Source organism: Kitasatospora sp. NPDC003701 (assembly GCF_053587085.1).
Map to the genome: position 1 here is coordinate 57,672 of NZ_JBSFNM010000021.1, position 84,146 is coordinate 141,817.

The window sequence follows — 84,146 nt, forward strand, 5'->3', positions numbered from 1 at the left end:
CCGCCTGGCGCCGCACCAACTGATCCATCGTCACCAACCCTAGGGAACGCTTGCGTTCACAATCTCGGCCAAGATATCGTCCAGATTAGTGAACGATCCCGTTCCTTCATAGCCTGCGGGACGCCGCGGGCCCGCACTGGACCTCGGGTCCACAGCATACGAAGCAGTAGCCAGCAGGGGGCACTAACTTGGCTATCTCCGACACGCTCAGCAAGAACTCTCCATCGCAAGGCAGCCAGGGCAGGAACAAGGGCATCACCCTGACCGTCATCGCCGCCACGCAGCTGATGGTCGTCCTCGACGCCACCATCGTGAACATCGCGCTGCCGCAGATCAGGGACGCGCTGAACTTCTCCACCACCAACCTGTCGTGGGTGATCAACGCCTACACGCTGACCTTCGGTGGCCTGCTGCTGCTCGGCGGCCGCGCGGGCGACATCCTCGGCCGTCGCCGGGTGTTCATCGCCGGCACGCTGCTGTTCGGGCTGGCCTCGCTGCTCGGCGGCTTCGCGCAGGACGGCGGCATGCTGCTGGCCGCCCGCGCGCTCCAGGGCATCGGCGGCGCGATATGTTCGCCCACCGCTTTCGCCCTGATCGCCACCAACTTCGACGAGGGCCCCGAACGCAACAAGGCCTTCGGCGTGTTCTCCGCGGTGGCCGGCTCGGGTGCGGCCATCGGCCTGCTGGCCGGTGGCGTGCTCACCGAGTACCTCGACTGGCGCTGGGTGTTCTTCGTCAACGTGCCGATCGCCGTGCTGATCGCGATCGCCGCGCCGCGCTACATCGCCGAGTCGGAGCGCCACGAGGGTCGCTTCGACCTGCCCGGTGCACTCACCTCCACGCTGGGCCTGGTCGGCCTGGTGTACGGGTTCATCCGGGCCGCCTCGGACGGCTGGACGGACAGCGTGACGCTCGGTTCCTTCGCGGCCGGCGTGCTGCTCGTGGCCGCGTTCCTGGTGATCGAGAACCGCACCGCGCAGCCGATCACCCCGCTGCACCTGTTCGCCAACCGCAACCGCACCGGCGGCCTGGTGATGATGCTCTGCCTGGCCGCGGCCATGTTCGGCATCTTCTTCTACGTCACGCTCTTCGTGCAGGGGCCGCTCGGCTACAGCCCCTTGAAGGCCGGTTTCGCCTTCCTGCCGATCAGCGTCTCGATCATCATCGCCGCTCAGATCGCCTCCACCCTCCAGGCCAAGTACGGCCCGAAGCCGTTCATGGCCGGGGGTGCGCTGTTCGTCACCATCGGGCTCACCTGGCTGACCCAGATGGACGCGGACAGCGGCTACCTCGACGGGGTGCTCGGCCCCACGGTGGTGTTCGGCTTCGGCATGGGCCTGACCTTCGTCCCGGTGATGCTGCTCGCGGTCGCGGGTGTCGCCGGCGAGGACACCGGCGCCGCCTCCGGCCTGCTCAACTCGATGCAGCAGATCGGCGGTTCACTGGGCCTGTCGATCCTCACCACGGTGTTCGCGCACTACGCCGCCGCGGAGGCCAAGCTGCAGCTGCCCGGCTTCCTGGCCACGGCCACACCGGAGCAGCAGGCGACGTTCATGGAGAAGAAGGAGTTCCCCAGGGGCACCGACGCGGCCAACCAGGTGCTCGCCTACGGCATTTCGCACGGCTTCATCGTGGGTGCGGTGCTCGCCGCGCTCGCCCTGGTGGTCGCGGTCGTCGTGATCAAGGCCAAGGCGGACGACCTGCCGTCGAACGCCTCCGGCGTCGCGATGCACTGACGCGGCACCGGGCGGGGTGGCAGGGACGGCAGAGACCGATCCCGCACCCCGGCCACGGAACGCGGTGAGGGCCGGCCGGGAGCAGCGAGCTCCCGGCCGGCCCTCACGCATCGGAGCACTGCGGAGCACACCACCCCGGATGAGCACCAGCCGACTCAGCCCCGACCGACGCAGTCCCGACCCGGCTCAGTCCCGACCCTTGCCGTCGCCCTCCCACAGCCCCGCCCGCTCACAGGCGTCCCCGTCCGCCGACACCTCGTCCACCAGCGGACGCTCGGCGAAGATGCTCCGCGCCCGGGCTTCGGCGAGACTGACCGCGTACCAGGGCCCGGACTCGCCGGCGGCGTCGACCCGCATCAGCCCCAGCGCACAGGTCCGCTGGTCCTTCGGCAGGCGGTCCAGGGCCGGGACGGCGTCGAGCGAGAGGTCCCGGACGTTGCGCAGGTCGATCTGCTGGGTCCGCTCGTAGCGGGCCACGTTCTGTTCGGCGATGATCGCGTCCGGCCCCATCAGCCCGTACACCGCGGCCGTCAGCATCCCGCTGAGCACCACGGCGCGCGGCAGCCACCCCGCCGAGCGGACCAGCCCGGCCGTGATCAGCAGCAGGAAGACGACGCCCAGCCAGACCTCGACCACCAGCACCCAGAGCCGCAGCCGGGTCAGCCCGGAGGCGTCGACGTAGAACCACATCCGGCCGAGGGCCGAGGCGACCACCACGAGGGTGAGCAGGCAGAGCACACCGAGCAGGATGCGGGCCAGCCTGCGGTCGCCCTCGGTGCTGCGCGGCGCCCAGCGCCTGGCGACGCCGACCACGATGAGCGTGAGGACGGTGACGGCCGTCAGCTGCCAGAAGCCCTGCCGGGCGTACTCGGAGCGGCTCATCCCGGTGTTGCGCATGATGGAGTCCCGGCCGCCGAGCACCACCACGGCCTGGATCACCGCGAAGGCGCCGAACATCAGGTTGAGCGCGACCAGCGGCAGCGCCCACTCCAGCCGGCCGCGCTCGCGGCCCGGCCGGACGACCGTACGGTCCCAGCGGCGCGGGCCCGCCGCGATGTGGGCGAAGCCCAGCGTGGTGACCAGGCCGAGGACGAACAGCACGGCGCGCAGCGGGAGCTCACCGAGGTCGAGGCTGGGGCTGAGGCTCTCCAGGACGTCGGCCATGGCGGCGTCGGCGCCGGCGAACAGCCAGCCGAACACGGTCAGCAGCACCGCGGCCACCACGACCGCCTTGAGCACCGGGACGACCCTGCCCCGGCCGGGCAGGCTGAGGCTGCGCAGTCCGGCGCAGGCCCAGCGCACGCCGGGCACCAGCTGCCAGAGGATGCCGGGCAGGGCGAGCAGCACACCCGCCCAGCGGCGGCCGCCGTGCAGCGCCAGCGAGGCCAGGGCCAGCGCGCAGAGCGTCGACAGCACCGTCGGCCAGCCGGCGTCGGAGAGGGCCGGGACGGTGAGCAGGGCGAGCGCGAGCACGCTCCAGAGCACCGTCCAGCCGCGCACCCGGCGACCGGCCGAGCGGGCGGCCAGGCCCGCGCCGACGGCGGCGACCGCGCCGCAGATCAGCAGGTTGACGCCGAGTCCGCGGTCCAGCAGCCAGGCCGCCAGCAGTCCGGTCAGCAGCGCGGCCGCGAGCGCCCGGGAGGTGGCCGGGGCCTTGGGCCCGGGGTCACTGGGGCGCAGCCAGGAGAAGGGCGGCGGTACCGGCCGGCCCGGCGCGCGGTAGGGGTTCGGGCCGTGGGCCGCGGCCCCGTCCGGGCCCGGAAAGGGCCCGCCCGGCCAGGGCTGCTGCCCCGCCCCGGGCGCCGGAGGCTGCTGCGGCCCCGGGCCGCCGGGCGCGCGGTACGGGTCGGATCCGGACGGTCCGCCGGCCGGGGCGGGTGTGGAGTGGCCGGACATGGGTTCCCCCTCGAATGGTCTGCGGGCATGCGGAAGCCGCCCTTGGGGCAGTCCGTCGGCAGGCGCCGGGGCGCCGCGACTGACGCCGACTGTAGACCATTCTGAACAAGTTCAAAAAACCCCGGAGTGCCTCTGTCACAGGGCTGTGACAGAGGCACTCCGGGGTCGGCCCGCCGGTGTGAGGGCGGGTCAGGGACTCAGTAGGAGCCGTAGAGCGAGTACAGCAGCGTGTCCTTCACCGCCGGCCCGAAGGCCGCGGGCCAGGTGCCGAACGGCACCACCGCGTTGCTGTAGGCGCCCGAGCCGGTCGGGCCGGTCGAGTAGTTCATGTTGTTCACCGAGGCGCCGGTGCCGTTGCTGTTGTAGACCAGCCAGTAGGAGGTGCCGGCGCTCAGCGTGAGGTCGACCGGCAGCGCGTTCCACGCGTTGGCGGTCAGCGTGCCGCTGCCGGTCGCCGCGACCAGCGTGCCCGGCGAGCCGCCCGCGTCGGTGTAGACGGCCAGCTGGTACTGGTTGTTCGGCGCCGCGCTGACCGGGCCGACGTGCACGCTCAGCGCGGTGAGCGGCACCGGCGAGGCCCCGGTCGTGATCCGGCTGCCGTTGAGGTGGTGGGAGTCGGTGTCGTCGATCAGCGAGCCCACCACCGTGTTGCCCAGCGTCCTGGGCGCCGCTCCCCCGGTGGTGAAGGAGATCGCGTACGGGCTCGCCAGCGCGTTGCCCGAGGTGTCCCGCACCCCCTGGACGCTCGCGGTGTAGCCGGTGGTCAGCGCCAGGGGGACGCTCGGCGTGAAGACCACGCCGTTGGCGGCGCCGTCGTACGCGACCGAGCCCGCCACCGCCGTGCCGCCCGCGGTGCGCAGGGTCACGGCCGAGGCGGTGACGCTCGCCGGGTCCAGCGGCTCGCCGAACGAGAAGCGCACCGCCGTCCCCGGTGCCACCCCGGTGGCACCGCCGCCCGGGTTGCTCCCGGTCACGGCGGGCGGGGTGGTGTCGCTGCCGTACGAGGCCGTGTAGGAGCCCACCGCGCCGTCGAAGAACGCGTACGCCACGCCCTTGACCGTCTCGATCCGGTACGGGACGGCCCGGCCGCCCGAGGTGATGCCGGTCAGCGTGCCGGAGGCGGCGGAGACGGGCAGCATCGCGCGCAGCCCGTTGGCCCCGCCGGTGATGTCGAAGGTCAGTGCGCTGCCGCTCCAGGCGAGTTTGGCGAAGGCCGAGCCGTTGCGCCCGTCCAGCCAGGTGAGCATCTGCCGGCCGGAGACCACCGGGACGCCGCGCGCCTTCGCGGCGGTGATGATCGCGTCGGAGGCGGCGGAGGCGGCGAAGTCGGTGTGGATGTTCGCGGTCAGCGCCGCGTAGTAGCCCTTGCTGCCGTAGGCGGCGTCGAGCAGCGTGGTGATGGTCCCGGGGTAGGACTGGCCGGACTCGTCGGTCAGCTGGGTGGTGGCCTGGTACTCGTCGATCACGCTGCCGTCGGTGTCGGCGAAGCGCATGATCTGGGCCGTGCCGTTGAAGTAACCGGGCCGGTCCTTGGTGAAGTTGGAGGGGTAGAAGTAGTAGTCGGTGTCCAGCCGGATGCCGTTGGACAGCTTGGTCCTCGCCTGGGTCGCCCAGTCGTCCCACTCCACGCAGTGCGTCCGACTGCTCGACGGGCCGGGCAGCGAGGGGTACTTGGCCCGCCAGTTGGACAACTGGTCGGTGTAGTAGCCCTGCAGGGCCGCGGTGGTGCCCCACGGGCGGCAGTTGGTGGTGACGTGGACGCCCACCTCGAAGCCCTGGTCGGTGTAGGCCTGCGCCTGTGCCGGGGTCAGCGGGTCGTCGGTGTAGATGTACGAGGAGCCGCGCACGCACTCCCAGGCCGCGACGTTGCAGCCGGGCGGGCTCTGCGCGATGTAGCCGTCCCAGCGGCCCGCCGTACCGCCGACGCCGTGGTCGTCACCGGTCATCACCACCACGGCCTTGACGTCGCGCGGGAAGTACCAGAAGCGCGGCAGCGGCTTACGGGCGGAGTCGACCAGGGTGATCAGATTGGCCAGCAGCCGCTGCTGCTCGTCGGCGATCGGGATCAGCGCCTTGTCCAGGTTGTTCCAGTCCGGCTGGCCTCCGGAGCCGAAGAACATCTCGGAGGCCTCGTAGCCGTCCGTGCCGTCCCGCTGCTGGCCGGCCCAGGCCGCGTTGCCCTGGCGGGTCTGCACCACCGACCTGGCCAGGTCGTAGCTGAAGGCGGCGGCCCGCCCGCTGCCGGCCGTGCGCAGCGTGACGGCCGGGTTGGCGGTCGCGGTGGCGGCGTCGCTGTACAGGGCGGCGACCGCGGTGGCGCCGTTGAGCGTGTAGAGGTCGGCGGCGCCGTGGTAGCCCATGGTGTCGCCGGTGATGCCGGCGCCGGGGGCGGCGGAGGTGTCCACCTTGAGGTAGGCGTCCGCGCGGGTGCCGGTGGCCGGGGTGAGGCCGAACAGCGGCGCGAGCTGCTTGTCCGGGCGCATCGCGACCAGCCGGCCGCCGCCGTTGGTCCAGGTGGTGAACAGGGCCGCCTGCGCCGGGGTGAGCGGCGTCTCGCCCAGCAGGACCACGTCGGAGGAGGCCAGCAGCGTGCTGGTCACCGCCGAGATGTCCACCGTGCGGTAGGAGTTGAGGCCCTCGGCCTTGAGGATCTCGGCCAGGTAGCGGGTGTACGGATTGGCCTGGCTGGTGACCAGCAGGATCGGCCCCTCGCCACCCGGGCCGGCGCCCGGCGGCGGGGGCGGCGGGGCCTGCTCCGCGGTGTAGGTCGCGTAGATCGAGAAGCTGAGACCGCTGGACGTGACCGCGCCGAAGTCGGCGGGCCAACTGCCGAACGCCCGGCCGCCGTTGCCGTACACACTGGTGCCGCCGGGGCTGTAGTGCAGGTTGTTGACGGCCGAGCTGCCGCCGTTGCTGTTGTAGGCCAGCCAGTACGCGGTGTTGGCGGTGAGGGTCGCCGTCAGCGGCACGGTGTTCCAGCTGCCGGCGGTGAGCGTGGCCGCGGCGCTGCTCGCCAGCAGGGCGCCCGGGCTGCCCCCGTTGTCGCGGTAGATCGCCGCCTGGAACTGGTTGTTCGGCGCCGCGTCCACCGCGTCCACGTGGACGCTGATGCTGCTGACCGTGCCGCCGGCCGCCCCGGTGACGTAGCGGGACGCGTTGAGGTAGTTCGAGTCTCCCGAATCGGTGGACGGACCGACCGCCGTACTGCCCAGCGTCGCCGTGGCGGCCGCCGCCGGAGCGACCGCCGGACCGGCGACCACCGCCACCGCCGTGATGAGGGCCGCCAGCAGGCCCCCGACTCTGCCGCGCCGTCCGCCGCCCGCGCGAATGCCTGCACCTGCCATGACCGCCCCCAATGCGCATCGGCCAACTGCCCCTATCGGTGTACCGGTTCGGCGCCGACCGTGTCCACGAAACCGACACATCCCGTGTCGATCGGGACTATCCCTTGACCGAACCGGCCAGCAGACCGCGGACGAAGTACCGCTGGAGACCGAAGAAGACCGCCAGGGGGATGACGATCGACAGGAACGCCCCGGCGGTGAGCAGCTCCCAGCGCCCGCCGAAGGAGCCGGAGAGCTGCGCCAGCCGGACGGTCATCGGCGCCACTTCGGGGGTGCCGCCGGCGAAGGTCAGCGCGACCAGCAGGTCGTTCCAGACCCACAGGAACTGGAAGATGGCGAACGAGGCCAGCGCCGGCGTGCAGAGCGGGAGCACGATCGAGCGGAAGATCTTGAAGTGCGAGGCGCCGTCCACCACCGCCGCCTCCATCAGGTCCCGCGGCAGCTGGGCGATGAAGTTGTGCAGCAGGAAGATCGCCAGCGGCAGCGCGAACATCGTGTGCGCCAGCCAGACTGGCGCGTAGGTCCCCTTGAGGTCCACCGCCGGGATCACCGTCATCGAGCCCAGGTGCGCGCCGCCGGAGAACAGTCGCAGCAGGGGGATCAGCGCCATCTGGATCGGCACCACCTGGAGCGCGAACACCACGAAGAACACCGTGTCGCTGCCCCGGAACCGCACCCAGGCGAGGCCGTACGCGGCCATCGCCGCCAGCACCAGCGGGAAGAGCGTCGCCGGGACGCTGATCGCCAGCGAGTTGACCAGGAAGGGCATCAGACCGGTGGAGACGCCGGAGCCGCCCTCGAACAGCACCGTGTGGTAGTTGGAGAGGCCGAGGTCCGGGTGGAGGAGGACGTTCCACCAGCCGTCGGCGGTGACGTCCTGCTTGGGGCGCAGCGAGGTGGCGAGCAGCCCGAGGGTGGGGACGGTCCACAGCACGGTCACCGCGATCACGAAGACCGAGGCGAGCGGGTTGGTGAAGGCCTGCCGGACCGGGCCGCGGCGTTCGCCCAGCGGCCGGCGCGCTCGTGCCGGACGCCGGTCGGCGGTGGCCGGCGGCCGGTCGGCGGAGCTCGGACTCCGGTCGGAGGCGGCCGGACGCCCGCCGGTCGTCGGACGGTGCTCGCTCATCGGACTCCGCGCTCCTTCCGCAGCTGGACGATGTTGTAGGCCACCAGCGGCAGCACCGCGAGGAAGAGGATCACCGCGAGCGCGCTGCCCCGCCCGGTGTTGAACTGCACGAAGGACTGCGAGTACATCTCGTTGGCCAGCACCTGGGTGCCGAAGTTCCCGCCGGTCATGGTGCGGACGATGTCGAAGGCCTTGAGCGTGGTGATCATGACGGTGGTGAGCACGACCACCACCGTGGTGCGGATCATCGGCACCGTGACGTACCAGAACAGCCGTACCCCGCCCGCGCCGTCCAGGCGGGCGGCCTCGGTGACCTCGTCCGGGATCGCCTTGATCGCCGCCGAGAGCACGACCATCGCGAAGCCGGTCTGCACCCAGACCATCACCGCCATCAACAGGAAGGTGTTGAGCGGCTGGGAGAGCATCCAGTTCGGCGGGTGCTCCCAGCCCAGCGTGATGGCGAGCTGGCTGAGCAGGCCGATCTGCGACTGGGCGGCGTCGCGCGACTCGTAGACGAACTTGAAGATGATCGAGGCGCCGACCAGCGAGATGGCCATCGGCATGAAGATCAGCGACTTGTAGACCGCCTGACCGCGCATCCGGTCCACCAGCAGCGCCAGCACCAGCCCGAGGCCGGTGGCGGCGAGCGGCGCCACCACCAGCCAGAGCAGGGTGGTGACCAGGATCTTCTGCACCGAATCGGTGGTGAACGCCCAGCCGAAGTTCTCGCCGCCGACGAAGCGGCTGCTGTCGTCGTTGTAGAGGCTCAGATAGACGGTCCGGACCAGCGGGGCGACCAGGCCGACGAGCAGCAGCAGCACCGCCGGGCCGAGGAAGACCGCGACGGCCAGCGGGCGGGCGATCCGGCCGGAGGCCCGGCCGGCCACCAGGAAGACCAGCAGCAGGATGCCGAGGAAACCGGCGACGGCGCCGAAGCTGTTGCCGAACTTGACTGCGGCGTCGCCCCAGGCGCCGTCGGCGAGCGCGGTGGCGGTGAGGGACATGGCTGCGCGTCCTTTCCCTGCCGCGGGCAGAGAGGAGGGGCGGGCGGTGCGGGTGGGTGGCCCCGCACCGCCCTCGACAGGTGGTCCGTGCGGCCGGGACCGCTACTGCGGCCAGGCCGCGTCGATGTCGGCGGCGGTCTTCTGGATGGACTGGCCCTCGGCGAACCAGGCGGTCAGCGACTTCCACTCCTGCCCGGCGCCGACCGCGGCCGGCATCAGGTCCGAGCCGTCGAAGCGGAAGGTGGCCGCCGGGTCGGTGAGCGCGTCGGCGGAGAGCCGGTCGATCGGATCGGTGTACAGGCTCTTGTCCACGCCCTGGTTGGCGGAGACCCAGCCGGAGGCGGTCCGCACCCGGCTGCTCGCCCAGTCCGAGCTGGACAGGTAGTTCTGCACGGCCTGCACCTCGGGCCGGTTCGCGAACGCCGTCAGGAACTCCCCGCCGCCCTCGACCGGGCTGGCCACCTGCGGGTTCACGGCCGGCAGGCGGAAGGCGAAGACGTCGCCGTCCGGGCCGACCTTGGTGTCCTTGGGCCACTGCGCCTTGTAGAAGGACGCCTGCTGGAGCAGGAAGCACTTGCCGGTGAGGATCGGGGCACCCGCGTCCTGGAAGGTCGTGGTGGCGATCGACTTCACGTCACCGTAGCCGCCGTTGACCCAGGCCGGGTTCTGCATCCAGTCCGCCACGGTCTTCATCGCGGTGGTGATCTTCTCGTCGGAGAACTTCACCTGGTGGTTCACCCACTGGTCGTACACCTCGCCGCCGTGCGAGCCCAGCACTACCTCCTCCAGCCAGTCGGTGGCCGGCCAGCCGGTGGCCGTCCCGGAGGCGATCCCGCCGCACCACGGCTTTCCGGCGCCCGCCTTGGCGATCCGGTCGCTGAGCGCCATCAGGTCGGCCCAGGACTGCGGCACCTGGTAGCCGGCCTGCTGGAAGGCCTTGGGCGAGTACCAGACCAGCGACTTCATGTTGGCGCTCATCGGCGCCGCGTAGAACGTGCCGTTGACCGAGCCGTAGGTCTTCCAGACCGGGCTCCACTTCTCCTGGTTGGCGACGGTCTGCGCGGGGGGCTTGGCCACCTTTCCGCTCTTGACCATCTGGGCCAGCAGGCCGGGCTGCGGGATGATCGCGAAGTCCGGGGCGTTGCCGCCGGTCACCCGGACCGGCAGCTGGGACTCGAAGTCGTTGGAGCCCTCGTAACTGATCTTGATGCCGGTGCACTTGGCGAACTCGGCCCAGGACTTCTCCAGGTTGTCCGACTCCGGGCTGAGGATCGAGGCGAAGATCGTCACCGTGCTGCCCGCGTGCCCGGCGTAGGGCTGGTACTTGGCGCAGTCACCGGCCAGGGTCTCGCCCCCGCCGCCCGAACCGCCGCCGGAGCTCGAACTGTTGGAGCAGGCCGCGGTCAGCGCCAGTGCCGCCAGTACGGCGGGCACGGCGGCCAGCCGGCGGGACCTCGCGGACGGCACGGTCGGGGTGGGGGTCAATGCGGTCCTCCTCGCCAGGGCGCACGGGCGCCGGCAGTACGACAGAACGACATTGCGCTGTACCGGAGATCGACATGGACGCGGCAGGCGGCCGGTTTGACGACGTTAACGCAGCAGCCACCCTCCGCCAAGGTCCGCGTTCGACCTTCATCGGCAAGTGCCCCAGTTGTGACCCGGGCGCAGCCGCTCCGGCCGGCCACCGGCCGACCGCCGCCCGGCCCGACCTGTCGTGGCCCGCCCCGGCCCACCGCCGCCCGGCCCGGTGCTCGGGACCGGGCCGCGGCGAGGTCTCAGTAGAGCCGGACCGGCAGCTCCCGCAGCGAGTTCACCACCAGCGAGGGGCTCGGCCGCAGCTCCTCGTCCGGCACCGCCAGGGACAGCTCCGGGAACCGCTCGAACAGCGCCGGCAGTGCGACCCCCGCCTCCAGCCGGGCCAGCGGCGACCCCGGGCAGACGTGCGGACCGTGACCGAAGGACAGGTGACGGCTCGGGTCCCTGGTGATGTCGAACAGCTCGGCCGTCACCCCGTGCTGCGCCGGGTCCCGGCCGATCGCGTTGTACGAGATCAGCACCGGCTCGCCCCGGGGGATCACCACGGCGCCGACCGCGACGTCCTCGGTGGTGAAGCGGAACAGGAAGTTGCTGGTCGGCGGCGTCCAGCGGAGCGACTCCTCGACCACCGCGTCCCAGGACACCGCGCCCGAGCGGACCAGCTCCAGCTGGTCCGGGTGGGCGAGCAGGGCCCGGACGGCGTTGCCGATCAGATTGACCGTGGTCTCGTGGCCCGCCGCGATGATCACCCGCAGGGTGGCCGCCGCCTCCGCGTCGCTCAGCGCCCCGCCCTCGGCGTCCGCCGCCAGCAGCACACTGGCCAGGTCGTCACCGGGCTCCGAACGGCGCTTCGCCACCAGGTCGTTGACGAAGGCGTTCAGCCCGGCGATGGTCGCCTGGATGCCCTCGGGGTTGGGCCGGATGCCGAAGAACTGCTCGTAGAGGTCCCGCAGCAGGGCGTGGTCGGACTCCGGGACGCCCAGCAGCGAGCAGATCACCGTCATCGGCAGCGGAAAGGCGAAGACCGACTTCAGGTCGACCACCCGCTCCCCCGCCGCCAGTGCGTCCAGCAGGCCGTGGGTGATCTCCTCCACGCGGGGGCGCATCAGCTCCACCCGGCGCGGGGTGAACGCCTGCGCCACCAGCGTGCGCAGCCGCCGGTGCTCGGCGCCGTCGGTGGTCACCATGCTGGGGCCGGGCACGGCCAGGCCGATCAGCGGCCACGTCCTCGGCACGTCGCCGCGCTGGTAGGCCGCCCAGTGCGCGGCGTCCTTCACCAGCCGGGCGTCGGTCAGCAGGTCGCGCGCGGCCGCGTGCTGGGTCACCGCCCAGGCGGCGACGCCGCCGGGCAGCTCCACCGCCACCGCCGGGCCGGCGGCGCGCAGCAGCGCACCCTCGGTGGCGTTGTCGCGCGCCAGCGGGTCGAGGGCTATCGGGGCGGTCATCGGCACAACTCTCCTTGGTTTCCTGGTTCTTCTCCGACCCGGCGCGGCCGGGCCGCGGCCGGGCTCAGACCGCGTAGCCCGGGGTGAACGCCACCGGCAGGGCCATCAGCCCGCGCACCCAGGCCGACGGCCGCCACACCAGCGCGTGCTCGGCCACCGCCAGCCGGAGGTCCGGGAGCCGGTCCAGCAGCACCTCGATCGCGGTGGTCGCGATCACCTCGGCCGCCTCCTGCGCCGGGAACGGGCAGCCGTGCTCGCCGTACGAGTAGCTCATGTGCGCCCGGTTGCCCTCCGCCGGGCTGCCGTCGGGCTGGCGCACCGACGGGTCCGCGTTCGCCCCCGCGAAGCCGAGCAGGATCATGTCCCCCGCGGCGATCCGCTGCCCGCCGAGCAGGGTGTCCCGGACCGCCCAGCGCCCGGCGAAGATCTGCGTCGGGGTGTCCTCCCAGAGCGCCTCGTTCAGCGCCTGGTTGATGCTGCGCCGGCCGCCGGAGAGGGAGGCGGCGAACCGCTCGTCGGTGAGCATCAGCCGCAGCGCGTTGGAGATCCAGTACGAGCAGGGCTGGTGGCCGGCGATCAGCAGGACGCGCAGGTCGCGCATCACCTCGTCGTGGTCCAGGCCCGCCTCGTGCAGCAGCATCCGCGAGGCCAGGTCGTCGGACGGGTGCTCGGCCTTCTCCCGGACCAGGTCGAGCATCACGCCGAGCAGCCGCTGCGCGCCGGCCGGGGCGTCCGGGCCGCCGTCCAGCATGGCCAGCAGCCCGTCGATCAGGACGGGCGCCTGCTCCTCGCTCAGTCCGAGCAGGCGGCAGAGCACCAGCAGCGGCATCCGGTGCGCGTACTCGGCGACCAGGTCGGCCTCACCGCGCCCGGCGAACCCGTCGATCAGCCGGTCGGCGATCTCCTCGCAGTGCTTGCGCAGCTCGTACGGGTCCACGGCGGCCAGCGCGTCCGTGACGGCCCGGGAGCGGCGCACGTGCTCCTCGCCCTCGGCGTACAGGATCGACGGCACCGGCGACATCATCGGCCGCAGCGGCCAGTCCTCGGGGATACTCTCCCAGGCGTTCCAGCGGGTGGAGTCCCGGCCGAACAGCTGCGGCTGGCCGGTCACCAACTGCAGCTCGCGGTAGCCGATCACCAGCCAGGCGGGGACGCCGCCGGCCAGCTCGACCGGGGCCACCGGGCCGTGGGCGGCCCGCAGCTCGCGGTACAGCTGGGACGGGTCGGTCTGGAAGCGCGGCCCGTACAGCGGGGTGGCGCCGGCGTGCGCCGGGCAGCCCGGCGGCGGGGTGGCGGCGGGCTCGGTCACGGGGTGCTCTCCTCGTACGGGGACGGGTCGGTGGGGCGGCCGGCGGCGGCGAACAGGGCGACCGGGGCGGCGGCGTCCGGCCGGCCGGACAGGCGCTCGGCGGCCGACCCGGCCGGCTCGCTCGCGGCGCCGACCGGCGCGGACGGCGTGCCCGCGGCCTCCACCCGGGCGGCCAGGTGGCGGACCAGCTCGATCAGCACCCGCTTGCTCGACTCCCGGTCGCGCGCGTCGCAGTCCACCAGCGGCACTTCGGCGGGCAGGTCGAGCGCCGCGCGGACCTGCTCCAGGGTGTGGCCCGGCTCGCCGAAGTTGTTGCGGGCCACGATGAACGGCGTGCCGTGGTGCTCCAGCCGGTCGATCGCGTACCAGGACTCCTCCAGCCGCCGGGTGTCCACCAGCACGACCGCACCGAGTGCGCCGCTGAACAACCGGTCCCAGAGGAACCAGAAGCGCTCCTGGCCCGGCGCACCGAACAGGTACAGCACCTGGCTCGCGGAGAGCGTGATCCGGCCGAAGTCGAACGCGACCGTGGTGGAGCGCTTGCCCCAGGCACCCGAGGGGTCGTCGATGCCCTCGCCCGCCTTGGTCATCGTCTCCTCGGTGTTCAGCGGACGGATCTCGCTGACCGCACCGACCAGGGTGGTCTTGCCGACGCCGAACCCGCCGACCACGACGATCTTCAGCGCGTTGTCGGCGGTGCCCCGCAGCGGGGTGCGCCGGGCCGCGGGGGCCGAGGAGCCGGCGGCGGGGTTCTCAGAGCTGTTGGAGTCCATGCAACACCTGCTTCAGCGTGTCGAGATCGGGCAGCCGGGCCTTGTTGGGGGCGAACCGGGGGTGCCGGGCGGTGACCGCCCCGCTCTCCAGCAGGTCGCCGAGCAGGATCTTCACCACCGAGACCGGCAGCGCCAGCTCCGCGGCGACCTCCACGACGGCGGTCGGGGCCTCGCACATCCGCAGGATGCGCGCGTGCTCCGACTGCATGCCCGGGGCCGGCTCCCGCTCGGCGACGATCAGGGTGACCAGGTCGAAGGCGTTCTCCGGGGAACGGCTGCGGCCGCGGGTGATGGTGTAGAGGCGGTCCGGGTCGTCGTCACGACCCGGCAGGACCGGCCGCCCGCTCATGCCCGGGCACTCTCTCGGACCACCGCACCCGCATCCGCCCCGACCCCCGCGTCCTCGCGGGCCGGGGCACTGAGGTGGACACCGATCTGCTCGATCAGACCGTGCATGTTGTGGCCGACCACACCCACGTCCGCCTCGTCGTCGGTGACCACGGCGAGGTGGGCGCCCTCACCGGCGGCCACGATGCAGAGGATGCCGCCGTGGAACTCGGTCATCGACTGCCGCACGCCGCCGCTGCCGTCGCCGAACTCGATCGAGGCGCCGTGCGCCAGGCTCTGCATCCCGGAGGCGATCGCGGCCAGCTGGTCGGCCTGATCGGCGCTCAGCCCGGCGGTGTGGCAGAGCCGGAGGCCGTCGGCCGAGAGCACCAGGGCGTGCCGGGCGCCGGGGGTGGCGGTCAGCAGGTTTTCCAACAGCCAGTCGAGGTCACGGTCGATAACGCTGCTCATCAGGAGTCCTTCTCGGTGACGGGGGAGGCGTCGGGCGTGGTGTCCGTGGTGTCCGTGGTCGGCGGGGTTGTTGCGGCGTCGGCGGTCGGCGCGCCGGCGGTGGTCGGTGCGCCGGCGGTGGTCGGCGCGGCGCCGCTCCCGGCCTGCTGGGCAGCGCGCCGGAAGGCGCCGAACCGGGCGGCGGCGCTCACCGCGTCGGCGCGTCCGGGCCGGCCGGCGGGGGCCACCGGGGCGGCGGTGGCGGCGGCGAGCGTCTGCCCGCGGCGGCGCTGCGGCAGACCGCTGTCGGCGACCTGCGCGGGGACGGGCGCCGGGGCGGGAGCAGGAGCCGGGGCGGAGGTGGGCACAGGGGCGGCCGGGGCGGGCGTGAGCGCCGGGCGCGACGGCGCCTGCGCCGTGACGCGGACCGGAACGGGCGCCGCGACAGGCCCCGGCGCGGGCGCCGGAGCGGAGTGCGTCACCAGCTGCTGCGGGATGAGCATCACCACCCCCGTGCCACCGCGCGCCGACGGCCGGAAGGAGATCTGCAGCCCGTACTTGCGGGCCAGCGCGCCGACCACCGCAAGGCCGAGCCGCGTCCCGGCCGTGAGCGTGGTGAGGTCCAGGGGCTCGGCGGAGACGGCCCGCTCGGCCCGGCGCAACCAGCTCTCGCTCAGCCCGAGGCCGCTGTCCTCGACGGTGACCGCCAGCCCGGCCGGCACCTCCTCGACGTAGACGTGCACCTCGGAGGGCGGCGCGGAGAAGTTGGTGGCGTTGTCCAGCAGTTCGGCAAGCGCGTGCATCACGCCCTCGGCGGCGAACCCGGCCACGGCGGCCGTGCTGGCGTTGTGCAGCCGGACGCGCTGGTAGGCACCGATCCGGCCGAGCGCACCGCGCAGCACCGACTCCACCGCGATCGGTTTGGCCCACCGCCGGCCCGAGCGGGCACCGGTGAGCACCGCGATGCTGTCGGCCATCCGGCCGGCCTGCGCCGTGGAATGGTCCAGCCGCAGCAGGTCGCCGAGGACCTCCTCGTCGTGCCGGTGCTGCATCTCGCGCAGCTCGGCGTGCATGCTCGTGGCGAGTGCCTGGACCCGCCCGGCGGCGGTCGCGCAGACCGCGAGGGCGGCGGCCCGCAGGCGTTCGCCCCGGCCGATCTCCTCGGCGAGGGCCCGCAGCAGCGCGTGCTGGGGGTGTGTACGGTGCGCCGCGAGCGCGCTGTCCACGGACGCGCCGTCCCGGAGCTTCTTCACCACCTCGGGCAGGACGGACCCGGCCAACCGGTCCAGCGCGGCGCGCGCTGCCTCCTCGGCCTCCAGCTCGGTCCGCAGCCGGGCCAGCTCGGTGTGCGCGGCCTCGACCTCGGCCTCGGCGCCCGCCTGCTCGGTCCGGGCCGCCTCCCGCGCGGTGTCGGCGGCGGCCGCCCGCTCCCGGGCCGTCGCCTCGGCGGCCGCGGCGGCGGTGACCCGGTCGAGCGCCGCCCTCGTCTCGTCGTGCTGTGCGGCGAGCTCCTGCGCCAGCCGGCGGGCGCGCTCGGTGGCGGTGGCCGCCAGTCCGACCGCGATCAGCCAGAGCGCCGCGACCGCGCAGACCGCGGCGACGGTCAGCGGCTGATGCGCCGCCAGGGCCCGGCCCGCCCCGACCGGGGCGGCGACGCCCGCCAGCAGGACGGCCGCCGCGGTGAGGGCTGCGGTACGCGGGGCCGGGCGCCGACGCGCCCTGCCGTCGGGGCTGGTGCGTTCTCTCATCGATGCGGTCCTCGGCAGCGGCGGGCGTCGACGGGCGGACGCCGACAGCGGGGGCGGGCGAACGCGCGACCGCCCGGCCGACGTAGTGAAACGTCTCCGGGCGGCTGATCGGTTCACGCTTTCGGCCGATCATATCCATTCAGCTACTGCCCTCAACCGGAAAGTTGACGGACAGTCCCGTTCGTTCACGCCTCGTGCACCGATTGGCGACCAGGCCGCCGCACCGCGATCAACTCAAGGTGGCATCCACCGCCCGCCGCAGCGCGGCGAAGTCCAGCCCGTGATCGGCGATGATCCTGGCACCGAGCCCGTCGCCCTCCCGGATCACCCCGAGCAGCAGGTGCCCGACGGCGATGCGGCCGGACTTCAGCCGGAGCGACTCGCGCAGCGACAGCTCCAGCACCTTCTTCGCCCGGGGTGTGAACGGCACCCGCCCACCCTTGGACTCGGTGCGGAACCAGCCCCGCCGCCTCGACTCCGCACCCTCCGCCGGGGCGTCCAGCGCCCCCTCCCCGAACGCCGACTCGACGGCCTCCCGGACGGCGTCCAGATCCACCCCGATCGCCGCCAGCGCCTCCGCGTCGTCGGCCCCGCCGAGCAGGCGGCGCACCGCCCGCTGCACGGTGGCGTGGTCCAGCCCCGCCTCGACCAGGACGGCCGCCGACGGATCCTGCGGCACCGCCACGACGGCGAGCAGCAGGTGCTCCGTCCCGATCTGCCCGTGCCTGAGCTGCGCCGCCTCCTGGCCCGCCTGGCCCACCACGCGCCGCGCATCGTCGGTGAAGCGTTCGAACATCGCTCAGCCTCCGTCCTTCTCGTTCCCCGGACCCCCGGAACCGCGCCGGGCGTACTTCTTGTGCACCGCCTGCCTGGTCACCCCGAGGCAGACCGCGATGTCCTGCCAGGACCACCCCTGTGCGCGGGCGTTCCCGACCTGCAGTCCCTCCAGGCGATCGGCCAGGTCACGCAGCGCGCGGACCGCCCGGAGCCCCACGGCAGGATCCCGACTGCTCGCGGCCGCCGCGAGCTCTCCGTTCTCGCTCATACCGTCAACGTAGGTTGACGCCCGTCGAGTGTCAACCCCGGTTGACACCATCGCGATCGCGCCGACCCCTCGCACCGGCCGCCCCCACGCAAAGAGGCGGGGCGAGGACCGTGAAGGTCCTCGCCCCGCCTCGGATGTCAACCGTCAGCGGTTGTCATCCCGTGTCGAGCCCGGGTCGGCTGCCGGGCCGATCAGCTTGCGGGCTGATCGGCTTCCGGGCCGGTCAGCTGCAGCCGCTGGTGGAGCCGCAGCCCTCGCAGAGGTAGCAGCTGCCGGCGCGGCGCATCTTGGTGCCGCAGGAGAAGCAGAGCGGCGCGTCGGCGTTGAGGCCGAGCTGGATCTCCAGCAGCTCCGTCGAGTTGTGCGCCTGGGCGGGAGTGGCCCGGGGTGCCTCGACGGCCGGCACCGGCCTGGCCGCCGGAGCCACCGGGGCCGCGGGGGCGACCGGCGCGGACTGGGCCAGGGTCTCGGTGTCCAGCTCCTCGGCCTCCAGCGGCTCGTAGGAGCCCGTCTCCAGGTGGCGCTGGCGCTCCTCGACGGAGTGGATGCCGAGCGCGGAGCGGGTCTCGAACGGCAGGAAGTCCAGCGCCAGGCGGCGGAAGATGTAGTCGACGATCGACTGCGCCATCCGCACGTCCGGGTCGTCGGTCAGACCGGCCGGCTCGAAGCGCATGTTGGTGAACTTCGAGACGTAGGTCTCCAGCGGCACGCCGTACTGCAGGCCGACCGAGACGGCGATGGAGAAGGCGTCCATCATGCCCGCGAGGGTCGAGCCCTGCTTGGACATCTTCAGGAAGACCTCGCCGAGGCCGTCGTCCGGGTAGGAGTTGGCCGTCATGTAGCCCTCGGCGCCACCCACCGTGAAGGAGGTGGTGATGCCCGGGCGGCCCTTGGGCAGGCGCTTGCGGACCGGGCGGTACTCGACGACCTTCTCGACCGCGGCGGCCGGGGCCGCCTCGGCCTTGGTCTTCTCGTCCTTCTTCTTGGCCGACAGCGGCTGGCCGACCTTCGAGTTTTCGCGGTAGATGGCGAGCGCCTTGACGCCCATCTTCCACGCCTCGAAGTAGATCTCCTCGACATCCTCGACGGTCGCGGAGGCCGGCATGTTGACCGTCTTGGAGATGGCACCGGAGATCCACGGCTGGATCGCCGCCATCATCCGGACGTGCCCCATCGGCGAGATGGAGCGCTCGCCCATCGCGCAGTCGAAGACCTCGTAGTGCTCGGTCTTCAGGCCGGGCGCGTCCACCACGTTGCCGTGCTCGGCGATGTGGGCGACGATCGCCTCGATCCGCTCGTCCTGGTAGCCGAGCCGCTTGAGGGCGCGCGGCACGGTGCCGTTGACGATCTGCATGGAGCCGCCGCCGACGAGCTTCTTGAACTTGACCAGCGCCAGGTCGGGCTCGACGCCGGTGGTGTCGCAGTCCATCATCAGGCCGATGGTGCCGGTCGGCGCGAGCACCGACGCCTGGGCGTTGCGGAAGCCGTTCTGCTCGCCGAGGCGCAGCACGTCCTGCCAGGTCTCGGTGGCGGCGGCCCAGACCGGGGCGTCCAGCTCGTCGACCGCGACGGCGGCGACCGAGGCGTCCGCGTGCTGCTTCATGACCCGGCGGTGCGGCTCGGCGTTGCGGGCGTAGCCGTCGTACGGGCCGACCACACCGGCGAGTTCGGCGCCGCGGCGGTAGGCGGTGCCGGTCATCAGCGAGCTGATGGCGCCGGCCAGGGCGCGGCCGCCCTCGCTGTCGTACGCGTGGCCGGTGGCCATCAGCAGGGCGCCGAGGTTGGCGTAGCCGATGCCGAGCTGGCGGTAGGCGCGGGTGGTCTCGCCGATCTTCTCGGTCGGGAAGTCGGCGAAGCAGATGGAGATGTCCATCGCGGTGATGACCAGCTCGACGACCTTGGCGAAGCGCTCGGCGTCGAACGAGTCGTCGTCGCGCAGGAACTTCATCAGGTTGAGCGAGGCGAGGTTGCAGCTGGAGTTGTCCAGGTGCATGTACTCGGAGCAGGGGTTGGACGCGTTGATGCGGCCGGACTCCGGGCAGGTGTGCCAGTGGTTGATGGTGCTGTCGTACTGGATGCCGGGGTCGGCGCAGGCCCAGGCGGCCTCGGCCATCTTGCGGAAGAGCTTCTTCGCGTCGACGGTCTCGATGACCTCGCCGGTCATCCGGGCGCGCAGGCCGAATTCGGTGCCGTTCTCGACGGCGGTCATGAATTCGTCGTTGACGCGGACGGAGTTGTTGGCGTTCTGGTACTGCACGGAGGCGATGTCGTCGCCGCCGAGGTCCATGTCGAAGCCCGCGTCGCGCAGGGCGCGGATCTTCTCCTCCTCCTTCACCTTGGTCTCGATGAAGGCCTCGACGTCGGGGTGGTCGACGTCCAGCACGACCATCTTGGCCGCCCGGCGGGTGGCGCCGCCGGACTTGATGGTGCCGGCGGAGGCGTCGGCGCCGCGCATGAAGGAGACCGGGCCGGAGGCGTTGCCGCCGGAGGAGAGCAGCTCCTTGGAGGAGCGGATCCGGGAGAGGTTGAGGCCGGCGCCGGAGCCGCCCTTGAAGATCATGCCCTCTTCCTTGTACCAGTCGAGGATCGACTCCATGGAGTCGTCGACGGCCAGGATGAAGCAGGCGCTGACCTGCTGGGGCTGCTTGGTGCCGACGTTGAACCAGACCGGCGAGTTGAAGCTGAACACCTGGTGGAGGAGGGCGTGGGTCAGCTCGTGCTCGAAGGTCTCGGCGTCACCGGGGGTGGTGAAGTAGCCGTTCTTCTCACCGGCGGCGCGGTAGGTGAGCACCACGCGGTCGATGATCTGCTTGAGGCTCCACTCGCGCTGGGGGGTGCCGACGGCGCCGCGGAAGTACTTGGACGTCACGATGTTGACGGCGTTGACCGACCAGAAGTCGGGGAACTCCACGCCGTACTGCTCGAAGTTGATCGAGCCGTCGCGCCAGTTGGTCATGACGACGTCGCGCCGCTCCCAGCGGACCTCGTCGTAGGGGTGGACGCCAGGGGTGGTGTGGATGCGCTCGATCCGCAGGCCGCCCTTGGGGGCCTTGCCGGCGCCCTTGGTCGCGGTCTTGTCGGACTTCGACCCGCGTGCGGAACCGCTCGTGGTGTCTGTCACTTCTCGCTCCTCCTCCTGGGCAAACGCCCAAAGTGCCCCGAAAAGTCCGGGCACCGCTGGTTCGTCTTCCGGTGTGCGGACAGGCGACGACCTGCCTGTTTCCGCACGGTTTGTAGTGTTCTGTGCACCGTTTCCGGGCACACCTCGGCCCCGGAAGGTCGGTGTGCTGTCGACCCCGGGGGGCCGCCGGTGCTGGGTCCGGCCCGCTAGGGCGCGGCGGCGGGGACGGGCACGCAGGCGCCGTCCGCCTCGGGGACGGGCCGCTCGGCGCGGAGTTCCGCGATGGCGGCCTCGAAGTCTTCCAGTCCGTCGTACGCCTGGTACACGCTGGCGAAGCGCAGGAAGGCGACGACGTCGAGCTGCTTGAGCGGTCCGAGTATGGCCAGCCCCACGTCGTGGGTGGTGAGCTCGGACTTGCCGGTGGCCCGCACGCACTCCTCGACCTTCTGGCCGAGCTGGGCGAGGGCGTCCTCGGTGACCGGGCGGCCCTGACAGGCCTTGCGGACGCCGGAGATGACCTTCTCCCGGGAGAACGGCTCGGTGACGCCGCTGCGCTTGATGACCATCAGTGCGGCCGTCTCCACCGTGGTGAAGCGGCGGCCGCAGTCCGGGCACTGCCGACGACGGCGGATCGAGCTGCCGTCTTCGGTGGTCCGGCTGTCGACGACGCGGCTGTCGGAGTGCCGGCAGAAGGGGCAGTGCACCTGAAGATCCCTCCCGGGCAGAACGTGCGGACGTGTCGAGTCTATGCGATGAGGACCCGGCATCGCCAAGCCGATCACACGACCGTGACCACTAGTACTGGGCACGGAGAGGACTGTAGCCACTACATGTAGGTCTTCGGGGGAAGCGACACCCCTGGCGTGTCGGCGCCGATTAGACTGCCGGGGCCGACTTCGGGTCGAACATTTAATCGATGTACAACAAAGCCTTGATCGAGTCAGCCAACTCCCGAATAATTCACTCGAACGTGTGTTTGGCGCAACCTTTCGATAGGAGGTGCCGTTGGGCTGGAAAAGGGGAGAGGACAGCCGTCGAGAGGGGCCGCCGTGAACACGATCGAAAGCAACACCATCCCGGTGCAGGAACACTCCCAGCTCAAGGTGGGGCAGCGCACCACGAATCAGCAGAGTGTGGACAGCATGGACCGTAGCGAAGAACACCGCCTCTCCGGCCAGGCCATTTCCAACACGAGCCGCGTTCCCGACCAACCGATCGAGCACGCACCCGTGCTGGACGACAGTCATCCGGTCCCCACGCGCTCGATGCCCGGCCGCCCCCCGGGCATCCGGACGGACGAGGCCGGGCTCACCGAGCGCCAGCGGCGGGTGATCGAGGTCATCCGGGACTCCGTCCAGCGCCGCGGCTACCCGCCGTCCATGCGGGAGATCGGCCAGGCCGTCGGCCTGTCCAGCACCTCCTCGGTCGCCCACCAGCTGATGGCCCTGGAGCGCAAGGGCTTCCTGCGCCGGGATCCGCACCGCCCGCGCGCCTACGAGGTCCGCGGCGTCGAGGTGGCCCGCCCCAACACCGCCGAGACGGCCGGGCGGCCGTCCACCTCCTACGTGCCGCTGGTCGGGCGGATCGCCGCCGGCGGGCCGATCCTGGCCGAGCAGACGGTCGAGGACGTCTTCCCGCTGCCGCGCCAGCTGGTCGGCGAGGGCGAGCTGTTCGCGCTGACCGTGCGCGGGGACTCGATGATCGAGGCCGCCATCTGCGACGGCGACTGGGTGACCGTCCGCCGCCAGCCGGTCGCCGAGAACGGCGACATCGTGGCCGCGATGATCGACGGCGAGGCCACCGTGAAGCGCCTCAAGCGCGAGGACGGCCGGATCTGGCTGATGCCGCACAACCCGGCGTACGAGCCGATCAACGGGGACAACGCGACCATCCTGGGCAAGGTCGTCGCCGTTCTGCGCCGGCTCTGAGCGCCCGGTACGGCGCACACCGGGAAGGGGCTCCACCGCACGGTGCGGGGAGCCCCTCCGGTGCGCCCGGGCGCCGACCACCGGGGGTGGTGGCCACCGGGCGCGGTGGCCCGCTCAGCCCCGCTTGACCACCGGCCGGACCGGCGCCGCCGAGGCGTCGATCGCCGCCAGCGAGCGGCGCACCTGGTTGCGGTCGGTGGTGTACCAGAACTCCGGCATCGAGGAGCGGAAGAAGCTCCCGTACCGCTTGGTCTCCACCCGCGGGTCCAGCACCGCCACCACACCGCGGTCGTCCGCCGCGCGGACCAGCCGGCCCGCCCCCTGCGCCATCAGCAGCGCCGCATGGGTGGCCGCGACGGCCATGAAGCCGTTCCCGCCGCGCTGTTCGACGTCCCGCTGGCGGGCGCTCATCAACGGGTCGTCCGGGCGCGGGAACGGGATCCGGTCCATCACCACCAGCTGGCAGGCCGAACCGGGCACGTCCACCCCCTGCCAGAGCGACAGCGTGCCGAACAGGCAGGTGGTCGCGTCCGAGGCGAACTCGCGGATCAACTCGCCCAGGGTGTCCTCCCCCTGGAGCAGGACCCGGTTGTCCAGCCGCTCGCGCATCGCCTCGGCGGCGGCCTGGGCGCCGCGCATCGAGGAGAACAGGCCGAGCGTCCGCCCGCCGGCCGCGCCGATCAACTCGGCCAGCTCGTCCAGCATGTCGGGGCGCTCCGGGTCCCGCCCCGGGTCGGCCAGGTGCCGGGCGACGTAGAGGATGCCCTGCTTGGGGTACTTGAACGGCGAGCCGACGTCGATCCCGCGCCAGTGCGGCACCGCGTCCTCGCCGAAGGCGGCCTCGGGGGCGTCCCCCGGGGCGCGCTCGTCCGGCAGCCGGGCCTCCGAGGGCAGGCCCACCGAGGCGGCCACGCCGGTGAAGTCCCCGCCGAGCTTCAGCGTGGCCGAGGTGAGCACCACCGAGCGCTCCTTGTAGAGACCCTCCCGCAGCAGCCCGGAGACGCTCAGCGGGGCGACCCGCAGCGAGGCGGTGCCCAGGCCGTACCGGTCACTGCGCTCGATCCAGACCACGTCGTACTCGGAGTCCGCCAGCAGCCGCTCGGCCGTCTCGTGCAGCGCCTCGGCGGAGGCCATCGCCTGCTTGCGCACGGCGTCCTCGTCGGTGAGCGCCTTGTCCCGCGTCTCGCCGAGCGAGGTGATCACCTGCCGGCTGGCGTCCCGGATCGCGGTGACCGCGTACGCCAGGTACTCGGGCAGCTCCTCGACCCGGCCGGGCTGGGCGGTCTCCATCAGGCCGTGGTAGTTCTCCGCGGCCCCCTGGAGGGCGTCCACCGCCTTCTCGTTGGCCAGCCTGGCGGCGCGCTTGACCGCCCGGTTGACCGCCCCGACGGTCAGCTCGGCGGTGGCCGCGCCGGTGACCCGGTTGACCAGCTCGTGCGCCTCGTCCACGATCAGCAGCCCGTGCTCGGGCAGCACCGGGGCGCCCTCGATGGCGTCGATCGCCAGCATCGCGTGGTTGGTCACCACGACGTCCGCCAGCTTGGCCCGCTCGCGCGCCTTCTCCGCGAAGCACTCCTGCCCGTACGCGCAGCGGGTGGCGCCCAGGCACTCCTTGGAGGTGACCGAGAGCTGGGCCCAGGCCTTGTCGGAGACGCCGGGGCTCATGTCGTCGCGGTCGCCGGTCTCCGTCTCGTCCGCCCAGTCGCGCAGCCGCAGGACGTCCTGACCAAGCTTGCCGGTGGGGCCGCCGAGGGCGTCCACCGGGTCGAACAGGCCCTCGCCCTCCTCGCTCGGGGTGCCCTCGTTGGCCCGGTGCAGGCAGAGGTAGTTGGAGCGGCCCTTGAGCATCGCGAACAGCGGGCGGCGGCGCAGCACCGGGTGCAGCGCCTCCACCGTCCGCGGCAAGTCCCGCTCGACCAGCTGGCGTTGGAGCGCCAGGGTGGCCGTGGCGACCACCACGCGGTCCCCGTGGGCGAGGGCCGGCACCAGGTAGGCGAGGGACTTGCCGGTGCCGGTGCCGGCCTGCACCAGCAGGTGCTCGCCGTGGTCGACGGCGTCGGCGACGGCCTCGGCCATCCGGACCTGGCCGGGGCGCTCGACGCCGCCGACGGCGGCCACGGCGGCGTGCAGCAGCTCGGGGAGCTGGGCCCGCGGGACGGCCTCGACCGCGCCGTCGGCGGCCGACTCGTCGGCGTCGTCGTCGGCGGGGAGCTGGGATTCGGAGTCGTTCGTCATGACCCACCCAGCCTACGGGGCAGGGGTGACAATCCGGTCCCGCCGGCCGTGCTGCACCGCGGCCCCCGCGGCGGCCAGCACGTTGGGAACGGTGCCGTGCCGGGCCGCGTGCGGGCGGTGCGGGCGGTCCCCGTAGCCGTCGAGCAGCAGCCGGTTCCGGTTGAGGCAGAGCCGGTCGATCCGCGGGCGGAACAGGTCGAAGAGCTCGAACCGCTCGCGCAGCTCGGGGAAGCGCTCCTGGTGGCGGAGGATCTCGGCCCGCAGCAGGGCCCAGAACTCGGCCTCCGGCAGGCCGGTCTGCGCCTCCAGCAGCGGGGCGAGGAAGCGGTAGACGCCGATGAACAGGCCGGAGTGGAGGAACTGGCAGAGGCCCTGCGGATCCTCGCGCAGCAGCACCTCGGCCACCTCGGCGGGCAGGTCGCGCAGTTCGGGCAGGTCCTGGTCGCTGAGGTTGACGTCGTCGACGAAGTCCTTGACCGCGAGCCGGACCGGGGCCTCCCGCTCGTCGAAGACCACGATGGCGTTCTCCCCGTGCGGGGAGAAGACCAGTCCGTACCGGTAGAGGAAGTGCAGCAGCGGCGGCAGCATCGCGGCGAACAGCCGGGCCGTCCACGCGGCCGGGGTGAGGCCGGAGCGGGCGATCAGCTCGGCGACCAGCGCCCGCCCGTCGGAGCCGGTCTGCAGCAGCGCCGCCAGGGTGCGGGCGCGCTCGCCGCCGTCCAGACAGGGGCCGAGCGGCTCGCGCCAGATCGCGCCCAGCAGCTCCTTGTACTGGTAGGGCGCCTCCGGGAGCTCGCGGTAGAGCGGGTGGTCGACGGTGACCGAGGCGATCTCGCCGAGCAGGACGACCCGGCACTCGTCCCGCAGGAACGGGTCGGCCTGGCGGAGGCCGTGGATCCAGGCGGTCACGGCGGGCGCGGCCAGCGTGCGCTCGGTGGGCAGGCCGCGCCAGACCAGGGTGTTGAGGATGGCGAGCGGCAGTTTGACGGTGCAGCGGTCGGGCCGGCTCCGGTTGAAGAAGGACCGGATGGACTGCTGGGGCAGCCGCAGGTCGCCGTCGGTGGGCAGCGGGACGATCTCGCCGCTCGCGATCCACGGGGCGAACAGCGGGACGACGGTCTCGTCCCACTGCCAGGGGTGGACCGGCAGCAGCAGGTAGTCGTCGGCGTCCGGCCCGAGGGCGGCGCGCAGGGCGCCGGGGTCGTCGAGCTCGCGCGCGTAGAGCTGCTCGGGCTCGGCGAGGCCGGGGACGCCGCGGTACTGCGCCAGCCGGCGGTGGACGGCGATCCAGGGCAGCGGCTGCGGGGTGCGGGCCTCCGGGGCCCAGCGGGCGGCGTCGGTGGCGGAGAAGCCGAGCCGGCCCTTGTTGGGGACGATCCAGGGGTGGCCGCTCTGCCGGCCCTCCAGCTCGGGGTGGTCGAGGTCGGCGAGTTCGGCGGCGGTGAGCGCGGTGGCGAGCTGGTGGGCGTCGGAGATCAGCGTGGCGGTGAGCTCGCGGATCAGGTGGCCGGTGGTGTCGCCGCGCAGACCGAGGGTGTGCCGGGCGTAGGGCAGGAAGCGCAGCGGGTCCAGGCCGTCCGCCCGCGAGCAGCACACCGAGTCCGGGACGACCTGCCAGCCGCCGTACGCGCCGCGGCCGGCGGTGAAGCGGTACTCGGCCTCGGGCAGCCGGAGCAGGTAGCTGCCGGGCCCGTCGGGGACGGGGGTGATCAGCTCCTCGTAGGCGAACTCGCCGAGCATCTTGGCCAGCAGCGCGCGCCCGGCCCGCTGCCAGTGCCCGGCGGTGAGCTGCGGGGGCAGGTACAGCGGGGGTTCAGCGGCCGGCGGTTGCGGCACGGGTCCACTCCTGGGGTCGCGGAACGGCGGGGACGTCCGCGGTGGCGGGGACGTCGCCCATGGCGGGGGCGGCAGGGCCGGTGGGGGCGGCGGGGGCGGCAGGGTCGGTGGGGGCGGCGGAGGCGAGGTCGTCGGGGGTGGCGGCCGCGCCGGGTGGTGCGAAGCCGGTCCACGCGGTGCGTTCGGGCAGCCGGTGGACGGTCCGGCCGGCGACGGCGTTGAGGATCACGGCGGCCCGGTGGGCCCCGAGCCCCAGATCGGGAGTGCCGACGCCATGAGTGTGCAGCTCGGCGTTCTGTACGTACAGCCCGCCGGCGAGGTCGGGGAGCGTCGCGACCCGGTGGTCCAGGTCGACCCGGTAGCGCCCGGCCTCGTCCCAGTCGATCAGGTGGGCGAGCGGCTCCAGCGCGGCCGGCCGGGCGGCGCGGTAGCCGGTGGCGAGCACCACGGCGTCGGTGCGCAGCACGCGCTCGGCGCCGGAGTCGGTGTGCCGGCAGCGGAGTTCGAGGCCGCCGCACGGGCCCGTCCGGGCGTCGGTGACGGCGGTGCCCGGGGTGATCTCGACGGGGGCGTCGTCGATCGGCCGGCCGATGGTCCGCTCGTACAGGTGGTCGTGGATCTCGGCGAGCGTCTCGGCGCTGGCGGCCTTGTGCAGCTGCCACTGGGCCTCGACCAGGGTGTCCCGGACCGGCCCGGGCAGACCGTGGAAGTAGCGGGTGTAGTCGGGCGTGAAGTGCTCCAGCCCGAGCTTGGAGTACTCCATCGGCGCCAGCGCCCTGGTCCGGGTCAGCCAGCGCAGCCGGACGCCCTCCCCCGCGCGCCGCAGCAGGTCGAGGAAGACCTCCGCGCCGGACTGCCCGCTGCCGATCACGGTGATGTCGCGGGCGCCGTCCAGGGCGTCCCGGCGGTCCAGGTAGTCGGCGGAGTGGAAGGCCCGGGGGTGGCCGTCGAGGGCGGTGAAGGCCCCGGGCAGGACCGGCCGGGTGCCGACGCCGAGCGCGAGGTTGCGGGCGTGCACCTCGGTGAGCCGGCCGGTGGCGGTGTCGCGCAGCTCGGCCCGGTAGAGCGTGCCGTCCCGGTGCAGCGCGGTCACCTCGGTGCCGAAGCGGCAGTTGGCGAGCCGCTCGGCGGCCCAGCGGCAGTAGTGGTCGTACTCGCGGCGGGGCAGGTGGAAGCGCTCGGCGAAGTAGAACGGGAAGAGCCGGTCCTGCTCGCGCAGGTAGTTGAGGAAGGACCAGCGGTTGGTCGGGTCGACCAGGGAGACCAGGTCGGCGAGGAACGGCACCTGCATCCGGGCCCCGTCGACCAGCATCCCGGGGTGCCAGCGGAACTCCGGGCGCTGGTCGCAGAAGAGCGTGCGCAGGCCCGGGACGGGCTCGGCGAGTGCGGCGAGCGAGAGGTTGAACGGGCCGATGCCGACGCCGAGCAGGTCGTACGGCGCGGGTGGGGCTGCTGGGGTGTCCATGGGGTCGGAGGTGTCCTCGGCGGGGTCGGTCGCGGGCGGGCGAGTCGGTCGCGGGCGGGTACGGGGCGGGGTCGGGCGGGCGGGGTACCGGTGGGCGGGGGCCCGGTCAGGTGGCGGGGCTCGGACCGGCGAGCCGGCGGTCGCGGCCGCGGTCAGGGCGGTCGCGGTCGCGGTCGCGGACCATCAGCGCCGCCCGCTTGTCGGGCAGGTCGAGTTCGGCGGCCCGGGTGAAGCCGGCCCGCTCGAAGGCGCGGACCGAGCGCACGTTCCGGACGTCGGGTTCGGCGACCACCCGCCCGCAGCGCGGCCGCACCCGCAGGATGCGGCCGGCCAGCGCGGCGAGCAGGGTGGCGCCCAGGCCCCGTCCCCGGCTGGCGGCGGGGCCGAGCAGCAGGTGGACCCCGGTGTCGTGGAGCCGGGCGGGGTAGTGCGCGGCGAGCGGGTCGAGGTCGGCGCGGTAGATCTCCCAGTAGCTCATCGGGGTGCCGTCGAGCAGCCCCAGGCAGGGCAGGCTGCGGCCGTCGCCGTCGAGTTGGGCGCGCACGTGCCGTTCGGTGACGGCCGGCGGCCCGGCGAGCTCCCAGAAGAGGGCGGTCTCCGGGTCGTTCATCCACCCGGCGAGCAGCTCCAGGTCGGCCGGCAGCCGGACGGGGCGGAGCCGGAACTCGCCGGCTCCGGTGGGCATCGCACCCCACGCGGACCCGCCGTCGGGCACGACCGCGGGTCCGGCTTCGGGTCCGACCGCCGGCACGACGTCGCGGCCGCTCGCGGGGGAGGTCACGCGCCGGCCACCGGGTTGGGGATGTCGACGTAGACGGACTGCGTGGCCACCGGCCCGACCAGCTCGTCCAGACCGTTGATCCGGGTGAGCAGATTGGCCTTGCAGGGCAGCGTGGCCGCGTCCAGCAGGAGCCCGGGCAGCGCGGAGCCGGTGGCCGCGGCGCGCGGTCCGGACAGGAAGCCGCGCAGGGCCGCCAGCAGGACCGATTCGTCGGCCAGCCGCTGCGAGCCGAAGGCACCGATCAGGCCGAGGACGTGGTTGATGCCGAGGTAGTAAGCGAAGTGGTGGTCGATCACCTCGTCGGCCAGGAAGGTGTCGCTGCGGGAGCCGAGCCCGGGCAGCCGGGCGGTGAGCCGCTCGGCGGCGCTCTGCCGGTAGTAGAAGCCCTGGTTGTCCCGGTAGCGGCCGCCCCGCGGCCAGCCGTCGGCGTCGAGCAGGACGAGGCTGTTCTGCTGGTGCGCCTCCAGCGCGATGCCCGCCTGTCCGTCCAGCCAGAGGACGGGCAGGACGACGGCGTCCAGATAGCGCAGGAACCATTCGGCGGCCACCGTGGGCAGCGGGCGGCCGCAGCGCGCGGCGAGCGCGCGCAGGGCGTCGCCGAGCCGCGAGGGCACGGTGTCGCCGGTGCCGAGCGGCTGTTCCGCGACCAGCCCGGCCACGCAGAGGGCGCGGTCGCCGGGGGCGAAGGGCTGGGTGCGCAGCACGGTGTCCAGGCCGCCGGGGTCGCCGAGCGCGGGGTGGTCGACCCCGATCCAGGCCGGGTCGCGGACGATGTCGAAGCCGGGGTGGGCGGCCCGCCACTCGGCGGCCAGGCCGCTCTCCAGCAGGCGGTGCATCTCCAGCCCGCGGTGGAGCTCCTTGCGGAGGTTCTCCCGGCGGGAGTTGGTGATCCGCAGGCCGAGCGAGAGCTTCAGCATCCAGGGTGTGCCGGGCCGGTAGACGGTGCGCACCGAGGACGTCGGGTACCAGGGTTCGCCGGCCGGGCCGAGGTCGCGCAGCCGCCCGTCGGCGAGCAGTTCGGCGACGGCCGGGCGCAGCGCGAGCTCGCGGGCCTGCCAGGGGTGCAGCGGCAGGGCCGCCGTCCCCGGCGGCAACAGGCTGTGATCGCCGAGGAGTTGGGCGGTGATCCGGTCGGCGCTCTCGGTCACGGCCGAGCCGGCCGCGAGCAGGTCGCGGTCGACGGCGTACCAGTGGAGCCGGAAGGAGCCCTGGAGTTCCGGGGAGTACGCGGCGCTCTGCGCGGGCCCGAGGCCGTCGCGGCTCTTCGGGGTGGGGTGCAGCGGGTGGCCGAGCAGCAGGGACTGTTCGGCGGCGAGGAAGTGCGAGCCCTCCGGCCCGCCGGGGGCGGCGGCGCTGCGGCGGTGGGCCAGGATGCCGGCGGTGCGGACCACCGAGTCGGCGACCCGGGCGGCGAGGTCGGCGACCTGGCCGGGGTCAGGGCGGACGGCGGCCGCGGCGGCGAGCAGCGCGGCGGCGGTGACGGCGTCCACCGGGGCGGCGGCACCGCCCTCGCCGACCGCGAGGGCGACCGGGCCGAAGCGGTGCCAGCCGGCCGGCGACCAGTACCGGACCGGGGCCAGCAGCCGGGCGGCGCCGCCGAGGACCGCGATCCGCAGCCGCCCGTCCGCCCCGGGCACGGCCCCCGTCTCCCGGGCCCAGCAGCGCAGCAGGGCCTCCAGGGCGGCCTGTTCGGCGGCGACGGCTGGGTCCGGGTGGAGCAGCGGGTCGGGCTGCGCCGGGCGGCCCGCGACCGGCCGGACCGGGGCGGGCTGAGCCGGGGCCGGTACGGGCTGGGCCGGGACGGGGCCCGGCTGGGCCGGATGGCGCATCGGGGCTTCGGGCGGGGCTCCGGTGAGGGCGGTGCTCAAGGCTGCTCCTTGGGGCGCGTGGGGTGCGGACGCGCGCTGGTGGTGGAGAGGGTGTGGCGGGCGCTCGCACCGTCGCGTCAGGTAAGGGTTACCTATCCCTGACGGGTGATCACAAGAGCCGCTCACTCGTCCGGGTGAAGAGCGGTGATAGTTCAACACTCAGGAGGGAGGACCTGCCGTGCCAACGAGACAGCCGGGCGTTCGTCACAGATCGGTGACCTCCGGCCGGGATCGCAACCCGGGGGTCGGCCGGGGCCGTCCTGATGGCCAGTGGGAGACTCCAAGGCGGCCGGCCGCCGCCGCACAGGACATCAGGGGGAAGCGAACACCATGCCATCGATCCACCGGTCAGCCGTGGCCGCGGCCCTTGCCGCCGGCACACTGCTCGCCGTGACCGCCTGCGGGCCGGACGGCCCCTCCGGCGGGGGCACCGCCGCGCCGCCGCCGGCCTCGGCGAGCGCCACCGCCACCGCCGGGGGCGGCGGCGTGATCGGCGGTCTCACCCTGCCCTCGGGCATCCCGACCAGCCTGCTGGAGGGTCTCCCGAAGAACTGGGACGACCTGAAGAAGTGGAAGTTCGAGGACTGGGACAAGTGGGCCTCCCAGCACGTCTTCAACAACCCCGTGGTGAAGGACTTCTGGAACCCGGACAAGATGGGCGACTCCAAGCCGGCCGACCCGGCCCCGCCCACCGCGAAGCCGACCGGCGACGCCGGGGTCACCGATCCCGAACCGGCGGCGGTCAAGGCCACACCGGTGGCCCGCCCGTACACCAAGCAGCCCTCCGGCAAGGTGTTCTTCAGCGCCGACGGCGGCCGCGGCAACTGCTCGGCCACCGTGATCGCCGACCCGGCGCACCCCGGCAAGAGCAACCTGGTCTGGACGGCCGGGCACTGCGTCCACCCGGGCAAGGGCGGCGAGTTCTACAAGGACCTCGTCTTCGTCCCCGCGTACAACAACTCCGGCGCCTCCAGCGGCGGCAAGAAGGCCCCGCTCGCCGAGCTGGCACCGCTGGGCACCTGGTGGGCCAAGGACGTGGTGACCTCGCCGCAGTGGACGGTCGAGGGCGGCGGCACCGGTGACGCCGCCAGCCAGTACGACTTCGCCGTCATGCGGGTGCAGAACCAGAACGACACCGGCAAGTCGCTGGAGGAGGCGATCGGCGGGGCCGTCCCGGTCTGGTTCGACGCCCCGCGCGACCAGATCTCCGCCTCGGCCTGGGGCTACCCGCTCTACAAGCCCTTCGACGGGCAGGAGTTGTACAAGTGCGACGGCGGCAGGCCCGCCCGGCTCTCCTTCGACCCCAAGCGCCCGGCGATGCTCACCATCGGCTGCACCATGACCCAGGGCTCCAGCGGCGGCGGCTGGTTCGCCCCGATGCCGGACGGCAGGCTCGCGCTGGTCAGCAACACCTCCATCGGCACCCAGGACCACACCTCGCTGAGCGGCCCCTACCTGGAGACGGTCGCCAAGCAGGCTCTGGACTACATCTCCAGGAAGCAGAAGTAGCCGACTCCGCGACGACGACCACACGGGGACCGATCACCATGCCGAAGACCAGGGGCCGCGCCGCGACGGCGACCGCCGCCGTACTCGCCGTGCTCGCGCTCGCCGCGACCGCCTGCGGACCGGACGACGCGGGCAGCACCGACGCCGCGTCCACCCCGGCCGTGACCGCCACGACCGCCGCCGCGTCCGGCAGGCCGGGCGCCGGGCTGCCCGGCAGCCTGCAGGACCTGGCCGGCTGGAAGCTCGACGACTGGGCGCGGTTCGTCAGCGAGAACGCCTTCACCAACGAGGTCGTCCAGGGCTTCTGGTCGATCGCCAAGATGGAGAACGCCAAGGGCCGGGCCACCCCGGAGTACTCGCACAAGACGGCGGCCGGCACCGTCCAGCGGGACGACCCGCCGGCGGCCATCGCGGCCAGGCCGCAGCCGCACCCGTACACCCCGGCGACGGCGGTGGTCGGCAAGATCTTCATGTCCACCCCGGAGGGCGACTCGATGTGCTCGGGCACCGTGGTCTCCGACCCGGTCAACCCGGGCCGGAGCAACCTCGTCTACACCGCCGCGCACTGCCTGCACGACGGCAAGGGCGGCTCCTGGCTGAAGAACATCGTCTTCGTCCCCGGCTACAACCGCGACGGCCAGGCCAGCCGGGGCAAGCAGTACACCGAGCAGCAGGTCTCCCCGTACGGGCGGTGGACGGCGGTGCGCGCCCTGGTCTCGCCGACCTGGGTGAAGGAGACCGGTGTCGGCCCCAACTCCCAGTTCGACTACGGGATCATCCGGGTCCGCAACGAGAACGGCTCCGGCAAGTCGCTGGAGGAGACGGTCGGCGGCGCCGTCCCGATCTGGTTCAACGCCCCGCGCGACCAGATCACCTCGGCCTTCTCCTACGGCTACCCGGCGGAGCGGCCGTTCGACGGCATGGAGCTCAACCACTGCGACTCCGCCGTCCGGCCGGTCAAGCTCTCCTTCGACCCGGCCCGCCCGCCGATGTACGTGATCGGCTGCACCATGACCGGCGGGTCCAGCGGTGGCGGCTGGTTCATCACCAAGGACGGCAAGCCGAACCTGATCAGCGTCAATTCGATCGGCAACCGCAACCCGTCCGAGTACATGGCCGGCCCCTCGCTCCAGGACCAGGCGAAGCAGGCCTTCGACTACTTCTCCAAGAACCCCAAGTAGCCGCTCACCGGGAGCCGCCGCAACGCCGACGGGCCCCGGCCTCCCGCGAGGGGAGGCCGGGGCCCGTCGTCCGTCGGTCTCAGCCCTGCGAGCTCAGCGCCACCGTGTAGCGCTCCAGCTCGGCGGCCAGCTCGGCCGGCACCTTGGCGTGCAGCAGGGTGCCCTCGCCGGTGTGCTCGGTGGAGAGCAGCTCGCCCTCGGCGTGCACCCGGGAGACCAGGCCGCCCTGGGTGTACGGGACCAGCACCTGCACCTCGATCGCCGGCCGCGGCAGCTCGTCGTCGATGAGCTTCAGCAGCTCCTCGATGCCCTGACCGCTGCGGGCCGACACCACGATGGCGTGCGGCTCGCGGCGCAGCAGGCGCTGCAGCACGAGCGGGTCGGCGGCGTCGGCCTTGTTGATCACCACGATCTCCGGCACGTTCTGTGCCTCGACCGAGACGATCACCTCGCGGACGGCGGCCAGCTGCGTCTCCGGCTCGGGGTGCGAGCCGTCCACCACGTGCAGGATGAGGTCCGCGTCGGCGACCTCCTCCATGGTCGAGCGGAACGCCTCGACCAGGTGGTGCGGCAGGTGCCGGACGAAGCCGACCGTGTCGGCCAGGGTGTAGAGCCGGCCGCTCGGGGTCTGCGCCCGGCGCACCGTCGGGTCCAGGGTGGCGAACAGCGAGTTCTCCACCAGCACGCCCGCACCGGTGAGCCGGTTGAGCAGCGAGGACTTGCCGGCGTTGGTGTAGCCGGCGATGGCCACGGACGGCACCTGGTGGCGCTTGCGCTCCTGGCGCTTGGTGTCGCGGCCCTTCTTCATGTCGGCGATCTCCCGGCGGAGCTTCGCCATCTTCTCGCGGATCCGGCGCCGGTCGGTCTCGATCTTCGTCTCACCGGGACCACGGGTGGCCATGCCGCCGCCGGAGGAGCCGGCGCCGCCACCACCCATCTGCCGGGAGAGCGACTGACCCCAGCCCCGCAGGCGCGGCAGCATGTACTGCATCTGCGCGAGCGAGACCTGCGCCTTGCCCTCGCGGGACTTGGCGTGCTGGGCGAAGATGTCCAGGATCAGGGCCGTCCGGTCGACGACCTTGACCTTGACCACGTCCTCCAGGTGGATCAGCTGGCCCGGGGTGAGCTCGCCGTCGCAGACCACGGTGTCGGCGCCGGTCGCCGCGACGATGTCGCGCAGCTCCTTGGCCTTGCCGGAGCCGATGTAGGTGGCCGCGTCGGGCTTGTCCCGGCGCTGGATGACGCCGTCCAGCACCTCGGAACCGGCGGTCTCGGCGAGGGCGGCGAGCTCGGCCAGCGAGTTCTCCGCCTCCTCGACGGTGCCGTCGGTCCAGACGCCGACGAGCACCACGCGCTCCAGACGGAGCTGGCGGTACTCGACCTCGGTGACGTCCTGGAGTTCGGTGGAGAGGCCGGCGACACGACGCAGGGCGGCTCGCTCGCTGCGGTCGTACTGGTCGCCGTCGTAGTGGCGGTCGAGGTCCTCGTCGATGGCCGCGAGGTCCTCGTCCATGAGGGCTTCCGCCCGCAGACCGTCGAAGCGGCGCGGGGCGTCGGCGTGGTCGCGGGTGTCTGACGTGGAGGTCATTCTGTCCTTTGGCTGCAGGAGTGGGACGGCCTGTGGGCGCGACCGCGCGAAGCGGTCCCACCCGGAGTCTGCCCAGCTGCCGCCCCGTCTACCGCTCGGGCGAGATGTGAGCTACCCCGCAGGGCCACGGAGCCCACTGGGACTCTTGTGTTCAGTGTCCAGTGAACGCCGCGGACCGGCCGTGAATTCCCCATGATGGTCGCACGCCGGGCGCGGACGGGTCATCCCCATTTCCCGGCGCGGGCGCCGGGTCGGGCGCCACCCCGGGCGGGCCGCCCGGCCCCGGGTCGGGCGCACCGGCGGGCTCCGCGTCCGCCGCCGGACCGGCCGCCGCGGCCGGGGTGCGAGCGCCGGCGCCCGCGGGGGCGTGCGGCCGGCTCACGTCGTACACCCCGGAGACCCGCAGCATCGCCCGCAGCACGGCGGGCAGCACGCCCGGCTCGGGCAGCTCGACGGTGTAGGTGTGCCGGACCCGCAGCTCCTGCGGCGGCTCCACCTCCGCCGAGACGATCCCGACGCCCTCCCCCGAGATAGCCGCGGTGAGGTCCGCCAGCAGCCGGGGCCGGTTGAGCGCCTCGGCCCGCAGGGTGGCCCGGTAGCCGGACGGCGGCGCGCCGCCGGGCTGCCAGTGGATCTCCGGGGTGCTCCGCCCGTCCGCCCGCATCCGCTCCCCCGCCGGGCAGCCGGTGCGGTGCACGGCGACCGCGCCGCCGCGGATCGCGAAGCCGCTGACCTCGTCCGGCGGCACCGGGGTGCAGCAGCGGGCCAGCCGGACCGGCGCCCCGGGGCGGCCAGCCACCGCGACCGGGGCGGCGCCGCGCTCGGCGGTCCGGTGCGCGGGCGGCGCTGGCTGGCCGGCCGAGGGCCCGGTGCGGACCACCGGGGCGCGCGGCGGCTGGTCGGCCAGCCAGCGCTCGATGGCCAGCCGGGCGGCCGGCGTACGGGCGTGCGCCAGCCACTCGGGCGCCGGGCCGGACGGGCGTGCGGCCGGATCGCCCTGCTCGGTGAGGACGGCCAGCCGGTCACCGTCCTGGAGAACGGTGGAGAGCGCGGTGAGCCGGCCGTTGACCCGGGCGCCGATACATCGGTGGCCGGTCTCCTCGCCGAGCAGGTAGGCCGCGTCGACGCAGCTGGCTCCGGCCCGCAGCTGAAGCGTTTCGCCACCCTCGGTGACGACGGTGATCTCGCGGTCCCCGGCGAGGTCGGCGGTCAGCGCGGACCAGAAGGCGTCCGGGTCGGGCGTCTCCTGCTGCCACTCCAGCAGCCGGCTGAGCCAGCCGGGCCGGGCCGGGTCGGTGCGGTCCAGCTCGTCCGCCCCCTGGTCGGTGCCGGGCTGGCGGGGATCGCCCAGGGCCACCACCCCGGTCTCGGCGACCTCGTGCATCCGCCGGGTGCGGACCAGCACCTCGACCACCTCGCCGCCCTCCAGCGCCACGGCGGTGTGCAGCGACTGGTAGAGGTTGAACTTGGGGGCGGCCACGAAGTCCTTGAACTCGCCCGGCAGCGGGGTCCAGCAGGTGTGCAGTTCGCCGAGCACGGCGTAGCAGTCCGCGTTCTCCTCGACCACCACCAGCAGCCGGCCGAAGTCGGCGGGCTGGGGCCCCTGCGGCCGCCCGTCCGGGCCCGCGGCGGCGTCCCGCTTGAGCAGGACCCGGTGCAGCGAGACGCAGTGCCGCGGCCGGACGGTGACCTCGGCGGCCACCCCGGCCTCGGCGAGCTGGCGGGCCAGCGACCGGGCGAACGGTGCGAGCAGGGCGTCCGGGTGGTCCTCACGGCCGGCCAGCAGGACCCTGGTCCGGGCGTACTCCTCCGGATGCAGGGTGGCGAAGACGATGTCCTCCAGCTCCGCCTTGAGCACCTGGATGCCCAGCCGCTCGGCCAGCGGGATCAGCACGTCCCGGGTGACCTTGGCGATCCGGATCCGGCTGGCCGGCCTCATGTGCCGGATGGTGCGCATGTTGTGCAGCCGGTCGGCGAGCTTGATGACCATCACCCGGACGTCGTCCCCGGTGGCGACCAGCATCTTGCGGAAGGTCTCCGCCTCGGCCGCCGCACCGAAGTCGACCTTCTCCAGCTTCGTCACCCCGTCGACCAGGTAGGCGACTTCGGGCCCGAAGCCGGCACTCACCTGATCCAGCGTCAGCTCCGTGTCCTCCACGGTGTCGTGCAGGAGCGAGGCGACCAGGGTGGTCGTCCCGGCGCCGAGTTGGGCCAGGATCATGGTGACGGCCAGCGGGTGGGTGATGTACGGCTCGCCGCTCTTGCGCTTCTGCCCGCGGTGGCTGGCCTCGGCGAGCCGGTAGGCCCGGCCGAGCAGGCCGAGGTCGGCCTGCGGATGGTGGCGGCGGTGCGCCTGCACCAGCGGTTCGAGCGCGTCGGGCACCGGCGTGCGGCCGGTGGCCAGCAGGGCGGCGCGGCCGGCCCGGCCGAGCGCGGCCCGGCCGAGGCCCCCCAGGGGCCGCTTGGGCCCGGCCTGCCGTGCGGACGTCGGCTGCCCCGCCAGGGGCTGCCCGGCTTCGATGGTCATCGGCACCTCCGGCAGCGGTCACCGGGAGCATTGGCCGACCCGGTGGTCCATGCTACCGAGCAGAGCACGTTCCGCGACGCCCTGCTCCCCGTCCGTCATCGGGATCACCCGAACGGGGGGATTCGCCGCCGTACGAAATGGGCAAACCGGCCGCGCCCGTTACCGCCCGGCGCTGGCGAGCCACTGCGGGTCGAGCTCCCCGCGGGCCACGATGACCGCCGGCCCGGTCTTCTCCACCCGGCCGTCCGGGTGCTCGGTGATCATCAGCCGGCCGCCCAGCACGTCCACGGTGTAGGTGACGGCCTCACCGGTGACGGCCGGGTCGATGCCGTCCCGGCGGGCGGTGGCCACGGCGACGGCGCAGGCGCCGGTGCCGCAGGAGCGGGTCTCGCCGGAGCCGCGCTCGTGCACCCGCATCGCGACGTGGCGCGGCCCGCGGTCCACCACGAACTCGACGTTGACGCCCTCCGGGTAGGCGCCCGCGGGGCTGGTGAGCGGCGCGCTCAGCAGGTCGCCGGCCTGGTCGAGACCGTCCACGAAGGCCACCGCGTGCGGGTTGCCCATGTTCACGTTGCGGGCCGGCCAGCGCCGCTCGCCGACCGCCACCTCGATCCCGTCCGGACCGGGCAGCACCGCGCGCCCCATGTCCACGGTCACCAGGCCGGGCGTGCCGTCCTCGGCGTCCTCGGCCACCCGCACCCGCCGCACCCCGGCCCGCGTCGCCACCGCGAGCTCCCCGCGCCCGGCGAGCCCGGCCTCGACCAGGTAGCGGGCGAAGACCCGGATGCCGTTGCCGCACATCTCACCGATCGAGCCGTCGGAGTTGCGGTAGTCCATGAACCACTCGGTCCGGTCCGCCTGGTCGGCCGCGACCGGGTCGGCGGCCGAGCGCACCACGCGCAGCAGCCCGTCGCCGCCGATGCCGGCCCGGCGGTCGCACAGCGCGGCGACGGCCTCGGGGCCGATCGTCAGCAGACCGTCCAGGTCGGGCACGATGACGAAGTCGTTCTGGGTGCCGTGCCCCTTCAGGAAGGGCAGGCCGGCGGGGGTCACGGAGGATTCGCTCACCCTGCCGATCATACTGAGCGGGCCCGCGCCGCAGCGCTGCGGACCAGCAGGCGGACGGCGCCCGTCGGCGGGGCGGACGGCGCCGCCGGGCCGCGGACGCCGGGCGGTCAGCGCAGGTGGACGACCCGCCACAGCGCGAGTGCGCAGGCGGCCAGCGCGACCAGGGTGTAGATCACGATCGCCTTCCAGCCGGCCCGTCGGCCGGAGCCGCGGCGCGGCAGGCCCGGCCACTTGTAGCCGGCGTGCCGGGCGGCCATCGCGCCCCAGCCGACCGAGGCGGCGGTGAGCAGCAGGCCGAGCATGCCGACCATCGCGGAGCCGGCCCCGGCCGAGCCGAAGGCGAGCGGGAAGGCGAACATCAGCGAGCCGGCGGTGGCCAGCAGCGCGATCGGCAGGGTCTGCCACCAGCGCAGCCGGCGGCGCGGCCGGATCTCCCGCTCGTGCACCGCGCCGGACGGGGCGCTGGTGTCCAGGGCCGGCAGCGCGAGCGCGTAGGAGGTGGGGCCGTCGAGGCCGGGCAGCACGGGCAGGTCCGGCAGGGCCGCGGCGTCGGGGCCGTCGGCCTGGGCGGTGGCCCCGCCACTCATCGGTCTGGCGCTCTGGCCGGTTTCGGGGCCGGTACCCGTCGACACGCGGCCTCCCCTGACAGTTCGACACGAGTGCGACTCGCGGCCGGGCACGGTCGGCCCGCCCGGGCCGACCCTTATGGCTTCGATGATGGCATGTTCAGGGAGGCGTTCCGGGCCTGACCGGGGCCGTCGGGTGATCCGTGGCCATCACGTGATCCGGCTGTAACCGCCGGTTCGTCCTGCACGCCCACCTGCGCGCGCAGGTGCACCGCCGGATTGGCCGGATACCGTCTACACCCCGTCCGATTCCTGACGGCCGATCAGCTCCAGCGAGCGGGAGAGCAGGTCGGCGGGGTCGGCGCCGGCCGGCCGGGAGAGCCAGTGGATCCGGTCGTCGCGACGGAACCAGGACTCCTGGCGGCGGGCGAACCGCTTGGTCGCCCGGACGGTCTCGGCGCGGGCCCCGTCCTCGGTGCACTCGCCGGCGAAGTGGTCCAGCACCTGCTGGTAGCCGAGCGCCCGGGAGGCCGTCCGGCCCTCGCGCAGGCCGAGCTTCTCCAGCTCCCGCACCTCGTCCAGGAGTCCGGCCCGCCACATCCGGTCGACCCGCAGGGTGATCCGCTCGTCCAGCTCGGGCCGGGGCACCGCGACGCCGATCTGGACGGCGTCGTAGACGGCGGTGTTGCTCGGCAGGTTGGCGGTGAACGGCTGCCCGGTGATCTCGATGACCTCCAGCGCCCGGACGATCCGCCGGCCGTTGCTGGTCAGGATCGCCTCGGCGGCGGCCGGGTCCAGCTCCGCCAGCCGCCGGTGCAGCGCGTACGGGCCGGACTCCTCCAGCTCGGCCTCCAGCCGGGCCCGGACCTCCGGGTCGGTGCCGGGGAACTCCATCTCGTCGATCGCCGCCCGGACGTACAGCCCGGAGCCCCCGACCAGGACCGGGGTGCGGCCGGCCGCGAGCAGCCGGTCGATCTCGGCCCGGGCGAGCCGCTGGTACTCGGCGACGCTGGCGGCCTCGGTGACGTCCCAGACGTCCAGCAGGTGGTGCGGGACGCCCTCGCGCTCCGGCAGGGTGAGCTTGGCGGTGCCGATGTCCATGCCCCGGTAGAGCTGCATCGAGTCGGTGTTGATCACTTCGCCGCCCAGGCTGCGGGCGATGGCGACGGCCAGGTCGGACTTGCCGGCGGCGGTCGCCCCCACCACCGAGACGACTCGGGGCGGGACGGCGTGGGGCTGGACGGTACGGGAGCTGCTCACCGGACCAGTCTCGCAAAACCGCCGCCGCGCCGGCGACCTCCCCGCCCGGCCGGTCCCACGGGGCGACGATATGAGCGATTCCGGCTGTTTGCGCCGGGCCGCGAACGGTTCGGCCACGACGGACGTTGAGCAGGAAACGGAGAGGAACGGTGACACCACCATGGGTCTGATGGACAACCTCAAGGGCAAGGCCGGGGAGCTCAAGGGGAAGGCGAGCGAACTGGCCGGCAAGCACAGCGAGCAGATCGAGCAGGTGGTGGACAAGGCCGGCGGCGCGATCGACAAGGCGACCAAGGGCAAGTACAGCGACAAGATCGAGCACGGCGCCAGCAAGGCCAAGGGAGCGGTGGACGACTTCGCCCACAAGCCCGGTGACCCCGGCACCGGCGGTACGCCCGGCCCGGGCCCCGGCCCGGGCGTCTGATCACAGCCGCCCGACCCCGATCGCTGCCGACCCCGCTCGCGGGCGCGGTGTGATCCCGGCCCCGGGCGTCAGCTCCAGGACGCGACGAAGTACCCGACCCCGTACGGCGCGTCCCGGTAGCCCAGCCGCGCGGTGAGGCCGGCGCCCTCGGCGGCGCCGGCCAGCACCTGCCAGGGCGCCCGGCCCTCGGCCAGCAGCTCGGCGGCCAGCCCCGCGTCCACGGCGGCCAGCGCCGCCGCGTCCGCCGAGCCCAGCGCGTCCGCGATCACCGCGTCGAAGCCCTCGGCCCGCTCGTCCAGATAGCCCGGCGCCTTCAGCGAGCGGCAGGCGCTGCCGTCGCCCATCACCAGCAGCCCGACCCGGTCGGCCAGCCCGGCCAGGCCCTGGCCCAGCCCGAGCATCCGGTCGGCGGGCGCGTCGGCGGGCACCGCGCAGGCGTGCGTCGGCAGGGTCGCCCCGGCCCGTTCCAGCAGCCAGGCGCCGACGGTCAGCGACGGGGAGAGCTCCGGCCCCTCGACCCGGCCGGACGGCAGCTTGGCCACCAGCGGCACCCCGTACCGGTGGAACGAGCCCGCCCCGCCCTCGGTCCACACCTCGGGCTCGGGCCCGGTGCCGACCACCACGACCAGCTCCGGCCCGGCCCCGAGCAGTGCGGCGAGCGCCGCGTCGCAGGCCGCGCGCAGCGGCTCCAGCTCGCCGGCGGCGCCGGCGGCGACCTCCGGGACGAGCAGCGGCGGGCAGGGGCAGACGGCGGCGGCAACCAGCATGTGGATCACTCTAACCAAGAAGGACAGGGGTGCGGCGGCGGACGAAAGCGGCCCGGCGGGATCCGAGATCCCGCCGGGCCGCCGCACGGTCAACGGTCAGTCGCCGCAGCAGCCGCCCGCCGCGGGGGCGGCCAGCGGCGCCGGAGCACCGATGGTGGGCAGGCCGAGCATCACGCCGGCCGGCTTGGCCGCCGGGGCCGCCTGGCGCTTCTCCCAGGCGTCGCCGGCCCGGGTGCGGCGCACCGCGAGGGTCGGGCCCTCGGCCAGCAGGTGGTGCGGGGCGGCGTAGGTGATCTCGACGGTCACCATGTCACCCGGACGCACCGGCTCGGCGGGCCGGGTGAAGTGCACCAGCCGGTTGTCGGGGGCGCGGCCGGAGAGCCGGTCGGTCCGGTCGTCCTTCTTGCCCTCGCCCTCCGCGACCAGGATCTCCAGGGTGCGGCCGACCTGCTTCTTGTTCTCGTCCCAGGAGATCTCCTCCTGGAGCGCGATCAGCCGGTCGTAGCGGGCCTGCACGACGGCCTTCGGCACCTGGTCCGCCATCTCGGCGGCCGGGGTGCCGGGGCGCTTGGAGTACTGGAAGGTGAAGGCGTTGGTGAAGCGGGCCTCGCGCACCGTGTGCATGGTCTGCTCGAAGTCCTCCTCGGTCTCGCCGGGGAAGCCCACGATGATGTCGGTGGAGATGGCCGCGTCCGGCATCGCCTCGCGCACCTTGCGGATGATGCCGAGGAAGCGCTCCTGCCGGTACGAGCGGCGCATCGCCTTGAGCACGGTGTCCGAGCCGGACTGCAGCGGCATGTGCAGCTGGTGCATCACGTTCGGGGTCTCGGCCATCGCGGCGATCACGTCGTCGGTGAAGTCGCGCGGGTGCGGCGAGGTGAAGCGGATCCGCTCCAGGCCCTCGACCTGCCCGGCGGCGCGCAGCAGCTTGGAGAAGGCCTCGCGGTCGCCCAGGTCGGAGCCGTAGGCGTTGACGTTCTGGCCCAGCAGGGTGACCTCGATGACGCCCTCGTCGACCAGCGCCTCGATCTCGGCGAGGACGTCGCCGGGGCGGCGGTCCTCCTCCTTGCCGCGCAGCGCGGGCACGATGCAGAAGGTGCAGGTGTTGTTGCAGCCGACCGAGATGGCCACCCACGCGGCGTACGCGGACTCGCGGCGGGTGGGCAGGGTGGACGGGAAGGTCTCCAGCGACTCCAGGATCTCCACCTGGGCCTTGCGCTCGACCGCGGCCCGCTCCAGCAGCGCGGGCAGGTGCCCGATGTTGTGGGTGCCGAACACCACGTCGACCCAGGGGGCCTTGCGGACGATGGTGTCGCGGTCCTTCTGGGCCAGGCAGCCGCCGACGGCGATCTGCATGCCCCGGTGGCGGGTCTTCACCGGCGCCAGCTGCCCGAGGTTGCCGTACAGCTTGTTGTCGGCGTTCTCGCGCACCGCGCAGGTGTTGAACACGACCAGGTCCGGGTCGCCGTCCTGCCCCGCCTTCACGTACCCCGCGTCCTCCAGCAGCCCCGACAGGCGCTCGGAGTCGTGGACGTTCATCTGGCAGCCGTACGTGACGACCTTGTAGCTCTTCAATCCGCTCTCACCGCTCACCCGACCAGGGTACGGGCACCCGCGAAAGGCTTTTCCCGCCCGGCCGACCGTCCGCCCCTCCCGTTCGCCGCGCGAGCCTGGCACTATCCCTGCATGGCCCCCTCCCCCACCACCCGACCCGGCAGCGCCCTCCGCGCGGCCGCCCGCAGCCCGCTGTGGCGGACGCTGCTGGCCCTGGTGCTGGTGCTGGCCGGTTTCGGCGGCTGGTGGCTCTCGGCGGGCCGCACACCCGGCTACCCGCGCGGCGAGACGGGTTTCGCCACCGGGGTGCAGCGCGGTGTGTACGACCGGTACGGGCAGCTGCTGGAGACCCACGTCGCCAAGGCGATGCCGGGGGTGCGCCTGCGGCTGGACAACTCGCAGGGCTCGATCGACAACCTGGCCCGGGTCACCGGCGGGCAGGACGACTTCGCGATCGCGACCGCCGACTCCGTCGCCGAGTACTCGGGCCCCGGCAAGGACCGGCTGCGGGCGATCGCCCGGCTCTACGACGACTACCTCCAGCTGATCGTCCCGGCCTCCTCGCCGGTGCGCCGGGCCGCCGACCTCAAGGGCAAGCGGGTCGGCGTCGGGCAGTCGCTGTCCGGGGTCAACCTGGTGACCAGGCGGCTGCTCTCCTCGGCCGGCCTCGACCCGGACCACGACATCACGCCGGTCATGCTGGGCGTCGGCGACGCGGCCGACCAGCTGCGGGCCGGCAAGCTGGACGCCTTCTTCTGGTCCGGCGGGCTGCCGACCAACGCGCTGACCGACCTGTCGGACCACGTCGCGATCAGGATCGTGCCGCTCGGCGACCTCGCCGAGGCCGTGCACAAGGTCGAGGGCGGCGGCACCGACGCCTACCGGGCGGCCACCATGCCGAAGGGCACCTACCCCAACGCCGAGCCCAAGGACGCCGTCGCCACCGTGGCCGTGCCCAACCTGCTGATCACCCGGGAGGACGTGGACACCGACCTCGTCCAGGGCATGACCCGGGCGGTGATAGACAGCCGCGACCAGATCGGCTCCCAGGTGCACGCCGCCCAGCTGGTCGACCTGCGCACCGCGGTCTACACCGACCCGCTCCCGCTGCACGAGGGCGCGATGCGCTACTACCGCTCGGTGAAGCCGTGAGGTCGTGAAGCCGTGGTGCCGCGGTGCTGTGAGGCCGCGCTGCCGTGAGGCCCTGACGCGGTAGGACCGTGCGGCCCCGGTCTCAGGGCTTCTTCCCCGCCCGCGGCACCGCCAGCGTCACCGCGAGGCCGGTCGGCCGCACCGGGGCGAAGGTGAGCGAGCCCCCGGCGGCCAGCAGCAGCGTCCGGGCGATCGAGAGCCCGAGGCCCGAGCCGTCCACGTTCTGGTGGCGCGGACTGCGCCAGAAGCGGTCACCGGCCCGGGCCAGCTCCTCCTCGGTGAGGCCGGGCCCGGCGTCCGAGACGGTCACCGCGACCTCCTCGCGCCGCACCGCGACCAGCAGCCGCACCCGGCTGCCGGCCGGACCGAACTTGAGCGCGTTGTCGACCACCGCGTCCAGCGCGCTGCCGAAGCCGATCGCGTCGGCCATCCCGAGCGCGAGCGCCGGGCCCTCCCAGCCGAGCTCGATCCCGCGCTGCTGGGCCACCGGCCGCCAGGCGTCCGCCCGGGCCAGGGTGAGCGCCACCAGGTCGGTCGGCTCGGGCTCGGGGCGGGCGTGCTCGGCGGTCGCCAGGCCGAGCAGGTCGTCCAGCACCCGGGCCAGCCGCACGCCCTCCTCCCGGACGCCGCCGAGCTCCTCGTCGTGGCCCTCGGGCAGCTCCAGGCCGAGCAACTCGACCCGCAGCAGCAGCGCCGCCAGCGGGTTGCGCAGCTGGTGCGAGGCGTCCGCGACGAAGGCCTTCTGCTGGTCCAGGGCGAGCACCACGTGGTCGGCCATGTCGTTGAACGAGCGGGCCAGGCGCTGCAGCTCGGGCGGCCCGCCGCCGGGCGCCACCCGGGCGTTCATCCGGCCGGTGGCGATGTCGTGGGTGGCCCGGTCCAGGGTCCGGACGGGGCGCAGCACCCACTCGGTGAGCCGGGCGGCCAGCAGCACCGCGACGATCATCGCGGCGGCCTCGCCGGCCCCGATCACCAGCCAGCGGTGCAGGACCCGGGTGCGCATCGCGCCGGTCGGGGACTCGCTCAGCACCACCGCGACCACGTCGCCGTCCCGGACCACCGGGGTCGCGACGGTGAGGGTCCGGTCGGGGGTCCACGGCCAGACCTGCGGCGGGTTGTGGCTGCGCCGCCCGTCCAGCGCCTCCTGGAAGGCCTGCTCGCCCCAGCCGCCGACGGGTACCCGCCAGTTCTCGGGGGCGGTGGCGATCGGCAGGCCGTCGCGCTGGAAGATGCCGAGCCGCACGCCGTAGAGGTCGTGGTAGCGCGCCACCTCGGCGCCCAGCGCGTGCCGGCGGCTGAGGTCGCCGGGGGCGGGCTGCGGATCGCCCTTGAGGGCGGACTCCAGCCCGGAGACGCCGGAGGTGGGCAGGTCCTGGGCGAACCGGGCCGCGTCGTCGAGCCGGTCGACCACCACCCGGCTCTGCTCGGCGGCCGCGACCGCCGCGGCGAGCGGCAGCCCGAGCGCGGCCAGGACGCAGAGCATCAGGGCAAGCAGAATGCCGAGCAGGCGGGTGCGCACGTGCGGTCAGTGCTCCGCGCTGGCCTGAGGGGCTTCCGCGGCGGCTGGGGCGGCGGGCGACGCGACGGCCGGGCACTCGGGGATCAGCCGGTAGCCGACGCCCCGGACGGCCTCGACCAGGCCGGGCAGGGCGAGCTTGGTGCGCAGCGAGCCGATGTGCACCTCCAGGGTGCGGCCGTTGCCCTCCCAGCCGCTGCGCCAGACCTCGCTGAAGATCTGCTCGCGGCGGTAGACCACGCCGGGGCTCTGCGCGAGCAGCGCCAGCAGGTCGAACTCCTTGCGGGTGAGCGGCACGTCGCGGCCGTCCACGCTGACCCGGCGGCGCTCGCGGTCGATCAGGATGCCGCGGGACTCCAGCGGCCCGCGCTGCTGCGGTACGACGTCCGGCGCGGGTGCCGCGACGGCGGCGGGCGCCGCGCCGCGCCGGGCCACGGCGTGGATCCGGGCGAGCAGCTCACCCATGTCGTAGGGCTTGGTGACGTAGTCGTCGGCGCCGAGGTTGAGGCCGTGGATCCGGGAGCGGATGTCGGCGCGCGCGGTCACCATGATCACGGGCACGCCGCTGCCGGCCCGGATCCGGCTGCAGACCTCGAAACCGTCGCGGTCGGGCAGGCCGAGGTCGAGCAGGACCACCCGGTACGGGTCGTTGCCGTCCGGCACCAGCGCGTCGAGCGCCTCGTGCCCGCTGCGGGCGTGCCGGACCTGGAAGCCGTGCCGGCCCAGCACCGCGACCAGCGCGGCGGCCACACGTTCGTCGTCCTCGACGAGCAGCAGTCGCATCGTTCCTCCTCCCCCCGACGTTCCCCGGGGTGTCGCGTGATGTTCACGGGCCCCACCGGGCAGGTCCCGGTTCTGCGCAGTATGGGCCAGCCGAGCGCCGGACGCCAGGCTCGGCCACGCCCCGGGACCCCCGGGGACGGCGCGCGGCGGGCCGGCTGCCCGCTGTCACCGTGCCCCCGATTTCCCGGTGTGAACGACGCTTGGGCGGCGTGTGGCCGGATCGTGATCCTCAAGTTCCGCTCAGATCGGCTGACGTGACATCGTCATGGCTCCTATGGTCACCCCACCGGGGGCCGAGGCTCCGCCGGCCGAGGCCCCCGGTTCCTACCATCACTGCCGCCCAAGGGAGTTCGACTCCCGGGCTGACACGAGGAGCAGGCGCGATGACCGAGAGCCTGATCAAGGACTCCAGCGCCGCGACCGCTCCGCTGGTGGCGCTGAGCGGAGTGAACAAGCACTTCGGCGCACTGCACGTCCTCCAGGACATCGACCTGGAGATCGCCCAGGGCGAGGTGGTGGTGCTGATCGGCCCCTCCGGCTCGGGCAAGTCCACGCTCTGCCGGACGATCAACCGGCTGGAGACCATCGACTCCGGCACGATCACCATCGACGGCCGCCCGCTGCCCGCCGAGGGCCGGGAGCTGGCCAGGCTCCGGGCCGAGGTCGGCATGGTGTTCCAGAGCTTCAACCTCTTCGCGCACAAGACCGTGCTGGAGAACGTGGTGCTCGGCCAGGTCAAGGTGCGCGGGATCGCCCGCGAGCAGGCCGTGCGCACCGCCCGGGAACTGCTGGAGCGGGTGGGCGTCGGCGCGCAGGCGGCGAAGTTCCCGGCCCAGCTCTCCGGCGGCCAGCAGCAGCGCGTCGCGATCGCCCGGGCGCTGGCGATGAACCCGAAGGTGATGCTCTTCGACGAGCCCACCTCGGCGCTCGACCCGGAGATGATCAACGAGGTGCTGGAGGTCATGCGCCAACTGGCCGCCGACGGCATGACGATGGTCGTCGTCACCCACGAGATGGGCTTCGCCCGCTCCGCCGCCAACCGCGTGCTCTTCATGGCGGACGGCCGAATCGTCGAGCAGAACACCCCCGAGGCCTTCTTCACCGCGCCGCGCAGCGACCGCGCGAAGGACTTCCTCTCGAAGATCCTGCACCACTGACCTTCCCCGGGCCGGACCTCCGGTCGGCGACGGCGACCGCGCCGCCGCCGATCCCGTCCGCCCGCCACCTTCCTGCCGCCAGAGCCCGGTTGAACCGTGGCCCAGCCCCGAGGAGAACCACCCTCATGAGGACTCGTCGCACCTTCGCCGTCGCGCTCTGTGCCATCGCGCTCACCGCCACCGCCGCCTGCGGCAAGGACGGCACGCCCGGCGACGCCACCGCCGCCAGCGGCAGCAGCGCCCCCAAGCTGCCCACCTACACCGTCAAGTCCGACGTGAAGGTGGACTCCGCGATCTTCACCGAGGCCAAGAAGCGCGGCCAGCTGATCATCGGCGCCAAGTCCGACCAGCCGTTCCTCGGCTTCGAGGACCTCGCCAGCGGCGACCGCAGCGGCTTCGACATCGAGATCGCCAAGATGATCGCCGCGGACCTCGGCTTCACCCCGCAGCAGATCAAGTGGCAGACCCTGGTCTCCTCGCAGCGCGAGCCCGCGATCTCCAAGGGCCAGATCGACTTCTACGTCGGCACCTACAGCATCAACGACGAGCGCAAGAAGACGGTCTCCTTCGCGGGCCCGTACTTCATCGCCGGCCAGGACTTCCTGGTGAAGGCGGACAACACCTCGATCACCGGCCCGGAGTCGGTCAACGGCAAGAACATCTGCACCGCCACCGGCTCCACCTCGATCAAGAACATCCAGCAGTACTCGCCGAAGATCACCCAGTTCGACACCTACTCGGCCTGCGTCGAGAAGCTGATGTCGGGCGAGGTCGACGCCGTCACCACCGACGACGCCATCCTCAAGGGCTACGCCTCCAAGTACGCCGGCAAGCTCAAGGTGGTCGGCAAGCCGTTCACCAAGGAGAACTACGGCGTCGGCCTGAACAAGGACGACGCCGCGCTGCGCGGCGCCATCAGCGACGCCCTCAAGGCCCACCAGGACAACGGCGACTGGAAGAAGGCGTACGACGCCACCCTCGGCCTCTCCGGCGCCCCGGCCCCGCAGCCGCCGGCCCTGGAGCGGTACTGATCCCCCGACCGACCGCTGCTGACCAACTCTGAGAGGAGGGCCGCCGGATGGGTTTCCTGTTCGAGGACGGCAACTTCGCGCTGTTCCGCGACGGCTTCCTGCAGACGATCGAGCTGAGCGCGCTCAGCGCACTGCTCGCCCTGCTGCTGGGCACCCTGCTGGCGGCCTTCCGGGTCTCCCCCATACCCGCGCTGCGCGGCTTCGGCACCGCCTGGGTCACGATCTTCCGCAACACCCCGCTGACCGTGCTGTTCTTCGCCGTGACGTTCGGGCTCCCGCCGCTCGGCGTGCACTTCAGCCACCTCACCTTCGCGGTGCTGGCGCTCGGCAGCTACACCGCGTCGTTCGTCTGCGAGGTGCTGCGCTCGGGCATCAACACCGTGCCGCTCGGCCAGGCCGAGGCCGCCCGCAGCCTGGGCATGACCTTCGCCCAGACCCTCACCACGGTCGTCCTGCCGCAGGCGGCCCGGACGGTGCTGGCACCGATGAGCAGCGTCTTCATCGCCCTGCCGAGGAACTCGGCGATCGCCGGCGCGTTCAGCGTCGGCGAGCTGTACAGCGTCCAGCAGGGCTTCTCCGAGGACGGCTACTCGATCTTCGCGATCTTCTTCTGGGTGGCCTGCGCCTACCTGGTGATCAGCGCCGTCGTCGCCCTGCTGTTCCGCTTCCTGGAAGACCGACTGGCGGTGGCCCGATGAGAGAGCGAAGCGAACGAATCATGGAAAGGCGCGCGTTGGCGAAGGCCTCCGCCGAGCGAAGCGGAGTGGGCGCATGAGTTCCCTCTTCACCCGCTCCTCCACGGCCAGCGTCCTCTACGACGCCCCCGGCCCGCGCGCCCGCGCACGCTACCGGCTGTTCGGGGTGCTGTCGCTGCTCGCGATCGCCGGCCTGCTCTGGTACGCCGTCGCCAGCCTGGCCTCCAACGGCCAGTTCGACGCCGACCTCTGGGACGCCTTCCAGTACACCAACATCCAGCAGCGGATCGTCGACGGCCTGCTGGCCACCCTGGAGGCCTTCGGGCTGGCCGCGGTCTTCTCGCTGGCCCTGGGCGCGCTGCTGGCGGCCGGGCAGCTCTCCGACCACAAGCCGGTGCGCTGGGCGGCCGTCTCCTTCGTCCAGTTCTTCCGGGCGATGCCGCTGCTCATCCTGATCGTCGCGCTCTACTACGCCTTCTTCGCCAAGAACCCGATGTGGGCGCTGGTGCTCGGGCTCACCCTGTACAACGGGTCCGTGCAGGCGGAGATCATCCGCAGCGGCGTCAACGCGGTGCCGCGCGGTCAGGGCGAGGCCGCGTTCGCGCTCGGCCTGCGCAAGACCCAGGTGATGACGACCATCCTGGTGCCGCAGGCGGTCCGCTCGATGCTGCCCTCGATGATCGGCCAGCTGGTCGTCACCCTCAAGGACACCTCGCTCGGCTTCATCATCACCTACCATGAGCTGCTGTTCGTCGGTAAGGCGATCGCCAGTCAGCCGATCAACGCCGCGGGGTTCCCCTACATCCCCGTGGTCCTGGTGATCGGGCCCATCTACATCCTGATGTGCCTGCTGCTCACCGCGCTCGCCCGGTGGATCGAGGCACGCGGCCGCCGCGGCGCGAACCGGCGCACATCAGCTGCTGCTTGACGGACACGCAGGCGAACTGTTGCATTGCTCTTCGTGACACCATCCGGGACCATCCTCGCGGCATATGACGCCCCCTCGTCGGCCTGCCCGGCCCCGGAGGTCTGCGGCTCCACCCGGCCGGCCGGCCGCTGCCCGGAGGGTCCGGCATGGACCCGGTGATCGTGGTCGGGGCCGGGCCGGTCGGTCTGGCCCTGGCCCTCGCCCTCGCCCGGCACGAGGTGCCGACCGTCGTCCTGGACGAGGGCTCCGGACTCTGCCCCGAGGGCCCCCGCAGCGTGGTGCTCGGCGCCGACACCGCCGCCTTCCTGACCCGGATCGGCTACCCCCGGGCCGTCTCGGACGCCGCCCAGTGGGACGCCTTCACCATCTGGCGCCGCCGCCAGGAGGTGCTGCGGATCGACCTGGCCGGCGCACCCGTCCTCCACCTGCCCCAGCACCGCCTCCAGCGCGGCCTGCGCGACGCCCTGACCGGCACCCCGCTGGTGCGACTCGTACCGCTGAGCCGCGTCACCGAGCTCGCCCAGGACCGCGACGGCGTCAGCGTCCGCACCCGCAATCCGCAGGACGGCACCGAGACCTGGTGGCGCGGCAGCCACCTGGTCGGCTGCGACGGCGCCCGCTCCGCCGTCCGGAAGCTGCTGAAGATCCGCTTCCCCGGCCGGCCGGCCGTCGACCGCAACGCCATCGCCACCGTCCGGGTCGACCTGCCCTTCACCGAGGCCCGGCTGCACCGCGAGCCCCCGTGGCGCGGCGACCGCGAGGCCTCCGCCCGCCCGCTGCCGGACGGCGTCTGGCGCCTCGACTGGCGGCTGCCCCCGGGCCGGCCCGCCCCCACCGAACCGGTCGACCCGCACGCCACCTGGCCCGGCATCGTCACCGGCGACACCCTGCTCACCCGGGTCACCGCGACCCTGACCGGCTGGTGCGGCGAGCTCCCCCGGTACGAGCTGCTGGCCGCCGCGGACCACACCGCCCAGCAGCGCCTCGCCGCCCGCTTCCGCAGCGGCCGCTGCTTCCTCGCCGGCGACGCCGCCCACCTGCACGGCGCCCTCGGCATGCAGAACCTCGCCGACGGCCTGCGCGACGCCGACAACCTCGCCTGGCGGCTCGCCCTCGCCTGGCACCTCCACACCGGGGGCCCCCAGCCCGGCGGCTCGCTGCTCGACGGGTACGAGGCCGAGCGGCGCGGCGCGGTCGGCGCCCGGCTGCGCGCCGTCGACCAGGCCATGCCGCTGCTGCGCCCGCTGCGCGGGTGGCAGGCCACCCGGCGCTCGCTGCTCTCCGGCTCGTTCCGCAAGCACGCGCCGCTGCTCGCCGACGGCCAGCTCGGCACCGGCCGCTTCGGCGGTGCCCCCGCCTATCCGGCGGCACCCAGCGGCGTCCCCGGGCGGGTCCCGGTGCAGCGCGGCCAGCGCGGCGCGACCTCGCTCAGCGAGCTGCTGCCGGCCACCTCGCCCGGCGTGCTCGTGCCGGACCTGCCGGTGCTCACCACCGACGGCACGCCGGACCAGCTGCACGCCCGGCTCGGCGCCACCTTCCTGCTGCTGCTGGTCGCCCCCGGTACCGCCGTCTGGTCCGCCGAGCACTGGCTAGGCGCCGGGCTGATGCCCCGGCTGGCCGAGGTCGCCGGGGCCCTGCCGGTGCCGGCCGAGGTGCTGGTCACCGAGGAGTACCCGGGAGCCGGGCCGCACACCGTGCTGCTGATCCGGCCGGACGGCCACCTGGTCGGGGTCACCCAGGGCGCCGCGGCCGAGGACCTCCAGGCGCTGGCCGACCGGGCCCGGGGCGGGCCGCCGCCGCTGGCCGGCGCCGCCGAGTCCGACCCGGAACCCGGCCCCGGTCCCGCTTCCGGCGCCGGTTCCGCCTCCGGTTCAGGGGCGGGAAGCGCGCCCAGACCGGTCTCCGGCGCGACGCCGCACCCGGCGGACTCGCCTAGCGGGCCACCTCGGTGACCCGGCTCTCCCGCACCACCGTGACCCGGATCTGGCCCGGATAGGTCAGCTCCTCCGCCACCTGCTTGGCGACCTCACGGGCGATCACCTGCGCCCCGAGGTCGTCCACCACCTCCGGCCGCACCATCACCCGCACCTCGCGGCCGGCCTGCATCGCGTACACCTTGGCCACCCCGTCGTGGGACCGGGCGATCTCCTCCAGCCGCTCCAGCCGGCGGACGTAGAGCTCCAACGACTCCTTGCGCGCCCCCGGACGGCCGCCCGAACAGGCATCGGCGGCCTGGGTCAGCACCGCCTCGACCGTCCTCGGCTCCACCTCGCCGTGGTGCGCCGCGATCGCGTGCACCACCTCCGCCGACTCGCCGTGACGGCGGGCGAAGTCCGCCCCGATCGCCGCGTGGCTGCCCTCGACCTCGTGCGTCATCGCCTTGCCGATGTCGTGCAGCAGGGCCGAACGGCGCACCGGTTCCGGGTCCAGTCCGAGCTCGGCCGCCATCATCCCGGCCAGGTGCGCCGACTCCACCAGGTGCCCGAGCACGTTCTGCCCGTACGAGGCCCGGTAGCGCAGGGTGCCCAGGGTGCGCACCAGCTCCGGATGCATCGCGGCGACCCTGGCCGACAGCAGCGCGTCCTCACCCGCCCGGACGCAGCGCCGCTCGACCTCCTCGCGGCTGCGCTCGTGGACGTCCTCGATCCGCATCGGGTGGATCCGGCCGTCCTCGACCAGTTGCTCCAGGGTGAGCCGGGCGGTCTCCCGGCGGACGGGGTCGAAGCAGGACAGCTGCACCGAGGCCGGGGTGTCATCGATGATCAGATTGACCCCGGTGACCGCCTCGAAGGTGCGGATGTTGCGGCCCTCCCGGCCGATGATCCGCCCCTTCATCTCCTCGTTCGGCAGCCGGAAGAGCGACACCGCCGTCTCGGCCGTCTGCTCGCTCGCCAGCCGCTGGATCGCCCCGGCGACGATCTCCCGGGCCCGCTGCTCGCCCTCCTCCTTGGCCGCCCGCTCGATCTCCCGGACGGCGACGGCCGACTCCCGCCGTGCCTCGGCCTCCGCCTCCCGGACGAGTTGGGCACGGGCCTCGGCGGCCGAGAGCCCGGCGGCCCGCTCCAGCTCCGCCGCCCGGCGCCGCATCAGCTCCTCGGCCTCGACCCGGGACCGCTCCAACGCGGTCGACCGGTCGTCGAGTTCACCCTCCCGGACCCGGAGTCTGCGCAGTTCCTCGGTCAACCGCTCCTCACGCCGGTCGAGTTCGGCCCGCAACCGGGCGGACTGCTCCTCGGCCCGGCGCCGGGCCCGCTCGGTCTCGGCCGTGGCCCGCCGCTGCGCGGTCCGCAGGCGCCCGACCACCAGCCAGGCCGTCGCCACGACGGCGATCAGCACCGCCGCCGACAGCAGGGGGACGACCGGTCCGGCGCTCAGCGCGATCCTCATCCTGCCCACTCCCCGTCCTGCGCGGCACGCCGCCCGGGACCAACCGCGACCGGGCCCGGGCATGCCTGCCCGAGGCGTGGCCGGGGAGTGATCGACGCGCTCCCGCACTGAGTGCGAGGCTAAGCGCAGGTTACGAAACGGTCAAGACTGGCCTGGGAGTTGGCCAACTCCCACACACGAGGGCCGTCATTCCCACCCGGAAGCGGATCCTCCGTCCACGTCCTCTTCACCCGGGCCGGCACCGGCCGCCTCCGCGTCCAGGGCCTCCCGGACCACCCGGAAGGCCAGGCCCTCGGAGTAGCCGCGCCGGGCCAGCACGCCGACCAGCCGGCGCGTCCGGGCCTGCCGCTCCAGCCCCGCGGTCGCCCGCAGCTTGCGTTCGACCAGGGCGCGGGCCGCCTCGGTCTCGTCGTCGTAGTCCAGCTGCGCGACGGCCTGCTCGACCAGCTCGCCGGCCACTCCCTTGGTCCGCAACTCCTGGGCCAGTGCCCGCCGGGAGAGGCCGCGAACGGCGTGCCGGGACTCCACCCAGGCCTGCGCGAAGGCCGCGTCGTCGATCAGCCCGACCTCCTCCAGCCGGGTCAGCACCCCGTCGGCGACCTCGTCGGGGATCTCCCGCCTGCGCAGGGCGTCGGCCAGCTGCTTGCGGGTCTTGGCGGCGCCGGTGAGCAGCCGCAGGCAGATGTCCCGCGCCCGGGCCTCCGGGTCGGCCGACTCCTCCGCCTGCGCCCCCCGGGCCGCCCGGGCCTCCGTGCGCCCTTCGCCCTCGGCGCGCTCCCGCGCGCGGGCCCGGGTGCGACGGGTGCTCGCGCCCCGCCCGACGCGCCCGCCGTCCTCGGCCGCGTCGATCGCATCGGCCACGTCCGGCGGTGCGGTGGCCGCGGCGGCGCCCGCCGGATCGGCGAAGGAGGCGGGGGCGGCCGCACCCCCGTGACCGGCCGCCCCGCCCCCGGCCCGGAGACCAGGAGTCGCCTCCTCCACCAGCGCCGAACGGCGTCGGCGCCGACCTGTGGGCAGCTCGGACGCGGACACCAGCCCGAGCCCGCCGCCCAGCCCCTCCGGACCGCTCGCGCGGTCGGAGCCGCCCCGAGCGCCGGCCCGGCGCGGCACCGCGCCCCGGCCGGAATCCTGCTCCGGGCCGGGCTCCGGCTCGGGCTTCGGCTCGGGCTCAGGCTCCTCCGCGACTGCGGCGAACCAGTCCGGCGGGCCGTGGTCCTCGTCCTCCGGGCCCGCCGGGCCGCCGCCCACCGCGCTGCTGTGCTGCATCAATGGCTCAGGCCTTGGCCGCCGCCGCCGTCTTCTTCGCCGCGGCCGTCTTGGCGGCGGTCGCGGTGATCGGCTTGACCCCGCCCTCGGCGGTGGCGGCGGCCGCGGGCGCCTCGCCCTCGGCCGGCTCCTCCGTCTTCGGGCCGATGCCGAGCTTGGTCTTGATCTTCCGCTCGATCTCGTCGGCGAGCTGCGGGTTGTCCCGCAGGAAGTTGCGGGCGTTCTCCTTGCCCTGGCCGAGCTGGTCGCCCTCGTAGGTGTACCAGGCACCCGACTTGCGGATGAACCCGTGCTCGACGCCCATGTCGATCAGGCCGCCCTCACGGCTGATGCCCACGCCGTAGAGGATGTCGAACTCGGCCTGCTTGAACGGCGCGGCCACCTTGTTCTTGACGACCTTCACCCGGGTGCGGTTGCCGACCGCCTCGGTGCCGTCCTTCAGGGTCTCGATCCGGCGGATGTCGAGCCGGACGGAGGCGTAGAACTTCAGCGCGCGGCCACCGGTCGTGGTCTCCGGCGAGCCGAACATCACGCCGATCTTCTCGCGCAGCTGGTTGATGAACACCGCGGTGGTGTTCGACTGGTTCAGCGCACCGGCGATCTTGCGCAGCGCCTGGCTCATCAGACGGGCCTGCAGACCGACGTGCGAGTCACCCATCTCACCCTCGATCTCCGCACGCGGGACGAGCGCCGCGACGGAGTCGATGATCACCAGGTCGACCGCGCCGGAGCGGATCAGCATGTCGGTGATCTCCAGCGCCTGCTCACCCGTGTCCGGCTGGCTGACCAGCAGGGCGTCGGTGTCCACGCCGAGCTTCTTCGCGTACTCCGGGTCGAGCGCGTGCTCCGCGTCGACGAACGCGACCGTGCCGCCGGCCCGCTGGGCGTTGGCCGCCAGGTGCAGGGTCAGCGTGGTCTTGCCCGAGGACTCGGGGCCGTAGATCTCGACCACCCGGCCGCGCGGGATTCCGCCGACGCCGAGGGCGACGTCCAGGGCCGTGGACCCGGTGGGGATCACCTCGATCGGCTCATTGGCCTTCTCGCCCAGGCGCATCACCGAGCCCTTGCCGAACTGCCGCTCGATCTGGGCGAGTGCGTTCTCAAGGGCCTTCTCGCGGTCCGTACCTGCCATGGCTTCCACCCTCGGGTTCTGTGCTGTGCGCTTCATCGTCCTCGACGCTAGCGCGTCCCACTGACAATCGGCCCCGACCGGGCTCGGCCTGTGGAGAACTCTTGGCCGGAGAGTACAAAGAACATCTGTTCGATTCAAGCTCCGGCCGTTCGCACGGCCCGGCCGACACCGTTCGCACGCCGGCGGCGGCCGGCCCCACCGGCCCGGCCGCCGCCCCCGCGCTACTCCTTGCCGCCCCCGTCGTCCCCGCCCCGGCCCTGCTCCCCACCCCGACCGGAGGTGCCGCTCCCGCCCGGGCCCTGCTCCCCGCCCCGACCGGTGGTGCCGCTCTCGTCCGGGCCCGTACCGCCGACCATCCGCCGCAGCCGGCGCGCCGCCTTCCGGCGCAGCTCCCGCCGGGCCCGCCGCTGGGCGCCCCGGTCGATCCGCGGGTCGGTGGCCACCTCGTACCGGCGCACATAGGTGCCGACGAAGCCCTGCAGGGTGGCGGCCGCCGGGATCGCGATCAGCGCGCCCACCGCACCGAGCAGCGCCGCGCCCGCGATCACCGAGCCGAAGGCCACCGCCGGGTGCACGTCCACCGTCTTCGCGGTGATCCGCGGGTGCAGCAGGTAGTTCTCGATCTGCTGGTAGACGACCACGAACGCCAGCACCCAGAGCGCGTCCACCGGCTCCACGGTGAGCGCGACCAGGACCGGCAGCGCGCCGGCCAGGTACGTCCCGATGGTGGGCACGAACTGCGACATGACGCCGACCCAGACCGCCAGCGCCGCCGCGTACGGCAGGTCCAGCAGCGCGAACATCACCCAGTGCGCGAGCGCGGAGGCGACGGCGAGCAGCGCCCGCGAGTAGAGGTAGCCGCCGGTCTTGGCCAGCGCGATCTCCCAGGCCCGCAGCACCTCGCCCTGCTTGGCGGGCGGCAGCAGCGAGCAGACGGTGCGGCGCACCCGGGGGCCGTCCGCGGTGAAGTAGAAGGTGAAGAGGCCGACCGTGAAGGCCTGGAAGAGCCCGCCGATCAGGGTCGAGGAGACGCCCCACACGTTGTCGGCCGCCTGCTGGGCGTAGTTCTCGATCGCCCCGGAGTCCTTGAGCAGCTTCTTCTGCAGCTCGTCCAGCGAGAGGTCCTGATGGAAGGTCCGGTTGATCCAGTTGATCAGGTTGTCGAGCAGGTGCGGCAGGTCCCCCGCGATCTTCGCCACCTGGTCGACCAGCAGGGTGCCGAGCGCCGTCAGGAAGCCGGCCACCGCGACCGCCACCGCGACGAAGACCAGGAAGGTGCCGACGCCCCGGCGCACCCCGCGGGCCGCCATCCGGTCGACGGCCGGCTCCAGCGCGAGCGAGAGGAAGAAGGAGACCAGCAGCATCACGAAGAGATCGATCAGCTGGTGGAAGGCCCAGTCGGCGAGCTGGAACAGGCCGACCATGACCAGCGCCAGCACCATGGCCCGGGGCAGCCAGCGCGGCATGCCGGCCCCCCAGAGCCCCTCGGCCGGCGCCGGGGCGGCCTCGCGGGCGGGCGCCGGGTCGGAGTCGTTCCGGTGTTCGGGCTGCGAGCCCGCGGCCTCGTCGGCGGCCTGCGCCGACCTGTCCGAATTCTGCGGTTCTGCGCTGCTTGTCACTCGGACAGTCTGTCCCATGCCCGACACCCCTCCGAGCACGGGGCGCCGGTTCAGCGGAGCAGTGCCGACACGCCCTGACTCTCGCAGACCACCCGCCAGACGTCCTTGGCCTCCCAGCCCGCGTCCAGTGCCTGCCGCACCGTCCGCCCGCCCAGTTCGCTCATCACGTGATCGGTGGCGAAGGACTCCGCGTACACCTCTCCGAAGTGCGCGTACATCCGTCGCCAGAAGTCGGTCAGCCTCATGCCCACCAGTATCCCGGACCGGGCCGGGAGGGCCCTAGGGTTTCCAGTCGGACGCCGACAGCGCGTACTCGACCTCGCCCAGCTCGCTGCCGGGGATCGGCTCGGGGTGGTCCTCGTGGAAGGTCCGGACGTAGCGGAGGCCGGCCTTCTCCATCACCCGCCGCGAGCCGCTGTTGACCGCCATCGTGTACGCCACCACCCGGCGCACGCCGAGCTCGGTGAAGCCCCGGTGGATCAGCGCCCGCGCGCCCTCGGTGGCGTAGCCGTGGCCCCAGGCCGGCCGGCGCAGCCGGTAGCCGAGCTCGACCTCGCCGCGGTCCCGCCGGTCCGTCGGGCGGAACTCGAACCAGCCCAGGAAGGCCCCGCCGGCCCGTTCCTCGGCGGCCCACCAGCCGAGGTCGCCGTACCGCCGGTAGTGGTCGAAGTAGAGCGGCAGCAGGTCCCTCTCGACCACCTCGCGCGCGGTGGGCCGGCCGCCGGTGAGGTGGCGCATCACCTCGGGATCGCCGTCCAGCTCCACCAGGCGGTCCGTGTCGGCGGCGGTGAAGCGGCGCAGCACCAGCCGCTCGGTGGTGAGGTGGACGGTCATCCCTCGATCCTCGCCCACCGGGCGCCCTCCGTCACCGGGTTTTCCGGCGCCCCGGCGCCGCCCGCTCAGTGCGGCAGCGCCAGCGTCCCCGCGCCGTAGTACTGGCGGTCGCCGCAGGCGTACGGGCCGGGCGGGCAGGCGGCGGCCGCGGTGGTGGCCAGCAGGGCGGCGAGCCGGTCCGAGTCCCAGTCCGGGTGGAGCGCGGCGGCCACCGCGACCGCGCCCGTCACGTGGGCGGCGGCCATCGAGGTGCCGGCCAGCGCGGCGTACTGGCCGCCGGGCCAGTCGGAGACGACGGCGCCCTGCGGGCCGCCGTCCGGGTCCCCGCCGGGGGCGGCCAGCGAGACCTTTCCGCGCCCGTAGTTGGAGTAGGCGGAGGGGTGGCCGTCCCGGTTGACGGCGGTCACCGTGACCACCCCGGGCAGCTCGCCGGGCAGCCGGACGCACTCGGTGCCCACGTTGCGCGTCCGGGCCGGACCGGAGGTGCGGTCGTTGGGGCTGCGGTCGTCGGTGCGGGCGGCCCCGAGGTCCTGCCCGTCGTTGCCGGCCGAGGCCACCACCACCGCGCCCTTGCGCCGGGCGTAGTCGACGGCCCGGGTCACGGCGGCGGTCAGTGCCGCCTGGTCGCCGTCCTCCGGGCAGTTGTACTTCCAGGGGTCGGCGAAGTAGCTGTTGTTGATCGCCTTGGCGCCGTGGTCGGCGGCCCAGAGCATGCCGCAGACGATGTTCTCCGCGTAGTACTGCCCCAGCGGGCCGAGCAGCCGGACGGCGGCGATCCGGGTCCCGGGGGCTACCCCGCTGACGCCGCGGCCGTCCCGGGCGGCGCCGACGATCCCGGCGACGTGCGTACCGTGGCCGCTCTCGCCGACCCCGGGGTCGGGCCGCCAGGCACCGGTCCGGGCGTCCGGGCGTCCGTCCGCGCAGGAGGCGGAGCTCTTCGGGTCCACGGCGGCGCGCAGGTCCGGATGGGTGTCGTCGACGCCCGAGTCGAGCACCGCGACCAGCACCCGGCGCAGCGAGTCGGCGGAGGGCGTGCCCGGGCCGGCGCCGGGACCGCGCAGCAGGGTGGGCGCGGTGTCGCCGGACGGTCCGCCGCCCGCGCCGAGCATCGCGAGGTTCCAGGCGTCGCGCTCGCCGGGGTCGGCCACGGTGGCGGTGGCGTCGTCCGCGCCGTCGGCACCCGCCCGGTCGCCGCCGGCCCCCGCGCCGAAGTTCCCGGCGCCGTCCAGCGGGCGGGGCGGGCTCGGTACCGGCGCGGTCCGGGTGGCGCCCACGGCGGCGACCCCGGGCCGGGCCCGGACCCTCTCGGCGAAGCCGCCGGCGGCGTACGCGAGGACGGCTCCGATCTGCGGGTACTCCTGGACGACCTGCCCGCCGGCGGCGCGCGCCTCGGCCCCGGCCCGGGCGGCGCCGGCCGCGTCCTGCTGCTCGGCCAGCACCAGGTAGCTGAGGTACTCCCGCCCCGGCCCGGCCACGTAGGGGACGGCGCCGCCGACCACCAGTGCGGTGAGCAGCATCGCGAGCAGGGCCCGGACGGGGCCCCTGGTCCGACGGGCGGAGACCAGCGCGGGACCGCTGCCGGCCGGGTGCGCCTGCGCCATCGCACGGTCTCCGATCGTCGGTCCCGGTGGCCGCGGGAGGTCCGGCGATCACCGGAGGTCCGGTGGCCACGGGAGGATCAGGTGTCTGGATTATCACCATATGAGCGGATTATCCTTTCTGCCTTTCCAGTGACCCGCCCGACGTTCCCCCCTCCCGTTCCGCCGCCCGCCCGGCGTGGCGACGGACCGGCCGACCGGGGCCGGCGCCGCCCGTCCGTCCCTTGTCAGTGCCACCCGGCACCATGGGGGCATGGCGCCGCAGACCCAGCCCCAGCCGCCCGCCGACCCGCTGGCCGGATTCGCCCCGGCCACCCGGGCCTGGTTCACGGGCGCCTTCCGCGCGCCCACCACCGCCCAGGCCGAGGCCTGGCACGCCATCGCCCGGGGGACGGACGTCCTGGTGGTCGCCCCCACCGGCTCCGGCAAGACGCTCGCCGCCTTCCTCTCCGCGCTGGACCACCTCAGCAGCACGCCGCCCCCCGCCGAGCCGAAGCGCCGCTGCCGGGTCCTCTACATCTCGCCGCTCAAGGCCCTCGCCGTCGACGTCGAGCGGAACCTGCGCGCCCCGCTGGCCGGCCTGCGCCAGGCCGCCGTCCGGCTCGGCCTGCCCGAGCCCGAGGTCCAGGTCGGCATCCGCTCCGGCGACACCCCCGCCGCCGACCGGCGCCGCTTCACCACCCACCCGCCGGACATCCTGATCACCACCCCCGAGTCGCTCTTCCTGCTGCTCACCTCCGCCGCCCGGGAGGCGCTGCGCGGCATCGACACGGTGATCCTCGACGAGGTGCACGCCGTGGCCGGCACCAAGCGCGGCGCCCACCTCGCGCTCTCCCTGGAGCGGCTGGACGAGCTGCTGGAGCGCCCGGCCCGCCGGATCGGCCTCTCCGCCACCGTCCGGCCGGTCGAGGAGGTGGCCCGCTACCTCAGCCCGCAGCGCGGCGCCGCCGTCGTCCAGCCCGCCACGGACAAGGAGTTCGACCTCTCGGTGGTCGTCCCCGTGCCCGACCTGGACGATCTGCCGCCCGCCCCCTCCGGCGGCGGCGACAGCGAGCGCCAGGCCGGCGGCGCCTCGATCTGGCCGCACGTCGAGGAGCGGATCGTCGACCTCGTCCAGGCCCACCGCTCGACCATCGTCTTCGCCAACTCCCGCCGGCTCGCCGAGCGGCTCTGCAACCGGCTCAACGAGATCGCCTACGAGCGAGCCGCCGGCGAGCCGCTGCCCGAGGCGCACTCGCCCGCCCAGCTGATGGCCGAGTCCGGTGTCGCCAAGGGCGCTCCGCCGGTCATCGCCCGGGCCCACCACGGCTCGGTCTCCAAGGAGCAGCGCGCGCTGGTCGAGGAGGAGCTGAAGGCCGGCCGGCTGCCCGCCGTGGTCGCCACCTCCAGCCTGGAGCTCGGCATCGACATGGGCGCCGTCGAGCTGGTCGTCCAGGTCGAGTCACCGCCCTCGGTCGCCTCCGGCCTCCAGCGGGTCGGCCGGGCCGGCCACCAGGTCGGCGCCGTCTCCACCGGCGTCTTCTTCCCCAAGTACCGGGGGGACTTGGTCCAGTCCGCCGTCGTCACCGAGCGGATGCGGGCCGGCCGGATCGAGGCGCTGCGCATCCCGCGCAACCCGCTGGACGTGCTCGCCCAGCAGCTCGTCGCCATGACGGCGCTGGACACCTGGCCGGTGGACGACCTGCTCGCCCTGGTCCGCCGGGCCGCGCCGTTCGCCACCCTGCCGCAGTCCGCCTTCGACGCCGTGCTCGACATGCTGGCCGGCCGCTACCCCTCGGACGCCTTCGCCGAGCTCCGCCCCCGTCTGGTCTGGGACCGCGTGGCCGGCACCGTCACCGGCCGCCCCGGCGCCCAGCGGCTCGCCGTCACCTCCGGCGGCACGATCCCCGACCGCGGCCTGTTCGGCGTCTTCATCGCGGGCTCCGAGGCGGCCGACTCCAAGGCCGGCCGGAAGGGTGGCGGCGGGCGACGGGTGGGAGAGCTCGACGAGGAGATGGTCTACGAGTCCCGCGTCGGCGACGTCTTCACCCTCGGCACCACCTCGTGGCGGATCGAGGAGATCACCCACGACAAGGTGCTGGTCACCCCCGCCCCGGGGGTGCCCGGCCGACTCCCGTTCTGGAAGGGCGACACCCTCGGCCGCCCGCTCGAACTCGGCCGCGCGCTCGGCGCGTTCACCCGCGAGCTCGGCGCCCTGGAGCCCGCGGCCGCCACCGCGCGGCTCCGGCAGGCCGGTCTGGACGACTGGGCCGCCGGGAACCTGCTCGGCTACCTCGCCGAGCAGCGTGCCGCCTGCGGCCACCTCCCGGACGACCGCACCATCGTGGTCGAGCGCTTCCGCGACGAGCTCGGCGACTGGCGGATCGTCATCCACTCCCCCTTCGGTGCCCAGGTGCACGCCCCCTGGGCCCTCGCGATCGGCGCCCGGCTGCGGGAGAAGCACGGCCTGGACCCACAGGTCATGCACGCCGACGACGGCATCGTGCTCCGCCTCCCCGACGCCGACCTGCTCGACTTCCCGGTGGAGCAGGCGGTGCCGGACGACGCCCCGGTCGGCGCGGACGCCGCCCTGTTCGACTCCGGCGAGATCGAGCAGCTCGTCACCGACCAGGTCGGCGGCTCGGCCCTGTTCGCCTCCCGCTTCCGGGAGTGCGCCGGCCGCGCCCTGCTGCTCCCCCGGCGCAGCCCCGGCCGGCGCACCCCGCTCTGGCAGCAGCGCCAGCGCTCCGCGCAGCTCCTGGAGGTCGCCGCCGAGTACGGCTCCTTCCCGATCGTCCTGGAAGCCGTCCGGGAGTGCCTCCAGGACGTCTTCGACGTCCCCGGGCTGGTCGAGCTGATGCGGGACCTCGAATCCCGCGCCGTCCGCCTGGTCGAGGTCACCACACCCGAGCCCTCCCCGTTCGCCCGCTCACTGCTCTTCGGCTACGTCGCCCAGTTCCTCTACGAGGGCGACTCCCCGCTCGCCGAGCGCCGGGCCGCCGCCCTCTCGCTCGACTCCCGGCTGCTCTCCGAGCTCCTCGGCCAGGCCGAGCTGCGCGAACTGCTCGACCCGCAGGTCCTCGCCGAGCTGGAGGCGGAGCTCCAGCGCCTCACCCCGGAGCGCCGGATCAAGGACGCCGAGGGGGTCGCCGACGCCCTGCGGCTGCTCGGCCCGCTCACCGAGGCCGAGCTGACCGCCCGCGGCGCCGAACCGCTCTGGGCCCTGGAGCTCGAAGCCGCCCGCCGGGTGATCGCGGTCCGGATCGCCGGCGAGCAGCGCTGGGCCGCCGTCGAGGACGCCGGGCGGCTGCGCGACGCCCTGGGCACCCCCCTGCCGGTCGGCGTCCCCGAGGCCTTCACCGAGCCGGTCAAGGACCCTCTGGGCGATCTCCTCGCCCGGTACGCCCGCACCCACGGCCCGTTCACCGCCGTCGAGGCCGCCGCCCGCTTCGGCCTCGGCAGCGCGGTGGTCGCCGGCACCCTCCAGCGGCTCACCGCCGCCGGCCGCCTGGTCCAGGGCGAGTTCCGCCCGCCCGACGCCCGCCACCCCGCGTCGCAGGAGCCCGGCACCGCCTCCCCCGACGGCCACCTCGCCACCGTCGAGTGGTGCGACGCCGAGGTGCTGCGCCGGCTGCGCCGCCGCTCGCTGGCCGCCCTGCGCCAGGAGGTCGAGGCCGTCCCGCCGCGCGCCCTGGCCGCCTTCCTCCCGCAGTGGCAGCACCTGGCCGGCCACCGGCTGCGCGGCCCCGACGGCCTGCTCCGCGTGGTCGAGCAGCTCCAGGGCACCGCCCTGCCCGCCTCCGCCCTGGAGAAGCTGGTCCTCCCGGCCCGGCTCGCGGACTACTCCCCCGGCCTGCTGGACGAGCTGATGGCGGCCGGCGAGATCGGCTGGTCCGGCGCCGGCGCGCTGCCCGGCAAGGACGGCTGGATCAGCCTGCACCTCGCCGAGAACGCCCACCTGCTGCGCCCCGAGCCCGTCCCGCCCGCCGTCACGCCGGTGCACACCGCGTTGATGGAGGCACTGGCCGGCGGCTACGGGCTCTTCTTCCGCCAGCTCGTCGCGCAGCTCCCCGACACCCCCGAGGCCGAGCTCGTCGAGGCCCTCTGGGACTTGGTCTGGGCCGGGTACGCCAGCAACGACACCCTCGCCCCGCTGCGGGCCCTGCTCGGCTCCGGCCGGACGGCCGGAGCCACCGCCCACCGGGCCCCCCGGGCCACCCCGCGCGGGCGCTACGGCGGGGCGGGCCGCGCCTTCGGCCGGGCCGGCGGCGCCCTGCGCAGCGGGCCGCCGACGGTGGCCGGGCGCTGGTCGCTGCTGCCCGCCTTCGACGCCGACCCGACGGTCCGGGCCACCACGCAGGCCCAGAGCCTGCTGGACCGGCACGGCCTGCTCACCCGGGGCGCGGTGGCGGCCGAGCGGGTCCCGGGCGGCTTCGCCGGGGTGTACCGGGTGCTCGCCGCGATGGAGGAGCGCGGCCGGGCCCGCCGGGGGTACTTCGTGGAGGGTCTGGGTGGCGCGCAGTTCGCCATGGACGGCGCCGCCGACCGGCTGAGGTCGGTGAGCGGGCGGCTGGAGCGGGCCCGGGCCGCCGAGTGGCCTGCCGGGCCGGCGGCCGAGCCGCCGCAGGTGCTGGTGCTGGCCGCCGCCGACCCGGCGAACGCCTACGGCGCGGCACTGCCCTGGCCCGATCCGCCGACGGCCAAGGAGGCCAAGGAGGCCGGGGAAGGCGGCGGGCCCAAGGAGGGCAAGGAAGCCAGGGAGGCCCGGGCGCACCGGCCCGGGCGCAAGGCCGGCGCCCTGGTGGTCCTGGTCGACGGCGCGCTGAGCCTCTACATCGAGCGGGGCGGCAAGTCCCTGCTGGCCTGGCCGGAGGACGAGGCCGTCCTCGCCGCGGCGACGGCCGCACTGGCCTCGGCGGTCCGCGCGGGGGCGCTCGGCAGCGTCACCGTCGAGCGGGCCAACGGCGTGCCCGCCCTCGGCTCCGCACTCGGCGCCGCCCTGGAGGAGGCCGGCTTCCACGCCACCCCGCGGGGCCTGCGGCTGCGGCCCTGACGCCCCGGCCACAGCCCCGGCCGGCCCGGGAACCCACACCCCACCGACACCGGCCCCGCGGAGACCCGGCCCGATCGGTGCGGGCACGCGCCGGGCACGACGAAGGCCGCGAGGCGGGAACCCACCTCGCGGCCTTCGCACCGCATCACTCGTGTCACCCGATCGGAGGCTCCGCCTCCACCCGGGCCCTCGCCTCACCCGTTCGGCGTCGCACCGGCCCGGTGGACCACCGGTCGGCGTGGACCGGGATCATGCCGAGCCCCCACCCGCCGGCCGCGAGCAGCCCCAGCACGGCACCGTCCGCGGGCTGCCCCCGGAGCATCAGCCAGCCGGCGAGCCCGGCCGCCGGCACCGGCAGGAGCCGGCGCAAGGATCGGGCCGCCGGCTGTATTCGGGCTTCGGTGAACGCCGTTGCTGCCTTCCGCACGACCGGCCTCCTTCGCTCGCCCCGGGCACCAGGCGCCCGGGCGTCGAGGCCGGGTCAGGCGGCGACCACGTCCATCGCGGCGGCCTTGGGCGAGAGGTTCGCCCGGTCGGTGCCGGGGGCGGGCAGCGGTACCGGTTCGAGCACCGGCCTCAGCAGTTCACCTTCGGAGAGGCTGGACATCGCCGCAAGTTCGGCGAGCGAGAGTTCGTCACTGACCTCGCGCATGACCTCGGACATTCGAACGTCGAGTGCGTCGCAGATCGCGGAGAGCAGCTCCGAGGAGGCCTCCTTCTGTCCCCGCTCGACCTCGGAGAGGTAACCGAGCGAAACCCTGGCTGCTGCCGACACCTCGCGAAGTGTGCGGCCCTGGCGCTGGCGCTGCCGACGCAGTACATCGCCCAGTAGGCGACGGAGCAGGATCATCGGTGCCTCCCTCCTCGGACTGCGGATCGAGATGTCACGCCCCCACCGTACCGCCTTGCCCGCTTCGCGTGCGGGGACCATGGTCGTGTTCACTCTGGGCTGCAAGGCTGTCCCCTCCCCTGTTTCGGTGTCGCACCCGGGCCTGCGGGCACCTCGTCGTACCCTCCGTGCGGCACCGGGCCACCGCCACGCCACTCGTTCGCCACCTGGTTTCTGCCCAACCAGGACCTTCGATGTAACACGATCCTCCAGCCGGCTCATCCCCGTACGCCAGTTCGGCAGATCTCGGTTCGGTGGAGATCTGCCCGGACGTGCCCGGTCGGACGCCTGAACGGAGCCGGGACGACGCCGTCGACGCTGAGCGATGTGCGGCGAGCACGGTGGGTGAGCGGCAGGTCAGTGCGTGGACGCACCGGACGGAAGCCGCCCGACGAGCAGCTCCAGAGCGGCGGTCACCGCTCCGTGACGGATTGTGGCACGCTCCCCCGACAAGCGCGGCGAACTGACCAGAGTTCCCCCCGGACCGGCCACCGCGAGGTGTACCGTGCCCACCGGCTGTCCGTCCTGGGGCTCCGGCCCGGCCACCCCGGTGGTCGCGAGCCCGTACGTGGCCCCCAGCAGCCGCCGCACGCCCTCGGCCATCTGCCGGGCCACCAGCGGGTGGACCGGCCCGTGCACGGCCAGCAGGCCCTCGTCGACGCCGAGCACCGAGGCCTTCAGCCCGGTGGCGTACGCGGTGACCGACCCGCGGAAGGTCGCGGACGCCCCCGGGACGTCGACCAGCGCGGCCGCCAGCAGCCCGCCGGTGAGCGACTCGGCGACCGCCACCGTGCTGCCCTCCCCGCGCAGCGCGGCGTGCGCCTTCAGCGCCAGCTCGTAGTCCACCCCGGCTCCCACCCCGTTCGCCCCCTTCACCGGCCCGCGCGCTCCTCGGCGAGCCCCTCACGGCGCAGGCGCAGCGCCTGCCCGACGTAGTCCAGCGCGGTCCCGACGGTCAGCAGCACCGCCAGCGCCATCAGCACGGCCCGCGCGGTGGCCAGCCAGCCGGTCAGCTCCAGCACGTACATGCCGACCGCGATGCCCTGGGTGAGGGTCTTCAGCTTGCCGCCCCGGCTGGCCGGGATGACCCCGTACCGGATCACCCAGAACCGCATCAGGGTGATGCCCAGCTCGCGGGCCAGGATGACGACCGTGACCCACCAGGGGAGGTCGCCCAGCACCGAGAGGCCGATCAGCGCCGAGCCCATGATCGCCTTGTCGGCGATCGGGTCGGCGATCTTCCCGAAGTCGGTGACCAGGCCCTTGCGGCGGGCGATCTCGCCGTCGAACAGGTCGGTGATCATCGCGACGGCGAACGAGGCCCAGGCCACCGCGCGCCACTTGGGGTCGTGGCCGCCGCCGGCGAAGAGCAGCGCCACGAAGACCGGCACCAGCAGCAGCCGGAGCATCGTGAGCATGTTCGCGATGTTCCAGATCCCGGGTGCCGGCGGCACCGCGGCCGCCGGTGTGCCCGGGTGAGCCGCGGCCGGGGCGCCGGGCCCCTTGGTCATTCCCCGGCTCCCGGGGCCTGGCGGACCCGGACCTGCTCCAGCGCCTCGGCGACCAGGTCGACGCCCTCGCTGGCGACCACGCGGGCCCGGTAGAACCGGCCGACCTCCGGGTCCTCCACGCCGGTGAGCGTGGTGAGGCCGTCCGTCTCGGGGGCCTGGTGGGCGGCGCGGCCCTCGACCAGGTCACCGTCGACCGACTCGATCAGCACCTCGACCTCGGTGCCGATCCGCTGCTCGGCCCGCTGGGCGGTCATCTCCTCGGCGAGCCTGGAGAGCCGGTTCAGCCGGTCCGCCACCACGTCCTCGGGCAGCTTGCCCTCGTAGGTCGCGGCCTCGGTGCCGTCCTCGTCGGAGTAGCCGAAGACGCCGATCGCGTCCAGGCCGGCGTTGGTGACGAACCGCTCCAGCTCGGCGAAGTCCTCCTCGGTCTCGCCCGGGAAGCCGACGATGAAGTTGGAGCGGGCGCCGGCCTGCGGGGCCTTGTCGCGGATGGTCCCGAGCAGCTGCAGGAACTGGTCGGTGGAGCCGAACCGCCGCATCCGGCGCAGCACCGCGGGCGCCGAGTGCTGGAAGGAGAGGTCGAAGTAGGGCACCACGTCGGCGGTGCCGGTCATCGCGTCGATCAGCCCCGGCCGCATCTCGGCCGGCTGCAGGTAGGAGACCCGCACCCGCTCGACGCCCTCGATCGCGGAGATCTCACCGAGCAGCGTCTCCAGCAGCCGGATGTCGCCGAGGTCCTTGCCGTACGAGGTGTTGTTCTCGCTGACCAGCACCACCTCGCGGACGCCCTGCCCGGCCAGCCACTGGGCCTCCTGCAGCACGTCGGAGGGGCGGCGCGAGATGAACGAGCCGCGGAAGGCCGGGATGGCGCAGAAGGAGCACCGGCGGTCGCAGCCCGAGGCGAGCTTCACCGAGGCGACCGGGTTGTCGTCCAGCCGCTTGCGCAGGGTGCGCGGCCCGGAGGCCGGGGCGACGCCCTCGGGCAGGTCCTCGGGGGCTCCGTGGCCCGGGAGGGCGACCTCGGCGGCGGCGGCCTGGCGCTCGACCGGGCTCAGCGGCAGCAGCTTGCGGCGGTCGCGCGGGAGGTGCGGGGCGTGGTGGCCGCCGGAGAGGATGGTCTGCAGGCGGTCGGAGATGTCGGAGTAGTCGTCGAAGCCGAGCACGCCGTCCGCCTCGGGCAGCGCGTCGGCCAGCTCCTTGCCGTACCGCTCGGCCATGCAGCCGACCGCGACGACGGCCTGGGTGCGGCCGTGCCCCTTGAGGTCGTTGGCCTCCAGCAGGGCGTCGACGGAGTCCTTCTTGGCGGCCTCGACGAAGCCACAGGTGTTGACGACGGCGACGTCGGCTTCGGCGGCGTCGTCGACCAGCAACCAGCCATCGGCCTCCAGTCGCCCGGCGAGTTCCTCGGAGTCCACCTCGTTGCGGGCGCATCCGAGCGTGACAAGGGCGACAGTACGGCGTTCAGGCATAGGGCCAAGATTAACGCGCGGCCTCCGGTGCCGTTCGCCCCGGAGGCCGCGCGCCTCGGATTACCAGATCTTCGCCGGGCCGCACGACCCCTGCGATCAGCCCGCCTGCGGGTCGCCGGGGGTGTACGTGACGTGCACCACCTGGCCGTTCTTCCCCGCCGGACCGAGATCCTTGCCGTTGACGTACACGTGCACGGCACCCGCGTTGCCGATCACCAACTTGATCTGCTTGGGGTCGGTGAAGGTCTGGTCCTGGCCTTCCTCGATGTTGTTCTGGAACAGCGACTTCCCGCTGCCGTCCAGCGCCGAGACCCAGCTGGTGTCCTTCTCGGCGACCAGCTTCACGGTGACCTTGTCGGCCGGCGCGGCCGCGATCGCCGCGGCGCTGGGCGCCGGGGCGGGCGGCTGGACGCTGGGCGAGGCGGCGGGGGCGACCGAGCCGGTGCCGGAGCCGCTGGGCAGCGGCGCACTGGCGGAGCCGGTGGTCGAGCCGCCCGGCTTGCCGCTCACCAGGTTGAAGCCGATCAGGGCGACCACCGCGAAGATCGCGGCCACCATCGCGGCCGTCCAGTTCGGCCGGCCGCGGCCGGGCACCTTGATCGGCCCGCTGTCGATCAGCTGGGTGGGCCGCTTGCCCGCGGGGGCGCCGCCGTGCGCGGCGTCGTACCGCGCCACCAGCGCCTCGCCGTCCACGCCGACCGCCCGGGCGATGGCGCGGATGTGGCCACGGGCGTAGAAATCGCCGCCGCAGCGGTCGAAGTCGTCCTCCTCGATGGCATGCACGATCGGCACCCGGACCCGGGTGGCGGTACTCACCTGATCGACCGTGAGTCCGGCGTCGATCCGGGCGACGGACAGCACCCGGCCGATGCTCGGGGCATCGGCCGCGTGCTCCGCAGCGCCGGACAGCTCGGCGGACGACGGGGCGTTCTCGCGGTCGGGGGACTTGCCGATGGTCACGGGGCACGCCTTTCGAGCGGATGGCCACCTGCTGGAGAACAGTCTAGGGGCGGGGGAGGATCGTTTCTCAAGCGGAACAGGACCGAATGCGCACGGCCGCCCGAATCGGGTTCCGATCGTCCACTGACCGGCCGTCAGGGCGGGGGCCGCCGTTCACGGAGGCCGTTCCTCCCGCCCTGTGACGCGGTACACGTCCGATCGGTTCCGCACACCGCGCCTACCCTCCTCCGAACGAGTGAACACCCCGCGGGGGCCTGCTTCGCCCGGTGCGGCCGGTCAGCCGCGGATGCCGACGATGACCCCGTCCAGCTCGTCCGGTTTCACCAGGACGTCGCGGGCCTTGGAGCCCTCGCTCGGACCGACGATCCCGCGCGACTCCATCAGGTCCATCAGCCGGCCGGCCTTGGCGAAGCCGACCCGCAGCTTGCGCTGGAGCATCGAGGTGGAGCCGAACTGGGTGGAGACGACCAGCTCGGCGGCCTGGATCAGCAGGTCCAGATCGTCACCGATCTCCTCGTCGATCTCCTTCTTCGGCCCGCCGCCGACCGTGACGTCGTCGCGGTAGACCGCCGTCAGCTGATCCTTGCAGTGCTGGACGATGGCGGCGATCTCCGCCTCGGTGACGAAAGCGCCCTGCATCCGGATCGGCTTGCTGGCACCCATCGGGAGGAAGAGCGCGTCGCCCTTGCCGATCAGCTTCTCCGCGCCGGGCTGGTCGAGGATGACCCGGGAGTCGGCCATCGCCGAGGTGGCGAACGCCAGCCGGGACGGCACATTGGCCTTGATCAGTCCGGTGACCACGTCCACCGAGGGCCGCTGGGTGGCCAGCACCAGGTGGATGCCGGCCGCCCGGGCCAGCTGGGTGATCCGGACCACCGAGTCCTCGACGTCGCGCGGGGCGACCATCATCAGGTCGGCCAGCTCGTCGACGATCACCAGCAGGTACGGGTACGGGGTCAGCTCGCGCTCGCTGCCCAGCGGCGCGGTCACCTTGCCGGCCTTCACGGCCGCGTTGAAGTCGTCCACGTGCCGGAACCCGAACGCGGCGAGGTCGTCGTAGCGCAGGTCCATCTCGCGCACCACCCACTGGAGGGCCTCGGCGGCCTTCTTGGGGTTGGTGATGATCGGTGTGATCAGGTGCGGGATGCCCTCGTAGGCGGTCAGCTCGACCCGCTTGGGGTCGACCAGCACCATCCGCACCTCGTCCGGGGTGGCCCGGGCCAGCACGGAGGTGATCAGGCAGTTGATGCACGACGACTTGCCCGCGCCGGTCGCGCCGGCCACCAGGATGTGCGGCATCTTGGCGAGGTTGGCCATCACGGTGTGGCCCTCGACGTCCTTGCCCATGCCGACCACCATCGGGTGGGTGTCCTCGGCGGCCGTGCGCGAGCGCAGCAGGTCCCCGAGGTTGACCATCTCGCGGTCCCGGTTGGGGATCTCGATGCCGACCGCGGACTTCCCCGGGATCGGGCTGATGATCCGCACGTCCGGGCTGGCCACCGCGTACGCGATGTTCTTGCCGAGCGCGGTGATCCGCTCCACCTTGACGGCCGGGCCCAGCTCGACCTCGTACCGGGTGACCGTCGGCCCGCGGGTGAAGCCGGTGACCTTGGCGTCCACCTTGAACTCGGAGAAGGTGCCGGTGAGCTGGGCCACCACCTCGTCGTTGAGGGCGCTGCGGGCCTTCGCCGGGCCGCCGCGCTCCAGCAGGTCGAGCGGCGGGAGCGCGTAGGTGATGTCACCGGAGAGCTGGAGCTGCTCCATCCGCACCGGCGCCGGGCCGTGCTCCTCGGGGGCCGGCTGGCCGCCGCTGCGGGCGGGGGGCACGGCGGCCTCCTCCGGCGGGGCGGTGCGGTCCTGCACCTGGTGCATCATGTCCGCCACGGCCGAGGAGGCGGGCACCCCGTAGACCAGCGCGCCGTCCAGGTCGGCGGCGGCGCCGGCGGCGAGGTCCCGGGTGGCGTACGGATCCTCCGGCTCCTTGCCGAACGGGTCCTTCGTGAGCATGTCGGGGACGTTGGAGGCCAGCTCCGGGTCGTCCAGCTGCTTGCGCCGGCGACGGCGCCGGCGGGCGGCGATCTCGTCCTGCGGGGTCTCACCGTCGGTGTCCACGGTGAACGGCAGCGCCGAGGGGTCCGCGTCCTCCGGCGGCTCGGTGGAGAGCTCGCGCTCCGGCGCACGCCCCTCGGCGAACGCGTCCTGCGGGCCGGGTTCGACCACGCCGAGCCGCACTCCGGCGGCGCGCAGCCGCTCGGGGATCCGGTTGACCGGGGTGGCGGTGGTCACCAGCAGGCCGAAGAAGGCCAGCAGCAGGAGCAGCGGCACCGCGAGCGGCGGTCCGGCGGCGGCCATCATCGGGGTGGAGACCGCCCAGCCGACGATCCCGCCGGCCGCCCTTATCCGGGTCGCGCCGCTGCCCATCATGGGCGCGCCGCACCCGATGTGGACCAGCCCGAGCACGCCGACCACCAGCGCGCTCAGACCGATCATGATCCGCCCGTTGGCCTCCGGCAGCTCCGGGTGGCGCATCAGCCGGATCGCGACCGCCGCCAGCAGGAACGGCACCAGCACGTCCAGGCGGCCGAAGAGCCCGGAGACCACGTTGGTGGCCGCCTCGCCGAGCCAGCCCTGCGGGCTGAACCAGGTACCGGCGGCGGTGACCAGCGCGAGCGCGAACAGCAGCAGGCCGATGCCGTCCTTGCGGTGCGCCGGGTCCAGGTTCTTGGCGCCGTCGCCGAAGCCGCGGAAGACCGCGCCGACCCCGTGCGCCAGGCCGAGCCAGACGGCCCGGACGGCCCGGAAGAGTATCGGCCGCGGTGCCGGCGGGGCGGGCGGCGCGGGCTTGGCCGCCGCCTTCTTCGCCGGGGCGGCCTTCTTGGCGGCCGTCTTCTTCGCGGCCGGCTTGGCCGGAGCCTTCGCCGGGGCCTTCTTGGACGGTCCCGGACTCGAGTTGCGTGCCGCGCTTCCGGGCGTACGTGTGGCCATGGCTCAGCAGCCTACCGGGGCCGACCAGCTGTGCCCATGCGCCGAGCCGGGGTGCCCCGACGTGTCGCAGACACACCGTCACGCCGGTCCGGTTTCACCCGGACGGGCGACCCGGGCCGCTGCTACTCGACCCCTGGGCGCAGCGCGTCCAGCGCCCGCCGCAGACCCGCCAGCTTGCGCTCCAGGTGCACCGCGGTGGCCGCCACCCCGCCGTCCTCGGTGCCGTCCAGCTGCTTGACGAGCGCCTCGGCCTGCTCCTCCACCGACGCCAGCCGCGCCGACAGCTCGCCGAGCAGCGCACCGCCGATCGCCGGCTGCTCGCCGCCCGCCTCCAGTTGCAGCCGCAGCAGCGCGGCCTGCTCCTTGAGCTGGCAGTTCTTCATGTAGAGGTCGACGAAGACGGAGACCTTGGCGCGCAGCACCCACGGGTCGAAGGGCTTGGAGATGTAGTCCACCGCGCCCGCCGCGTAACCGCGGAAGGTGTGGTGCGGCCCGTGGTTGATCGCGGTCAGGAAGATGATCGGGATGTCCCGGGTGCGCTCGCGCCGCTTGATGTGGGCGGCCGTCTCGAAGCCGTCCATCCCGGGCATCTGGACGTCCAGCAGGATCACCGCGAAGTCGTCGGTGAGCAGCGCCTTGAGCGCCTCCTCGCCGGAGGCCGCGCGCACCAGCGTCTGGTCCAGCGCCGAGAGGATCGCCTCCAGCGCCAGCAGGTTCTCCGGCCGGTCGTCGACCAGGAGGATCTTCGCCTTCTGCATTACGACCCGCCCTCCTGTCGCCTGCCTGCCTGGGGAAGGCACTCGCACACTGCCCACCACTACCCCGGTCATGCTAGCCGCACCCCCTCGCCCGGCACATCGCCCCGTCGCAACCTGATCCGGGACAACGCGCACCCAGTGCCCCGGCGCACGCTCACCAGCGAGTTGCCATCCGGTCACTGTTCGCAACGATCGGTGACCCTACCGGGTTCCCGGCCCTCCCCGCCAGCAAACCGCGCCCCGAAAGGCGCGAACCCCGGAGCGGGCTCCGGGGTTCGCGCCCCCGCGGCCCGGTGGAGCACCGTGCCGGGAGCGCCCTGGCTCGTCGGGGAGGGGCGCTAGGACTTCCGCGCCGTCAGCCACTCGTGCATCACGGTCAGCAGGTGGTCGGTCTCCACCGGCTTGGTGATGTGGTCGGTGGCCCCGGCCTCCAGCGACTTCTCCCGGTCGCCCTTCATCGCCTTGGCCGTCAGCGCGATGATCGGCAGCCCGGCGAACTGCGGCATCCGGCGGATCGCCTCGGTCGTCGCGTACCCGTCCATCTCCGGCATCATGATGTCCATCAGGACCAGCGCGACGTTCTCGTGCTGCTCCAGCATCTCGATGCCCTCGCGGCCGTTCTCGGCGTACAGCACGGTCAGGCCGTGCTGCTCCAGGACGCTGGTGAGCGCGAAGACGTTGCGGACGTCGTCGTCCACGATCAGCACCTGCTCGCCGCCGAAGCGGGTGTCCACCCGGGACGGCTGGCGGGCCGCCTGGCCGCCGACCGGCAGCCTGCCCTCGGCCGGCGCCTCCAGGGCGGCGCGGCGGCGCTCGACGGCACCCCGGCGGCGCTCCTCGGCGAGTTCACGGACCTCCTGGGCCCAGTGGTCGGCCGGGTTCTCGCCGACCGGGACGGGCGTGCCGGCCGGGGTGACCCCGACCGCGGCCCGGATCGTCGGGACGTTCGGCGCGGACTGCGGCGCGACGTCCCCGCTCTCGGTGCGCAGCGGCAGGTAGAGGGTGAACGTGGAGCCCTTGCCCAGCTCGCTCTCGGCGTGGATCTCGCCTCCGAGCAGCCGGGCGATCTCCCGGCTGATCGAGAGCCCGAGACCGGTGCCGCCGTACTTGCGGCTGGTGGTGCCGTCGGCCTGCTTGAAGGCCTCGAAGATCTCCCGCAGCTTGTTCCCCGGGATGCCGATGCCCGTGTCGGAGACCGAGAAGGCGATCAGCGGGTCGTCCGGGCCCTGGATCGCGCCGGCCTCCAGCAGCCGCTCCCGGACGTGCTGCGGGACGTCGGGGCCGGCCGGGCTGATCGAGAAGTCCACCGCGCCGGAGTCCGTGAACTTGACCGCGTTGGAGATCAGGTTGCGCAGCACCTGCTGGAGCCGCTGCTCGTCGGTGTGCAGGGTGACCGGCAGCGCCGACGAGACCCGGACGGAGAAGTCCAGGTTCTTGTCCAGCGCGACCGGCTGGAAGGTGGCCTCGACGTAGTCGACCAGCTGGACCAGGGCGATCCGGGCCGGGCGGACGTCCATCTTGCCGGCCTCGACCTTGGAGAGGTCCAGGATGTCGTTGATCAGCTGGAGCAGGTCGGACCCGGCGCCGTGGATGGTGTCGGCGAACTCGACCTGCTTGGGCGAGAGGTTGCCCTCGTTGTTGTCGGAGAGCAGCTTGGCCAGGATCAGCAGCGAGTTGAGCGGGGTGCGCAGCTCGTGCGACATGTTGGCGAGGAACTCGCTCTTGTAGCGGGAGGCCAGGGCGAGCTGCTCGGCGCGCTCCTCCAGGACCTGCCGGGCCTCCTCGATCTCACTGTTCTTGATCTCGATGTCGCGGTTCTGCTGGGCGAGTTGCTCGGCCTTCTCCTGCAACTCCTCGTTGGTCCGCTCCAGTTCCTCCTGGCGCGCCTCCAACTCGGCCGATCGCATCGAGAGTTCCGCGGTGAGCCGCTGGGACTCCAGCAGCAGGCCCTCGGTCTTGGTGTTGACGCTGATGGTGTTGACCGTGACGCCGATCAGATCGGCGATCTGGTTGAGGAAGTCCAGTGCGACGGTGGTGAAGGAGCTGAAGGTGGCCAGCTCGATCACGCCGAGCAGCCGGCCCTCGAACAGCACCGGCAGCACCACGATGTGGGCCGGCGAGGCCTCCCCGAGCCCCGAAGCGATCTTCAGGTACCCGGGCGGGGCCTCCTTGAGGATGATCGAGCGCTTCTCCACCGCCGCCTGGCCGATCAGCGACTCACCGGGCCGGAAGGTGGTCGGCATCGCCCGCCGCTGGTAGCCGTAGCTGCCGATCAGCCGCAGCACGGTGTCGTTCTCGTCGTCGTCCTCGGTGATCAGCTCGGCGGTCCGCCCGGCCGGCTGGGCCAGGAAGAACGCGCCGTGCTGGGCCGAGACCACCGGGGTCAGCTCGGTCATGATCAGCGAGGCGACCGCCTCCAGGTCCCGGCGGCCCTGCAGCAGACCGGAGATCCGGGCCAGGTTGGTCTTCAGCCAGTCCTGCTCCTGGTTGGTCCGGGTGGTCTCGCGCAGGTTGGCGATCATCTGGTTGATGTTGTCCTTGAGCTCGTCGAGCTCGCCGGACGCGTCCACGTCGATCCGCAGCGAGAGGTCGCCCCTGGTCACCGCGGTGGCGACCTGCGCGATCGCGCGCACCTGCCGGGTCAGGTTGTTGGCCAGCTCGTTCACCGACTCGGTGAGGTCCTGCCAGGTGCCGTCCACCCCGGGCACCCGGGCCTGTCCGCCGAGCCGCCCGTCGGTGCCCACCTCGCGGGCCACCCGGGTCACCTCGTCGGCGAACGACCCCAGCTGGTCGACCATGATGTTGATGCTGGTCTTGAGCTCCAGGATCTCGCCGCGGGCGTCCACGTCGATCTTCTGCGAGAGGTCGCCGCGGGCCACCGCCGTGATCACCAGCGCGATGTTGCGCACCTGGCCGGTCAGGTTGTTCGCCATCAGGTTGACGTTGTCGGTCAGGTCCTTCCAGATGCCGGCCACGCCCGGCACCCCGGCCTGGCCGCCCAGGATGCCGTCGGTGCCCACCTCGCGGGCCACCCGGGTCACCTCCACCGCGAAGGCGGAGAGCTGGTCGACCATCGTGTTCAGGGTGCCGGCCAGCGCCGCCACCTCGCCCTGCGCCTCGATGGTGATCTTCTTGGAGAGGTCGCCGCTGGCCACCGCGGTGGCGACCTCGGCGATGTTGCGCACCTGACTGGTCAGGTTGGAGGCCATGAAGTTGACGTTGTCGGTCAGGTCCTTCCAGATGCCCGACACCCCGCGCACCCGGGCCTGACCGCCCAGGATCCCCTCGGTGCCCACCTCGCGCGCCACCCGGGTCACCTCGTCGGCGAACGCCGAGAGCTGGTCGACCATGGTGTTGACGGTGGTGACCAGCTCCAGGATCTCGCCGCGGGCGTCGACGGTGATCTTCTTGGAGACGTCCCCGCGCGCGACCGCCGTGGTCACCTCCGCGATGTTGCGGACCTGGCTGGTCAGGTTGTTGGCCATCAGGTTGACGCTGTTGGTCAGGTCCTTCCAGGTGCCGGAGACCCCCGGCACGCTCGCCTGGCCGCCGAGGATGCCCTCGGTGCCGACGTCCCGGGCGACTCTGGTCACCTCGTCCGCGAAGGCGCCCAGCTGGTCCACCATCGTGTTGATGGTGTTCTTCAGCTCCAGGATCTCGCCCCGCGCGTCCACCTGGATCTTCTGCGACAGGTCGCCCTTGGCCACCGCCGTCGTCACCTGCGCGATGTTGCGCACCTGATCGGTGAGGTTGTTCGCCATGAAGTTGACGTTGTCGGTGAGGTCCCGCCAGACCCCGGCCGCCCCCGGCACCTGCGCCTGACCGCCGAGGCGGCCCTCGGTACCGACCTGGCGGGCCACCCTGGTCACCTGCTCGGCGAAGCCGGAGAGCTGGTCGACCATCGTGTTGATGGTGTTCTTCAGCTCCAGGATCTCGCCCCGCGCGTCGACCTCGATCTTCTGCGAGAGGTCTCCGCGCGCCACCGCCGTCGTCACCTGCGCGATGTTGCGCACCTGGCCGGTGAGGTTGTCGGCCATGAAGTTCACCGAGTCGGTGAGGTCCCGCCACACCCCCGCGACGCCCGGGACCTGCGCCTGACCGCCGAGGCGGCCCTCCGTGCCCACGTCCCGGGCGACCCGGGTGACCTGCGCGGCGAACCCGTTGAGCTGGTCCACCATGGTGTTCACGGTGTTCTTCAGTTCCAGCATCTCGCCGGCCACCTCGACCGTGACCTTGCGCGACAGGTCGCCCTTGGCCACCGCCGTCGTCACCTGCGCGATGTTGCGCACCTGCGCGGTCAGCCGGCCGGCCATCGTGTTGACCGAGTCCGCGAGGTCCTTCCAACTGCCCGAGACGCTGCGCACCTTGGCCTGGCCGCCCAGCTTGCCCTCGGTACCGACCTCCCGTGCCACCCGGGTCACCTCGTCGGTGAACTCCGACAGCTGGTCCACCAGCCCGTTGACCGTCCGGCCGATCTTCAGGTACTCGCCGCGCAACGGGTGGCTCACCCCGTTGCTGTGCAGCGAGCGCAGCTCCATCTTCTGGTCCAGGTCGCCCTCGGCGATCGAGGCCAGCACCCGGCCCACCTCGGCCATCGGCCGGGCCAGGTCGTCGATCAGCGCGTTGCAGTTGTCGACGGCGGCCATCCAGGCGCCCTCGCCGGCACCGGTCTCCAGCCGCTCGTTCAGCCGGCCCTCGCGGCCCACCGCACGCCGGACCCTGGCCAGTTCGCCGGTCAGGTGCTGGTTCCGCTCGGCGACCTCGTTGAACACCGCGGCGATCTCGGCCAGCGGACCGTCGCCCGGCACGGTCAGCCGGCGCCGGAAGTTGCCGTCGCGCATCGCGGTCAGGGCGGCCAGCAGCTTGCGCAGCTCGGCCGGCTCCGCCCCCCGGCTGTGATTCGCTCGCCGGCCGGCCGCGCTCCGCGGCGCGGCCCCGGACCGCACACCACGCTGGGCGGGCGGCGTCGTACCGGTTGCGTCCTTGGTGGCCGAACTCAACGGGCCCCTCCCAGATCGTGAACTGTCCGGTGACCCTCCATGCCCCGTTTTCGGGGCGCGAAGCCGCACCGGCCCGGCGCAACAGCATCCCGGTGACCTCGGCGGTCCACCGGAACCCGCATCGACCGTACTGCTCCCACGGGCGTCACGGACCCCCCAGTCTGGCAGCACTGGCGCCGGGTATACGGCCGGTTGCGCTCGGTTGGTACCGCCCCGACCGAAACAGGTGGGCAGAATCACCCTCAGGTGCCTGTTTCGGCGCCCCGCCCCCACGGGGAACCAACCGGAAAGTAGGGTGGAGCGCTGCACCGGGCCACGACCCGACCCAGCGCCGCCGCTCACCCCGCCGGCGCGCACGGGGAAGTCGGCACCGCACCCGGACAGCCAGGGCCAGAGCAGAGGAGAAGTGGCAACGTGGTCACCGCGCGCGCAGCCGCCACCTTCGAACCGGTCGGCCGGTCGGCCTCGGCCGCCCGCTCCTTCGTCCGGGACGCACTGCTGGGCTGGGGCCTGCCCGAAATCGTCGACGACGCCGTGGTCCTGGTCAGCGAACTCGTCACCAACGCCGTCGTGCACGCCGGCACCGCCGCCGAGGTCTGCTGCCTGCGCGAGGAGGAGACCGTCCGGATCGAGGTCACCGACCACCACCCCGAGCGCGGACTGCCGTCCTTCGCCGACGTCCCCGTCACCGCCTCCGAGCGCTACGCCGACCCCGACGGCGAAGGCGGCCGCGGCCTGCTGATGTGCTCCGCCCTCGCCGAGCGCTGGGGCGTCGAGTACTCCGCCGGCCGCAAGACCGTCTGGTTCCGCCTCGCCCTGCCCGCCCACGTCACCGGCACCCGCTACGCCGTCCCCGCCACCCCCGGCAGCGAACTGCCCAGCAGCGCCGGCCCGGTCCACGTCGCCGTGGTCCAGCTCGACGACGACGGCCGCGTACTCGCCTGGAACCCGGACGCCGAGGCGCTCTTCCAGCACCCCGCCGACACCGTGCTCGGCCGCCCCTGGGCCGACCTGGCGGTCTGGCCGCAGGGCCCCGGCACCGGGCTCGGCCTGGCCGCGACGCTCCGGCTGGCCCGCTGGGAGGGCAGCTACGGCCTGCGCCACGCCGACGGCCGGACCGTCGAGGTCTACGGCCTGCAGGTCCGCATCCGCGACACCGAGGGCATCCCCTCCACGCTCTGCCTGCTCGTCCTCGAACCCGACCGCGCGGTGCTCCGCTCCCCCGCCCGGGCCCTGCCCGGCGACAAGCCCGACCCGACCGGCTCCCGGCTCGACCTGCTCGCCGGCCCCACCGCCGGCGACGACCTGGACACCCTGCTCCAGCGCACCGTCGAGCGCGCCCGCGACCTGCTCGACGGCGACGCCGCGTACCTGCTGCTCACCACCGACGACGAGACCGAGTTCGAGGTCCGCGCCGCCACCGGCCTCACCCCCGGCCACCGCCGCCACACCCGCTTCCCCGTCGGCACCGGCAACCGCTACGACTCCGCCCGCCTGCCGTCCGTCCACGAGGACCTCGCCACCCGGCCCACCGGCCTGCCGGTGCTCGGCGGCAGCGGCATGCGCTCGCTGCTCACCGTCCCGCTCAAGGTCGAGGGCCGGCTGATCGGCTCGCTGGGCATCGCCGCCGCCGCACCCGGCCGCTACGACAACGAGGACGCGCTGCGCCTGCAGTTCGCCGCCGACCGGGTCGCCCTGGCCATCGAGAGCACCCGGCTCACCGAGCTCGAACGGCTGCGCCGCGGCTCGCTCTCCTTCCTGGTCGAGGCCTCCGACCTGCTGGCCGGCACCCTGGAGCACGAGCAGACGCTCGCCCTGATGGCCCAGATGGCCGTCCCCACCCTCGCCTCCTGGTGCGCCGTCTACACCAACGGCGACCACGGCGCCCCGGCCTCGCTCGCCTTCGTGCTGCACGAGGACGAGGACCGCATCGACCCGCTGCGCGACCTGCTCGACAAGACCGCCGCCCCGGACTCGGGCCCGACCCACGGCGCCCGCTTCTGGGCCGCCCCGGCCGAGACCGCCCGGGCCAGCGGGCTGACCGAGAACCCCGAACTCTCCGGGCTGCTGGGCGAGACGGTGGTCCTGCCGCTGGCCGCCCGCAACCGGGTCATCGGCCTGCTCGCCCTCGGCGTCCCGGCCGGCGTGCGGTTCCGCCAGGAGATCCTGGAACTCGCCGAGGACCTCTCCCGCCGCGCCGCCCTCGCACTCGACAACTCCCGCCTCTACTCCGAGCGCACCGCCACCAGCCAGGCGCTGCAACGCAGCCTGCTCCCGCCGGACCTGCCCGAGATCCCGGGCGTCGAGGTGGACGTCTACTACCAGGCCGCCGGTGAGGGCAACGAGGTCGGCGGCGACTTCTACGACCTCTTCACCATCCGCGAGGGCACCTACGGCTTCGCCATCGGCGACGTCTGCGGCACCGGCCCCGAGGCCGCCTCCGTCACCGGCCTGGCCCGGCACTCGCTGCGCCTGCTCGCCCGCGAGGGCCTGGACGCCCCACAGGTCCTCAGCCGGCTCAACGCGGCCATCCTGGACGAGGGTTCGCGCAGCCGCTTCCTCACCCTGCTCTACGGCGAGCTCACGCCCCGGCCGGACGGCAGCACCGAACTGTCGATGGTCTGCGCCGGCCACCCGCTGCCGCTGCGGCTGCGCACCGACGGCCAGGTCGACCGGGCCGCCACCCCGCAGCCGCTGCTCGGCGTGATGGAGGAACTCGACCTGACCGCCGAGCACTTGGTCCTCTCCCCGGGCGAGGTCCTGCTCTGCGTCACCGACGGCGTGACCGAACGCCGGGAGGGGCGCCGGATGCTGGGCGACGACGGCCTGGCCGAGGTGCTGACCGGCTGTACCGGGCTGACCGCCGGCGCGGTCGCCCTGCGGGTGCAGCGGGCGGTCGAACGCTTCGCCCCGGAGCCGCCGTCCGACGACATGGCGATCCTCACGCTGCGCGTGCCCACCCAGCGCCCGGGCTGATCGGGCCCCCCTTCCGGCGGACCTCCCTCGGGCGGCCCGGGGCGGTGACCGCCGTTGCGCGACTCCGTCCGACCGGGTCCCACCGCTGCCCGACCGTGAGCGTTCCACAGCTGGCGGCGTCACAAATTGTGTGATTCACAAGGGTACAAGCTGGTTCGGCCGGGTACACCGATCTCACCGGGGAATCCCCCGGCGGGGACACGACCAGCAGTTCTTCCGCTGGCCCATCATTCTGACCGCAGCCGTCGCACGCTCCTGCCGTGCGCCCTCGGCGCGGTCGCGCGCATCCACCTCATCGAACATCCTCAGCGGTTCACAGCGCCCTGCGCGCGCCCAGAGTGAAAGGAGCCTCCGGTGAGCAACGACGCTACCGGGGCACAGAACGCCCGCTCCACCGGAGCCGACGCGGGGAACCTCGGTTACCTCGCCCTCGGCCTGACTCTCCTCGCCTACGGCCTCCTCTCCACTGGCATCTTCAGTGGCACCGGGGTCGGGGACTCCGCCCATCTCGCCCACCTCCTCGGCGGCCTCACCCTGTTCATCGCCGGCATCTGGCAGCTCCGCAACGGCGAGGGCTTCACCGGAACGGCCTTCACCAGCCTCGGCGCCTTCTGGGCCACCTGGTCGGCCGCCGGCGGGGCCGGCAAGAACGCGGCGGGCCTGTTCCTGCTCGTCTGGGCCCTGCTCGCGCTCACCCTCACCGCCGCCAGCTGGAACGCCGGCCTGTTCAGCCGCGCGGTGTACGGCCTGCTGACCGTCTCCCTGGTGCTCTCCGCCATCGCGACCTTCAGCACCACGGGGGGCCTCGCAAAGTTCGCCGGCTGGGTCGCCGCGGCCTCCGGGCTGGTCGCCTGGTACTGGGCCACCGCGGCGCTGACCAACAGCGCGTGGGGCCGGACCGCCCTGCCGGTCAAGTAACGCCCGACGCCGGAACGCCGGTGGGCCGGACCTCCCGAACCGGGGAGGTCCGGCCCACCGGCCGTCGTACGCTCGGGCGGCTCGCACCGCGCCCGCGCTCACCCGCCGGTGGGGACGTGCTCCTCCGCCCGGGCCTCGGCGGCCGCGGCATCCGGGCGCTCGGCCACCCGACGGGCACGGCGGCGGCCGTAGCCGGCCTGGACGGCGTACGCGAGGAGCAGGATCACCACAGCCACCAGACCGTCCGCCCAGAAGTGGTTGGCCGTGACCACCACGACCGCGACGGTCAGGACCGGGTGCACCACCATCAACCAGCGCAGCGGGCTCGACGACACCTTGATGACCGCAACCGCCGCCAGGACGCACCAGGCCACGTGCACCGAGGGCATCGCCGACAGCTGGGCGACCTTGACCATCCCGCCGACCGTGCCGCCGTACACCGACTGCCCGTACTCGGCCGCGACGTCGACGAACCCCTCCTGCGGCAGCATCCGGGGCGGCGCCACCGGGATGAACTGCACCGCCAGGCAGATCGCCGTCGTGATCACGACCGTGTTCCGCACCCACGCGTAGCGCGCGCGGTGGCGCACGAAGACCCAGAGCAGGACCGCGATCATCACCGTGAAGTGCATGGCGGCGTAGTAGTAGTTCGCCGCCTTCACCACTGCCGGGCAGGACGTCACGGCGGCCTGCCACGAAGCCTCGTCCGGCAGGCCGATCGCCAGCTCCGTCCGGTGGATCCAGCTCGCCCGGTCCAGCGCGTGCTCGGCGCTCATCAGGGAGAGGTGCCCGACCAGCTGCCAGAGCGCGAACAGCGCCAGCAGGGTGCCGGCCTCCCGCAGCAGCGCCGACAGCGGCGCCCGCCGCACCCGGGAGGCCGCGTACGCGCCCCCGTAGAGAGCGACCGCGGCGCCCCCGGCGGACTGCCAGGTAAGGGTCAGGTTCTGCAACGGTTCGCGCCTCTCCACCGAGCGGGGTGTGCTGGCAGAGACGTTAACGCAAAAAGACCCCCTCCCGAACGGGAGGGGGTCTTTTTGGAATGATTGTTCGGCGGCGTCCTACTCTCCCACAGGGTCCCCCCTGCAGTACCATCGGCGCTGTGAGGCTTAGCTTCCGGGTTCGGAATGTAACCG

At 73.5% G+C, this 84,146-nt stretch carries 60 protein-coding genes, 1 rRNA gene and 1 pseudogene (1 of these 62 only partly in view); 14 read left to right on the top strand and 48 right to left on the bottom strand.

What is annotated here, in order from left to right:
* Positions 1-28: the 5' end (the start) of a TetR/AcrR family transcriptional regulator gene (locus ACWDRR_RS21135; RefSeq protein ID WP_449773706.1), read on the bottom strand. It extends 791 nt beyond the left edge of the window; 28 of the gene's 819 nt are visible here — the first part of the coding sequence; it begins with the start codon at positions 26-28; its stop codon lies beyond the left edge, outside the window.
* Between the two features lie 160 nt (positions 29-188).
* On the opposite strand from ACWDRR_RS21135, the gene ACWDRR_RS21140 reads away from it, so the two are divergent.
* Positions 189-1,736 (top strand): MFS transporter, encoded by a 1,548-nt coding sequence (locus ACWDRR_RS21140; RefSeq protein WP_449773707.1) that lies wholly within the window; start codon positions 189-191, stop codon positions 1,734-1,736.
* Positions 1,737-1,922: 186 nt separating this feature from the next.
* Here ACWDRR_RS21140 and ACWDRR_RS21145 read toward each other — a convergent pair whose 3' ends face one another.
* The 15 genes and pseudogenes from ACWDRR_RS21145 to nrdR form a co-directional block, all read right to left on the bottom strand.
* Positions 1,923-3,632, bottom strand: coding sequence for a DUF4153 domain-containing protein (locus ACWDRR_RS21145; protein ID WP_449773708.1), 1,710 nt, complete (start codon positions 3,630-3,632; stop codon positions 1,923-1,925).
* Between the two features lie 197 nt (positions 3,633-3,829).
* Positions 3,830-6,976, bottom strand: coding sequence for an Ig-like domain-containing protein (locus ACWDRR_RS21150; RefSeq protein ID WP_449773709.1), 3,147 nt, complete (start codon positions 6,974-6,976; stop codon positions 3,830-3,832).
* A gap of 97 nt (positions 6,977-7,073) precedes the next feature.
* A complete protein-coding gene (locus tag ACWDRR_RS21155; protein WP_449773710.1) occupies positions 7,074-8,102 on the bottom strand; it encodes a carbohydrate ABC transporter permease in 1,029 nt (342 codons plus the stop codon).
* Positions 8,099-9,106, bottom strand: coding sequence for a carbohydrate ABC transporter permease (locus ACWDRR_RS21160; protein WP_449773711.1), 1,008 nt, complete (start codon positions 9,104-9,106; stop codon positions 8,099-8,101). Before ACWDRR_RS21160 ends, ACWDRR_RS21155 begins: the two co-directional genes overlap by 4 nt.
* 102 nt (positions 9,107-9,208) lie before the next feature.
* A complete protein-coding gene (locus tag ACWDRR_RS21165; RefSeq protein ID WP_449773712.1) occupies positions 9,209-10,591 on the bottom strand; it encodes an ABC transporter substrate-binding protein in 1,383 nt (460 codons plus the stop codon).
* Between the two features lie 290 nt (positions 10,592-10,881).
* Positions 10,882-12,087 carry a cytochrome P450 family protein gene (locus ACWDRR_RS21170; RefSeq protein WP_449773713.1) on the bottom strand — a complete coding sequence of 402 codons (1,206 nt, stop codon included), beginning with the start codon at positions 12,085-12,087 and terminating at the stop codon, positions 10,882-10,884.
* Positions 12,088-12,151: 64 nt separating this feature from the next.
* Positions 12,152-13,396, bottom strand: coding sequence for a cytochrome P450 (locus tag ACWDRR_RS21175; protein WP_449773714.1), 1,245 nt, complete (start codon positions 13,394-13,396; stop codon positions 12,152-12,154).
* Positions 13,397-13,530: 134 nt separating this feature from the next.
* A pseudogene (locus tag ACWDRR_RS21180) lies at positions 13,531-14,169 on the bottom strand (GTP-binding protein); the annotation flags it as partial.
* Positions 14,150-14,518, bottom strand: a complete 369-nt coding sequence (locus tag ACWDRR_RS21185) for a DUF742 domain-containing protein (protein WP_449773715.1) — start codon at positions 14,516-14,518, stop codon at positions 14,150-14,152. The pseudogene ACWDRR_RS21180 and the gene ACWDRR_RS21185, both read right to left, overlap by 20 nt.
* A complete protein-coding gene (locus tag ACWDRR_RS21190) occupies positions 14,515-14,967 on the bottom strand; it encodes a roadblock/LC7 domain-containing protein (protein ID WP_449773716.1) in 453 nt (150 codons plus the stop codon). The genes ACWDRR_RS21185 and ACWDRR_RS21190 overlap by 4 nt, the downstream gene beginning before the upstream one ends.
* Positions 14,967-16,694, bottom strand: coding sequence for a sensor histidine kinase (locus ACWDRR_RS21195; RefSeq protein ID WP_449773717.1), 1,728 nt, complete (start codon positions 16,692-16,694; stop codon positions 14,967-14,969). The genes ACWDRR_RS21190 and ACWDRR_RS21195 overlap by 1 nt, the downstream gene beginning before the upstream one ends.
* A 229-nt stretch (positions 16,695-16,923) precedes the next feature.
* The gene (locus tag ACWDRR_RS21200; RefSeq protein ID WP_449773718.1) at positions 16,924-17,490 is read right to left on the bottom strand and encodes a Clp protease N-terminal domain-containing protein; all 567 of its coding nucleotides are present in this window, start codon (positions 17,488-17,490) and stop codon (positions 16,924-16,926) included.
* 3 nt (positions 17,491-17,493) lie between these two features.
* Entirely contained in the window at positions 17,494-17,739 is a 246-nt protein-coding gene (locus tag ACWDRR_RS21205) for an RNA polymerase subunit sigma-70 (RefSeq protein ID WP_449773719.1), read from the bottom strand.
* 223 nt (positions 17,740-17,962) lie between these two features.
* The gene (locus ACWDRR_RS21210; protein ID WP_449773720.1) at positions 17,963-20,860 is read right to left on the bottom strand and encodes a vitamin B12-dependent ribonucleotide reductase; all 2,898 of its coding nucleotides are present in this window, start codon (positions 20,858-20,860) and stop codon (positions 17,963-17,965) included.
* Between the two features lie 206 nt (positions 20,861-21,066).
* Positions 21,067-21,564, bottom strand: a complete 498-nt coding sequence (gene nrdR, locus ACWDRR_RS21215) for a transcriptional regulator NrdR (RefSeq protein WP_360630038.1) — start codon at positions 21,562-21,564, stop codon at positions 21,067-21,069.
* Positions 21,565-22,125: 561 nt separating this feature from the next.
* Between nrdR and lexA the strand changes: the two genes are divergently transcribed.
* Positions 22,126-22,788 (top strand): transcriptional repressor LexA, encoded by a 663-nt coding sequence (lexA, locus tag ACWDRR_RS21220; RefSeq protein WP_224281048.1) that lies wholly within the window; start codon positions 22,126-22,128, stop codon positions 22,786-22,788.
* Between the two features lie 114 nt (positions 22,789-22,902).
* On the opposite strand, the gene ACWDRR_RS21225 is transcribed toward lexA, so the two are convergent.
* The 5 genes from ACWDRR_RS21225 to ACWDRR_RS21245 form a co-directional block, all read right to left on the bottom strand.
* Positions 22,903-25,023, bottom strand: coding sequence for an ATP-dependent DNA helicase (locus ACWDRR_RS21225; RefSeq protein ID WP_449773721.1), 2,121 nt, complete (start codon positions 25,021-25,023; stop codon positions 22,903-22,905).
* A gap of 12 nt (positions 25,024-25,035) precedes the next feature.
* Complete coding sequence (locus ACWDRR_RS21230; protein ID WP_449773722.1) at positions 25,036-26,859, bottom strand: IucA/IucC family protein; 1,824 nt, start codon at positions 26,857-26,859, stop codon at positions 25,036-25,038.
* Positions 26,837-28,324 (bottom strand): lysine N(6)-hydroxylase/L-ornithine N(5)-oxygenase family protein, encoded by a 1,488-nt coding sequence (locus tag ACWDRR_RS21235; protein WP_449773723.1) that lies wholly within the window; start codon positions 28,322-28,324, stop codon positions 26,837-26,839. The genes ACWDRR_RS21230 and ACWDRR_RS21235 overlap by 23 nt, the downstream gene beginning before the upstream one ends.
* Before the next feature lie 106 nt (positions 28,325-28,430).
* Complete coding sequence (locus ACWDRR_RS21240; protein WP_449773761.1) at positions 28,431-29,210, bottom strand: GNAT family N-acetyltransferase; 780 nt, start codon at positions 29,208-29,210, stop codon at positions 28,431-28,433.
* Complete coding sequence (locus ACWDRR_RS21245; RefSeq protein WP_449773762.1) at positions 29,102-30,934, bottom strand: IucA/IucC family protein; 1,833 nt, start codon at positions 30,932-30,934, stop codon at positions 29,102-29,104. Before ACWDRR_RS21245 ends, ACWDRR_RS21240 begins: the two co-directional genes overlap by 109 nt.
* Before the next feature lie 369 nt (positions 30,935-31,303).
* Between ACWDRR_RS21245 and ACWDRR_RS21250 the strand changes: the two genes are divergently transcribed.
* Together ACWDRR_RS21250 and ACWDRR_RS21255 are read left to right on the top strand one after the other, a co-directional pair.
* Positions 31,304-32,482 carry a trypsin-like serine peptidase gene (locus tag ACWDRR_RS21250; protein WP_449773724.1) on the top strand — a complete coding sequence of 393 codons (1,179 nt, stop codon included), beginning with the start codon at positions 31,304-31,306 and terminating at the stop codon, positions 32,480-32,482.
* Positions 32,483-32,520: 38 nt separating this feature from the next.
* Positions 32,521-33,663, top strand: coding sequence for a trypsin-like serine peptidase (locus ACWDRR_RS21255; RefSeq protein WP_449773725.1), 1,143 nt, complete (start codon positions 32,521-32,523; stop codon positions 33,661-33,663).
* Positions 33,664-33,742: 79 nt separating this feature from the next.
* On the opposite strand, the gene hflX is transcribed toward ACWDRR_RS21255, so the two are convergent.
* The 5 genes from hflX to miaA form a co-directional block, all read right to left on the bottom strand.
* Positions 33,743-35,251 (bottom strand): GTPase HflX, encoded by a 1,509-nt coding sequence (gene hflX / locus ACWDRR_RS21260; RefSeq protein WP_449773726.1) that lies wholly within the window; start codon positions 35,249-35,251, stop codon positions 33,743-33,745.
* Positions 35,252-35,402: 151 nt separating this feature from the next.
* Positions 35,403-37,778: a RelA/SpoT family protein gene (locus ACWDRR_RS21265; protein WP_449773727.1), complete on the bottom strand. Its 2,376-nt coding sequence runs from the start codon at positions 37,776-37,778 to the stop codon at positions 35,403-35,405.
* A 159-nt stretch (positions 37,779-37,937) separates the two neighbouring features.
* On the bottom strand, positions 37,938-38,846 hold the full coding sequence (gene dapF, locus ACWDRR_RS21270; protein WP_449773728.1) for a diaminopimelate epimerase: 909 nt from the start codon (positions 38,844-38,846) through the stop codon (positions 37,938-37,940).
* 107 nt (positions 38,847-38,953) lie between these two features.
* Positions 38,954-39,433 (bottom strand): hypothetical protein, encoded by a 480-nt coding sequence (locus tag ACWDRR_RS21275; protein WP_449773729.1) that lies wholly within the window; start codon positions 39,431-39,433, stop codon positions 38,954-38,956.
* Positions 39,434-39,706: 273 nt separating this feature from the next.
* The gene (gene miaA, locus ACWDRR_RS21280; protein ID WP_449773730.1) at positions 39,707-40,672 is read right to left on the bottom strand and encodes a tRNA (adenosine(37)-N6)-dimethylallyltransferase MiaA; all 966 of its coding nucleotides are present in this window, start codon (positions 40,670-40,672) and stop codon (positions 39,707-39,709) included.
* Positions 40,673-40,841: 169 nt separating this feature from the next.
* Between miaA and ACWDRR_RS21285 the strand changes: the two genes are divergently transcribed.
* Positions 40,842-41,096 carry an antitoxin gene (locus tag ACWDRR_RS21285; protein WP_449773731.1) on the top strand — a complete coding sequence of 85 codons (255 nt, stop codon included), beginning with the start codon at positions 40,842-40,844 and terminating at the stop codon, positions 41,094-41,096.
* A gap of 68 nt (positions 41,097-41,164) precedes the next feature.
* Here the strand turns inward: ACWDRR_RS21285 and ACWDRR_RS21290 are convergent, their stop codons facing one another.
* On the bottom strand, positions 41,165-41,863 hold the full coding sequence (locus tag ACWDRR_RS21290) for a hypothetical protein (protein ID WP_449773732.1): 699 nt from the start codon (positions 41,861-41,863) through the stop codon (positions 41,165-41,167).
* 96 nt (positions 41,864-41,959) lie between these two features.
* Entirely contained in the window at positions 41,960-43,456 is a 1,497-nt protein-coding gene (gene miaB / locus ACWDRR_RS21295) for a tRNA (N6-isopentenyl adenosine(37)-C2)-methylthiotransferase MiaB (protein ID WP_449773733.1), read from the bottom strand.
* Between the two features lie 93 nt (positions 43,457-43,549).
* On the opposite strand from miaB, the gene ACWDRR_RS21300 reads away from it, so the two are divergent.
* A complete protein-coding gene (locus ACWDRR_RS21300) occupies positions 43,550-44,569 on the top strand; it encodes a TAXI family TRAP transporter solute-binding subunit (protein WP_449773734.1) in 1,020 nt (339 codons plus the stop codon).
* Positions 44,570-44,651: 82 nt separating this feature from the next.
* On the opposite strand, the gene ACWDRR_RS21305 is transcribed toward ACWDRR_RS21300, so the two are convergent.
* On the bottom strand, positions 44,652-46,088 hold the full coding sequence (locus ACWDRR_RS21305) for a sensor histidine kinase (protein WP_449773735.1): 1,437 nt from the start codon (positions 46,086-46,088) through the stop codon (positions 44,652-44,654).
* 6 nt (positions 46,089-46,094) lie between these two features.
* Positions 46,095-46,868: a response regulator transcription factor gene (locus tag ACWDRR_RS21310; RefSeq protein ID WP_449773736.1), complete on the bottom strand. Its 774-nt coding sequence runs from the start codon at positions 46,866-46,868 to the stop codon at positions 46,095-46,097.
* 383 nt (positions 46,869-47,251) lie between these two features.
* On the opposite strand from ACWDRR_RS21310, the gene ACWDRR_RS21315 reads away from it, so the two are divergent.
* From ACWDRR_RS21315 to ACWDRR_RS21335, 5 genes are all read left to right on the top strand, one after another.
* A complete protein-coding gene (locus tag ACWDRR_RS21315; RefSeq protein ID WP_449773737.1) occupies positions 47,252-48,025 on the top strand; it encodes an amino acid ABC transporter ATP-binding protein in 774 nt (257 codons plus the stop codon).
* A 125-nt stretch (positions 48,026-48,150) separates the two neighbouring features.
* Positions 48,151-49,056 (top strand): glutamate ABC transporter substrate-binding protein, encoded by a 906-nt coding sequence (locus ACWDRR_RS21320; RefSeq protein ID WP_449773738.1) that lies wholly within the window; start codon positions 48,151-48,153, stop codon positions 49,054-49,056.
* Between the two features lie 47 nt (positions 49,057-49,103).
* Positions 49,104-49,754 (top strand): amino acid ABC transporter permease, encoded by a 651-nt coding sequence (locus ACWDRR_RS21325; RefSeq protein ID WP_449773739.1) that lies wholly within the window; start codon positions 49,104-49,106, stop codon positions 49,752-49,754.
* Positions 49,755-49,827: 73 nt separating this feature from the next.
* The gene (locus ACWDRR_RS21330; RefSeq protein ID WP_449773740.1) at positions 49,828-50,679 is read left to right on the top strand and encodes an amino acid ABC transporter permease; all 852 of its coding nucleotides are present in this window, start codon (positions 49,828-49,830) and stop codon (positions 50,677-50,679) included.
* Positions 50,680-50,825: 146 nt separating this feature from the next.
* Positions 50,826-52,631, top strand: a complete 1,806-nt coding sequence (locus ACWDRR_RS21335; RefSeq protein ID WP_449773741.1) for an FAD-dependent monooxygenase — start codon at positions 50,826-50,828, stop codon at positions 52,629-52,631.
* Here ACWDRR_RS21335 and rny read toward each other — a convergent pair.
* From rny to ACWDRR_RS21370, 7 genes are all read right to left on the bottom strand, one after another.
* Complete coding sequence (gene rny / locus ACWDRR_RS21340) at positions 52,612-54,066, bottom strand: ribonuclease Y (RefSeq protein ID WP_449773742.1); 1,455 nt, start codon at positions 54,064-54,066, stop codon at positions 52,612-52,614. The genes ACWDRR_RS21335 and rny overlap by 20 nt on opposite strands.
* Before the next feature lie 186 nt (positions 54,067-54,252).
* Entirely contained in the window at positions 54,253-55,332 is a 1,080-nt protein-coding gene (locus tag ACWDRR_RS21345; RefSeq protein WP_449773743.1) for a regulatory protein RecX, read from the bottom strand.
* 7 nt (positions 55,333-55,339) lie between these two features.
* Positions 55,340-56,464 (bottom strand): recombinase RecA, encoded by a 1,125-nt coding sequence (recA, locus tag ACWDRR_RS21350; protein ID WP_449773744.1) that lies wholly within the window; start codon positions 56,462-56,464, stop codon positions 55,340-55,342.
* Between the two features lie 221 nt (positions 56,465-56,685).
* Positions 56,686-58,083 carry an AI-2E family transporter gene (locus tag ACWDRR_RS21355; protein WP_449773745.1) on the bottom strand — a complete coding sequence of 466 codons (1,398 nt, stop codon included), beginning with the start codon at positions 58,081-58,083 and terminating at the stop codon, positions 56,686-56,688.
* A gap of 50 nt (positions 58,084-58,133) precedes the next feature.
* Entirely contained in the window at positions 58,134-58,328 is a 195-nt protein-coding gene (locus tag ACWDRR_RS21360; protein WP_449773746.1) for a DUF3046 domain-containing protein, read from the bottom strand.
* A gap of 34 nt (positions 58,329-58,362) precedes the next feature.
* Positions 58,363-58,917, bottom strand: a complete 555-nt coding sequence (locus ACWDRR_RS21365; protein WP_449773747.1) for a GNAT family N-acetyltransferase — start codon at positions 58,915-58,917, stop codon at positions 58,363-58,365.
* Positions 58,918-58,982: 65 nt separating this feature from the next.
* Positions 58,983-60,518 carry a S8 family serine peptidase gene (locus tag ACWDRR_RS21370; RefSeq protein WP_449773748.1) on the bottom strand — a complete coding sequence of 512 codons (1,536 nt, stop codon included), beginning with the start codon at positions 60,516-60,518 and terminating at the stop codon, positions 58,983-58,985.
* A gap of 250 nt (positions 60,519-60,768) precedes the next feature.
* Between ACWDRR_RS21370 and ACWDRR_RS21375 the strand changes: the two genes are divergently transcribed.
* A complete protein-coding gene (locus tag ACWDRR_RS21375; protein ID WP_449773749.1) occupies positions 60,769-65,547 on the top strand; it encodes an ATP-dependent helicase in 4,779 nt (1,592 codons plus the stop codon).
* A 154-nt stretch (positions 65,548-65,701) separates the two neighbouring features.
* On the opposite strand, the gene ACWDRR_RS21380 is transcribed toward ACWDRR_RS21375, so the two are convergent.
* The 9 genes from ACWDRR_RS21380 to ACWDRR_RS21420 form a co-directional block, all read right to left on the bottom strand.
* Positions 65,702-65,974, bottom strand: a complete 273-nt coding sequence (locus ACWDRR_RS21380; protein ID WP_449773750.1) for a hypothetical protein — start codon at positions 65,972-65,974, stop codon at positions 65,702-65,704.
* A gap of 54 nt (positions 65,975-66,028) precedes the next feature.
* Positions 66,029-66,397, bottom strand: coding sequence for a helix-turn-helix domain-containing protein (locus ACWDRR_RS21385; RefSeq protein WP_387883902.1), 369 nt, complete (start codon positions 66,395-66,397; stop codon positions 66,029-66,031).
* 396 nt (positions 66,398-66,793) lie between these two features.
* Positions 66,794-67,270, bottom strand: coding sequence for a CinA family protein (locus ACWDRR_RS21390; RefSeq protein ID WP_449773763.1), 477 nt, complete (start codon positions 67,268-67,270; stop codon positions 66,794-66,796).
* A gap of 38 nt (positions 67,271-67,308) precedes the next feature.
* Positions 67,309-67,947 carry a CDP-diacylglycerol--glycerol-3-phosphate 3-phosphatidyltransferase gene (gene pgsA / locus ACWDRR_RS21395; RefSeq protein ID WP_449773751.1) on the bottom strand — a complete coding sequence of 213 codons (639 nt, stop codon included), beginning with the start codon at positions 67,945-67,947 and terminating at the stop codon, positions 67,309-67,311.
* Positions 67,944-69,416: a 30S ribosomal protein S12 methylthiotransferase RimO gene (rimO, locus tag ACWDRR_RS21400; RefSeq protein WP_449773752.1), complete on the bottom strand. Its 1,473-nt coding sequence runs from the start codon at positions 69,414-69,416 to the stop codon at positions 67,944-67,946. Before rimO ends, pgsA begins: the two co-directional genes overlap by 4 nt.
* A gap of 96 nt (positions 69,417-69,512) precedes the next feature.
* Positions 69,513-70,376: a helix-turn-helix domain-containing protein gene (locus tag ACWDRR_RS21405; protein WP_449773753.1), complete on the bottom strand. Its 864-nt coding sequence runs from the start codon at positions 70,374-70,376 to the stop codon at positions 69,513-69,515.
* Positions 70,377-70,652: 276 nt separating this feature from the next.
* On the bottom strand, positions 70,653-73,361 hold the full coding sequence (locus ACWDRR_RS21410) for a DNA translocase FtsK (RefSeq protein WP_449773754.1): 2,709 nt from the start codon (positions 73,359-73,361) through the stop codon (positions 70,653-70,655).
* A 122-nt stretch (positions 73,362-73,483) separates the two neighbouring features.
* A complete protein-coding gene (locus ACWDRR_RS21415; protein ID WP_402394032.1) occupies positions 73,484-74,119 on the bottom strand; it encodes a response regulator in 636 nt (211 codons plus the stop codon).
* A 338-nt stretch (positions 74,120-74,457) separates the two neighbouring features.
* Positions 74,458-78,960, bottom strand: coding sequence for a HAMP domain-containing protein (locus ACWDRR_RS21420; RefSeq protein ID WP_449773764.1), 4,503 nt, complete (start codon positions 78,958-78,960; stop codon positions 74,458-74,460).
* 573 nt (positions 78,961-79,533) lie between these two features.
* Here ACWDRR_RS21420 and ACWDRR_RS21425 point away from each other — a divergent pair.
* Together ACWDRR_RS21425 and ACWDRR_RS21430 are read left to right on the top strand one after the other, a co-directional pair.
* A complete protein-coding gene (locus ACWDRR_RS21425) occupies positions 79,534-82,095 on the top strand; it encodes a SpoIIE family protein phosphatase (RefSeq protein ID WP_449773755.1) in 2,562 nt (853 codons plus the stop codon).
* A 354-nt stretch (positions 82,096-82,449) separates the two neighbouring features.
* Positions 82,450-83,013, top strand: coding sequence for an acetate uptake transporter (locus ACWDRR_RS21430; protein ID WP_449773756.1), 564 nt, complete (start codon positions 82,450-82,452; stop codon positions 83,011-83,013).
* A 98-nt stretch (positions 83,014-83,111) separates the two neighbouring features.
* Here ACWDRR_RS21430 and ACWDRR_RS21435 read toward each other — a convergent pair whose 3' ends face one another.
* Both ACWDRR_RS21435 and rrf read right to left on the bottom strand, forming a co-directional pair.
* On the bottom strand, positions 83,112-83,981 hold the full coding sequence (locus tag ACWDRR_RS21435) for a phosphatase PAP2 family protein (RefSeq protein ID WP_449773757.1): 870 nt from the start codon (positions 83,979-83,981) through the stop codon (positions 83,112-83,114).
* A 77-nt stretch (positions 83,982-84,058) separates the two neighbouring features.
* Positions 84,059-84,146: ribosomal RNA gene (gene rrf / locus ACWDRR_RS21440) — 5S ribosomal RNA — on the bottom strand; the annotation flags it as partial.

Bases quoted from the DNA above. Each gene is read 5' to 3' on its own strand.
- ACWDRR_RS21145 (WP_449773708.1), bottom strand. From the start codon at position 3,632: ATGTCCGGCCACTCCACACCCGCCCCGGCCGGCGGACCGTCCGGATCC.
- ACWDRR_RS21150 (WP_449773709.1), bottom strand. From the start codon at position 6,976: ATGGCAGGTGCAGGCATTCGCGCGGGCGGCGGACGGCGCGGCAGAGTC.
- ACWDRR_RS21155 (WP_449773710.1), bottom strand. From the start codon at position 8,102: ATGAGCGAGCACCGTCCGACGACCGGCGGGCGTCCGGCCGCCTCCGAC.
- ACWDRR_RS21160 (WP_449773711.1), bottom strand. From the start codon at position 9,106: ATGTCCCTCACCGCCACCGCGCTCGCCGACGGCGCCTGGGGCGACGCC.
- ACWDRR_RS21170 (WP_449773713.1), bottom strand. From the start codon at position 12,087: ATGACCGCCCCGATAGCCCTCGACCCGCTGGCGCGCGACAACGCCACC.
- ACWDRR_RS21185 (WP_449773715.1), bottom strand. From the start codon at position 14,518: ATGAGCGGGCGGCCGGTCCTGCCGGGTCGTGACGACGACCCGGACCGC.
- ACWDRR_RS21190 (WP_449773716.1), bottom strand. From the start codon at position 14,967: ATGAGCAGCGTTATCGACCGTGACCTCGACTGGCTGTTGGAAAACCTG.
- ACWDRR_RS21195 (WP_449773717.1), bottom strand. From the start codon at position 16,694: ATGAGAGAACGCACCAGCCCCGACGGCAGGGCGCGTCGGCGCCCGGCC.
- ACWDRR_RS21200 (WP_449773718.1), bottom strand. From the start codon at position 17,490: ATGTTCGAACGCTTCACCGACGATGCGCGGCGCGTGGTGGGCCAGGCG.
- ACWDRR_RS21205 (WP_449773719.1), bottom strand. From the start codon at position 17,739: ATGAGCGAGAACGGAGAGCTCGCGGCGGCCGCGAGCAGTCGGGATCCT.
- lexA (WP_224281048.1), top strand. From the start codon at position 22,126: ATGCCCGGCCGCCCCCCGGGCATCCGGACGGACGAGGCCGGGCTCACC.
- ACWDRR_RS21225 (WP_449773721.1), bottom strand. From the start codon at position 25,023: ATGACGAACGACTCCGAATCCCAGCTCCCCGCCGACGACGACGCCGAC.
- ACWDRR_RS21235 (WP_449773723.1), bottom strand. From the start codon at position 28,324: ATGGACACCCCAGCAGCCCCACCCGCGCCGTACGACCTGCTCGGCGTC.
- ACWDRR_RS21245 (WP_449773762.1), bottom strand. From the start codon at position 30,934: ATGCGCCATCCGGCCCAGCCGGGCCCCGTCCCGGCCCAGCCCGTACCG.
- ACWDRR_RS21250 (WP_449773724.1), top strand. From the start codon at position 31,304: ATGCCATCGATCCACCGGTCAGCCGTGGCCGCGGCCCTTGCCGCCGGC.
- ACWDRR_RS21255 (WP_449773725.1), top strand. From the start codon at position 32,521: ATGCCGAAGACCAGGGGCCGCGCCGCGACGGCGACCGCCGCCGTACTC.
- hflX (WP_449773726.1), bottom strand. From the start codon at position 35,251: ATGACCTCCACGTCAGACACCCGCGACCACGCCGACGCCCCGCGCCGC.
- ACWDRR_RS21265 (WP_449773727.1), bottom strand. From the start codon at position 37,778: ATGACCATCGAAGCCGGGCAGCCCCTGGCGGGGCAGCCGACGTCCGCA.
- ACWDRR_RS21275 (WP_449773729.1), bottom strand. From the start codon at position 39,433: ATGAGTGGCGGGGCCACCGCCCAGGCCGACGGCCCCGACGCCGCGGCC.
- ACWDRR_RS21285 (WP_449773731.1), top strand. From the start codon at position 40,842: ATGGACAACCTCAAGGGCAAGGCCGGGGAGCTCAAGGGGAAGGCGAGC.
- ACWDRR_RS21290 (WP_449773732.1), bottom strand. From the start codon at position 41,863: ATGCTGGTTGCCGCCGCCGTCTGCCCCTGCCCGCCGCTGCTCGTCCCG.
- ACWDRR_RS21300 (WP_449773734.1), top strand. From the start codon at position 43,550: ATGGCCCCCTCCCCCACCACCCGACCCGGCAGCGCCCTCCGCGCGGCC.
- ACWDRR_RS21310 (WP_449773736.1), bottom strand. From the start codon at position 46,868: ATGCGACTGCTGCTCGTCGAGGACGACGAACGTGTGGCCGCCGCGCTG.
- ACWDRR_RS21315 (WP_449773737.1), top strand. From the start codon at position 47,252: ATGACCGAGAGCCTGATCAAGGACTCCAGCGCCGCGACCGCTCCGCTG.
- ACWDRR_RS21320 (WP_449773738.1), top strand. From the start codon at position 48,151: ATGAGGACTCGTCGCACCTTCGCCGTCGCGCTCTGTGCCATCGCGCTC.
- ACWDRR_RS21325 (WP_449773739.1), top strand. From the start codon at position 49,104: ATGGGTTTCCTGTTCGAGGACGGCAACTTCGCGCTGTTCCGCGACGGC.
- ACWDRR_RS21330 (WP_449773740.1), top strand. From the start codon at position 49,828: ATGAGTTCCCTCTTCACCCGCTCCTCCACGGCCAGCGTCCTCTACGAC.
- ACWDRR_RS21335 (WP_449773741.1), top strand. From the start codon at position 50,826: ATGGACCCGGTGATCGTGGTCGGGGCCGGGCCGGTCGGTCTGGCCCTG.
- rny (WP_449773742.1), bottom strand. From the start codon at position 54,066: ATGAGGATCGCGCTGAGCGCCGGACCGGTCGTCCCCCTGCTGTCGGCG.
- ACWDRR_RS21345 (WP_449773743.1), bottom strand. From the start codon at position 55,332: ATGCAGCACAGCAGCGCGGTGGGCGGCGGCCCGGCGGGCCCGGAGGAC.
- recA (WP_449773744.1), bottom strand. From the start codon at position 56,464: ATGGCAGGTACGGACCGCGAGAAGGCCCTTGAGAACGCACTCGCCCAG.
- ACWDRR_RS21360 (WP_449773746.1), bottom strand. From the start codon at position 58,328: ATGAGGCTGACCGACTTCTGGCGACGGATGTACGCGCACTTCGGAGAG.
- ACWDRR_RS21365 (WP_449773747.1), bottom strand. From the start codon at position 58,917: ATGACCGTCCACCTCACCACCGAGCGGCTGGTGCTGCGCCGCTTCACC.
- ACWDRR_RS21370 (WP_449773748.1), bottom strand. From the start codon at position 60,518: ATGGCGCAGGCGCACCCGGCCGGCAGCGGTCCCGCGCTGGTCTCCGCC.
- ACWDRR_RS21375 (WP_449773749.1), top strand. From the start codon at position 60,769: ATGGCGCCGCAGACCCAGCCCCAGCCGCCCGCCGACCCGCTGGCCGGA.
- ACWDRR_RS21385 (WP_387883902.1), bottom strand. From the start codon at position 66,397: ATGATCCTGCTCCGTCGCCTACTGGGCGATGTACTGCGTCGGCAGCGC.
- pgsA (WP_449773751.1), bottom strand. From the start codon at position 67,947: ATGACCAAGGGGCCCGGCGCCCCGGCCGCGGCTCACCCGGGCACACCG.
- rimO (WP_449773752.1), bottom strand. From the start codon at position 69,416: ATGCCTGAACGCCGTACTGTCGCCCTTGTCACGCTCGGATGCGCCCGC.
- ACWDRR_RS21410 (WP_449773754.1), bottom strand. From the start codon at position 73,361: ATGGCCACACGTACGCCCGGAAGCGCGGCACGCAACTCGAGTCCGGGA.
- ACWDRR_RS21415 (WP_402394032.1), bottom strand. From the start codon at position 74,119: ATGCAGAAGGCGAAGATCCTCCTGGTCGACGACCGGCCGGAGAACCTG.
- ACWDRR_RS21420 (WP_449773764.1), bottom strand. From the start codon at position 78,960: ATGCGCGACGGCAACTTCCGGCGCCGGCTGACCGTGCCGGGCGACGGT.